This is a genomic window from Pseudodesulfovibrio nedwellii (genome assembly GCF_027923765.1).
GTDB classification, from domain to species: domain Bacteria; phylum Desulfobacterota; class Desulfovibrionia; order Desulfovibrionales; family Desulfovibrionaceae; genus Pseudodesulfovibrio; species Pseudodesulfovibrio nedwellii.
In genome coordinates, this window is record NZ_AP026709.1 from 367,501 (window position 1) to 480,863 (window position 113,363).

The window sequence follows — 113,363 nt, forward strand, 5'->3', positions numbered from 1 at the left end:
TCGGATAGGATAACCGCTGAAAGCATCTAAGCGGGAAGCCAGCCTCAAGATTAGTTCTCCCTGGACATTTATGTCCCTAAAGATCCCTTGAAGACTACAAGGTTGATAGGCTGGGTGTGTAAGCAACGTGAGTTGTTCAGCTAACCAGTACTAATAGATCGTGCGGCTTATTTAACAACTTAATGGAATTCTCTCTTCCCCTGTTTACTTATATATTTGAGTAGACATTACTCAACTCTTTTTCTTGGTGCCCAAGGAGGAGGGGGTACACCCGGTCCCATTCCGAACCCGGTAGTTAAGCCCTCCATCGCCGATGATACTGCATGGTAGCGTGTGGGAAAGTAGGTCGGTGCCAAGGATCTTTTAAGAAAAGCCCTGATTCATATGAATCAGGGCTTTTCTGCGTTCTCAACTCAACATGCGAAAACCAAAGTTGACCATCCCGGCCAGATCAATCAAGACTTTATCATTGTTTCCGGCCACCAATTCCCAGCCCGCACTCAAATTGTTTCTCGAATGTGCACACCTGGTGGTTTCAGATAAAAACAATCATTGTCACTGACGTTTTTGTTTGGGATACTGCTGTGAGAAAATTATCGTTGTATGGGAGTTGATGTGGTTGATATAAAAGTTATCCCTAAAGTCATACCTATTCGAAATAAAGAGCTCACAAAGAAACGTTTGATAACGGCTGTCGGGAAGGTTGTGTCAGAAGTTGGTTTTCAGCAATTGGGGGTCAATCTCGTAGCTCGTGAAGCTGGTGTTGATAAGAAATTAATTTATCGATATTTTTCAGGATTACGTGGTCTGATGGCTGCATACAGTGAGACTGTTGATTTTTGGCCGACAGCAGAAGAATTGTTGGGTGATAACAAGGCTCGCCTCAAAGAAATGTCGTCACATGAATTGATGTCTTTGTTCTTTAAGCGCTATTTGAAGGCTATTTTGCGACGCCCACACACACTTGAAATTTTGGCATGGGAGGCACTCGAGAGAAATGAGCTGACCAAAGTTTTGGAAGAGGTGCGTGTTAAGACTGCGCTGGAGTTTTTTGAAATGATGGAGCAGGAACCACCGCGGGATGTTGATCTGACCGCATTGGTGCTTGTTATGGCCGGTGCTGTGAATTTCCTTGCTGTTCGTTCACGGATTCATCAAAGTCTCGGTGGAGTAGATTTACAATCCGATGCAGGATGGAAGCGTATTGAAGAGACGATGGACCTTATTTTTGCAAGGACACTGGGAAAATAGAAAAGCCCGTGAATTGATTTCTCGGGCTTTAAATAATATGAAATTTGAAATAACGTTTAAATTATTTGTTTTTTCCTCGTTTAGTCCACAGTTTCATTTCTTTCATTTTTTTGCGACGTTCTCGTTGAAGAGATTTGCATACTAACGGTAATTTTTTCTTATACCCAAATTTTTCTCTGTATTCTTCAGGAGTCAGGTCGTGACTGGAAAGATGTTTTTTAGTAATTACTTTGAACGTTTTTCCGCAAACACAGCAGAGGATGGATTTTTCCCTGATAGCTTTTTTGGGGTCAACTACTGCTGAGTCGGCTGTTGAAATATTTTCACCGTCTGCGATTGCCTTGATGCCCGCTGCAAGTTTTTGAACCATGGAAGTTATTTCATCTTCCGTCATTGTACGAACACCGGCTTGGGCTTTTACGATTTCCAGCGCCTCTTTTAGATAATCTTCCATGTGTAGCTCCTTGATATACATATAGAATATATTGTGTCGGGTATGTTGTAAAGGATGTAGTGAAATCCACATCTAAAAAATATTAACAGAGCAATAATACAAGGTATAAAGTTTGGCTTGTCAAGAAGAATGGGTATATTACTATTGGCAAAAGACTCTATTAGCTCAGATATAATGAAGTTTTATCAAGATGTCATAGTTTGCAAATTCGGAGAGACAACACCTTGATTCTGGTGTCCGGGTAACGTATGTTGTAATGTACAATTTAAGAGATTGGATAATAAAGCATCAATGGAGAAGGTCTTATGGATTCTGAAGACAATAAAGTCCACAAGTTGGAAACGGTTCAAACTACTGACGATGCTGCTGAGGAAGCAGTTCAGTCTGATGAACCGACTGCCAGTATGGTTGAGGCAAACAGAGATATGAGCAAAGTTGCGATTATTGTGTCGCTACTGGTTGGTGTCTTATTGATTATTTTTTTCTTTGGTATGAACCGGAATATTGCTGGTTTAACCGATGAAGTGAAGAGTCTTGGTCTACTGCGCGATGATGTTTCCAGCCTTGATAACCGTATGGTTGATATGGAGAAGGGGATTCCTGTTCAAATTAAGAAGATGATTGCGCATGATATGGTTAATGAAATGGCCATGAAGGCCGCTTATCTTGGGAACACTATGGATGATGAATTGATGCGTAATAAGATGCAGGCTGTCTTGAATACGCTTAAGGAAGTACGAGCTGGTCTCGAAGAATAATTCTTTTTGTTATAGATTATGTTGAGCGCACCGGGGTTCCCGGGGCGCTTTTTTTGTCTCTATAGTTGATCTCCTTTTTGTTCGGAGTTGTTCATAGCTGTTTAAAATTTCCTTGACATGATGTTTTTTTTTGCATTATGAACAACATGAAGAGCAGTGATCAACAAGGTGTTGGGCGTATGAATAAGAAATTTATTAGTTTGCGAGAAGTTGGTCGGCAGTTAAACATACCGCCGTCAACTATCGTCTATTATAAAGATAAGTTTGAAAAATATATCCCATCAGAAGGCGGGGAAGGTCGTCGTCCCCGGTACCCCATTGAAGTCTTGGAAATCTTCAGGAGGATTCGCACAATGTTCAATGACAACTGGTCTACTGAACAAATTGAAAGAGAATTAGCTCTCAAATTCAGTGTGTTAATGAGTGATCAACAGTCTGATCAGTCATTTGATCAAGTAACGTCCTCGAAAGAGATTGTTGAGCTTGCTGGTGTACTGTCTCGTATGTCTGATGTGCTTGATAATCAGTCTCTTTTTCAGAGTGAGATACGGTCTCTTCGTGATGAAGTGGCTGCTTTGAGAGAAGGGCGGGGTGAGTGGGAGCGAGCGCAGCAGGTTGAGCTTGAATCTTTACGAACGGAGCTTGTGTCTTTAAGGCGTCGTTTCTCGGGGCGTGGTGACGCCGGCGGGATTGATTTCCCTCCAGCCGACTTTCTTGCCAGTCCGCTCGTCATAGCATCTGGTGGAGAGTTCTTAGGCGTGCAAGGGAAGGGTAAAAAAGCTTTTTCGTTGGAAGATTTTGTTCATTTGATTGAGCGTAAAGAATCGGATCACGTTGGGGTTGAAACTTCTTGGAGACAGCAGGATGCCCATTGGGTGCTTGTTGTTCGAACCGAAGATGCAGAGACAGGGCGTGAGCAGGCTGTCGTTTTAGTTGCCAAGAAAACCATAACGCCCAGTAAGAATACCGTTACTGAAATTATACGATTGAATATTGATGGGAATGATGCCCCTGATGCACTGTTGTTAACGCTTTTCAGGCAGTTAAGGATGGTGTTTAATGGCTAGTTCCTAATTTTATTTAATGATATTCTAGAAAAACTCTTGATTCCTTTGGCCGTATTGCTTATATAGCTACTGCTAAATAAACCATAGGTTGTATGTTTCGTCGGTTCATTTGGAGGAGATGGTATGCCCCAGGTCGCAGCAAGAATTACACATGATCAGGAAAAATGGCTCAAGGACTACTTCAAGACCAAGAGTGCTGGTGCTGAATTCATCCTGCCGTGGGCTGTGGATGTATTTTTCAAATCCATCCGCAATGTCTCCAGTGATTTTTCGGTAGCCGAGCTGAAGACAATCTTGGAATCACATAAGGAAGTAAAACTCCTGCCAAATCAGTCGAAGCAGGCTTACCTTCTTCTTCGGGTTGAAGAGGCTTGTGATGAACACAATGTTCATATTCAGCATGGCGCGAGTAAGTCCAATCTTGAAGTCAAATTACGCAGATTGACGGATCTTCAGGCAACCGCCCTCATGATTTGGGCAACGGCGTATTGGGTCAGTAAGGCCTGGAACGGCGTTTCTGTAGAGGACTACGTTAAGTTGTCTTGCGGCTAGGATAGGGCCTTCGGGCCACTTTGCTTTTTTCTTGATGCGATTGTCCCGCTCAGGTGGTATTGCCTGCGGGTGATCGTTTTTTTGTTTTTGGAGGTTTATTGTGGATCGACTCCCATGCATCCTGACTATTGCCGGATCTGATTCCGGTGGTGGAGCTGGTATTCAAGCGGACCTCAAGGCTATAACCATGCTTGGAGGTTACGGGGCGAGCGTCATTACTGCGTTAACAGCTCAGAACACCAAGGCTGTTACCGGTATTCATGCGCCTTCGGCCAAATTTGTCGGCCAACAGCTTTCGACAGTTCTTGAAGATATTACGGTGGATGCCGCCAAAACAGGAATGTTGTTTTCTGCGCCTATAATCGAAGTGATTGCCTCCCGATTGGTTGATCGTAATTTCCCTTTGGTTGTTGATCCTGTTTGCGTGTCTACGTCGGGTGCGAAGCTTTTGAAGGATGAAGCCGTAGAGGCCATGGTCGAGTTGATGTTTCCTTTGGCAGACGTGTTGACGCCCAATCTGCCTGAGGCAGAGCTTTTTACCGGGATGTCCATTAAGAGTCGGGAAGATGTTTTTGCTGCTGCAAAGATTTTAATGGATATGGGGCCGAAGTCTTTGCTTATCAAAGGTGGGCATGCGGATTCTTTTGCTGTCACTGATTGGTTTTTCGCATCTGGCTTAGAGCCTATTCCTCTGATGCAGCATCGAGTTGATACCGAGTGTACACATGGAACCGGATGTACTTTGTCGGCAGCGATTGCGACTGGGCTTGGGCAGGGATTGGACCCTGTTGCCGCCATTGTCCGTGCTCAGGAATATTTGAATTTTGCCTTGCGTGCAGGATTTAGGGTCGGAGAAGGTGGCGGTCCGCCTAACCATGCGGCTCCCTGGTTGAAAGAGCGAGCACGGCAGGGCGTTATGTCTCAAGTGGATGTTTTTGCGCGAAAACTGGCTGCGGCTGAAGGGGCGCAGAAGATGTTTTCGCGGAGGCGGGGCAACGTGGCCGTGGCTCTGCCGTTTGCGGATAACCGCGCTGAAGTGGCCGGTTTATCCGGTGGTTTCTTTTCGATGGCGAATGGAAGAATTGCTGTGGTTGGTTATCCTGAATTTGGGGCATCTTTTCGTACAGCATCTGCGCTTTTGGCCGCTCGTAGATTGCGTCCCGAATTAGGGGCTGCAGTTGTCTTGAGCGGGCAGCCAACCCTTGTGTCTGCCTTTGAGAAGGCCGGAGTGGAAATTGTATGGTTGGATCAAGGGCGTAAGCCCGATTATATAAAGGTTGAAGATGGAGGACTGGAAGAATGGGGGGCCTTTGAGATTCTTAAGGAGCATGCAGTTCCAGAGACTGTCGATGGCATGGGTGACCCCGGCGGCATAGGACGTGAGCCTGCGGTGTATGTCTGGGCTTCGGACATCGACGCGCTTGTGATTTTGTTGCGGAAAATTGCAGAATCCATATCGTCTTTTCCTGAAGATGAGTAGATTTTGGCATTTCTTCAGTCTGTAAGGTTGACATATCTCGAGGAGCTTGCTTAATAAGCACGTTCTTTTCGCGGGCGTGGCGGAATTGGTAAACGCGCCAGATTTAGGATCTGGTACCTCTTCGGTTTGGGGGTTCGAGTCCCTCCGCCCGCACCAAAAAAGCCATATTACTTGTCTTGCAAGACGTTTCAGGAGGATACATTTCATGGAATACAATGTCGAAGAACTCTCGCCGGTAAAACGGAAAATTTCGGTTGAAGTCCCCGCAGAAGAGGCTAACGCAGCTATTTCTACGGCAATTGCCCTGTATCGTATGCAGGCTGATGTTAAAGGATTTCGTAAAGGTAAGGTCCCGTCCACGATCGTCGAGTCCAAGTATCGTAAACAGATTTACGGTGAAGCCACTACTGATTTGATCAATTATCAGATCAATGAAATTATGAGTGGTTTGTCCATTCAGCCTATGTCCCGTATCGATGTCGATGCCAAGGAATTGGCTCGTGACGAAGATTTTTCGTATTCTATTGAATTTGAGGTTGCTCCCAAGTTGGATCTGCCCAATTATAAAGGATTGAAGGTCGAGGAATTGGACGTTGTCGTTGGCGACGAAGAAGTTGCTGAAGTCGAATCCCGTATCCTGGCGAACAATGCTGAAGTGAAGGTCCTCGAGGATGTTCGCAATGCCAAGGATGGCGAAGTCGTTTCCGTGAGCTTTGGTGCGTATCAGGGCGACCAGATCGTCGAAGGCATCCAGGCTGAAAATTTTGATTTGGTTCTGGGCGACAATCAGGCTCTGCCCGAGTTTGAAGACATGCTCAAAACTTTGACCACTGGTGAATCCGGTGAGACCGATGTCACTTTTCCGGCCGACTTCATCAACGAGAACTTGGCTGGTCAGACCGTGACCATGAAGGCCAAGTTGCACGCTATCAAGGAACGTATCACTCCCGAAATGAGTGACTCCGTTGCCCAGAAGGCCGGATTCAAGGATGTTGATACCATGCGTACCGGTATTCGTGAGTCTTACGCTTCCCAGCGCAAGCAGATGAACCAGTCCAAGGCACAGTCCGAATTGCTTGCCAACATCATTAGTGAGATCAAGGACTTCCCGTTGCCGCCGGCCATGGTTGAGGATCGTATTGATCGTCTGATTCAGGATCTCGAATACAAATTGGATCGGCAGGGCAAAGGTTTCCAATCTTTGGGAAAAACTCCTGAAGAATTACGTGGTGATTTCCGCGAAGAAGCTGAATCCACTGTTCGTACTGAAATCTTCCTGCTGGCTGTTGCCAACGAAGAGTCTCTGGAAATTTCCCCCGAGGAGATCGAATCCACTCTGACCCAGTTGGCCATGCAGACTCGTCAGCCCCTGCATGATCTCAAAAAGTATTATGAGGATAACAACCTCATTGTGCCACTGAAGGATCGTTTGTTGTGCGATAAGGCTTCCGAGTTGATTTACGACGCAGCAGAAGTCAAAATGATCGCAGCACCGACCGAAGGGAAAAAAGCTCCTGCAAAGAAAGCCGCTTCGAAAGAGAGTGCTTCGATACAGTTTGAGAACAAGGCTGAAGCTGTTGAGTGGGCAGTTGCCAACCTCGGCCTCAAGGAGTCCACAGCCAAGGGATATTCTTTGGCTAAGCTTCAGGAACGCGCTGAGAAGTTCCAGGCTGAAAAGGACGCGTAGAGAATTCGTTTCTCCGCATAGAATGAAATGCGGCGACCCGGATTTGTCCGGGTCGCCGTTTTTTTTGGTGTTTGCCCTTGACCTTGGCGACGCAATACCTATTTGGTCCAAGGCTTAAGGCAGAAGTTTCCCCTTGTCCTAACTGGGGAAATATTTCATACTGAACTCACGCTAAAAAGGGCGGAAATGACCGTTGAAGGTCAGTCCGAGCGCAAATGAGATCCTCATATTTTCGCATTCGCCGTCCGATAACCTGATAAGTTCCCGAGAAGGAGATGTTCATGGTCGCCATTCCGATGGTCATTGAAACGACTGGTCGTACCGAACGCGCGTACGATATTTATTCCCGACTGCTCAAAGACCGGATCATTCTGCTTGGCAGCGCTATTGACGATAATGTGGCAAGCCTTATTTGCGCACAGCTTCTTTTCCTGGAGTCCGAAGACCCGGAAAAGGAGATTTACATGTATATTAATTCGCCGGGCGGAGCTGTTTCCGCTGGCATGGCCATTTATGATACCATGCAGTATATCTCTGCCCCCGTGGCCACATTGTGCCTCGGACAGGCTGCCAGCATGGGAGCTTTGTTGCTTTGTGCCGGTGAGAATGGCATGCGTTACGCATTGCCTCACAGCCGTATCATGATTCACCAGCCGCTTGGTGGCGCGCAGGGACAGGCCTCCGACATCCATATTCATGCCCAGGAAATTTTGCGCTTGAGAGATGAACTCAATGGCATCCTGGTCGAACACACTGGTCAGAAGCTCGATAAAATCCAAAAGGATACCGAGCGTGACTATTTCATGTCTTCTGAGGAAGCCTGCAAGTATGGCCTGATTGACAAGGTTATGAGGTCCAGAGAAGACGTGGGCGAAAGCAAGGGTTAAAGACCATGAGTGAAAAGAAATCTAATCCATCAGATTTGAGCTGCTCCTTTTGCAGTAAAACACAGGTGGAGGTCCAGCGGCTTATCGCCGGACCTGACGTGTATATTTGTGACGAATGCGTTGCCTTGTGCAATGACATTATGGCTCAGGAAACCATTAGCGAAGAATTCGAAGATGGTCGCTTGCTGCCTCCTCAGGAGATTAAAGAGCTGCTTGACCAGTATGTCATTGGTCAGGATCAGGCTAAGAAGATTTTGTCTGTGGCCGTGCACAATCATTACAAGCGTGTTTTTTATGCCGCGGCCAATTCTGGCCCGGATGAGATCGAAATCGACAAGTCCAACATTCTGCTTATCGGTCCTACCGGTTCAGGTAAGACTTTGTTGGCGCAGACTTTGGCCCGCGTGCTGAAGGTTCCGTTTGCCATAGCCGATGCGACCACGTTGACCGAAGCTGGTTATGTGGGCGAGGACGTGGAAAATATTCTTGTGCAGCTGTTGCAGAATGCCGATTATGATATTGATTCCGCTTCTCGCGGTATCATTTATATCGATGAAATCGACAAGGTAGCCCGGAAGGGCGACTCTCCGTCCATTACGCGTGACGTGTCGGGTGAGGGTGTGCAGCAGGCGTTGCTTAAGATTATCGAAGGCACAGAGGCCAACATTCCGCCCAAGGGCGGACGCAAGCACCCGCAGCAGGAATTCATCCGTATGGATACCTCGAATATTCTGTTTATTTTGGGTGGTGCATTTATCGGGTTGGACAAGATCGTTCAGCAGCGAAATACCGGTTCCGGTTTAGGGTTTGGAGCAAAGGTCGAGGCCAAGAAGGAAATGGATCTTGGCGAACTGTTTGCTTTGTCAGAGCCTATGGATCTTATCAAGTTTGGTCTTATTCCCGAGTTTGTGGGCCGTATCCCGGTGCAGACTGCATTGCAGGAACTGACTGAAGAAGATTTGGTTCGTATCCTTCAGGAGCCGAAGAATGCGTTGATCAAGCAATATCATAAGCTTTTCGAGCTGGATAAGGTTGAGTTGACGTTTACTGAGAACGCATTGTTGGCCGTTGCTAAGCAGGCCAGTGAGCGTAAGACCGGTGCACGTGGTTTGCGTAACGTCCTTGAAAAGACCATGCTCGACATCATGTACAAATTGCCTGCCATGCCTGATGTGCGCGAATGCGTCATCAACAAGGCTGTGGTCGAAAGCGACATGGAGCCACTTTTGTTGTATCATCAGGAAGTTAAATCAGCATAGATTGGACACGGGCGTTGACAATTAGCCTGTGGATATTACTTCCTATTTATCGACGGCAAACACTCCCCAAAGAGGGAGTGCTGCCATATATATAACCATCGGAGGAATCAATGCCGACCTTTGGATTTGACGGCAAGAAATCCCCTGAAACCCAGACCCTTCCCATGATGTCTCTTCGGGAAGTGGTTATGTTTCCGAAGTCTATCGTCCCGTTGTTTGTCGGGCGTGAGGCATCAATAAAAGCCATTGAGGCCGCTGTCGCGGACTATGGTAAACAGATATTCTTGGTTACCCAGAAAACCCCGGAAACGGAGCATCCCGAAGCCGACGATTTGTATCGTGTGGGGACGGTCAGCAAAATATTGCAGATGCTTCGGTTGCCCGACGGCACTATCAAGGTGTTGTTTGAGGGTGTGTCCCGTGCTTCCTGGGATCCTGAAAATGATATGATTCCCTACGGAGAGGAAGAAGGGGACTTTCCCAAGGCGCATTTTGCTGTTTTGGATGAGTCCAAGGAAGCCACTTCGGAGGCAAAGGCCTTGATTCGTGCTGTGCATGAGTCTTTGGATGATTTCGGCAAAGTTAATAAAAAGGTGGCTCCCGAGGCCATTTTGGCGATGTCTACCATCAAGGACCCCGGTCCGTTGGCTGACCAAATCATGCCGCATCTCAAAATTGAGTTTTCCCGCAAGCAGGAAATTCTTGAGGAGCTTGATCCGTCCAGACGGCTTGAGCGTGTCTATGAATTGTTGCTCGGTGAAATCGAGATTGTTTCCATTGAGAAGCGCGTCAAAGGGCGCGTGAAAGATCAGATGGAAAAGAATCAGCGCGAGTACTATCTCAACGAACAGGTCAAAGCCATCAACAAGGAAATGGGGCGTGAAGACGACCCACAGGCCGAGGCTCTGGAGATGGTGGAACAGCTTGAAGCCAAGCCTATGTCCGAAGAGAATCGCGAGCGCGTTCGTAAGGAAATAAAGAAGATGCGTACCATGCAGCCTTCCAGTGCGGAATACACTGTGGTGCGCAATTATATCGACTGGGTGCTTGATCTGCCGTGGGACGACATTAAGGACGATAAGGACGTGGACATTGTTCAGGCCCGTACCATCCTTGATGAGGACCATTTCGGTTTACAAAAGCCCAAGCAACGTATCCTTGAATATTTGGCCGTCCAGACGTTGGTTGAGACCATGAAAGGTCCAATCCTCTGTTTTGTAGGTCCTCCCGGCGTAGGTAAGACTTCCATTGCCAAGTCTATTGCCCGTTCCATGGACCGTGAATTTTTGCGGCTCTCTTTGGGTGGTGTACGTGACGAGGCCGAGATTCGTGGTCACCGTCGTACCTATGTCGGTGCCATGCCTGGTAAGATCATTCAGTCTTTGAAGCGGGTGAAATTTAATAACCCCGTTATCTGTCTGGATGAGGTGGACAAAATGTCTGCCGATTTCCGAGGCGATCCGTCCGCAGCATTGCTGGAAGTTCTCGATCCGGAACAGAATTACGCATTCAACGATCATTATCTGGATTTGGATTACGATCTGTCCAAGGTGTTCTTCATCACCACGGCCAACAGCCTGGAAGGTATTCCGTTGCCATTGCAGGATCGTATGGAGATTATCCGGTTGCCCGGTTATCTTGAAAACGAGAAGGTGGAGATTGCCAAGGGATTTCTGATGCCCAAACAGCTTGAACAGCACGGCCTCAAGCCGGAAAATCTCAAGCTGTCCGAAAACGCTATTCTTGATGTGGTCAGGTACTACACTAAGGAAGCGGGTGTTCGTAATCTGGAACGAGAACTCGCTTCCATTTGTCGCAAATCAGCTATGAAGATAGTTGAAGAGAAGAACCGTGAAAAGGTTATCTCAATTACCCGGCAAGGCTTGCAAAAGATGCTTGGCGTGACCAAATTCAGCTATGGCGAACGTGAGGAAGCCTCGCAGGTTGGTGTGTGTAACGGTTTGGCCTGGACTCAGCTTGGCGGTGAAATGCTGCTGGTTGAAGTCGTGCTTATGCCTGGTAAGGGCAAGGTGGAGATCACCGGTAAGCTCGGCGATGTCATGCAGGAATCTGCCCGTGCCGCTGTTTCCTATATTCGTTCACGGTCCGACTTGCTCGGCCTTAAGCCGAATTTTTACAAGCAGGTGGATATTCATATTCATGTGCCTGACGGAGCTACGCCCAAGGACGGCCCGAGTGCTGGTGTCACTATGACTACCGCGCTTATTTCCTCGTTGTTGAATATTCCGGTTCGCCACGATCTGGCTATGACCGGAGAGATTACCCTGCGTGGACGGGTTTTGCCCATTGGCGGTCTGCGTGAAAAGTTGTTGGCAGCACACCGAGGTCTTATCAAAACCGTGCTTATTCCGTTTGAGAATGAGAAAAATCTCAAGGATGTCCCGAAGGATATTCTTAAGGATCTTGAGATTATACCGGTCAAGACTATGGATGAAGTCATCGACAATGCTTTGCAAGCAGGTTCCGAGACTGTTTGGCACAAGAAACATGGTGAAGCACCGGTTGCTGCCGAATTGCTCAAGGACGAGTTGCAAAGACCTGCTCGTCAGTAAGACGATAAAATGAATAATGAAAAGGCCGAGCGGTTTACCGTTCGGCCTTTTTTTATGATTTACGTCTGCGGTGGTTATTGGGCTGAAGTAGAAAGGAGTCCGGCTGTTTTATCGAACTGTGTACCCAGTTGTGCAAAAAAGGCGTTTTGTTGAAGCATTTGCATGCCGGGATTCATACTCTTTTCAGTCTTTTCCGTTATGGCATGATTTGCTTCTTTAGGATCTATTCCTGTTGTTTGCCGGTTCTTGGCTTCTTCCTTTTCATCATCGTCTTTTTTACCGGGCATTTTGTTCGTTGCATCCGCAATGCTTGAACTCATTTTAACACCGGTTATATCTGCAATCTCTTTTTCGATTTCTTTAATGCGGGCTTTCTGTTCTTCCGTTGGTTGACCATCCCCCATGGTCAGGAGTTGGGCGAGCATGTTCTTGAGAAACAAGACCCTATTATTTTCTTCAGGTGTCAGTTCTTTTTGGAAAGAAAAAGATGAAGATTCCAGACGTTTTTCTTCTTCTGTCTTTTCGGGCTCAAGCGCCATGCCTTCGGACGAGATCGTCCGTACCAACGATCGTGCGTTTCGCGCTGCGGTTGGGAAAAGAGTGTCTGGTGTGGTCGATATGTTCATTGTTTTGTCCAGTGGGTAAACTTTTCCACCGTATTTTAAAATGCAAATATTGGGCCTTGGAAAAGTTTTCCATATGAAGAGAAAAATGTTGTGTGTCAGTCTTTTTTGAGCTGACAATTAGGCATCGTGTCGTGTGGGGTGCCTTTGAGCTTTTTTCGTGTATGGTGGCTGAAATTGGAGGAATGTATGGCTGAACTGACAAAGAAAGATCGGGCCATGGGCAGCATTGTCGGTATGTTTGTTGGTGATGCGCTTGGGTTGGGGCCGCATTGGTATTACGATTTGAATGAATTACGTAAGGATTACGGTGAATGGATTTCTGATTATATGCAGCCAAAAACGGGTCGGTATCACGACGGATGTAGGGCTGGCGATGTGTCGCAAACAGGGCAGGTTTCCCTCTTGTTGCTGCAATCGTTGGCTGTGAAGGGCAAGTATGAGGAATTAGACTTCACTGAGAAACTCGATGGCTTTCTTGGTACGCTTGATGGGACTCCGAATGGAGGTCGATATACGGATATTGCCATGCGAGAGGTCTGGGAGGCGCGTAAGGTCGGATTAGCGTGGGATGAGGCTGCGGGACTGTCTGATTCGGGTGAGGCTGCCATTCGAGGTGTCATGCTTGCCGCACGCTATGCGAATAAACCGCGAGATTTGGCTGCACATGTCATGGGCAATGTTCATCTGACGCATGCAGAGCCGTTTATTCAGGCGCAATCTCTTGCTTTTGTTCTTGCTGTTTGTCGTCTTGTTCGGGGCAAGAGTCTGGAGAGTTCTGGTAAATCCTTGATGGGGTGGGCGCAGCATGAAGTCGATAGAGCTTTGATAGATGTGTTTTTACAACCTGGATTCGTGCATGGTGTGGCTACTAATCCGGAAGTAGTTATTGAGCCGCCGCATGCCATTGCTCAAGTGTATGGCTTGGCCTGTCAGCTTGGGTTCATGGTCCCGGCGGCCTATTGGTTGGCCTGTCGATTTTATGGTGACTTTGAAACGGCTGTACTTACAGCTATTAACGGCGGTGGTAATAATATGGCACGTGCCTGTATGACAGGAGCTCTTTCTGGAGCCATGGTCGGAATCCAGGGAATTCCTCAGCGATTTATCGATGGCTTGCAGGATAAAAAAGAAATTCTTGAAAATGCAGAAAAGGTCGCTTCATCTTTGGAGTAAGTTGTTGAAGCAAATAAATGAAAAGCCCTCTGCATGCAGAGGGCTTTTCTTATGGGCTATTCTGTTTTGGACAATATGTTGTTTCGGATCCAGCTCTTGTCCCACCATTCAAATGGCTGGGTTGGAATACCCGCTACGGTGATACCGTAATGCAGGTGGTCGCCTCCGGCTAGACCGGTGGTTCCCGTGTGGCCGATGATCTGTCCTCTGGTCACGGAGTCACCATTTGCCACGGCAGTGGAACTGAGGTGGGCATAAAGTGATTGCAGTCCGAGGCCATGGTCAATGACGACCACATTACCATAGATACCCAGAAAGTCGGCGTAAACGATGGTGCCGTCGTTGCCAGCCGGGACCGGAGCTTGTTTGATACTGGCAAGGTCCAGACCTAGGTGGGTCTGAAAGTCGACTTTTTTGCCTTTGTACATGTAGTCGCGTGCATCGGCGAAGGTTGCGCGGTTGGCCGCATTGGGCAGCCGTTTGAATGGGCCGGACCAAAGCATGGTCGGACTTGTGTTGCGGCTGAGTTCTACCAGTTTAGCACGGTTCTGTTTGCGCAGGGTGTTGTTGATATAGAGATATTGATCAATCAAGGTGCCTTCGTTGGGCACCAGTCCTTGGAATTCAGGGATGGTCCGTTCCATGAAATTGTCTGAAAGCCTGATCTTGTCACGCCGGAACTGACGGGCGTTGGTGTGATAATTAAAAGATCGTTTGGCGCTGTTGCCAGCTTTGTCCGAAGCGACAATGAACGGGTTGAATTTGTTTGGTGGGGTGTCCCACGGCTGCGCGAATAGGCAATAATACTGGAATTTCCCGTTGCCGCCGGGCTGAAGATATGCAGGGAAGAACCGTTCCCCCACCTGTATACCTGTGTTTTTAACCTTTTCGGAGAGCGCAAAAACCATGAGGCCACAACCGCCCTGATTCAAGTTGTTGGTGTGGGATTGGACAAAAATGCGGGGTGGGGTCAAGTCGAGCGAGTAGGTCTTTGATACGCTGACAACACCTGCATCGCCAAAAGGATACAAGGATGCATCGCGAGCAGTGACTTCAATGGTGAATTCGCCTTCTTTGATGATTCCTTTGTCCAGTGTCAACACTTCTTCAGCCAGCATGATGCCGCCGGGGTAGGCCTTCGTAACCAGTGGAATACGTTTGTCGCTTTGAATAACGATGACATCAAGGGATTTCAGGCCGCTGCCGGGGTCTTCCGCTTTGATGGTTATCGTACTTTGTTTGCCCAAGTCGGCTGTGTCCGGCGAAATGGAGAGAGTCGGTACGGTCGTATCCCTGAAGAGCATGAAGAGTCCTGCGCCTAGAGTGCAGAGGAGTATGATGGTCAAGAGCGCTAGAGGTAGCCCTTTTCCGCTTTTCTTTTTTTGAGTCAGAATGGTTTCTTTGCTCATGTTCCTTCCTATATGTAATAAATCTAGACTATTTCTATAATACTCAAAGAGCAGACACAAGGGGAGGTGGATGGAAAAATGAAAATTGTTTTCAATTGGTCGTTTTTAATGAAAAAGCCGCATCACTACAGATGCGGCTCATGAGCGTGAGGCTCAAATTTGGTTAATCTTCGTCTTCCAGGCTGTCCATGAGTTGAATGGTCAGACGTAGAAAATCCGCTTCAGTAAGAATGCCGACCAGTTCGCCGTTCTTGACAACAGGTAGACAGCCATACTTGTGGTTGAGCAGTATTTGAGCTGCTTCCTTGAGGGACGTGTCGAGTCCAATCGTGGTGATGTCGGTCCGCATTATTTCATGCAACGGTATGCCTGAATCAATTTCCCTTTGAGTCTCGGGATCAAGTTCTGCAAGATGGGAAATGGTGGCGGACAGGATGTCACGGTGAGTAATCAGTCCCGTGAAGCCATTATCAACGGTGACGATGGGGATGTGCCTGATGCGCTGGAGGTTCATCAGTTCGCGGGCATTGTGTAGGGAGTCTCTTTCTTTCAAGGAAAAGACCGGTGATGTCATAAGGTCATTGACCTTCAGCATGTATTCCTCCTCTGTTGTATATACTTTCAGCGAAAGCGGAAAACCTGTCAAGGTACATAGAGCTGAATTATGCCTGTTTTTTGCGGCTTTTGTTGACTTGAGAGTCAAAATCTGTTCAGCATCCCGCAGGTGTTTTCACTGATGGAGCACTGTTGATTTTAGGAGATTTTGGTGGTTGATCCGGTACGGCTCAGAGAGCGCATGGTGCGCGAACAAATTCAGGCTCGCGGCGTGACAGATTCACGTGTGCTGGAGGCCATGTCAACGCTTCCCCGACATCTTTTTGTGGAGGAAGCTTTGGCAAACAAGGCGTATTCCGACAGCCCTTTGCCTATAGGTGAAGGGCAGACAATTTCTCAGCCATATATTGTTGCTTTGATGTCAGAACTCCTTGAGGTCGAGCCGGGTATGAAAGTACTCGAAATTGGCACTGGGTCTGGGTATCAGGCCGCTGTCCTTGGGCGGATGGGCGTCGAAGTTTATACGGTGGAGCGCATTAAAAAATTATTTCATGCTGCACGCAAGCGGTTTATGGATATGCGTATGTTTTCCGTGAAGCTCAAGCTTGACGATGGGACCATGGGGTGGCCGGATGAAGCCCCTTATGATCGAATTATTGTCACTGCTGGCGGACCTGAAGTCCCTGAACCGTTGGTTGATCAATTGGCTGAACCGGGGCGAATGCTTATTCCTGTAGGTGAGTCCAGACGTAACCAGACACTTGTTCTTATCGAGAAGCGTGATGGTGAAGTGATCCGTAAGGACATGGGAAGCGTCGCCTTTGTTGATCTGGTGGGAAGTCACGGCTGGTAGCCGGAGGTCTGTGTGTCCAAAAGTTCCATACCCATTAAAGACGCTTTTATGACGAGTCCGGGACCACGGACTCTCAAGGCCGGAGCCTTGCTTTGGCTTAAGGGTGTGTGCATGGGCGGTGCGGACATTATTCCCGGCGTTTCTGGTGGGACAATTGCTTTTATCACCGGGATTTATGAGCAATTGGTTGACGCTATCCGTTCTTTTAACGTCGATTTCGTGCGTCGTCTTTTCTCCCTTGATATTTCCGGAGCTGTGAGTGTAGCCCATATCCGTTTCATTGTTTGCCTGCTGTTTGGCATCATGACGGCCATGATTACAATGGCCGGTTTCATGAATACGATGCTCCATACACACCCTGTCGAAACATGGTCGTTGTTTTTTGGGCTGATTACGGCATCAATTTTTGTGGTGGGTAGGCAGGTTGAACCGTTGAATGCGGTGAATTTTGGTTTTATTTTTCTCGGTGCAGTTGGAAGTTATCTTTTGGTCGGCATGATTCCTGTTTCGACTCCAGAGACGTTGCCTTTTATCTTTTTGTGTGGGGCAATAGCCATTTGTGCAATGATTTTGCCGGGTATCAGTGGGGCATTCCTTCTCCTGATGTTGGGTAAATATGAATATGTCACACGGACTCTCAAGAATCCGTTTGTCTGGGATAATTTTGTGATTATGGCTGTGTTTGCAGCTGGTGCGGGAGTTGGAATTATCTTTTTTTCCCGTGTGTTGCATTACTTGCTGAGCAGATGGCATGCGGCCACAGTGAGTGTGTTGACAGGATTTATGATTGGGGCTTTGCGCAAAGTGTGGCCCTGGAAAGAGGTCTTGGAAACTTCTGTGATTCGTGGGAAGGTGCATGTCCTGCGAGAGCAGAATATGTTACCGGATGTTTTGAATGGTGAAGTGTTTTTTGCCATTGGATTGGTTGTGATCGGTATTATTATTGTTCTTGCCCTTGAACGGTTTTCGCGAGAGCGTTGATAGAGTGTTGATTCTTCCCGCATGGCGAAGACAAAATACAATAAAGAGAGAATGGATATGAGCGAGTGCAGCTCCGGCTCCTGCAGTGGAGCCAACAAGGCAAATGCCAAGTTGAAAATCCAGGATGCGATGATTGAAACCACCCTGGAGAAGATCAAGTACAAATTGTTTATCATGAGCGGTAAAGGCGGAGTGGGCAAAAGCTCAGTTTCCGTTAATGTCGCAGCAGCCTTGGCTGCTCGTGGATTTAAGGTTGGGCTTCTGGATGTTGATATTCACGGTCCGAGCGTGCCGACTCTGCTCGGTATTTCCGGGACTTTGGATATTGACCGGGGATCATTGATGATTCCCAAAGAGTACAACGAAAATCTGCATGTCATGTCCATGGAGTCGTTGCTTAAAGATCCTGATCAAGCAGTGCTGTGGCGCGGCCCCATGAAAACTTCCGCTATCCGTCAGTTTGTATCTGACGTACAGTGGGGCGAATTGGACTTTTTGGTCGTTGACTCCCCTCCGGGGACTGGCGACGAACCTATGACCGTGCTCAAGACTGTGCCGGATGCTTTGTGTGTGGTTGTAACCACTCCGCAGGAAGTTTCGTTGTCTGATGTGCGCAAGTCGATTAATTTTCTGCAATACGCTCAGGCTAACGTGCTTGGTGTTGTGGAAAATATGAGTGGTCTTATTTGTCCGCATTGTCATGAAGCTATTGATCTGTTTAAGAAAGGCGGCGGCAAGGATTTGGCTGAGAAATACGGACTTGAGTTTCTTGGTGCTATTCCACTTGATCCGGCAACCGTTGTTGCTGGTGATCTAGGTACCCCCGTTGTACTTTTGGAAGAGGATTCTCAATCGAAAAAGGCTCTTATTGAACTGGCCGACACAATAGCCGAAGCCGCACAGAAGAGTTTTGAGGCGGCATCGACAACCCACGCCTGAGGCGAATTATGAATAAGGACATCTTTAATCTGCCCAATTGTTTGACCATGGCCCGCATTCTTGCGGCCCCAGTTGTTGTATTTCTTCTCTATCTGGAGATGTGGTACCAATTTCGCTTGGGGTCTTATTTTGCTTTCGGACTTTATTTCGTTGCCTGTATGACGGATTATTTCGATGGAAAGATAGCGCGAGAGCAGAATACCATAACCAATCTGGGCAAGTTCCTTGACCCGTTGGCCGACAAACTGCTCATCGGGTCATTGTTGATCATGCTGGTCAAGCTCGGTGACGGGTGGGGTGTCCCTGCATGGGTGGTTATTATCATTATCTGTCGCGAATTGGCTGTGACAGGAATGCGTGCAATTGCTGCTGAAATGGGTGAGGTCGTAGCTGCAGATAGATTGGGCAAGGCCAAAACTTTGACTCAAGCTCTGGCTGTCGGTTTTCTCATCTTCCACTATCCGCTTTTTGGATGGGACCCTCGTCCTTTGGGGCAGGGGTTGCTGTATGTTGCTTTGGCACTCACAGTGATTTCAGGCGGTAACTATCTGTACAACTTTTATAAGAAGTGGATTAACGTCGCAGAATAGAAGTTCTCAAGATATTGTAAACCGGGTAGAAAGTATGCTTTCTGCCCGGTTTTTTTCGTTGTTTTTTTGTGTTTTAAGTGAATACCGTGAAACAAGCGGTCTAGAAAAAATTGAGAGTTTTTCTTGTAGAGCCTGTCGCTCTTGCCACTAAGCATTTATTATTGTTAGATAAAATCTATGGTGACAGGTGGGGTGATACATGGTAAATTTAACAAATACGTATCTGTACAATTTCTTTGAAAAAAGGTTATTAAGCCAAGAGATATAAACACTACCGCGAGATTTTTATGACTGACTCCAGTTCTGTGAAACATCTTGTTCGCATAACGAACTGCCTTCAAACCATTTTGGATCTGGAGCCCCAGCTTGAGAAGTTGGAGCATGGCCATTCTCTTTTGGATGAGTTTGCCGTGCTCAAGTCTTTTCTGGAGAAAATAGACAGAGTCGAATTGAGCGAGTCAGATGTGGAGCGGATTGAAATTGCCACAGCCAATTTCCTGAGGGAACTTGAAGGACCTTTGGCGCGGAAAAAGGCTCGGAAAAAAGAGAAGCGAAGGCTTCAGTAAACTGTATGCGTGGTCGAATTGTACTTGTTACTTTGCTCCTGATAATCAATCTTTTTTTATTGGGGAGATTGATATGGAGCGATCAGGGGATTTTTGCGTACCTGGAGCTTAAGGGCCGCTATGATTCTTTGCAGCAGAAGCTTGATGACGTTGACGGTAAGAGCCTTGATTTGAGCCAAGAGATTCGTAAGCTCAAGTCGGACAAGGGATACCAAGAAAAAGTCGTTCGTGAGCGGATGAATTTTGTGAAAAAGGACGAACTGTTATATATTTTCCCGGATGAGAAAGGCAAACCCGGCGGAGAAGGAACAGATGAGCGAGAAAATTGAGTGGTATCAAGAAGTTCTTTCGTTGGAACCCGGTTCAAGGGTGTTTTTCCCCTTGGCGAAACTTTTCGTTGAAAACGGGATGCCCGAGGATGCTGTTAAAACCCTGCGCCAAGGGTTGGACAAGCATCCTGATTATCTTGAAGCACGGATGCTTCTGGTTGAACTTTTGACTGAGTTGGAGCGTGAGGCTGAGGTCCATGACCAGTTGCAGCGAGTTATCAACCCTCTCAGGGATTATCCAGCCTTCTGGCGAGGTTGGGCACGGAGCCTGCCTGCGGAACAGCGCGATTTATCGGTGTTTCTTATGTTGGTTGCATCCAACATCTCTGGTGATACCATCAAATGGACTGATGTCGTGTTTGAAGGTATCGGTACTTTGGCCGAGAGATTGGTGGGTGCGCCATTGCCCCCGCCGTGTGATTCTCCATCTCCTGTCATGCCTGTGATTGAGAGCGGGGAAGAGTCTGCTTTTGGTGAGCCTGAGCCAGAGTTTAGGCCTGGCGCAGGGGCTTTTCGGACGAAAACCATGGCTGATCTTCTCGCATCTCAAGGAGACGTGTCCGGCGCACTTGAAATCTATCGCGAATTGTTGCAATCAACCATGTCCGACGAGCGACGTACCGAACTCAAGGAACGGATCGTGCATTTGGAGAACGGGGCGGAGAATAATGCCGCTCCCGAGGCGGAACAGACTGACGCTTTTAGCGTCCATGCAAAGAATCGCCTGATCAGCACTCTGGAAACACTGGCCTCTCGTTTTGAAGCCAGAGTACAGGGTTAACCGAAGCTGAACGGAACATGGTTCATGCCGCAACAGCGGCTTGAGTCGTCCATTCACGAAAAGTGGACATATGAAATATTTATTTTTGAGCCTGATTGCCGCACTCATGGTGCTCGGCGGATGCAGCATGTGGGATTCCACTGCGAAGTATACTAAAGATTCATGGGAAACCACCCGGGATTTTGTAGATCCGCCACCGGAAATCGACACAGATAGTTACCAGTTCTCCAATCCGAATCAGGAGAAACTGGCAAAACTCATTTCTCCAGTTGATGGTCCTTTGACGTCGTTGATCCGTTATGTGGATAATACAGACACGTTACCGGGTATCGATTGGCTTGATTTGTTGCGGGCTCGTTTCCCGTGGGTTAACAGAGTGATTGTCACCGACGAAGAGGGTACAATCATGTTAATGCAGCCGGAATTGCCCGTGAAGAAGATCACCAAACCGTTGGTTTTTGAAGGGGTGTGGCGCAAGATCAAACTGTTGACTGTCGTTGATTATTCAGATCTTGGAGCTGAGTTGTACATTGGGCGTCCTTATTTCGAGGACGTGACTTTTAGAGGGCTTATTGGCGTTGGATTCGATCCCAGAAGTTTGTTACGTCTGAGTCCTGACCCCAAAGAGTTGATTATTATACATCCCGGCAAGGGCATTTGGTCCCTTGGTGCTGATGTGGATGAAGAAGCCATATTGGCTGTGGAATGGGAAGAGATTCTCAAGAATAAAGTTGAAGGGCAGATCAAGGTTGGCAACAGGTATTACACTTGGCTGACCAGATACGTGGGTGAAGATCAGTATGTGTATGCCACCCAAAGTGCCGACCCCAATGCGGAAGGTTCCTGGTGGCTATTTTAGATAGTCGTCGGGTAGAAAGGATAGAGAGAATGCCACAGCAGGTTACTGTTACCGAACATATTCTCCTGCATCAGAAAATGGTGCCGGGAGCTACAGGCCAGTTTACTCGCCTGTTCAATGAACTTGTCTTGTCAGCCAAGATCATCTCAAGAGCCGTGAACAAGGCCGGATTGGTCGATGTCCTCGGCTTCACCGGGGCCGTGAATGTTCAGGGTGAAGAGGTTAAGAAGCTCGACGAGTACGCCAATAGAATCCTTATTCATCGACTGGCCCGTTCTGGCGTATTGTGTGCCATGGCCTCCGAAGAAAATGCAGATATAATTGAAGTACCGGAATCATTGCCTCGGGGTGATTATATTATCATTTTTGACCCCTTGGATGGATCGTCCAATATTGATGTTAACGTCAACATTGGCACCATCTTTTCGATTTTTAAACGGAAAAGTAGCCCTGACGCAACCCTTATGTCTGAGGATGTTTTGCAAAAGGGGAGTGAACAGGTTGCAGCCGGGTACATTTTGTATGGTTCATCGACCATGCTGGTGTTTACCTGCGGCGATGGTGTGCATGGATTTACCCTCGATCCCAGTGTTGGTGAATTCATTTTATCGCATCCGAATATTCGTATTCCTGAGCAGGGTAAGATCTATTCAGTCAACGAGGGGTATGAACGCTATTGGGATCGTGCGACCAAAAAGGCATTGGCTTATTTCAAGTCACCCAAGAATGCGCTTCGAAAACCGTACAGCGGTCGATACATCGGTTCTCTGGTGGCGGATTTTCATCGAAATCTACTCTACGGTGGTATCTTCATGTATCCCGCAGATTTGCGTGATCCGAAGAAACCCACGGGCAAGCTGCGGCTCACCTGTGAATGTAATCCTATGTCTTTTCTCGTTGAACAGGCTGGCGGTATGTCCATTGACGGTGTGAACCGTATTATGGACATTGATCCAGAACACTTGCATCAGCGTGTTCCTTTTTTCTGTGGCTCTCGCAATGACGTCCAGATTGTTCAGGATATCTTTGTTTCCGAAGCCCAGAGGAAAAAAAATAAGTAATGTTGACCCTTGGTATTGAGACTTCCTGCGACGAAACTGCTGTTGCTCTTGTGGAGGATGGACGGTTGCTGGGTGAAAAACTTGCGACCCAGATTGACACGCATGCCTTGTTTGGCGGTGTCGTCCCTGAAATCGCTTCACGGGAACATCTGCGCGTTCTGCCGCGTCTTTTCCGTGAATTAATGGCGGAAATCGGAATCCGACCAGATGAGATCGATACCGTGGCCGTAGCTCGTGGGCCCGGATTGCTCGGCAGCCTGCTTGTTGGCGTGAGTTTTGCTAAAGCTCTTTGTCTATCTACTGGGGCATCGCTGATCGGGGTTAATCATCTTTGGGCTCATCTGTTGGCTCCTGGGTTGGATGGAGAAATAGAATTTCCGGCATTGGGCCTTCTTGTGTCCGGTGGACATACCCATACATATCGGATCAATTCGCCGGTCGAGTTCGAATTGCTCGGCAGGACATTGGATGATGCCGCAGGTGAGGCCTTTGACAAGGTCGCAAAACTTTTTAATTTTCCGTATCCTGGCGGTCGTTTTGTTGACGATTTGGGTCGTGAGGCAGAGCCGGATACCAAGCTGTTTCCACGGCCATACATTGAAAATGATTCGCTTGATTTCAGTTTCAGTGGTTTGAAAACGGCAGTCGCTAATTACGTAGCGATCAGGCCAGAACTCGTATTTGAGAAAATGGCTGACCCTGACGCCATCGCCGCATTGACCGGCGAACGGCGTGTAGATCTGGCACGAGTGTGCGCCTCATTCAATTGGAGTGTGGCTCAGACGCTTAAGATTAAGGTTGAGCGGGCGTTAAAACGTGTCGGACCGACAAAGAGTTTGATCGTAGCCGGTGGAGTTGCAGCCAATTCCGTGGTCCGTGAGACCATGAAGGGGGTTGCCGAGAATCATGGTTTGCGGTTGACCTTGCCGGATCTGGGCTTATGTACCGATAATGGTGCGATGATCGCTTTTGCCGGGTGGCAGCTTGCTAGGGTAGGGTATTCGCATTCTTTGGAGTTGGAGGCCATTCCCCGAGGCCATGTTGTCCCGCAGGATTGGATTATTTTCAAAGAATGAACGGACAGATAGAGATATTTTTGCAGTGTCCTTCTTGACAGTAGTGTACATGGGGACCTATTTTAAATAAATTGTGAGAACAATTGCGATGAGCCATCGCAACCGGTATACCGGTGATAATTGTATATGACGGCCATAAGCCGAGAAAAAAAGGAGAATTCCATGGCGAATCAGATTACCGACGGTAGTTTCGAACAGGATGTCTTGCAGAGTGATGTCCCTGTCCTTATTGATTTTTGGGCTCCCTGGTGTGGCCCTTGTCGTGCAATGGGTCCCGTGATTGATGAATTGGCCGAGGAATTTGAAGGTCAGATTAAAATCGTCAAGATGAATGTGGACGAGAATTCCGCTACTCCCGGCAAATATGGCATTCGTGCTATTCCGACCTTGATTCTGTTCAAGGACGGCGAAGTTGTCGACCAGAGCACTGGTGCAGTCTCCAAGAGCAGCATCAAGGAAATGATTACCAAGAAGGCTCTGTAATATATGAAATCTTATGACGCCGTAGTCATAGGGGGCGGCCCGGCAGGAATGACGGCTGCCCTTTATCTTTTGCGGGCTGGTGTAAAAGTCCTCATGATCGAAAAGTTGTCTCCTGGTGGACAGGTTTTGATGACTGCTGAGATTGAGAATTATCCGGGGTTCCCCAAGGGGCTTCAGGGGTGGGAGTTGGCTGACAAGTTCGCTGCTCATCTGGATGAGTATGAACTCGATCGTATCAGTGACGAAGTTCGGAGTATTACCATAGGTAATTCCGTCCACACCATTTCTGTCGGCGATGAAGAGGTTCAGACAAAAACCATCATCCTGGCTACAGGGTCACGCTATCGTAAATTGGGTGTTCCCGGTGAAGAACGATTGCTTGGTCGTGGCGTTTCCTATTGTGCCTTATGCGATGGTAATTTCTTCCGTGATCGCGATGTCGCTGTCGTAGGCGGTGGCAATTCAGCTTTGGAAGAAGCGTTGTATTTGGCTCGACTGGTGAATAAGGTTTATCTCATTCATCGTCGTGAAGATTTCCGTGGTTTGCAGTGCTATCAGGACAAGTGCTTTACGCATGAGAAGATTGAGATCATTCGCAATACCGTGATCGATGAAATTCAAGGTGCGGATGACCTTGAAACATTGGCTTTAAGGAACGTTTCCACAGACGAGACTTCTCAACTCAAGCTCGACGGTACGTTTATTTTCATCGGTTTTGAACCCATCATGGATTATGTTCCTGATGATGTCGCGAAAGAGTCCAATGGCGTTGTCACGGACGTTGAGATGCGGACCAATGTTCCTGGCGTTTTTGCCGCTGGAGATATTCGCGCCAAGATGTGCCGTCAGGTTGCTTCCGCTGTTGGCGATGGAGCCACCGCAGCTACCGCAGCATTTACTTATCTTGAGCAGTTGGGCGATTAGGAGTCCGTATGCGTCGTTTATTGGTTCCTGTCGTTCTTGTCGTTTTCATGTCCCTGACAGGGTGTGTGTGGATCGACAGTTATTTCCTTCCTCCTCCCGAGGATACTGCCCAAGAATTGTATGAAGCGGGTGTGGAAGCCTTGAAAGAGAAAGATTATGGCGATGCTCAGGATTACTTCTCCAAGCTCAAGGACAGATTCCCTTTTAGTCCTTTTGCTTTGAAGGGTGAATTGGCTTTGGGCGATGCCTACTATCTTGATGAAGAGTATCTCTTGGCTTTGGAGTCATATAAGGAATTCGAAGCGTTGCATCCAAGCAATGATAATATTCCCTATGTTTTGTACCAGATTGCCAATGCCAACATCAGTATGTTTAAATCCATTGATCGCCGTCAGGAGAATATCAAGGAATCATTGGAATATCTGTATCGGTTGGCAGAGACATATCCCAAGTCTCAATACGCGGAGCAAGCCAAACACTTGATCGTCAAGAGTCGCAGGATTTTGGCGGAGCATGAAGTCTATATGGCCGATTTCTTTTGGCGGACGGAACAATATGGTCCGGCTTGGCATCGTTATCAATATGTGGTGGAGAATTTCTCTGATATCGCAGACTTGCGAGACTATGCCATTAAGCGCGCCGAGTACTCGTATTTTGAGTATCAAAAGACTCTGTCCGAGGAGGAACGCCAACGCATTCAGGGAAGCTGGCTGCGGTGGATCAAGAAGTGGCTGTAATTCCTAAAGACGGTCGAGGGAGGCTTTTCCCTATGCAGAAATCGGTGTTTGAATTCCCGCATCAAATCAACGAAGTCGTTGTGAGCGACACCTTTTTTGCACGCGCTTATCAGGAAACTCCAGCTCGACATCGTGCCTTGATAAAGACCTGTATAGCCAGGTTGTATGATTGGTATGGCGGTGGCAAAGAATGTGGCGGACGGATTGAAAGCACTTGGCGTGGTGGGTTTGATTCTATTCACGCTTTTCAGCCAGTGGAATTTTGTGTCGTTCTTTGTGATGCAACATTGGAATCTCCAGCGAGATTGCTTGCTGGATTAGTTCCTGCACTTGCTCGTGGTGTGCGTAATGTATTGGTGGTGCGGGTTGGCGACAGCCCATGGCCGTCTTCTTTACTCACAGCCCTTGAATTGGCAGGACAAGATTTAGCTGTTGATATGACGGCTGATCAAGCCTGCCAGCTTTTGACGGATTTGTCTTCCAGTACAGCTTCCGGCCTCGTGATTGATTTGGGAGTCGGAGCAGAAGAAGTTGATGCTAGATTAGCAAAGACAAGTGCCGTTGGAATCTATTCACCTGTTTTTGATGGTAAAATTTCTGTTTGGATGGATGATTCTCAGCCTGTGGACCTTGAAGCTCTTGCTTTTGCACAACCGGATGTTTCCTGTGCTGTCCATGGAACACATACTCTTTTCTCTTCAGATAAGTTTTCGTATGACGGAGACGATTTTCAAACATTTTTGGTTACAGCCGGGGATGCTGTCTTCGTTCCTTTATCTCGAGTGAACGATGCGTTGACACAATCTCGAATTGTGCTCAGCCCCGGACACGAAGGCTGTTGGATTTGGCCTGATCTTCGTCCTGAACAATTTCATTTTCATCGGACTGCCTGGACCATTGGAGCCTGAACGTGAGCAAGAGCAACGCCCCCTCGGCGAAGGTGCTCGGCAACCTTCGCAATATTGGTATCATTGCGCATATTGATGCGGGAAAAACAACGCTGACAGAGCGAATTCTTTATTATTCAGGAAAGATACACCGTATTGGTGAAGTTCATGAAGGCACGGCGACCATGGACTACATGCCTGAAGAGCAGGAACGCGGTATTACCATCACTTCGGCGGTGACTTCCTGTCAATGGGATCCGTGCATGATCAATATCATTGATACACCAGGGCATGTGGATTTCACCATTGAGGTGGAGCGCTCGTTGCGAGTTTTGGATGGTGCCGTTGGTGTTTTTTGTGGTGTGAGTGGTGTGGAGCCGCAGTCTGAAACGGTTTGGCGGCAGTCTGAATCCTATTCAGTCCCAAAACTTGCTTTTGTTAATAAAATGGACAGATTGGGTGCTGATTTTGATGCCGTGCTTGACTCCATGGTTCAGAAACTCGGAACAAATCCGTTGGCCATTCAATATCCTGATGGAGCCGGGCAGGATTTCACCGGTGTTTATGATCTGGTGAGCATGCAACGGCTTGAATTCGATCAAGACACCAAGGGTGTAAATTTTTCTTCTCGAGATTTGACTGAAGACGAGGTGGATCGACTCTCTCCGTGGCGTGAAAAACTTATTGAGGTCGCTGCTGATGAAGACGAGGAAATTCTAGAGCTGTATCTGTCGGGTGAGGATGTCCCAGCTTCACAGATTCGTGCGGCTTTGAGAAAGGCGACGTTGGCTCGGAAGATCGTTCCGGTACTGGTTGGTTCGGCTTTGAAAAATATTGGCGTGCAACCGGTGTTGACCGCTGTATGTGACTATTTGCCCAGCCCGTTAGAAGTGCCGGTTGCCGAGGGAGTGAATCCAAAGGACAAGACCAAGCAGTCTTTTGAGGTTTCGCATAAGGAGCCGTTGTCTGCCCTTGTCTTTAAGGTTACTCTGGATTCTGGACGAAAACTTGCCATGATGCGTATGTATTCCGGTAAGATAAGCGCTGGTGATACCGTTTATAACGTGACACAGGATCAGCCTGAAAGGGTGGCCCGTCTGTTCCGGTTGCATGCTGGACGCAAGGAAAAGATTGAGAGTGCGTATGCCGGGGATATGGTGGCTGCCGCTGGGATGAAATTTGCGAGGACTGGCGACACGCTGGCAACCAAAGAAGCCCCTATTCTTTTGGAGCAGATTACTGATTACAAACCGGTTATCTCTTTGGCCATTGAGCCGCGCAATTCCGAAGAAGGGGATAAGCTCGATGAAGTTTTGGATAAATATTTGTTGGAAGACCCGACTCTTGAGTTGAAACGTGATGAAGATACGGGGCAGATTGTTTTGTCCGGTATGGGTGAACTTCATTTGGAAGTTATTCAGGAACGGCTGAAACGTGAGTATAAACTCGAACCCAGAGTCGGTAAGCCGCAGGTGGTTTATCAGGAAACTGTGACCGGCAAAGGTAAGGGGACTGGTGAATTCAACCGCGAATTAGGCGAGGTTGTTCATTATGGCGCGGTTGATTTAGCCGTGGAGCCCATGGGTCGGGATAAAGGTCAACAGATCTCTATGGAAGTCGACATCGCAGAATGGCCTGCTGCGTGGCTTGAGGCTGTGGAAGACGGTATCTCTGACAGTCTGCAAAGTGGTGTCATCCGTGGGTATCCGGTTCAGGATGTCCGGGTTAGAGTTTTTGGTATGAAGCGGCGGGATGGAGAATCCAGCCCCGTGGGTTACCGTATGGCTGCCGCTATGGCCCTCAAGGAGGCCCTTGAGCAGGCAACGCCGAGGTTGATGGAACCTATCATGTGGGTAGAGATCAGTGTGCCTGAAGATTTTGTTGGTGATGTGGTCGGTTTGCTCGGGTCCAAAGGTGCCAAGATCGAGAATATGATAGATCGAAATGGGCAAAAGGTAGTTCAGGGACTCGCGCCATTGGGCAAGCTGTTTGGATTTTCCACTGACCTTCGATCCGCCACGCAAGGCAGGGCAGGATTTGTTATGAAATTTTCACGTTTTGATGTGTTGGAGTAACTCTTGAGTGACCTGAGTCGTCATACCCCTCGCGATAAAAAAAGTAATAGAGACTGGTGGACTGGTAGCAAACGGTGGATACGGTATTGGTGTCTTCGTTTAATGCGTCAGAATTCGTCGCCGAAGAATTTGGCTGCGGCCTGTGCTCTTGGGATGTTTATTGGTGCTATGCCTATCATCCCGTTTCAATCCGTGGTTGTCATTGCCTTGGCTTTTGCCATGCGAGTCAACAAGTTGGCTGCATGGCTCGCGACTTGTTATTCGAACGCTGCGACTATGGTACCTTTTTACTATTTCCTTTTTATTGTAGGGAGTACGGTAGCTCCGTTCGATAATATTGTTTTTGATCCTCAACATTTGGAAATGACCCAGTTGATTGCCGCCGGGTGGAAAGTCTTTGCCGTCATGTTTATAGGCGGATTGGCTTTTGGTATTCCGGCCACAATCGCTACATATTTTATTTCTTTGTTCGTCATCAGGCGGTATCGCGAACGTCGTGCCATTCGTATGTTGCGTAATAAGTCCGGTTGATAATTTGAGTAACTTTTCATGATTCCATTTGTGACGCCGCAAGCTTTTGCTTGCGGCGTTTTTTTTTACAGGTGTTTGCTTTTAGGCTTGATTAATTGTACTCATCATATGGTAATTCATGTTGTTTTCATGCATTCCGTTTGATTCAATTCGTAAAGGGAGTTTGACCGATGTTTATCGGACCCGTGGGGATGATAATTTGTGGTGTTGCCTTATGTGGCATATTCGCGGCCGCAACAGCTATCGGTGGATGGTTGGCATATGGTATCGGTGTCCTTTGCGTTTTGGCTATTACCAGTCTTGTAGGATTTATGCATTCCAAGTATCGGAAACGGATGAAGGGAGTCCTTGAAGAAATTGTGAACTGTCGTCTTCTTGACGCTGATATTGCAGGAGAATTTGGTGGGGCTTTGGGGCAGTGCGCGGAGGCCATGTGTGCTGTTCAAAAGCAGGCTGATTTTTTTGAAGGAGCTTTCCATGAGCTCGGAAGTCCGGCTCTTGTGTGTGATTCTGATGGCAGAATTATCCTTGCTTCTCAGGCTATGTTGGAGATGGTCAGAAAAAGAGCTGAACAGGTGGTCGGCAAGACTGTCAGTCAGGCGCTGTACAGTCAAAATGGTGTTTCTTTGACCGAGAAGGCGCTTAAGCTTGGTAAACCGCGAGTGGATAGCGTTGATTTGGTTTTGTGGGATAAAAGAGAAATTTCGGTTCAGCTTTTCATTAGTTTTATTCATGATCGAGAGGGAGTCATTGTCGGTGCGGCTACATCGTTTATTGATATGACCGAGCAGGTGGAAAATCATCGAAAGATTCAGCAGCAACAGAAGCGTATGACTCAGGCGGGCGAACGGATCAGCAGTTTAGCTGAACATGTGGCGTCTGCTACGGAGTTATTGTCCGCTTCCGCTGACGATCAGGCGCAAGGGGCGCAGAAGCAACGCAAGCAAACTTCTGCCGTGGCCCTGTCCATGGAGAATATGACCGAAACCGTGATTGAAGTCGCGAGGAATGCCACTGCGACTAGAGGGGCCGCAGATGAAGCTAATACATCCGCGACTGAGGGTGTTGCCATGGTGGACAAAGCTGTGGTGGCTATTAATCAAGTGTCAAATGAGGCTGTTGAGCTTGAGCAGGAAGTCGGCAAGTTGAATATGCAGGCCGGTGAAATTGGACAAATTATCAGTGTTATTAATGATATTGCAGATCAAACGAATTTACTTGCTTTGAACGCGGCTATTGAGGCTGCTCGAGCAGGAGAGGCGGGACGAGGATTTGCTGTAGTGGCAGATGAAGTTCGCAAGTTGGCAGAAAAGACCATGGATGCAACTCGTGAAGTGGAATCAGCCATTGGAATGATTCAGACTCGGTCTCAAAAAGCAACGACATCCATGCGCGCAACGGCAAAACAGGTGGCCGAAAGTACGGATCTTTCCAACAAGGCTGGTGAGACGTTGCAGCAGATCATGGTGAGTATTCAAGATATGGTTGAGCGTGTAGCTGAAATTGCCACGGCAGCCGAACAACAGTCCGCAGCGGCTGAAGAAGTTATGCACAGTGTCGAGGAAATTGCGGTTATCGCTGAGGATGCAGATGAAGCAGCGGGGCAGGCGGCCAATGCAACTCGGGATATGGCAGAATTGGCTCGCGATCTCTTGAGCGTATCGCAGGAATTTAGAGATGGTGATGGTGATATGGCTTTGCGAGAGTCTGAAAGCGAGATGAAGGGAGTTCTTCCCCTGATAGCCCAAAAGTATGTCTTGCGAGAATATGGTGAGTCGTTGCATGCCGGTATGCTGAAATCAATGGGCAATCCTGTGTTTTTATCTACGGAAAGTTATCCAGATCAGGTTCTTATGCAAATGGCAGAATTCGTTTCGAAGTCCGTTGGGGTTAAGTCTCGTGATTTCTTCCTTGGCCTTGGTAAGTTTTCTGTTGAGCAGTTTAATAAAATGTACCCGGGGCATTTTCGTGATGAGTCGTTGAAAGATTTTTATTTACGTATGAATGATGTTCATTCGCAGTTGACCAAGACTCAGCCAGGGATTAAACCTCCCAAATTCACCTATGAGGACAAGGGCGACATATTGTTTATGAATTATCGTTCTGGTCGTGGGCTGTTTCATTATTTTGAAGGGATACTTCTTGGTTCGGCGCAATTTAAAGGCGAGAAAGTGAATGTCGTTATAAAGCCTTTTGACGAGGAAACGGCTCGGGCAGAAATATCATTTCTTGGCAAAGTGTGATCAAGAATGTCTTTTTGAAAAGATTATAATGGGCTATTCGGTTTTTCGTGAGTGATATAGAGTAAGAAAATAGAAGTTACGGACTTCGAATTTGATAGTGAATTTTCATATATCGACGTGATTTCAGGAGAGTGCCGGATGTCAGATGATCTGAACAGGCAGATATTCAAAGAGGAAGCATACGACCTTTTGCGTGAGTTGGAAGGTGCATTGCTGGAGCTCGAAGAGACTCCAGATGATATGGATCTGGTGAACCAGATTTTCCGTGCCTTGCATACGATTAAAGGCTCTGGATCCATGTTTGGATTCGATGATATCGCCGGATTTACGCATGAGGTTGAGACGATTTTTGATATGGTCAGAAATGGCGACATTGAAGCGACGTCTGTTTTGTGTGGATTGTCTCTTCAATCCCGGGATCACATCAGGAGCATGCTTGATGCTGACGACGAAGGGCCTGTGGATACGGAAAATATGGAAGCAATCCTTCAGGGGTTGAAAGATTTCGTCGCGAGTTCGAGTGATGAAGCTGTTGAAGAAAGCGAAGAAGCCGAGTCGGTTCCTGAGGAACCAGAGACCGATGAGTCAGAGGATGAGTCTCATAGTCTGAAAAAATTTACAATTCTTCTGAAGCCTGATGGTGAAGGCGAAGTAGACGTCGAGTCTGTCGAGACTTTTTTTGAGGAATTGGACCGTTTGGGCGAATTGTCCGTCAAGTCCAAGCATGTTGATACCGGTGCAGGATGGGAACTCCTCTTGGCAACCGAAGTTGACAAGGACAATGTGGAAGATGTCTTTTTCTTTCTGAATGCCAATGTGTCGGTTGAGGTGAGCGAATCCGGCTCCATTCTTTCTGAAGAGAAGGAGCCCGAAATAGTTGTCTCACCTCCAGTACCGCCAGCATCCTCACTGGCTTCAAATACGGTTTCTTTTACGGGTGATGACTCTGAACCCGATGCTGTTCCCAAAATCGGTGAAATTCTCGTGGAGAACGGCGATCTGAGTCAAGAAGATATTCATGCCGCTTTGGAGAAACAGAAGACTAAGAATGACAGGCCTTTGGGGCAGATTCTTGCTGAGGAAGGTAAGGTCTCCAAGGCAGCAGTCAACAAGGCAATCAAGCGTCAGGGAGAAGTCAAGGAGCGGGAAGTCCATAAGAAGCGGCAAGAGGCGATGTCTAGTATTCGTGTGGCTGCTGACAAATTGGATTACCTCGTGGACCTTGTGGGTGAATTGGTCATTGTTCAGGCGCAGATATCTCAGGTTATCAGTGAGCGGAGTGATCCTACTCTGACGCTGCTGGCCGAGGAATTAGAGCGATTGAGTGATGAATTACGGGATTCCACTCTTGGAATCCGCATGCTTCCTATCGGAACATCATTCAGTAAGTTCAGGCGGTTGGTGCGCGATTTATCTGCTGATCTCGGCAAACAGATAGGCTTGTCCACCAGTGGAGCCGAGACTGAGTTGGATAAGACGGTCATTGAGCGTTTGGGTGATCCTTTGGTCCATCTGCTCCGAAATAGCATTGATCATGGCATCGAGTTACCTGACGTTCGAGAAGCTCAGGGCAAACCGCCTCAGGGTACGATCACGCTTGCTGCTGAGCATTCCGGTGGAGAAGTGCTCATTCGTATTACTGACGACGGTAAGGGAATGAGCAGCGATATGATCCGCAAGAAAGGGATTGAGCGCGGGCTGATTTCCAAGGATGCGGAGTTGACCGAAAAAGAATTGCTCAAGCTCATTTTTGAACCCGGTTTTTCGACGGCTCAGGAAGTGACCAACGTTTCTGGTCGTGGTGTGGGGATGGATGTGGTGAAGCGGGCTATTGATTCTTTGCGTGGGACCATTGATATCGATTCAAAACCCGGCATTGGTACCTCTCTCATCATTAGATTACCGTTGACTTTGGCAATCATCGATGGCTTACAGGTTCAGGTAGAAAATGAATTTTATGTCATTCCGCTGTCTCTCGTGGAAGAATGTGTTGAATTGACGCGGGCTCAGGTGGAAGAAAGCGATTCTGGACAGCGTATATTGCACCTTAGGGGTGAAATCGTTCCCTATATTCATATCCGCGATTGGTTTGATGTCGAAGGCGACAACCCTCCTATTGAGCAAATTGTCATTACTGGTGTAGAGGGAAGTCGTGTTGGTATTGTCGTAGACACTGTCATAGGTGAACATCAGACTGTTATTAAAAGCCTTGGTCGTGTATACAAAGACGTAGAAGGTATTTCTGGCGCAACAATCAAAGGAGATGGCTCCATTGCACTGATATTGGATGTTCCTGGCTTGGTCCGACGTGTTGTTGCCGAGTCCAAGTAGGTTGTTTGAGTTTTTATGAGGGTAGAAAATGCGTAAGATTCGTGTGTTGATTGTCGATGACTCTGCTGTTGTCAGGCAAACCTTGGAAGATATTCTTTCTTCTGATCCGCAGATTGAAATCATGGGAACGGCTATCGATCCCTATGTTGCCGCTGAGCGGATGAAAAAAGAAATTCCTGACGTGATTACTCTCGATATTGAGATGCCGCGGATGGATGGTCTGACTTTCTTGAAAAAGCTCATGAAGCAGCACCCGGTCCCAGTGGTGATTTGCTCTTCAGTTGCGGATAAGGGGACTGATAATGCGCTTAAGGCACTTGAATACGGTGCCGTTGAAATTATCACCAAGCCCAAAGTCGGCACTAAGAAGTTTTTGGAAGAGTCGAGTATTCGTCTTATCGACAAAGTCAAGGCAGCAGCCATGGCTCGGCCAAAGGCGATCAAGAAAGCTCCGGCCATCAGAGTGAGTCCGAAGCTTTCAGCTGATGCCGTTATTCCCAAGGGGACAGTGAAAAATCTGTCCGCAACGGAAAAGATATGTTTGGTTGGAGCTTCAACCGGTGGGACGGAAGCCCTCAAGGTCTTTTTGGAGGCTCAACCCGTCGATTGTCCTCCCATTGCCATTGTGCAGCATATGCCCGAACATTTTACCAAGGCTTTTGCCAATCGATTGAATTCCATATGTCAGATCAACATCAAGGAAGCCGAGGACGGTGATCCTGTAGTACGTGGACAGGCTCTAATCGCTCCGGGTGACAAGCATATGCTGCTCAAGCGAAGCGGTAGCCGCTATTATGTTGAAGTCAAGGATGGCCCTTTGGTTTCTCGGCATCGTCCCTCTGTTGATGTACTTTTTCGATCAGGTGCACGGTATGGCGGGAGCAACGTGGTTGCAGCCATCATGACCGGTATGGGTGACGATGGTGCAAAAGGAATGAAAGAATTGAGTGAGGCCGGGGCGTATACCATTGCCCAGGACGAAGCTAGTTGTGTGGTCTTTGGTATGCCGCAGGAGGCTATCAAATTGGGAGGCGCACAAAAGGTGCTTTCACTGACTCGTATAGCAGGAGAGATCGTCCGTGCATGCGGCTAGCGTTTATCTTCTTTAAGTGAGTATGAAACGCCCTCGCAGAATTTTTTCTGTGGGGGTGTCAGTTTTTGGAATGGCGGTAGGCAATGACATTCACGGGTTCACGTGTGACCATTCCTTCCCCCATCATGTCGTCAAGTTTTTCGAGTAGGAGATCCAAGCGATCAGGATGTTCCACAATTTCCACTACCACGGGTAAGTCTTCGGACAGGCGAAGAATTTTGGTGGTGTGAATACGGCTGTTGGCTCCGAATCCGCTCATGCCACGAAAGACTGTGGCCCCGGCCAGACCAAGTCTTCTGGCTTCTTTGACGATGGCTTCAGCAAGAGGAGTCCCTTTGTGCTTGTCATCCTCACCGATGTAGATTCTAATTCGTTCAGCCTTTTCAAGCAGTTTCATAGTGACCTCCAGAGTGAAGCGTTAGAGTAGGCGACCAAGGGCTATGCCTGTAAGAACGAGTACGAGTCCTACGATGCTTTGACCAACCACGTTGAGCAGGGCAGTGAGCATTTGGCCGTATTTGACCAATTCAGCAGTCTCGAACATGTAGGTGGAAAAAGTGGTGAATGCCCCCATAAAGCCGGTCAGTACGAGAAGTCGGACTTCGCTTCCGGGGAGCATACGGTTCTCGAAAAATCCCCAGACCGCGCCGAATAAGAGACAGCCTAGTGCGTTGACGGCGAACGTCCCGAGTGGGAATGAACCGCCAGCCAGGCGTTGGGCTACGCCAGACAGCCAGTAGCGGGACATGGTTCCGGCTGCTCCTCCGAGAGAAAGATAGAGTAATTTTGTAAACATTCCGATATCCTTGTTGCTTGTATAGCAACTCAATGGGAGAAAGCCAATGGCACTTGAGTGCGAATTAAAATACCTTAGCGTGGATCTGGACGCAATACGTTGCAGACTGCAAGAAGCTGGCGGGACGCATTCAGGACGGTATTTTGAATCTAATCTGGTTTTTGATTATCCGGATAGGTCCTTGAAAGCGAAGTCCGTTTTGCTCAGACTTCGGGAAAAACAGGGAAAAGCTATTTTGACCGTCAAGCGTCCGCCAGAGGAATATATTCCATCGGTTCTCAAGGTTTCCGACGAGATTGAAACTTCTGTCGGAGATTTGAATGTCATGAAGACAGCTTTGGAGACTCTTGGTTTCAAGGTGTTTTTTTCGTATGAAAAAGTTCGGGAAAAGTGGCATTTTATGGATTGTATAATTTGTCTTGATCAAATGCCTTTTGGATATTTTGTGGAAATTGAAGGAACCGACGTGTCTGTACCGGCCTGTGCTCAGGCAATTGGCTTGGGTGGGCATGTAACGACAACGGAGACGTATCACGCATTGAATTTGTCTGATCGTCGGGACAGAGGACTTGCCCCGAATGAAAATTTTGTTTTTGAAGAGCCTTTTCGCACCCGATTGCTGGCTGAACTCGACAAAGAATGAGATTCCCCCCTCGACAGTCGGTGAAAAGGAATTTATATTGCTAGTTAAGGAACAAAGAGTTTTTGGAGTCAATGACCTATGAGCGACCCTTTTACCGGTGACCGTTTTGAAACTGAACTTCTTGACGAACATGAAGTCAGGGAGCCTCGGAAGTATAAGGTCCTGTTGCATAATGATGATTATACGACCATGGACTTCGTGGTCGAGATTTTGGTTCGCGTATTTCGTCGAAACGAAGCGCAAGCCACGGCCATCATGCTTTCCGTCCACAATAAAGGGTACGGAGTTTGCGGCACTTACACTGCCGAAGTGGCCGAAACCAAGGTCGATTTGGTGCACAGGCTGGCGAAAAGCGCAGGTTTTCCGCTTAAGTGCAGTATGGAAGGTGAATAGATATGACGATGCTCAGCAAGGAACTTGAGAGTGCATTGACCTCAGCGGTCAACGAAGTGAAGCGTAGGAATCATGAATTCTTGACGTTGGAGCACCTGCTGTATGCCATTTCCATCGAGGATCAGGGTGAAGAAATCCTGGAAGCTTGCGGTGCTGAAATGGAACGCCTCAGGGATCAACTTGGTAGGTTTTTCTTGGAGAACATGGAAGCCCTGCCTGAAGGAACAGAATCTGAGGTCATTCAGACTTTGGGTGTACGCCGCGTCCTGCAAAGGGCTGTGTGGCAGAAAAAGGCATCGGGCAAAACCACTGTTGAAGTCGGGGATGTCCTTGCGGCCATGTTTGACGAAGAAGATTCATACGCCGTCTACTTCCTGCGTACCCATGATGTTTCCCGCCTTGATATTTTGGAAATCATATCTCACGGCATGTCCACGGGTGATGATTGGAATGATATGGGTGACGACTTGGGCGCTCAGTCTGATCCACTTGAAGCCCGGCCCGGTGAAAAGAAGAGTCCGCTCAAGGAATATACGGTGAATTTGACTGATCGGGCGGCCGAAGGTCTTATTGATCCTCTTATCGGTCGTGCCCCGGAACTTGAACGTACAGTCCAAGTTTTGGCTCGTCGTCGTAAGAATAACCCTATCTTTGTGGGTGATCCCGGTGTCGGTAAGACTGCCATGGCCGAGGGCTTGGCCTTGATGATCGTTGAAGGCAAAGTTCCCAAGGAATTTCTGAATGCGGAAGTCTACAGTTTGGACATGGGGTCTCTGCTGGCAGGAACCAAGTACCGCGGTGATTTTGAAGCGCGGTTGAAGGGTGTACTGGCGGAACTCAAGCTCAACAAGGAAGCCGTTCTGTTCGTGGATGAGATTCATACCATTGTCGGCGCAGGGTCTGTCAGCGGCGGCAGCATGGACGCGTCCAATATTTTGAAGCCGCTTCTGCAATCTGGTGAAATCCGGTGTATCGGTTCCACAACGTTTGAGGAATACAAGAATCATTTTGAAAAGGACCGCGCTTTGTCGCGTCGGTTCCAGAAGATCGAGATTGCCGAACCAACAGTGGAAGAGACCATCGCTATTCTTAAAGGGTTGAAGCCTCATTACGAGGAATTTCACGGGGTCAATTATACGCACTTTGCTTTGAAAACGGCAGCCGAATTGTCCGAGCGGCATATTACGGATCGTTTTTTGCCCGATAAGGCCATTGATGTAATGGATGAGGCTGGTGCGTTGTATAAGTTGTCTTCTCGCACTCGGAAGGGTGACCGTATAACAGTAGCGGATATTGAAAAGGTCGTGGCGCGTATGGCTCGGATTCCGGCTCGTCGTTTGACGGTGTCTGATCGTGCACGGCTTCAGAGTCTCGAAACTGATTTGAAGAGTGTGGTCTTTGGTCAGGACGAGGCTGTTTCAGCCTTGTCTCAGTCCATCAAGCGTTCCCGTGCGGGCATGCGACAGCCAGGCCGTCCTGTGGGTAGCTTTCTGCTGACCGGTCCTACGGGTGTTGGCAAGACCGAACTGGCCCGTCAGTTGGCGGATGTACTCGGTATCAGTTTTCTGCGTTTTGATATGTCCGAATACATGGAAAAGCATGCTGTGGCTCGTCTCATCGGTGCGCCTCCAGGCTATGTTGGGTTTGATCAGGGTGGGCTGTTGACTGAAGGTGTGCGTAAAAAGCCGCATTGTGTCGTCTTGTTTGATGAAATTGAAAAGGCGCACCCGGATGTTTTTAATATTCTTCTTCAGGTGATGGATTATGCCACGCTGACAGATAACAATGGCCGCAAGGCAGATTTCCGGCATGTCATCCTGCTGATGACTTCCAATGCTGGTGCGCGGGAAATGGCTAAAGGGGCTATCGGTTTCAAGCGCAATGAAGGGGCCGACCGTCAGGGCGGTGCCATGAAGGCGTTGGAGAAGCTGTTCAGTCCTGAATTTCGTAATAGGTTGGATTCCATTGTCACGTTCAAGGCGCTTGAGTCGCCTGTTATGGAACTTATCGTGGATAAGTTCATCAAAGAACTGAATGACCAGTTGCAGGACCGCCGTGTGTTTGTGACATTGACAGAGCCTGCTCGGGCACGGTTGGCTGAGCTTGGCCATGATGCATCCATGGGCGCACGGCCGATGGGGCGCGTCATTCAGACGGAAATTAAGGATGTCATTGCTGACGAATTGCTCTTTGGTGATTTGATGAAAGGTGGAGTTGTCACTGTTGGGTTTGCTGGAAAGGGAAAGAAATCCAAAAAGATACCAGCTGTTGGCGCATCCGGAGAATTTACTTTTTCTTATGAAGCTGTCGGCAAAAAACAATAATGAATTATATACATGACAAAAGGGGCGGCTGAGGCTGCCCTTTTTTGTTTGAGAGCCTATGACCATTTATCGGCTTTTTGACGATCCCGTATTTCCCGACCCGGAAGAGGCGGACCCTGACGGCTTGCTTGCCGTTGGAGGTGATCTGAGTCCCCAGCGGTTACTGACTGCCTATGCCAACGGTATTTTCCCGTGGTACGGGGATGATTCGCCTATCCTTTGGTGGTCAACCAATCCTCGTCTTGTGGTTTTTCCTGAAGAATTCCATATGCCGCGTAGTTTGCATCGTGTTCTCAACAAGGGAACGTTTACTTTCACAATGGATACTCGATTTAGTTCGGTGATTCGTCAGTGTGCGTGTTCTCCTCGTCCCGAGCAAGATGGCTCATGGATTGTGGATGACATGATAGAGGCGTACATCCAGTTGCATGAATTGGGATATGCGCACAGCGTGGAAGCATGGCAGGGCGATGATCTGGTTGGTGGCCTATACGGCGTATCGCTTGGTTCTGTTTTTTATGGAGAGTCCATGTTCTACCATGTGTCAGACGCATCGAAAGCGGCGTTTGCCGTTTTGGTAGAGCAGCTCAGAAAATGGAATTTCAGTTTGATTGATTGTCAACAAACTACGCACCATTTACTTCGCTTTGGCGCACGCGAACTTCAGCGGTATCAATTCCTTCAGATGATCCGCGAAGGTATGGAAAGACCGTCTCGTGAGGGGCGGTGGAGATTTGATGACCCTGAGTAGAGTTTTTATCCTTCCACAATGGGGGGGTGCTGGCTTAAATCGTAGAGTCCTTTGAGTGGAATCTCCAGTGGATAACTGGGGATTCTTTCAAATTCAATGAACCCTATATCCTTTCCGGCCTGTACCTGTGAAAGGCCTTTTAGTCCGGCCGGAACAGGGAAGGTCAGCGGCGTGGAGTGGAGCGCTGTAAGTCTTGTGGAATACTGTTCTTTCAGGTAATTAAGTATAAGGTCGCGTTCACAGTCTGTGAAGGACTCCAAGATGACGGTTCGGCTGCTTGTCGGGTCAGTGCTGGATGGATCTATGGGAGCGCCGATGAGTGCGTCGAGGGCCGATTTCTTGATTTCTCCATCGTCCCAATTGGCGCGAAAAAGGTGGACTTCAACGTCCCGGCGGCCTTTAAAGCTCTTGATGACCATGGACAGACAAAAGGCGCGATCTATGGGCAGAGGGGAAGATGAGGGTGTGATGGTGATATCCATGGCGGTCTCCTTGCTGGTTATTATTGATTCTTACGTGTTTTGACGGGCTATCTCAAGCCCTGGATTATCGAGAATGCCTGATTTTAAACTTGTCAGTGAATATACCCTCAAAGGTGATCAGCCGGAAGCTGTCGCAGAACTGGTCAACGGTCTGCAAAGTGGCGTGCGAGATCAAGTTTTGCTTGGTGCCACCGGCACAGGCAAGACCTTTGCCATGGCAAATGTGGTGGCGACGCTTAACCGTTCTGCGTTAATTCTGGCTCCAAACAAGACTTTGGCTGCACAGCTCTACACGGAGTTTCGTGGTTTGTTTCCTGACAATGCCGTCGAATATTTCGTCAGTTATTACGACTATTATCAGCCGGAAGCTTACCTGCCGCACTCGGATGTATACATTGAGAAGGATTCATCCATCAATGACAACATCGATAAATTGCGTCATGCAGCCACTCATGCTCTGTTAACGCGTAAAGATGTGCTTATCGTTGCGTCGGTTTCCTGTATTTATGGTCTTGGTTCACCTGATTTCTATGCCAAGATGGTTATTCCCGTGGAAGAAGGACAGACCATGGCTATGGAGTCGCTCCTTGGACGCTTGGTTGAGATTCACTATGAGCGTAATGATTACGATTTCCATCGTGGTACATTCCGTGTCCGTGGAGATGTGGTGGAAATTATCCCCGCATACAGTCGGGAAAAGGCGTTGCGTATAGAGTTCTTTGGTGATGAAATTGATTCTATTTCCGAAACGGATCCGCTGACGGGTGAGGTTAAGGATCGTCTGAGAAAGACGGTTATTTATCCGGGCAGTCATTTTGTTTCAGACCGGGACAATCTGGATCGGGCTACACATGATATTCGGGAAGAACTTCGGCTTCGGTTGACTGATCTCAAGAAGCATAACAAGTTGGTCGAGGCGCAAAGACTTGAACAGCGTACCATGTACGACCTCGAAACAATTGAGGAACTCGGATATTGTAACGGTATAGAAAATTATTCCCTTCATTTGGATGGACGACATGAGGGGCAGCCGCCAGCCACTTTGCTCGACTATTTCCCGGATGATTTCATTTTGTTTGTGGACGAATCCCATATTGCTTTGCCGCAGGTGGGCGGCATGTTTAAGGGTGACCGTTCGCGAAAGACTACATTGGTTGATTTTGGGTTCAGATTACCGTCCGCATTAGACAATCGTCCGCTTAATTATGAAGAATTTCAAGAGCGTATCAAACAGGCCGTGTATGTCTCGGCCACGCCGGGACCATTGGAAATTGACTTGGCTCATGGTGTGGTGGTGGAACAGATTATTCGGCCTACAGGCCTTGTCGACCCAGAGATTGAAGTTCGAAAAACACACGGACAGATTGACGATTTGCTGTCAGAGTGTAAGAAAAGACAATCAAGGGACGAGCGGGTTCTGGTTACTACGCTGACCAAGCGCATGGCCGAGGATCTGAACGATTATTTGAACCAGATGGGGGTCGAATCCAAGTACCTGCATTCGGATATTGATACCCTTGAACGGATGGCCATCATTCAGGCTCTTCGGGCCGGTGAATTTTCTGTTCTTGTGGGTATCAATTTGCTTCGAGAAGGATTGGATATCCCGGAAGTTTCCATGGTGGCGATTCTTGATGCTGACAAGGAAGGTTTTTTACGTTCGGCACGTTCGCTCATTCAGATTTTTGGACGAGCTGCGAGAAATGTTGACGGCAGGGTTATTCTTTATGCGGATAAAATTACGGATTCCATGGCCTCAGCTATGGATGAAACAGACCGAAGACGCCAGAAACAGCAGGAATACAACGAAGTACACGGTATTACGCCGACCACTATTCGCAAGAAGGTAGATAACCTGTTTGGTGAATTGAGCGGTGTGACCATGGGGCATACTTCGGTAGGGATGGCTGCCGAGGATTTGGCACAATATGGGGCAGATCCGAAAGCTTTGCAGAAGAGTATCAAGCGGTTGGAGCGTGAAATGCGCGAAGCTGCAAAAGAATTGGAATTTGAGCGGGCTGCGGAACTCAGGGACCGTGTTGCCATGCTTCGTGAGAGATTCCTTGAGTTGGGGTAAACGATGATTGAGAGAGTTCATCGGCGAATGCTTCGCCTGAGATCACGACTTGGCTCCTTCTGGAGTGTTGTTCTCGGCGTGGTGTATCTCTTCGTTATTTTCGTGGTGGGCATCTGTTTTTACATGATGTACGAGCACTGGGATTTTGTCAGTTCCTTTTACATGATGGTCATTACGCTTTCCACCGTGGGATTCATGGAGGTTAATCAGCTTTCGGAAGAAGGTCGGCTGTTTACAGCCTTCCTGATCATGGCCGGTGTCGGTGGTTTTGTTTACATAGCAGGTGCCTTTGCACAAATTCTGATTGACGGTCGTTTGCAAATTCTGTGGGGTAAGCACAAGATGATGAAAGAAATAAGTAAGTTGAGAAATCATTTTATCGTTTGCGGTCATGGTCGCATCGGCAGCATTGTTGTTCAGGAAATTGCGGCTGAAGGGCATGATATTGTGGTCATCGAGCAAACCCCGGAGCTCATCGACAAGATGGAGCAGGACGGTATTCTCTGTATCGAAGGTGATGCAACCAGCGACGAGGTTCTTTTGAGTGCTGGGTTGCTCCATGCAAATTCACTTATCTCGGCACTTTCCAGCGAAGCGGCCAACGTCTATGTGACTTTGACGGGCCGTCAGTTGAATCCTGGGATCACCATTGTGGCCCGCGCTGGAGATAAAACCCATATTTCTCGTTTGGAATTGGCCGGAGCTGATAGAGTTGTGCTCCCGCATTTTATTGGTGGCCTGCGTATGGCGCAGAATGTTTTGCGACCAACAGTGACTAACTTTATGGAGTTGGCCGTTCGAGGTGGTATTGATCTTCAAATGGAGGAACTTTTGGTTTCTCCTGAATCTGAACTGGTCAATCTGGATCTCATTGAGTCCAAGATTCGTCCTCGGTTTAATTTGATTGTCATTGCTATTAAAAGAGCTTCCGGTGATATGGTTTTTAATCCTGGCCCCAAGGAAGTGATCGACGCCAATGATACGCTTTTGGCTGTCGGTACAAAATTGAATCTCGAAGAAATTAAAGAAATCTTATAATATAACGGTGGATTATTAACCCCATGGTCTTAAAAAACGTTATTGAACGCGTTGCTTTGTTGCGCGAAAAACTCGAGCGGCATAACTATCTGTACTATGTACAGGATGCGCCAGAAATCAGCGATGCCGAGTATGATGCATTGTTTCGTGAATTGGCAGGTCTGGAAGCGGAACACCCGGAACTTGAAGATCCCAATTCTCCGACAAAGAGAGTGGGGGGTAAGCCTGCCGATGGTTTTACTCCCTATGAACATGCCGAACGTATGTATAGTTTGGATAACGGTATGGACCTTGATGCGTGGTACGCATTTACCGAACGCGTTACCAAAGGAACAGGACAGGAGAATATTCAGTATTGGGCCGATCCAAAGATGGATGGTCTGGCAATGGAAGTTATTTATGAACAAGGTCGTTTTGTTCAGGCTGCCACTCGTGGCGACGGCCTGACGGGTGAAGACGTGACGCACAATATGCGTACGGTTATGAATTTGCCGTTGAATTTGCGGGGTGATGATGTCCCGGAATTATTGGAAGTTCGTGGTGAAGTCGTTATGTCGAACGTGGAGTTTGCCGACTTGAACCGACGACAGGAAGAGGCTGGAGACAAAGTCTTTGCTAATCCTCGTAATGCTGCAGCCGGGACCATTCGTCAACTCGATCCTAAGGTGGCCGCGTCCCGTCCACTTCGTTTTTTGGGATATGGCATAGGCCGCGTTCAGTGGACGACTGCTTCCGATAAATGGGATACTCAACAGGCAGTCATGGATGGTCTCAAGGATTTGGGGTTTGCCATTCCGCCTGAAGCGAAGCTGTGCGATTCAAGCCAAGAGGTTGCTGATTATTTTGAAGAACTTATGGCCCAGCGGGAAGGATTACCTTTTGAAATCGATGGAGTGGTCGCCAAGGTCAATGATCGGGGAATGCAGAATGCTCTTGGGTATACTTCTCGGGCGCCACGATGGGCATTGGCTTTGAAGTTCCCGGCGTATCAGACCAAGACTCGGCTTAACAGTATCCGCATACAGGTCGGGCGTACCGGCGTTTTGACTCCCGTGGCAGAATTGGAGCCGGTAGAGTTGGCTGGCGTGGTCGTATCCAAAGCGACCTTGCACAACAAGGGATACATTGAGGAACGCGATTTCCGTATTGGCGATACCGTGCTTATTCAACGGGCGGGCGACGTTATTCCGCAAGTTTTGTCTGTTGCTCTTGATGAACGGTCAGATGCTGCTGAAAAGTATGAATTCCCTATGCAGTGTCCTGTCTGTGAAAGTGTGGCGGCGGAAGATGGTGAGGCTGTGCGGTGTACTAATCCCGTTTGTCCAGCCAAGACCGTGCAGCGCATTATTCATTTTGTGTCCAAGGCTGGTCTGGACATGGAAGGCGTGGGCAAGAAATGGATTCAGAAGTTGGCGGAAGATGGTGTGCTGACGTCCCCTGCGGATTTGTTCAAGTTGGAAAAAACCAACTTGTTGAAATATGAACGTATGGGCGACAAGTCTGCTGAGAATTTTATGGCAGCCATTGCCAAGGCCAGGAAAGCTACTCCGTTATGGCGGTTCATCGCGGGGCTTGGTATTCGTCATGTGGGAGAGCAAACCGCAAAAACGTTGGCCGTGAATTTTGAAGAGTTTGATGCCATTGGAAAGGTGACCCGCGAGGAACTTCAGGATCTGGATGATGTCGGTCCCATTGTTGCCGAAAGTTTGGTCGATTTTTTTATCAATGATGAAAATCAGGTCATGCTTGGCCAGTTCAAAGAATTGGATTTCTGGCCGACAGGTGGTTCAAAAGATGTCGAGGCAACTGCTCTTCTGCCATTGTCCGGCAAGGTGTTCATTTTCACCGGGACTTTGCCAATGAAGCGGAATGAGGCCCAGGCCATGGCGGAAGCTCAAGGCGGTGCGATATCCAAGACCATTTCTAAAAAGGTGGACTATGTCGTGGCCGGAGAGAAGGCTGGATCAAAGGTCGCCAAAGCGGAGAAATTGGGGCTTGAAATTATTGACTTCGATACTTTCAAGGGCTTACTCGGTCAGAAGGTGAAGAAAAAGCAAATGACTTTGCTGGATTTTTAAACAGCTATATATTTCAAATATAAGACAGGAGATGCAGATGAGTACCAATGTCGTCATACTGGGTGCAAAAGGGCGTATGGGCAATACTTTGGTGAATATGGCCCTAGCTGATAGCGAGTTGAATCTCGTTGGCGTCTGTGAGCGCGAAGGCAATACCGGTGGTATGGATTATGATGGCTGCCTGACATCTGATTGTCTTGAAGACCTGTTGCCCAAGGTTCCAGGTGCGGTGATCGTGGATTTTACGGCTCCGGCATCATCTGTCGCCATGGCGAAAATTGCTGCCAAACATGGAAGTCCTGCCGTTATCGGAACAACTGGTTTGGATAAGGACCAGCAGGAAGAATTGGCAGAATATGCCAAGGAAACGCCGATTTTTTGGGCACCGAACATGTCAGTGGGCGTGAATGTATTGCTCAAGGTTTTGCCTGAACTCGTCAAGGCTCTTGGGGAGGACTACGACATGGAGATGGTCGAGACTCATCATAAAATGAAAAAGGATTCCCCCAGTGGTACTGCGCTTAAGTTGGCCCAATGTTTGGCTGAGGCCCGTGGGTGGGAATATGATGACGTCAAGAAGCATTGTCGTGATGGTATCATCGGCGAGCGGCCTCAGAAGGAAATCGGTGTGCAGACTTTGCGCGGTGGGGACGTGGTTGGCGACCATACCATGTATTTCTTTGGCCCCGGTGAACGTATTGAAGTCACACACCGTGCTCATTCTCGTGAGACATTTGCCTCTGGCGCATTGCGCGCGGCGAAATGGCTGTCCGGGCAGAAACCCGGCAAGCTTTACGCCATGGCTGACATTTTCTAGAATTGATACTTGTTAAAATGAAGGGAGTCTTTTTCGGAAGACTCCCTTTTTATATTAAAGAACAGGGGAAAGCAGTCGGGCGAATTTGATGAGTGTTTTTTGGATGATGTTTTTTGCATCGATTTCGTTGGGACCGGTTTCCACACATCGAGTAAAGTCACTGAGGAACATGGTTTCAATTTTTTTGCAGAATGATTCGTCTTCGACGAGCATGGTTATTTCAAAATTGAGGCGGAAGGACCTATTGTCCAGATTGGCTGTACCGACTCCGGCCAATATGTCGTCGACGAGAAAGACCTTTTGGTGGAGAAATCCCTTGGTGTAGCGGAAGACGCGGATGCCGGGAAGGTCGAGTTCCTTGAGACAGGCGAATCCAGCCAGATAGACGAGCTTGTGGTCTGCCTTTTCAGGTAACATGATGCGGACATCCACACCGCGCAAGGCTGCCAGTTGTAGGGCCTTCATGACCGCGCTGTCCGGTACGAAATAGGGGCTTGCTGTCCAGAAGCGGTGTTGTGCAGCTTCGATGGCTCGGATGAACATGAGTGAGCATGATTCCAGCGCGTCTTCCGGTCCTGTGCCGAGGGCCAAAACTTCGGCGGTTCCCGTTGTGTGCGGCATGGTTAGGTCGAGGTCGAGTAATTGGCGTGTTGCCCAGTACCAATCCTTGGCAAAGGAGACCTGCACTCCGAGAACACCTGGTCCTGCAATGCTGATATGTGTGTCTCGCCATCCATTGAATATTTTGGATATGCCAAGATACTCATCGCCGACATTGTGTCCGCCGACATAGGCTATTGCACCGTCAATAATGACAATTTTTCTGTGATTTCTAAAGTTGAGTTGAAATCGGTTGTGCCGTCCTTTGGTCGTGTGAAACGGACGTGCGTCAATCCCAGCCTCTCGCATATTTTCCCAATAGGCGGCAGGGGTGGAGTGGCAACCTACTTCGTCATAGAGAAAATATATGCGAATGCCGTTTTGAGCTTTGCGGATAAGGAGATCTTTCAGCCGGTTGCCCAGCATGTCGTCATGGACAATGAAGAATTGGATCAGTATGTAATCGGTTGCTTTTTCAATGTCTGCGAAGATGGCATCAAAGGTGGAGTTGCCGTCTGTATAGAGTTCGATGGAGTTCCCGCCGAGATAAGGGATACCGGAGAGCGTTTCAAATACGGTCCTCGGTGCATGCGGCCGCTTTCGTTCGGCCAGATCACGAATGGTCGGGATGTCATGATTACTGCCGATAAGCCGGTGAAACTCTTCTTGTCCTGCACGGATGGCATCGACGTAGCCGTGGAATTTTGATCGTCCGAAAATCCAGTACAGTGGAAGAGCGAGAATGGGGAATGTTACCAGCGAAATGGCCCAGGCAACAGCCCCTTGCGGTGTGCGAGTGTCATGAATCGCGATAACCGCCGTAATAACAGCCGTGATTTCCATGGCTGTATAGAAAAGACTGAACAGCCAGAGAAGAAATGAGAGTTCCATTGATTCCATAAGAAGTTTAGTTAACAGAAAAATCGGGCAAAAGGAAAGCTTGTCCTTGTTATTTCATGTTACTGTGGGCAGGTTGATATATAAGGAGACTGCCACGATGGTCAAAAGTGTTACGGAAAAATCAACAGACCACCCCTTTGTGAACAAACCCAATCGAACGTTGATTCGATTAGCATTTCCTGTGCTGTTCTCTTTGGTCGCCGAACCGCTGACAGGGCTTGTCGATACTGCTTTTGTGGCACGTTTGGCCGGTTCCGAGCCTGTGGCTGCGCTTGGTGTTGGCACTGTGGCTTTTACCTCAATCTTTTGGGCATTTACTTTTCTCGGTGTCGGGACGCAGACAGAAGTGGCGCAGGCGGAAGGCCGGGGAGATCGGGAACGTGCTATCAAGGTAGTGTCGTTGGCCTGTATGTTGGCGGCGTGTATCGGAGTCGCCGTCATGCTTGGTTCCATGGGATTCCTTTCGCCTATTGCGTCGTTGTTCGGTGCCGAGGGATTGGTTAACGATTTGGCCTGCGAATACATGGTGTATCGTTTGCTCGGAGCACCCGCAGTACTTGTTTCTTTGGCCTGTTTTGGTGGGTTGCGTGGCATACAGGATATGCGCACGCCGTTTTACGTGGCTGTGGGCATTAATATTATTAATGTATTTCTTGATTGGATACTCATTTTCGGGTTCGGGGCTATTGCGCCTATGGGCGTGGCTGGTGCCGCGATTGCCAGCACTGTCAGTCAGTGGATTGGTGCGGTTTGGTGTATGTGGGCTATATGGAGAAGACTCGGCTTCACATGGCACATGCGCGGGGCTGGCATCACCAAACTCATGAAGGTGGGGGGTGACCTGTTTATTCGTACTGGTGCGGTTCTTGTCTTTTTAGCCTTGTGCACCCGTGTCGCTAACCGCTTTGGCCCAGATGAGGGTGCGGCCTATCAGGCTATCCGACAGTTTTTTATTTTTTCGGCGTTGTTTCTGGATGCTTTTGCCATCACAGGTCAGAGTCTTGTTGGTTTTTTCCTTGGTGCATCGGATCAAGATCAAGCGCGTCGCGTCGCCCGTTCTGTGTGTTTGTGGAGTATGGGGACAGGACTTGGGATGTGTGCCCTTATGCTTATGGGAGAGCAGAGCGTTGCATGGCTTCTTGTCCCACCCGCAGCGCATGGCGTTTTTGGACCTGCCTGGATTGTTGTGGCTTTGACCCAACCTGTCGGGTCGCTTTCATTTGCGACGGATGGGATTCATTGGGGGACCGGTGACTTCAGGTATTTACGGAATGCAATGCTGATTGCTTCAGTCATCAGCGCACTTTGCATCCTTGTTGTTGACGCAATGCATCCGTCTAATATTCTTGTTTTTATTTGGCTGACAACGGCGCTGTGGACAGTGATTCGGGCTGGTTTCGGAATGGTGCGTATTTGGCCGGGGGTTGGCCGTGCTCCTTTGATCAGAGAGCATAAAAAAAGACCTTAGGTTGAAATAGGAAAAGATCTTTTTTTCTGCTGCGTTTGGAGCTTAATGTTCAGCCAGATAGTCAAACATGAAAGCATACGCGTTGCGCATTTCTTTTTCCAAAGAATCCAAATGCGTTAGGGCTGCTTTCATGTCTTTAGCCTTGGAGGCTTTTTCTAGGTTTAGACAACACTCCCGGACACGATCCACGCCAATGGTCGCAGCGCCTCCCTTGAGTGAGTGTGCCAAATGGCGCAATCGTTCAACATCTTGCGATTGCAGGGCGTCTTTGATTTCCTGAATACGTTTTGGCTCCTGAGATATGAATACGGTAAACATCCGCTTAAGGAACGGGCGTTTGCCTGACATTGATTCCAGAAACTTGCTATCTACTATTTCTTTATGCACCGACGAATTCCTCTTTCTGCACCGCCACGGTGTCAGTGTTGCGAATTATCCTCTTATACGGTGCCATGCGATTTTCGGCAACATTTTTGAAGCCTGTGTTGACGCAAAAATGAAGAAATAGGAAATGGACCGTTTTCTTTTTTTCTGATTTCATTTGAACCGATTGTAATATCTTGAAAAATAGAGGCGGGTGCGACGAGATACAAAAAAAGGGTGAAAGCAATATACTTTCACCCTTTATTCTTTTGAAGTTGTGAGAGCTACATGGCGTAGAGTTTGTCGCCGGGGATGATGGAAATATTGTTTTTCTGTAACAATTCAATGCCTTGGTCGGTGCGGTCAAAGCGGAAGATAAGCACAGCCGAGTCACCGCTTTGCTGTACGAAAGCGTACATGTATTCCACATTGATTCCAGCATTTTGAAGCATACTCAGAATAGCATGCAATCCGCCAGGATCGTCAGAAACCTTGACGGCCACGACCGAGGTGCGACCAACGGTGAAGCCCGCTTCCTTCAGTGTGTCCTTGGCTTTGGTAAAGTCGGATACAATCAGACGCAGGATGCCGAAATCCGACGTGTCTGCCAGAGATAATGCACGAATGTTTACACCGGCCTCGGAGAGAAGACGGGTAACTTCGGCGAGACGTCCGGCACGATTTTCCAGAAATATGGAGAGTTGATCTACTTTCATAATGATCTCCTTGTGAATTGGAGGCGTTAGCCTTCTTTTCTCTTGTCAATGATGCGCTTGGCCTTACCCACGGAACGTTCAATTTCCTTGGGGCTGACCAATTTGACCTTGGCGGTGACGCCGAGGAATTCTTTAATGTTTTTCATTACCTTTGATTCGACGCGTTGTAAATTCTTAATCTCATCGGAGAAAATGGACTCGTTGACTTCCACCTGAACTTCCAGAGTATCAAGGTTGCCCTTGCGGTCAACAATGAGCTGGTAGTGCGGTGTTAATCCTTCAGTTTCAATGAGAATGGATTCGATTTGAGACGGGAAGACATTGACGCCGCGGATGATGAGCATATCGTCGGAACGACCTGTTACACGCTTCATGCGGGCAGTGGTGCGACCACATTTGCAGGGGGTGGTGTTCAAAGTGGTCAGGTCGCGTGTCCGATAACGGATGAGCGGAATGCCTTCCTTGGTCAGTGTCGTGAAGACCAACTCGCCTTCCTCACCGGGGGCTACAGGCTCGCCAGTTTCGGGGTTGATCGTTTCCGCAAGAAAGTGATCTTCCTGAATGTGCAGACCATCTTGAGCTTCAAGACATTCGATGGCAACACCCGGTCCCATAATTTCAGACAGGCCGTAGATGTCGATGGCTTTGATACCGAGTTTTTTCTCGATTTCGAGACGCATTTCGTTGGTCCATGGCTCAGCACCGAAAATACCGATGCGCAAGGGGAGTTTTTTGATATCGATGCCCATTTCTTCGCCTGTCTCAGCAAGGAACAGAGCATATGACGGTGTGCAACAGATGACGTCCGGTGAGAAATCTTTGAGCAGCGTGACCTGTCTGCGTGTGGCACCGCCGGAAATGGGAACGACTGTTGCTCCCAAGGCTTCTGCGCCGTAGTGCGCACCAAGGCCGCCTGTGAACAAGCCGTAGCCATATGCGTTGTGTACGGTGTCGCTGGCCGACGCACCCGCTGCCATGAAGGAACGGGCCATGAGTTCGCCCCAGTTCTTGATGTCACGCTTGGTGTAGCCGACTACAGTGGCGGTGCCGGTAGTGCCGGATGAAGAGTGGATGCGGACGATTTGGTCCTTGGGGACAGAGAAGAGGCCGAAGGGATATTGGTCGCGAAGATCCTGCTTGACGGTGAACGGGAGCAGGGTGAGGTCTTTCAGGCTTTTGATGTCCTGAGGCTTGACGCCTTTTTCATCGAATTTTTTCTTATAGAACGGGACATTGGCATATACTCGTTCACAGAGAGCCTGGAGCCTTCGGAGCTGGATTTTTTCCAGATCCTCCCTGGGCAGGGTTTCATTTTTTACATCGTAAATCATCCCGAGAACCTCCTTGCGCGGCCTTGATCGGCCCATGTTGACAAAATAAAAAACCACGGTCCTTTCGGCCCGTGGTCTGTTTAGCGTTTTTACCGCTCCAAATACTCCACGAGCCACCTACTGGGGGCACATAAAGAAAAAAAAGGAGCGAAATACGAGGAAATTTTTCATAAAGGCGAGATTGCCCCATGTTCCCGACCCCGTCAAGGTGTTTATCATTGGGTTGACGTAAGGAACGCGGTAAGACGGGGGATGAGTCCTCCCATTGCGGACCGGGGCAAAGTGCATTACATGGCTATGAGTCGTCTAACGAACGAGGTTCATATGCAGTTCAGGGAATTGATGGTACAGAACAGGACGCGGCGAAAATTCGACGAATCACGTCCTGTGGATATACAGATATTGGTCGATTTGGTTGAATTGACTCGATTCATCCCATCAGGCAAGAACATGCAGCCGTTGAAGTACATTGCTGTAGCAGATAAAGTACAGTGTGACGCCATTTTCCCGCTGCTGGGGTGGGCTGGCTATCTTAAGGACTGGAAAGGTCCGGCAGATGGTGAACGGCCAACTGGGTACATTGTTGTGATGCTCGATAGGAATCTGGCGGATACCCCTGGTTGCGATCATGGTATTGCCAGTCAGTCCATTATGCTGGGAGCTGTGGAAAAGGGGCTTGGCGGGTGCATTATCGGGACGGTAAATAGAAAGAAACTGTCTCGGATGCTCGACCTGTCGGAAAATTTTGATATACTTCTGGTGTTGGCGCTTGGTGTGCCAGCCCAGGATGTCGTGGTGGAATCGCTTCCATCCGACGGAAGTATACAGTATTGGAGTGGGAACGATGGCAAGCATCATGTGCCCAAACGTGGGCTGGATGATTTGCTTGTTGGGTGTTACCCGGAAAAAAAATAATATGTATCGAAAGATACGAGGATCACATTGTTGAACAAAGAAAAGAAGTTCCAGGAAATGGCGAGTGAAGACAAGGCCCGGATCGTCGCTGAATGGCTTGATGAAAAGCAGGGCGAGAATGTCGTTATCATGGATGTCTCAAAAATGAGTTCGGTCACTGATATGACCTTGGTTGTTTCTGCCCGTGGCGTGAAGCATGCCAAAGCTCTGGCAGAGTATATTCTGGATAAGGCTGCTGAGGACAATATCGAGTTTTTGAGCATGGAAGGACAGAAAACCGGTGAATGGGTTCTGGTTGATCTGAATGATGTGCTGGTTCATATCTTTCTTGAGGAACTCCGTGGGTTCTACAATATCGAAGGTATGTGGAACGGAGCCCCAAAAATTCAAATTTAGCCAATGCCTGGAGGCGTCATGGCCGAACCGAAGAAAACACTTCTGTTGATTCTGGACGGATGGGGCATTGCTCCTGAAGGCGCAGAGAACTGCGTCCGTAACGCCGCAACGCCACATTTGGATACTCTTCTGGCCAAATATCCCAATACCCGGTTGACTTGTTCAGGCCGTGCCGTGGGGTTGCCTGATGGATTCATGGGCAACTCCGAAGTTGGTCATATGAACATTGGTGGTGGTCGTATTATCTATCAGGATATGACCCGTATCGATTTGTCCATTGAGAACGGTAGCTTTTTCGACAATGCGACGCTCAAGGACCTGATGGCGAAAATTAAGGCCGGGACCGGGCGACTTCATCTTATGGGGTTGGTTTCCGATGGGGGTGTTCATAGCCATCAGAATCATATTTACGCCGTGCTCAAGATGGCCAAAGAGCAAGGGGTGTCTGAGGTCTTTATTCACGCCTTCATGGATGGTCGCGATACTTCGCCCACCAGTGGGGTTGTTTTTGTGCGCCAGTTAATGGAGAAGATGGAAGATATTGGTATCGGCCATGTGGCAACTGTTAGCGGGCGGTATTGGGCCATGGACCGTGATAAACGGTTTGAGCGTAATGAGTTTGCCTATAAGGCGTTGGTCTTAGGCGAAGGTGGTGCCATGGCTGATCCGCTTTCTGGTATTCAGGCATCGTATGATGCGGGTGAAACCGATGAGTTTATCAAGCCGAGCATTATTGATGGCGTGAATGGACAGATCGGTGATGGAGACGGCGTGTTTTTCTTCAATTTCCGTGCTGACCGTGCGCGGCAGATTAGTCGTGCGTTGTTTGACAAGGATTTTTCTGAGTTTCCGCGTGCCTCCGTTCCTGAGATGGCTGAATTTGCCACCATGACACAGTATGAATCTTCCTTCCCCATGCCCACGGCGTTCCCGCCTGAAAGTTATAGTGGAACTTTGGGAGAAGTTGCTTCTGGTAAGGGAATGAAGCAATTGCGTATTGCTGAGACAGAGAAGTACGCCCATGTAACCTATTTTCTTAATTGCGGCCGTGAAGATCCATTTCCGAACGAAGATCGTGTCATGATCCCTTCGCCGCGTGAGGTCGCTACATACGATCAGAAACCGCAGATGAGTGCTGATGAAGTCGCTGATACGCTCATAGGCAAGTTCTCTGATTATGATTTGTGTGTTTGTAATCTCGCTAATCTCGATATGGTGGGGCATACCGGAATTATTGACGCAGCCAAGCAGGCTTGCGTCACTGTCGATGCTTGTGTCGGACGGATTGTGGATACGGTTTTGGCAGCTGGTGGTCGTATTCTTTTGACTGCGGACCACGGTAATGCCGAGAAATTAGTTGCTGATGACGGCAGTCCGCATACGGCGCATACAACCAACCCCGTTCCCCTTGTATATATTGAAAAAGGGTGCGAAGGTGCCGAACTTGAAGAGGGTATTCTTGGCGATTTGGCACCCACCATTCTTGGATTGTGGGGCATTGAGCAGCCCGCTGAGATGACCGGAAAGAACCTGGTGAAAAAGAGAAAATAATGGCTGAATCAAAGAAACCACTGACCCCGGTCAAGCCTGCTGGTATGGAATTGATATTTCTGTATCCATGTCCACATTGCAGCCGAGAGGTCCCCCTTATTGCTCCGTCCCGTCCTGCCATGGCGCAGTGTGACGCGTGTCGGGAAAACTTCCCCATAGTCCCTGTGGATGATCGGACCATTCGGTACATGAAGCTTATTCTGGCGGGTGGCAAAGCCGGTATCGACCCGGATTTTTTGTAATAAACAAATTATTATAAAAGCCGGTCAAAACGATTTCGTTTTGACCGGCTTTTTTTGTCTTGATATTATCTAGAGAAAGTCTAAAGATATCTTTTATCTGTTGTAATTATTGCGTTTTTTGAAAAGTGTAATGATTGCAGTGAACTACTAATTGGCTCGCCAATTGCTTTAAGCATATCACTGTTTTTTAAGTCAAAATAGAGGACTGAAGGATTATGATGATGCGGAAAAGTGGCAAAGTAGCGGTAATTGCAGCAGTCTTTCTTGTTTCTGGAATTCTTTCTGTAGGTGAAGCTTTGGCTGTGGAGAGTCTTGCAAAGGTAACAATTTTGTCAGCTGAAGTTGTCAGACTGCACTGGCTTTTGGGAGTCGGTGGAATTTTGAGTGTGTGTACCTGTATTGTGTGTGTGCTTTTTTACAGAAGAATTGTGAGTAATAAATACAGTGCATTGTTGAATTGTTTAGAATTGGTTGTGCAAGGGAAGTGGCATTCAAATCTACAGGTTCATAAGAATGACGTTTTTGGTAGTTTGTATAGAGATATAAACCAAATTGTTAAGTACATTGGTGGCTTAGAAAAGGGGATTTTTGATACGCAGAATGCGCTTCAAGTGGCCGAGGGAAAGACTGATAAAGCCATTGAAAATTCTATTATGGCAAGGAAGCACGGGGAAAATGCTCGATGTCAGGGGCTTTTGTCAGCAGCCGAAACAATGGAATTGTCGTTACAGAGTATTCGGGATCAATCCAATCAGTTGGATAATGCAATTTCTAGAGCGAGTGACGGGGCCATCAGGCAGCAGCACATCGTATCAAGCGCTGTTTCGGCGACAGAGCAGATGAATAGTGCCGTGGCAGAAACGGCCGAGAATGCCGCAGCGGCGGCCTCTGGTGCGGAGTTGGTTATGGAACGAGCCTCATCAGGGGCTTCTGTTGTCACACGGACTCGTGATGCCATCGGGTCTGTTTCGAAGAATTCTCAGGCTTTGGTCGAGAGCGTGGCAGGTCTTGGCGCTCAGGCTCACGGTGTAGGGACTATTATGGGTGTTATTTCTGATATTGCTGATCAGACAAATCTGTTGGCGTTAAACGCAGCAATTGAAGCAGCTCGAGCAGGAGATGCCGGACGTGGCTTTGCAGTCGTGGCCGATGAAGTCCGTAAACTTGCGGAGAAGACCATGGAGGCTACCCGTAATGTCGGCTTGGCTATCGAAGGTATTCAGGAGCAGGTATCAGAGACTATTGAAGGCGTGCAGGGAATGGCTGGACTTGCTGATGATGCTGCCGGCTTGGCTGATGAATCTGGCGCTGCTTTGGAGGAAATTGTGACATATTCAGGAGTGAGTGCTGGACAGATCAGTGCCATTGCCGCAGCAGCGCATCAGCAGTCTATTTCTTGTGAAGAGGTCAATCGTACTATCTTTGAGATTCATGGAATTTCTACAGAGACTGGGCAGGGCATGGTTGATGCAGCTGATACCGTTGCCCTTTTGACTGAGCGAGTAGAGGATTTGGCGACTATGACGGGAGTTTTTCGTTTGGTTGGGCATGGCCGTGTACAGGCTGTCATTGAAGACTTGTCAAAGGCCACAGATGTGCAATCCTGTGAACGTTTACGGCAGGAAGATGCCATCCGGAGGACGTTACATGCAAATGAATTTCTTGAATTAATGTATGTTACTGATTCAAGAGGCATGCAGGTTGTTAGCAATATGGGTGGATTTGTTTCGAATTATTCAGAAGATGCTTCAGCATTCGGTGCGGATTGGGGATCTCGTCCATGGTTCATGGAAGCCATGGCGACCAGCACCTTTTTCGTCTCTGATGTGTATACTTCGTCGGCGTCAGGTGAGAGTTGCATCACTGTATCCAGTCCATTTTTTAATATAGGAGGGCGGGTACTTGGAGTTATCGCCGTAGACGTCCGTGTTGCTGTTTAGGCGTTTTCATTCTGAGTATTCTTTTTGTATTGCATGAGGATGTTGCCAGCGACGATAAAGCCGAGTCCGGCGATTGTTGCGGGCAGGATTTCTTCGCCCACCAGAAAGTGGATGAAGATAAGCGAGAGGAATGGGGAGAGAAATATGAGGTTTGCAATACGGGCGGTGCCTTCACCATCAGGTGTCGCTGCGTATTTCATGGCCGTGAGCCAAAGGGCGAAGGTGATGCCCATTTCGAAGAATCCGACATAAGCTGCGGATAGTGCTGATGTCATGTCCAAAGTCGGCAACTCTGAGAAAACAAGTGTTGCTATAATGATGAGCGGGAAACCACAGAGAAAACCGAGGAGTAATCCAGCTATAGGATCAGCTTTGCTCCGGGTGTTGAATATCCAGTAAAGTGCCCATATGACAGTGCTTGCCAGAGCAAGTCCGACACCTGTGAGGTTGGAGAATTCAAGAGAGAACGGGTTGCCATGAGTGGAGATGACCACCACGCCGAAATAGCTCAGAAAAATAGCGGCCATATCTTTGCCTGACATTTTCTGACCTAGCAAAGGGATGGAGAGCAATGATAGAGTGATGGCCCAAGTATAATTGATGGGTTGTGCCTCTTGCGCCGGAAGTAGGTCGTATGCCTTGAACAGGATGACGTAGTAAAGGAATGGATTTAGTACGCCAAGCAGGGCTGAACGAATCATTTCGCGGCGTGGCATTCGTGTCAGTTCATGGAGTTTGCCCTGAAACACCATGATTCCGGTGAGTGCGACAATGGAGGTGGCACAGGCCATGAGTAGAAGTTGGAGCGGGTCCAGTCTGGTCAGAGCGATTTTGAAGGCAGAGGCCACGGTGGACCAGATGCCCACCGTGACCAATCCGAATATCAGTGCTTTTTTTCTGTTGTTCACGAGCGTGTTTAGATAATGACGTGTTTTTTGATGTGGTTAACCACTTCTTCTACGTCATCAGTCACGATGAACAGGTCGAGGTCGTCTTCATGGCAGAATTCGTTGGTGACAAGCTGTGTCTTGAACCAATCCACTAGACCTCCCCAGAATTCTGTGCCGAATAAGACAATGGGAAAAGGCTTGATGCGGTGGGTCTGGATTAGTACCAGAGCTTCCGAAAGTTCATCCAGAGTGCCATAGCCGCCGGGTAGGGCCACGTAGGCCAGAGCGTATTTGATGAACATGAGCTTACGGATGAAGAAGTAGCGAAATTCACTTTTTATGTTCATGTACGGGTTGTTGTGTTGTTCCATGGGCAGATGGATATGTAGGCCGATGGATTCGCCACCGTTTTCAAATGCGCCTTTGTTTCCGGCTTCCATGAGACCGGGACCGCCGCCGGTAATAATTGAGTAGCCTGCTTCAGACAAGGCCTTGGAAAGTTCTACGGTCTTTTCGTAAAGCGGTTCTTCCGGCTTGACGCGAGCCGAACCGAACATGGATACGGCAGGTCCGATTTCAGACAGATTTTCAAAGCCGTCCACTATTTCTGACATGATTTTGAAAAGCCGCCAGGATTCCTGGATTGAAAGGTCATCAATGAGATATTGTTTGGAGCGATGGATCATGAATTCTCCTTGGATTTCGTATGGAATTGTTGCCTGAACCAAGTTTATGGGGCATGTAATCAAGACAGCGGACACTGAGTCTCGCTTGTAGACACATTACACAGATTCTTCCCCTTTCGAAAGTGGATTTTGTCGTTTTTCACAGGGGGATGGCATGATGAGGAACATCGATGAAAATTACATTCATGGGCGCAGCCCGTACCGTCAGTGGCTCCTGTTATATTCTCGAATGTGGCAACAAGCGGTTTGCCGTTGATTGTGGCCTTCATCAGGGTAATAAGGAAATCGAGAAGCGGAACTGGAATTTTGATCAGTATGACGCTAAAGAGCTTGATTTCATATTGATTACCCATGCTCATATTGACCATACCGGCTTGTTACCGGCTCTGGTTTCCAAAGGTTTTAAAAGCCCCATCTATTGCACCGCTCCGACACGAGATCTGTTGGAGATCATGTTGCTTGACAGCGCACATATTCAGGAAATGGAAGCGGAGTGGGCCAATCGCAAGCGATTACGGACTGGTGGACAGCCCGTGCGGCCTTTGTATTCCATTGTCGATGCTGAAAATACCATCCCGTTATTTGCAACAGTTGATTATTCCCAGACGTTTGAGCCAGCTCCAGGTATCAAAGTAACCTATATGAATGCAGGACATATCCTTGGTTCTGCTTTTATCGAAATAGAATATGAGCAGGACGGCAAAAAAACCAAGGCGGTTTTTTCTGGTGACTTGGGGCGACCTGAGCAACTTATCGTCGAGGACCCCAGTGGTGTGGATTGTGCGGATTATCTGTTTCTTGAATCAACGTATGGCAATCGTAATCACAAAGATGAGGCGGGGAGTCTGGAGGAATTGGCTGAAGCCATTGCCTACAGTTATAAAAATGGTGAGAAAGTCGTTATTCCGGCGTTTGCCGTGGAGCGGTCACAGCAGATTATATACAGTCTTTTTCTGTTGAAGAAACAGGGAAAGTTGCCGGACGATATGCCTGTATATCTGGATAGCCCGTTGGCTATTCGCGCTACGGAGATCTTTCGCAAGCATCCTGAATTTTTTGATAAAGAAACGCAGGAACTTCTTGAAAATGGTGAGAACCCACTCGATTTGCCGAACTTGAAGTTTACTGAGAGTCGTGAACAGTCTCAGGCCATCAACGAGACTCGTGGTCCGGCTGTTATTATTTCAGCCAGTGGAATGGCCAATGCCGGACGCATTAAGCATCATTTGCGGCATAATTTGTGGCGTCCCGGTGCAAGCGTTATTTTTGTGGGATGGCAGGGCGTTGGTACTCCTGGACGGAAAATTGTGGGTGGCGCCAAGAAAATCCGTATTTTTGGTGAAGAAGTGGCTATCAATGCCAAGGTGTTTACCATTAATGGATTTTCCGGGCATGCCGGACAGGATGAACTCATGGACTGGCTCGGCACTATGAAGGGTAAGTCGGTGAAGGTTATTCTGGTACACGGCGAAGCTGAAGTGCAGAAAGAATTTGGTGCATTGATTACTGAAAAATTTGGTTTTGAAGTGCATATCCCTGAATATATGGAAGAACTCGAATTGGAACCCGGTGTGGAGTTGCAGCCCGTGGTGGATATGGATATTGCCAGACCCCGCGTGGATTGGAATTTTCTCCTTGCCGATTCCGAAAAGCTGTATGCGGAACTTCGGGAGCGCGTGAAGAATGTGGAAGATCGGCCATGGGTCGATCAGTCGGAGTTGCGCGACAGGCTGCTTGATATTAATCGCAACATTGTTGCACTGGTCTCGGAAATGTAATCATGCGAATAGTTGGTGGAAAATACAAAGGACGTAGGCTCAAAACCTGCGAGGGGCCGGGGTATAGACCGGCCACAATGAAAGTTCGTGAATCCATTTTTTCCATGCTGATGGCGCGGGGAGTGGGTTTTTCGGACGTGCGTGTCATCGACATGTTTGCCGGTTCAGGAAGCTTGGGAATGGAATGCCTGAGTCGTGGCGTGACAACTGCCTGGTTTATAGAGAAAAGTTCAAAGGCCGCAGGGTTGATACGAAAAAATTTGTCTGACCTTGGCGTGGAGAAAAAATGCGTCAAGGTGGTCAGCAAGGACCTTTTTGGTGTATTGTCCAAGAAACCTGATACGCCTTTTGATCTGGTTTTCATTGACCCGCCCTATGGAAAGGACTTATTGGTCCCGGCTTTGGAGAAGGCGTTGAAAAAAGGGTGGATTGCACCCGGCGCATTAGTCCTGGCCGAAGTGGAGACAGCTATTAGTGCTCCACTCGAAGGACCTATTGCGGAAATGGAATTGTTAACTGACCGTGAATACGGTCAAACCAGGATACTTTTATGGCGGAATTAAACCATCGCACGGCTGTTTACCCCGGAACTTTTGACCCTTTGACCATGGGCCATGTCAGTTTGACTCGGCGTGGTCTTCAGGTTTTTGATACCGTGATTCTTGCCGTGGCTGAAAGCACGCCGAAGAAGACGCTGTTTTCCATCGGGGAACGGGTTGAATTGGCAAAAGAAGTTTTTCGCGATGAGCCGAATGTTATTGTCGAGCCGTTTGATTGTTTGTTGATTGATTATGTGGAGAGCAAGGGAGCTGGAACCATTATGCGCGGCCTGCGTGCGGTTTCCGATTTCGAGTATGAATTTCAGATGGCACTCATGAATCGCAAATTGGAGCGTGAAATTGAGACAGTCTTTATGATGACTGATTTTAAATGGATGTATTTGAGTTCCACCATTGTGAAAGAAGTTGCCCATTACGGCGGTGATGTTTGCGGATTGGTCCCCGGTCCTGTGGTCAAGGCCTTGAATATTAAATATGGCTTCACATACGGGTGCGGCGGCAAAAAGAAGAAAGGGAAATGAGTAAAAAGCCTCCCATAGTTTGCCTTCTTGGTCCCACGGGAACCGGAAAGACCGCTGCAGCTATTGCTATTGCCAAGTGCATGGACGCCAGTGTTATCAATTTTGATTCTCGACAGGTGTATCGCGATTTTCCGCTTATAACGGCGCAACCCGATGTCGAGGAACAGGCTGCTTGCCCTCATTTGTTGTATGGATTTTTGGGGACTGAAGAGAAGATGACGGCTGCCCGATTTGTGGCGCTGGCTGTTGAGAAGATCGAAGAGGTACGTTCACAAGGCCGTTTGCCCATATTGGTGGGCGGGACCGGGATGTATCTTCGGTCTTTGCTTTCCGGGATTGCACCCATTCCTGAAATACCGGCTGAGATTCGGCAGCAGGTTCTTGATCGAGTCAAAGCCGAGGGCCCGCAGATTTTACACACAGAGTTGACAAAGAACGATCCTGACTATGCTGCCAAGATTCACCCCAATGATACGCAGCGTAACGCTCGTGCCGCAGAAGTTTTTCTGGCGACGGGGAAAAACATGACATGGTGGCACACTGAAAGTGAACATGCCCCGGCACCGTATGAAGCTCTTAAAATCGGCATGAAGATTGATTTGAATGAACTCACACCGCATTTGGCCAAGCGGATCGGTGGGATGTTGGAGCAGGGAGCGGTGGATGAAGCCACGCGGGCGTATGCGAAGTGTTCAGATGGCAAAGCGCCAGGATGGACCGGCATAGGATGTTCGGAACTGTTGGCTTTTCTGCGGGACGAAATCCCGCTGAGTGATGTTCGAAATATGTGGATCAAAAACACGCGGGCCTATGCTAAACGGCAGATTACATGGTTCAAAAAAGAATCCGATATTCATTGGTTTGCACCGGGAGCAAATAATGACATCGCCAACCATGTGGAGCAATGGCTGGCTGAATTCAATTGATCAATTCAGTCCGATAACGGCTAGTTGTGTTGGCGTCAGATACCAGTTCAATGTGCCGTAGGTTTCTTTCATGTTCATCTGTAACTGCATGAGACCGCCGTTTTCGATAGCGATGTCCACTGGTGTTATTGTCGTCAGTATGTGGGAAGCAAGTGCTCCGAGTGAGGGAAGGTGTCCCACAATGAGGATTGACTCCAACCCGTTGTAATCCCTTATATAATCTAATGTTTTTTTTGCTGGTGTCATTGCCTTGACCACATCGGTCACCTGAATCCTAGAGGACGGATAGCCTGTTTGTTCAGCCATGATTTTGGCTGTTTCCAGAGAGCGGACTTTAGGGCTGGCGACTACAAGCTCGAAACGTAGGCCCAGAATTTGTGCGGCGCGTGCCGATTTTTCAATTTGTTCTCGGCCTACCGGACTTAAAGGTTGGTGCGGGTCAAGCTCTTTGGATAGGCAGACGCCATGTTGCATTAAATGGATAAGCATGCGTAACTCCACTGTTTGGTTGCCGTATTTTGGAAATGTATCACTCGCGTCAGGGCGCGGCAAGCTGCTTGCAGAAAAGCGGCAACCACGATACATCCGATGGAGTTTGATATCCCACACCGCATGCGGTTTTGAATACTTGAGGACACTATATACATGTCATTTCGTCTTGTTATTCCCATTTTGTTGTCATTGTTTATCTTTTCTCCTGTGGCGCAAGCCTTTCAAGGGCATGTGCAGTCTTTCGGAAAAGAGGGAGCTATTGCTTGGGGTAATGGCGAACTCTCTGTTGTTCAAGCTGTCGAAAAAAGTAATGATGAAGCGACGCCATATACGCCGCTGGCCGTGCGCAAGGCGGCTTCCAAGGCTCGTCGGCTTTTGCTTGATATGGTTTTAACCACACGAATCAGTGCCAAGCAGACGGTCGGCAGTGCTCTTGCTGATAATCGAGTGCTAGGCAGTCAGGTAAGGGGACTTGTTCACAATTCTCTTTTCCAAGGACCGTCCCATCTGGATGCCGAAGGAACCGTTCTGGTCTCCGAGCGTTTTAGAGGCAAGCTGGCTGAGTTGATTTTACCGACAACCATTCAGTTTCAAAGTGGCATCTCTCCGAAATTGTCTACATATATGGAACAGGATGTTACGGAGTTAGAAGCGGTTGGTTCTGCTGTAACAGGATATTCCGGTGTTATTATCGACGCTCGTGGCATGAAAGTTACGCCCGCACTGACTCCTGTTATTTACGGGAGCGAGGGGCTTGGTGCTTACGGTGCATTTCTGGTGAGCAGGGCCAATGCTGTGAATAAGGGCGTCGTAGCGTATGCGAATACATCCGATTTGGCAGTTCTTAAAGAGCGCGTGGGTAATAACCCTTTGCGGGTCAAAGCGGTCCGTGCGTACGGTTCTTGGCGGACCGATATAATTATTGAGACATCAATGGCCCGGTTAGTTCGTGCCATTATGAAGTCCGGGAATATTGTTGCGAATTGTGCAGTTGTTATTGTCGTGGACGAAGCCGCGCCCGTTGAAACCCTTGAAACTGTTGAAACCGAAAGCGAATAAGCGCGAGTTGAGATAATGCAGACTATTTTGAGAATTTGTTGTTTTTTGATGTGCCTCATGATTTTTCCTTCCATGGCAGGAGCAGGCACCGTGGATGTCTTTCGGCCTGTAGAAGAAAATGTGTCTCCCATGGAGATGCGCACCCGTGCCATGGCTGAAGGATTTGCCTTGGCTGTACTGGATGAGGCCCAAGTTATGTTGCCCGGATTGGACGCATTGCGTGCCGAAGCCTTAAAAATGTATCTGACAGGGCACGCCAAGCCGTATATTCAGGGATACAAATTGCTCTCTTCCAAGGAAGTCGATGAAGGCCTTGAAATGCGTATGGACGTGCGTATTAACAAGCGAACACTTCGAGATGGTTTGAAAAAATTAGGACTTTTCCAGACGTTGAAATCACCGTTGGTGGCATCAGTGGCCTGGCCTGAAGATATTTCCGGTGATGAAATGGCTGTTTTGCAAGGTCTTATCACCATGACTGGTTTGGAATTGGAAGACGGTACGTATCCCGCCTTCTTTCTGGAATATACCAAGGAAAAAGCCTATAAAGGGCGCATGATTCTGGATAATCGAGAGTGGCTTAGCATCAACAAGGACCTAGCGGTGGTCTGGGTTGATCTCTGGGCACGGTATTTTGATCAGTCTCAATCGAAGATTGCTCCGGCCAAAACGCAATTGCTCACTATTTCTGGATGGTTTTCACCCGACGGAATTCTGGAATTTGATCGTGTCTTGAGAGGATGGGATTCTGCCGTTCAGGAGGCTCGGTTGGTGGAAATGGACATGCAGCCTACTGGCACAGGTGCAACTTGGGATGTGAATATCCTGAATCGTGACCGACTGGACATGCTATTGCAGTCGTTTTTGCCGCAGCGTGGTTTGACGTTTCAAATGACGCAGGGAGATTAAGAGTTAGGAGGAGATGTCACCGTGTCGCGTGATGCCATTTGGACTGTTCCCAATATTTTGACCATTATTCGGATTCTGCTGACTCCGGCTTTTGTCATGGCGTATATTTCAGAGAATTTCAATTTTGCCTGGATACTTTTTGCTATAGCCGGCTTGACCGACGCACTCGATGGGTTTTTGGCCAGAATATGGGATCAGCGGACACAGCTTGGTGCCATGCTCGATCCGCTTGCCGACAAGGTCTTGCTTGTTACATCTTTTCTTTGCCTAGCCCTCAAGGGTTGGATTCCTCCTTGGTTTACCGTGTTGGTTGTCAGCCGCGATGTCATCATTGTCGGGGGCTTGGCCGTACTTCATTTTTGGGGAATTGAGGTTCGTAGCCGTATCAAGCCTATTTGGATCAGTAAGTTTACCACAGCCGCACAAATCTTTTTGGTTATTTTTGTCATGATACAACGGTCTTTTGGGTTGGATTTCCCCTTAATTCAATTGTTCATGGTCGGGGTGACGGGGGTTGTCACGGTTATATCCGGGATTGCCTATGTGCGCCGCGGTTTTGAACTTTTTTCTGAAGAGTCCGGCGGACAATAAACATCCAATTTCATAAAGAAAAACCCGGCTGCATGGCAACCGGGTTTAAATAGCATTTGAAAGATTGAACGTGGGCTAGCTTTCTTTCTTGTCTTCGTCTTTTTCTTCTCTTGGGGTGACGTCAATTTCGTCAGGTTCGTTAGTCGCTTTTTTGAAATTGCTGATTGCTTTACCGATGCCACCGCCAATTTCAGGCAATTTCTTGGCACCAAAGATGACCAGGACGATAACGAGAATTATCAACAGTTCCCAAACTCCGAATCCGCCGATCATATATTGCCTCCAATTTGGTGAAAGTCCACGTGATTATTTGTTGACTGAGGCTATACACCCGAGCAAATGCTCAGTCAAGGACGTGAACTCTTTTCCTGACCTGGCACCACGGGGAGAAAAGGGGCGCTTCGTCCTTTACAATCAAGGGCATGGGTCTTACATCTTCGAAGTCCGGGAACTGTGTATTTTTACTTTTGCAGCCCATATACATATATAATGAGCGACCATGAATGATATAAAGCGATTGCCGGGTGACGGATGTACTTATTACGTTCGAGGACGATGCCTGTATGAGGAGCGTCTCAACCCTGGATACACCCAGTCCTGGCGATGTCAGGTCCTTAAAAAATGGGAATCGAAGTTCGACGATTTTCTTGCTCGGGCGGAGTTCTTTGGCGTCGAACAGAAAGCTGTACCCGATTTATGGGACCGACAGTTTCAAAGAATGGCCCGAGATGTGTTCCATTGTCAGATGTATACCTATGAACCCGGTGTGGAACCTCCGGGATGTCGCAATCAATTGGATGCCATCTGTATTCACGGTCTGCCTAAATGCTATGGTCGTTGTCGTCATTACGAAATTGCAATCCCCGAACATGATGAAGAATAGAAATTAGGAGAATATACATGCTGCTCTCTTTTCCCAATCTGCACCCTGAATTGTGGACAAATGGTCCGTTGAAAGGCCTCAAATTCCTCGATCCCGGTTTGAATGAAGCGTCATTCGACCAAGCGTTTCGCCCCGAGGATTTGCCGCTTGATCACAATACTGCGACTGCGCTTATCAATGATTGTATCAATTTTGGTGAACAGTTTAAAGATCCCAGCGAGATGGCTTATTTCGGAGCTGTAACTACGGATGATTTTTATGAAGGGTCGAGCATGTCTATTCAGGCACAGCTCACCCGGCAGTTTGACGATGGTCAAGGCTCCAAGCAGGAGCGCGAAGAAAAGGAAGCTCGGTCCAAGGCACAGTTCATTTTGTTGCTGGCTTGGTTCTTTGAAGAGCGCATGATTGAGTTGTCCGGATTGGAGAAGGGGATTAAGGCCCGTTGGAAGTCCATGGATACTACTTTGGGAGTGGATGACGAAGATCGTATTAATGAGCGTGTTGTCGATCTTGGCAATGCGCAAAGTCATACGGGCGGCGTGTCAGACGGCCAGACCATTCCGCTTCCGTGGCAACGAGTAGTTGAGGCGTTGCCTGCGTTTATTCCTGAAGACACGACGCTGGTTTGCTCCAACAGTGAAATCATTGATGCATGGGAAGAACTCGACATCGAATTTTCCGAGAATGAGGACGGGATGCTTACAGCAACATTACCAGCATGGAAGTTTGCTGGACGGCGCAGAGCGCCGGAAGGCACGCCCACTGCGCTCAAGAGTGTGACTGTCGGAATCCTTAAATAATTTTAGGAGATATTGATGGCGCTTGCCAACGAGATAATGAACCCGGATATACTCGGGGGCCTCAAGACTATTGTTTTCGATTGTGACGGGGTGCTCATAGATTCTTATGAAGCCAACATGCATTATTACGGGACAATCAGAAAGGAATTGGGGTTGCCTCCTCTCTCTGATGAGGAAAAATACTATGTACATACGCGGACTCATAAAGAGGCTGTGACCCGTATCGTGCCAGAAGATCTGTTTGATGAAGCGTGGAAGCTTGTGAAGGCTTTTGATTCATCGTCGTTGCATCAATATCTTAAACGGTCAGATGGGGTTCGTGAATTTTTGTGGTGGTTGCGTGATGCAGGCTTCGGCTTGGCTGTGAATACCAGCCGAGGTGATACCATGGATGGCATTTTGACTATGATGGACCTTGAAGGTTTTTTCTATCCGGTCATGACGTCGGATAAAGTTTGTGTTCCAAAGCCTCATCCTGAAGGAATATTTACAATTATGCGGGAACATAGTGTTCAACCCCACGAGGTTGCCTACATAGGAGATTCCATCGTGGACGAGAAAACTGCTCGGGCGGCTGGAGTCCGTTTTTGGGCATATAAAGATGCAAATATGACTGCTGAAGTCCACATTGATGATTTCTGGGCTATCAAGGCGGCCATGCAAAGGTGCTATAAAGGGCGTAGACAGTCGTTTTAAGACTTGATTCTTACTATGCTGTGTGCGAAATTGACCACATTGGTATTAATGGCGGATACAAAGGTATCCTTATGATTTTGGAGGATATATGGATTTTCTGGGCTCGTTAGTCCAAGCGACGGCGTATATTACCAACACTGTCCTTACGATATACTTTTGGATCGTTATCATTTCTGCATTGCTTTCCTGGGTCAATCCTGACCCGTACAATCCCATCGTGCGTTTTTTGCGTGGTGTAACGGAACCGGTTTTCTACAAGATTCGCCGGTGGCTTCCGTTTGCCGTTGTCGGTGGTTTTGATCTTTCGCCCATCGTGGTGATTCTTGCCATTCAGGTGTGCAAGATCGTTGTGGTCGAAAATCTCTACCGCCTCGCGTACTCCATGAGTACTGGCGTACCCATGTAGCCGACCACACAGGAGGACTGCCATGACTGTTTCCAAGATTGATTTGCTTAACAAACAGTTTTCACGTGGAATGTTTGGATATTCTCGCGTGGAAGTGGATCAGTTTATGATGGAACTGGCTGAAGTTCTGGGCGATTTTGCGGATAACCGAAAGGATATGCGCAAAAAGGTCAAGCGATTGGAAAAGACGTTGGTGGAGTATCGACAGCGTGATGAAACATTGCGTGATACACTCATGAGTACGCAGAAGATGGTGGATGATCTCAAGGTGGCAGCCAGCAAAGAGGCCCAGTTGATTCTTGATGAAGCTCGGGCCAAGGCTGATGCGACCGTGCAGAAAGGTCATAACCGTCTGGCGCAGATTCATGAGGAAATTGAAGGCTTGAAAAGAAGCCGGACACAGTTTGAAATTCAACTCAAAGGGCTTTTGAACTCGCACCTTGAAATGCTTGAGATGTCCAGTCCCGAGCGAGATAAGGTGGAAGAGTTGGAATCCAAGTTGAAATATTTGAAAAAAGTCGACTAGAACGGGGATTGGATTATTTCCAGACCTGAATTTGTACGTCGGCACAAGGACGGCTGGCAGATAGCTGTCTGGGTACAGCCCGGAGCTCGTAAGAGCGATTTGGCGGGATTGTATCAGGGGTGTGCCAAGATACGTTTGAATGCCCCGGCTGTAGACAACAAGGCGAACAAGAGTCTTGTGAAGTTTGTGGCTGAATTGTTGAAAGTGAAAAAAAGTCAGGTGGCGATAGTATCCGGGCACACCAACCGGAGAAAGCTTCTGGCAATAAGTCCGACGGGGGAACCGGATTGGAGTAACCTTCTTCCAGAACCCGCACCGCGATAACCTGTAAAAAGGAGCAGAACATGGAAGCCAAAGACCTTGAAATCATTGAGATGCACGGGGCCAAAGACACACAACTGAAGGCTCTGTGGGAACAACATGCTACATACGAAAAGATGTTGGATAAGCTTGAATCCAAATCTTATCTTTCTGATACTGAAGTTCAAGAAATGAAGGAACTCAAGAAGAAGAAGCTCGCTGGCAAGACGCAGTTGCAGAGCATGCTCGATAAATATCGCAAATCGGAGGCGTAAGATATGAAATTGTCCGGGGCCCAGACTCTCCTTAAGTGTCTGGAAATGGAAGGAGTTGATGTCATGTTCGGTTTCCCTGGTGGAGCCGTCATCGATATTTATGACGAAATACCCAAGTCATCTGTAGAGCATATTCTAGTACGCCATGAGCAGGGTGCTATTCATGCGGCAGACGGCTATGCCAGGGCTACTGGACAAGTCGGGGTATGTCTCGTTACTTCCGGCCCCGGCGCGACCAATACCGTAACTGGTATCGCGACCGCGTATGCCGATTCCATTCCGGTGGTCATATTTACAGGTCAGGTGCCCCGCGCACTGATTGGAAACGATGCGTTCCAGGAAGTGGATATCGTGGGGATCACCCGGCCGTGTACCAAGCACAATTATCTTGTGCAGGACATTGAAGATTTGGCTACCACCATCAAACAAGCATTTTATTTGGCCCGTACCGGTCGTCCCGGTCCGGTGCTGGTGGACCTGCCTAAGGATGTACAGCAGCAGATTGCCGAGTTTAGTTATCCAGAAGAAGTGTCCATGCGCAGTTACAAACCGACGAAAAAACCGCATGTCGGCCAAATTCGTAAGGTGGTTAAGCTCCTCAAGGACGCCAAGCGACCGCTTTTTTACTCCGGTGGTGGCGTTATCACTTCTGGTAGTCATGAAGAACTGACATGGCTCGGGCAGAATCTCAATATTCCGGTAACTTCGACTCTGATGGGGTTGGGAGCATTTCCGGGCGATGATGATCTATTTCTTGGCATGCTCGGTATGCATGGGACCTATGCAGCCAACATGGCTGTGAATAATTGTGATCTGCTGTTGGCTGTAGGCGCTCGGTTTGATGACCGTGTCACCGGCAAGGTAGACACCTTCGCACCGAACGCCACGATCGTTCATATTGATGTGGACCCGACGTCCATTCAGAAGAACGTGTCTGTTCATGTGCCGTTGGTTGCGGATTGCAAACCAGCATTGGCTGCGCTCAAGAAAGAGACCGAAGCGACCTTAAGCGATTTTGATTGGGCTGGCAGTTATGGCGATTGGGTGAAAAAGGTTCAGGGTTGGGCTGCTGAACACCCGTTGACATATAATGATGACAGCGCTTCTATCAAACCTCAGTATGTCGTTGAAAAAATTTATGAAATCACCAAAGGTGACGCGATTATCGCTACCGAGGTGGGGCAGAACCAAATGTGGGCTGCCCAGTTCTACAAGTACACTCAGCCGAACACGTTGTTGACGTCGGGTGGTTTGGGTACCATGGGCTACGGTTTCCCCGCAGCTTTGGGTGCACAACGCGCCTTCCCTGACAAGCTGGTTATTGATGTTGCCGGTGACGGCTCCATCCAGATGTGTATTCAGGAGATGATGACCGCGGTATGCAATAAGTTGCCCGTGAAGATCATTATTCTTAACAATGGCTATCTCGGCATGGTCCGGCAGTGGCAGGAGCTCTTCTATGAGAAAAACTACTGTTCCACCTGCATGGATGCACAGCCTGATTTTGTTAAGCTGGCCGAGGCCTATGGTGCTGCCGGATTTCGGGTGACTGAAAAGAAGGATGTCGAATCGACCCTTCGTGAAGCCTTTAAGGTAGATAAACCGGTCATTGTGGACATTCGTGTCGAGAAAGAAGAAAACGTTTACCCCATGGTCCCGGCCGGTGCTTCGCTGACCGAGATGTTGTTGGTTTAGGAGGCGCGCCATGAGTAAGCATACTCTTTCTGTTATGGTTGAAAATGAGCCGGGTGTTTTGTCTCGCGTGGCCGGATTGTTTTCCGGGCGCGGTTTTAATATCTACTCTTTGAATGTTGCGCCAACTCTGGAAAAAGGCGTTTCTCTCATGACTATTGTTGCTGAGGGTGACGATGCCATTGTTGAACAGATCGTCAAGCAGCTTCGTAAGCTTGTACCTACTGTAAAAGTCAAAGATCTCACTGAACTGAACTCCGTGGACCGTGAAATGGTCCTGATCAAGGTCAATGCTGAAGATTCAAAACGCGCAGAGATTCTACGAATTGTTGACATCTTCAGGTGCAAGGTTGTAGACGTCAGCGTCGACGAATTGACCATTGAGGTAACGGGCGACCAAGGCAAGATTGGCGCACTCGTCAATTTGCTTACCCGTTTTGGTATCAAGGAAGTCGCTCGCACCGGCAATGTTGCCATGCAGCGTTCCATGCAAATCGATCTATAATTCGCAACCAAGCAACAACACCGGGTCAGGGGTTTTGCTCCTTGCCCGGTTTTTGTGCATGTTTATATAATTCAAGAGATTGCGGCCCATCGGGGCAAAAATATGAGGAGAGAATTCCCATGAAAGTGTATTACGAGAAAGATGCTGACCTGAATTTGTTGAAAGATAAGACTGTGGCCGTTGTCGGTTACGGCAGCCAGGGTCATGCCCACGCACAGAACCTTCGGGATTCTGGCGTCAACGTCATCGTGGCTCAGCGTCCCGGTGGTCCCAACTATGATCTTGCCAAGGAACACGGCTTTGAGCCAATGTCCGTTGCCGAAGCTTCCAAGCAGGCTGACATGATCATGATTTTGCTGCCGGATCAGCATCAGGCTGTTGTTTTTGCCAATGAAATTCTTCCGCACCTTGAAGAGGGCAACGTTATTGCCTTTGGTCACGGTTTCAACGTGCATTTTCAGCAGATCGTTCCACCCAAGGGTGTTGACTGCGTTATGATCGCCCCTAAGGGCCCCGGTCATCTTGTGCGTCGTACCTACACCGAAGGTGGAGCTGTTCCCTGCCTCGCCGCTGTTGCAACCGACGCTTCCGGCAAGGCCATGGATATTGCGCTGGCATATGCCAAGGGTATCGGCGGCACCCGTTCCGGTGTTATCGAGACCACCTTCAAGGAAGAGACCGAGACAGATCTCTTCGGCGAACAAGCTGTGCTTTGTGGTGGTTTGACTGCATTGTGCAAAGCTGGTTTTGACACTTTGGTTGAAGCCGGATATCAGCCCGAAGTTGCATACTTTGAATGCTTGCATGAGCTTAAGCTGATCATTGACCTCATGTACGAGGGCGGTATGGCCAAGATGCGTTACTCCATCTCCGACACCGCCGAGTACGGTGATTACGTCACTGGCCCTCGTATTATTACTGATGAAACTCGTGAAGAAATGCGCCGTGTTCTGAAAGACATTCAGGAAGGTAAATTTGCTCGTGATTTCATCCTCGACAATCAGGCTGGTCAGGTTGGTCTCAAGACTATGCGTCGTATCGGTGCAGAGTCTCAGATCGAAGAAGTTGGCGGTCGTCTCCGCGAAATGATGAGCTGGTTGCAGAAGTAGTTCATTTATCGACATGTATTAAAAAGGTCGGTCCCTTATGGGATCGACCTTTTTTTGTCTCCGGCAGTTGGGGTAAGGGAGGACAAAACCCTTTGAAAAGGATCTCTTCCTTCCTTATTTCAGCTCCCCATTCATCCTTTTTCTCAAATTTTATATTGCCGTTTTGTAGGTGGATATTTTGATGATGGAATAAACACTTGACCGTGGAAAGAAACGTCTATAGATCACGCAATCCAAATTTGAATATGAGGTTGTGAGATGAATATGGATGTCCTTTTTCTTGGCGTACTTATCTTTTGTGTTGAAGTTGCTGTCCTGACACTTGGGACGGTTCGTACCATGGTGACTGTGCTTGGCGAGTCGCGTGCTGCATTTTTTTTGGGGTGTTTGGAGATGACGCTCTGGGTTTTTGGTACGTCGACAGTGATGCTCAAGGTCGGTGATGAGCCTATTCTTGGCGTTTGTTATGCTGCGGGATTTGCATGTGGCAATGTGGTGGGAATCATGGCTGAAAAGAAGCTTGCGCTCGGTAATGTAGTTGTGCGTATCATCAGCGCATGGAAAGGACACTCGATTGCTCAGGCTGTGCGAGAGGGAGGTTTTATGATCACTACTGTGGCAGGGGAAGGTTCTGATGGCCCGGTTACTGTGCAATTCGTGGTCTGTAAACGAAAAGACATGAAACAGCTTTTGGCCGTTGCGCGAGAAGTTGATCCCGAACTTTTCTATACCTTTGAAACCGCAGGCGGCGCGAGTGCCATTACAAGTCCGTCTGGTAGCCGAGTTAACAAACTCCTTGGTCCTATACGTAAAGTCGTTCCGCAAATCTAATTATGCCAAAACAAGTTCGTTCAATTTCGCTGACGGCGTAATAAAAAGTTTAGGAGAGTCCAAAGAGCCCTTTTTAAAGGGGGCTTTGGTCCTGCTGAAAGCGACCGCTGGTAAGCCTCTTCCTATTCCAGTCCCAAAATTTCCTGCTTGAAGCTTTTCCCCGGACCGGGTTTTGGTCCGATCCATGTGGCGAGAATTGCGTCGGCAAAGTCCTTGCCAAGGATGGCGCCTTTGGGCTGATCGGCGACCATGATATCGGTGCCGGTAACGGGATTGTATATGAATCCCATACTTTGATTTTCCTTGATATCCGTCATCATGGCGGCCAGTTGGTCGAACTTCGCCTTGAGTTCCGGCGTGACGTTTTCCACATTGGCTTCAAGCCCTTCATACCATGCATCGATGATCTTTTTGGCCTCCACATCACGCAGGAAATGCATGAGCATCATACGAGGTTCGTCTCGTTGGAGAATCTCTGCTGGGTCAGATGATTTCTCAAGGAGATAGAGACCCGCCACATACACGTCAAAGACGAATTTTTCACGCAGAGCAATGCCGTTGAGAAATATTTGTTGGTCACCAACCATTTGAGAATCGAGCATAACCACGTCGGCTTTGCTCGCACTCGTGGCAGGGGTTGAGATAATCAAGGTCAGGAGCAGGGTCGCGAAAAGAGTGGTCAACGATCTCATTGGTTCTCCTAGGAAGCCGTTTGATGCATGAAATGGGTCAAAGCTTCATTGAATAGATCAGGTTCTTCATAGAATGGCAAATGACCGCTCTTGTCGAGGATGACGAAGCGGGCGTTCGGGATGGACCCTGCCACGTAGCGTCCTGTTGAAGGGCCGTAACACATGTGCCGGGAACGACCATATATGATGAGTGCCGGACAAGTGATTGTCGGTAGGACTGGGGTGTAATCGCGGTTGGCATAGTCTTCATATATGACCGCGGCATTTTGTGGTGATATCTTGAGCTGTTCCCGTTGCATCCAGCTGAGAGCATGGCTTGGAGCTTGTCCTGAGAGAAACATGGTGTTGGCAAACTGGTCAGTGAAGGCCGTGCGGTCTTTGAGCATGGCTTTAACGTTATCGCGCATGGCTTCAGCATTGTTCCCATGACATTTGTGGGTGTTCCATGGTGCTGGAGACATGGGGGCCGGGGCTGTTTCGACAAGTCCGATGTTTGAAAGTTTGTCCAGGCCGAATTGCGTCCAGTATTCCATGACAACCGACCCACCCATGGACCAACCAATAAGCATGACGTTTTGAAGGTGCAGTGCAATAAGGACTTCTCGGACATCGGTTGCATATCGGGGCAGAGTGTGTCCGCGTGGAGTATCCTGTGATTTGCCGTGTCCACGCAGGTCGATGGTAATAACTTGAAATTGGTCGGCCAGCGTGAGTTGGCGTCTCCAGAACAAAGAACTCATGGTCCAGCCGTGCAGCAGAACAAGAGGTCGTCCTGTGCCTTGAATGGTCACCCAGAGGCGAATGCCATCTGTGGTTTGCACCCACCCGGCGACCTGATTGTCACCAGTGCTTTCCACAGCCTCAAACAGGTCCACAACTAGTACCCTTTGGGTTTCGTCTTGATATCGATGACGGGTGTCCCGTCGAGAACTTCTAAAGGTTCCACCACAAGTGTCAGGGGTTCTTCAATGGCGACCAGTGTGACCCTGTGTAATCCAATGGGATTGGGGCGGGAGGGAGAGCGTGTGGAAAAAACTCCGCGTTGTGGTTGGGTTAGATCTCCTCGCGGGTGAACTTTGAGGGTAGTCCGATCACCTTTGTGCAACCAGGTGAACAATTCTAATTGTGCGCCGATTTCCATGGCATCCAGACCTATTTTGTACGCCGGGTCCAACTCGATACGGGCGCGCACAGCTCCCGGTTCATTTTCCATTTTTGGGGCTGTGGCAAGATCGGTTATGTCGGAATGGATGATGCCTATGATAACGAGATTGGTGTCCATGTCAGCCTCCAATGTAAATGATTAGTCGTTGAAGTGATCGAATCCTGGTGTAGTGAAGGTTTTTCCATTGACCGTGAGGCCGGGTTCTTTTGTCACTGTACCGATACGGGTAAAACCGGGTACTGATTCAGCTTTTCCGGCTTCAAAAGGAGAAACCGCGCCAAGCAGAGCATAGTCCTCACCGCCGAGCAGGGCAAATTCAACAGGATCAACGTCGATGGTCTGGGCAAAAGTTATCACGTTGCTGTTGAGGGTCTTTGTCTCAATGGTCAGGTCAGCGCCGAGTTCTGGACCAAGAAAGCGGGGAAGATCGCGTGCCAGACCGTCTGATACGTCCATAAGTCCTTTGACGCCGGCAGCGTTGAGCAGCGTGCCGATCATGACCTTCGGCTTGGGGCGCAGATGAGCAAGGACTGCGGCAGGTAAGGCTTCACGGGCTTTTGTCCCAGTGGCTTCAAGAGCCATGAGTCCCGTACGGGCTAAGCCTATGTCTCCAATAGTAAATAGAATGTCGCCGTATGCGCAGTTTTGGCGTTTGAGAAATCCGGTTGAACCAGCCACACCGAAAATGGAAATCGATATGCCGAGTTTATCAGCTTTGCTCAGGTCGCCGCCCGCCAGCACCATGTCGTTTTGGCGGGCTAACATGCTCATTGATTTGAAGAAGTCGTTCCAGAATTCGTCGTCCAGATTGGAGGGAATCATGAGGTCCATGGTAAAGGCCACGGGTTTGGCCCCCATGGCTGCAATATCGCTGACGTTCACGGCTAGGGCTTTGTAGCCAATGTCGGCTGCGGAAAAATATTCGTGTCTGAAATGGACATCCTCCAGAAAAAGATCGGAAGAGACGCAGAGGTCTTTGCCGCCAGTCAGGACAGCGCAATCGTCGCCGCGTCCCAAAGCGACGAAGTCATGGTGCCCTTTGAAATGGGTATCGATGAGTTCAAGAAATTGTGCTTCGCTTTTCATGTCATATCTCTGCAATTCAGTATGTTAGATGAGTTCGAGGTAATCCTCGATGATGACCTTGAGGCCGAATCCTGGGAAATTGACTCTACATTTATTGGGCTCGATGCGGGCGATGATTTTCCCTTTCCCGAATATTTTGTGGCGGCAGAATCCGAGTTTGGATGGATCAGTTTTAGGTGTCGTCGAAGTCTCCGATTCATTGGTCTTGGGCCGTGATAAAGGCGTTGCGCCGGTTGTGCCGCGTTTGCGTCTCTGTTCCAGGCCGCCTCCATAAGATTCATTCATCCTGTCGAAAACCGTATCGGGAAGTTCAAGGATGAACGGGCTTGGCAGGGTCGGTTCCGACATGCCGCTGGCCCGGTTGTAAACCGAGCTTGGTACAAAGAGCTTGAGACATTTCTTGGCACGGGTGCAGGCCACGTACATAAGGCGACGTTCTTCTTCAAGGTCCTCGGCGCGTTGCATGGCTTTGCGAGATGGGAACCTGTCTTCAACAAGGTCAATGATGATGACCGCAGACCATTCCAGCCCTTTGGCAGAGTGGACAGTGGAAAGCACCACGGCGTTTTCTTTGCGTTTTTCCTCTTCCGGGTCACCATCCAGGCTGAGATCGCCAAGGAATTGTTCCATGTCAGAGTAGTTGACTGCAATCTGGCTGAGTTGTTCCAATCCTGCCTGACGTTTGGGATAATCGTCCGGGTATTTTTCGGTGAGTATCGGTTGATAGAAAGCCAGAATGGATTCTAAAATAGCGGAAGGCTTGGGCGGAGTAGCACGGAGTTTATTGAGTTCTCCAAGGAGTTCTCCGAGCTGCTCGTGCTTTTGGGTCATCTTGCCAAGATATTTATTGTCGCGGGCATGAATGGCTTTGTATATTTTTGCCACGGTCTTGGGGCCGACGCCCTTGATATGATCCAGAGCGCGTTGCCATGCCAGCAGGTCATGTGGATTGAGCACCAAGCGGAGATAGGACAACACATCCTTGATGTGGGCTGCCTCATGGAATCTGATGCCACCGTATTTTTGGTAGTCGATGCCGATGCGTGTCAAAGCCACTTCGAGCGGGAAGGATTGATATCCTGCCCTGAAAAGGACGGCTATATCATGTAATGAAAATTTGCGTCGAAATTCCAGTATTTGATCCACCACAAGTTTCGCCTGACTTTGGTCACTGAGTGGGTGGACTACTTCAGGCAAATGATTGCTTTTGAGGTCGGAATAGAGTTTTTTATCAAATTTGATGGTCGCGCCCTTGAGGATTTCATTGGTCAAATCAAGGATGGGTTGGACAGATCGATAGTTCTTTTCAAGACGAATGACTTTGGCGTCTTTAAAAATTTGGGGGAATTTTAAAATGTTGGCGACGTTGGCACCACGGAATGCATAAATGGACTGGGCATCATCTCCCACGGCCATAACATTCCCTTTGTCTCCGGCCAGAAGCTTGACGATGCGAGCCTGAACCAAGTTGGTATCCTGATATTCGTCCACCATGATGTAGCGATATCTGGTCTGGAGTTGATTGCGCAGCGGCTTGTTTTCCGTCAGCAATTTGTCGACGAGAAAGAGAAGATCGTCGTAATCCATCAACGCATGGTTTCGCTTGAAATGAGCATAACCATCAGAAATTTCATTGAGATCATCTAGATAGGAATTCAGGTGGTATGCCTCTCGCTCAAGGATGGTCTCGATGGGCAATTCCTTGTTGCGGGATTTGGTGATCATGTCCAGCAGGGTGGATTTTCTCGGATAGGATCGGTCTCCTTTGCCGAGCTTGAGGCTGTCCTTGACATCCTTGCATATATTCTCGCTGTCGGCACGGTCCATGAGAGTGAATCCGTTGTCGAATCCAATGTCCATGGCATTTTGGCGTAGAGTCGCATACGCAAAAGAATGAAAGGTGCCACCAGAGGTGCCATGCAGTGAGCGGCCGAGGATCATTTCAGCTCGGTTCAGCATTTCCTGAGCAGCTTTACGGGTAAAAGTCAGGAGGAGAATTTGACTGGGGTCGACGCCTGATTCCACAAGGTGAGCCAATCGATAGACGATGGTGCGTGTCTTACCGGATCCAGCACCGGCGATGACCAGTACCGGGCCTTCGGTGGTTTGGACTGCCTCGCGCTGTGCCTCATTAAGTTCGTTTTCGAAGTCTATGCTCATTTATTTCTTAATATCAAAGTGTTGGAGTATGGTGTTGCCAATGTCGCGCATCCGTTTTGGGCGCGAGTCGTCGGTGTCGGAAAAAATTGCTCCGTCCACCGTATGTGTCCCTGTTCGTCCATGCAAACCAAATATGTCATTACGATCAAATTTTGCTTTGAGATCAAAACCAGGGTGTGGCTCACAGATAAGATCGGGTGTCTGTTCCGATTGTGTGCCGGGGTAGATTTCATCTCTGTCGTGTACAGCTTTTAGAACTGGCTCACCGTTGTACTTTAACTGGAGCAGGCCTTGTTTGATGGTGTCGATCAAACTGTTTTTATTCTCTTTTGCGACACATCCACGGGCAAAACGTCCAACCGAGTGGATGTATATACGACCGGGATCAAGGGCGAATGCCTTTGATTCAGAAGAAATTTTTGAGGCATCCCATTCGTCGGCAGGCGAGCCTGTGAGTGAGAGTAACCCCTGCTGTTTCAACAATGTGTTTATGCATACTTCGGTTTTAAGTTCCGTGAAACCGTGGTCGGCAAGCACTATTAATCGCTTTGGGCCGGGGAGTGCATCATACCGTTCAAGAAAAAGACCAATGGCGTAGTCCCAGTCTGCGAGAAAGCGCATGCACTCAAAGTGTGCCGGGTGGTCTTCGTGAAGTACTGCATCCATGAAGAAGTGAAAGAGTCGGTCAGTCTCGGTGAAGACGTGAACGAATAGGTCCCAACCAAGGTCGGGCCAGAGCATATCCAGTGCTTTTAAACGGGAGTCGAGGGTCGTGCGTAATTCAGTGAGAAGGTATTCAAGATCGTCTCGTCCCTTATTGGTATCAGCTTCCAGTTTGTAGTCGATTGATCGGATTTTTTCTTTTAAAAACGTGGGGTAAGCTGCTTTTTCAAGGTCGAGAGATACGAATCCTGATATGCACATGCCACGCAACGGGCGTACAGGATAAGTTCCCGGCAGATTAATGATACGGGATACGATGCCGTTTTCACCAAGCCGGTCGAAGATGGTCGGGCAGTCTATGTCATGGCTGTTGCTGATCCGTAGTTGATACGTGTGCGGGTCCATGTGGGAGAAACCGAAAATGGTGTGTTTTTCTGGCCCTTCACCTGTGAAGAAGGCTGTCCAGTTCACAGGTGAGAGTTCCGGCAACTCTGCTTGGACTGTGGTCGCGTGTTTTGCGAGCCTGCCAATGTTAGGCAGGCTCAGGCCGAGGCGTTTGGCGAGGTCGAGCGGTACTCCATCGAGACCGAGAACAACCAGTCGTTTACGAGATTTGGAAGAAAGCAGGATCGACATTGTTATAGTAGGGTTGTTTCGAATTTTTTTAGGAAAAATGATGGGTTGTATGACAACTTTGCTTTGCGCAATCCTTCGTCTCCCAAGTCTTGTTCTCGGTTGACATTGGTGAATCCTGCTCCGTCCTTTTCCAAAAACATCTGGTTGATGGCTTGATATACACCTTTGTATCTGACATCACCTTTTTCGAAGTGAATAACGAGGGAGTCATCACATAAGGGTTCAGCCACGGTGTAGGCAATGACTTTGCCTTCCACACGCAGGGTGGCTCCCATGAGACCGTCGATCTGGTCGATGTTGTGCAAAACACGCGTTATGGCGCGGTTTTCTGCTTTGAGGGCGTCAGACGGGTTGTTTTCTTCGTACCACTTGTACCATTCATCCTGCATTTCAAGGACTTCTTCCACACATTCAGGGGCCATGGATTCGTAGGCGTAAAGGTAATTCTTTTTGAATTGATTGAGCAGATTCTTTTTCTTGTGAAATTTCTTACCCTTGAGAGAGATTAGATCTTCCACCGAATAGATGTAATCCCAATGTTCGCGGCTTTCCTCAATGAGGATGTTGTTGCCATAAGCCACGGACCAGAGTCGTGTCAGGGCTTCAGGGACGCGGGTGAACTTTCCACTTTCGTGCATGGTTCTACAATTGGTCCAGTCGTATGCTTCCCATGGGCCGACAGGCGCCCAGAGGATGGTTTCCGGCTTGGTCTGTCGAATGAAGCATAGGTCTTTGTGAAAGGCCCATTCCAGACCATAATGTTCAGCCCAGCCAAACACATTGGCAAAGGAGAAGTCGCTGGTCAGCAGTTGAGGGCATCCAGTGAGGCAGGCGTGGTATTCTGCCTGCCGGTCCAAACTGATCGGTTCAAAATTCAGAGGCATGTATATCCCTTAGCGTCCGTTGTGGCCGTTTCTTTTTTTTATCATAGCGAAACGTTGCCAGTTTTTGAAGGTGAAGAAGTAGAGAAGGATTGAAGCCTGAACAATTTGTGAGCAAAGCATGGCAATCCATATGCCTTCGGCGTCTTTCATCAAGACATGACCGAGGCCATATGCCAGAGGGAGCCTGAGGCCCCATGTGGCCGCGCCCATGATGAACATGTTGTACATCGTCGCTCCGGCTCCGTTAAGAGCTCCGGCCAGAATCATACTGGTCAGAGTGAAGGGAATGGCGAGTACGTTCCATTTGAGATAGCTCATGGCTTGAGCAGCAACAGCTGTATCACGGGTGAGTAGGCCGACCCATGGCTCCATGAATTGCCAGACGACAAAAGAAAAAAGTGTGATTGATATGAGGCCTATTTTCAAGATTCTAAAGCCGAATTTTTTGGCTTCCACAGGCTGTCTTGCACCGAGATAATGGCCAATGAGAATACTCGCAGTCATGTTGAAGGCAAAGGCTGGGAGAAAGAGTAAGGCTTCAATACGCAAACCGATCGCCATACCAGCCAAGGCATCCACGGCGTCCCTGGGGAGGCTTGCCGTGATGATGTAGAGAACCATGTAGCCTGAATGCCATACTATTTGCATAAGTCCTGATGGCCATGCGACTTTTGCCAGATAGGGCATTGCCCGTTTCATCCAGCGCCATGGAGCAAAGCTTTCCCACTTGAGCAACCCGTGTTTGGCAAGAACTGTGACATTGAGCAACATGCCGGCGGTTATGGACACGAGGGTTGCCCACGCAAGTCCCTTGAAACCTATATTCGGTATACCGAACCAGCCAAGCCCCAGACCGAGGTCGAGGACGGTGTTCAGCACGGTGACAATGATCATGGAATACAGGGGGTACATGACTTGCTTACGTGCCCGGAATATGGCGTTGGTTATCATGAGCATGTAGTAGGATGGCAGCATGATAAGGTAGATTGTGAGGAAATATTCAGTGGTGGCGCGCATCTCCGCTGGAATTTGCAGGGCAACCAGCATGACATTTTTCAAAGGAAGACCGATGATCAGGAATGCGCCGCCCAAAACGGCAGCCAGCAGAATGCAGAGTCCCACATAGCGTTTGACCCGTCGGATAAGCCCGGCTCCCAGTGATTGGCTGATGGCGGCCACTGCGCCATTGGCAATGGCCATGGCAACAACCAGCAGAAGAAAGAATGATTGGGATATGATGCCGAGTGAAGCCTGAACTTCACGGTTAATGTGTCCGGCAACCCATACGTCAGTCATACCGATGAGAAAGTGAAAGAGCATCATCAGGAGCTGGGGCCAGGCCAGATTCCAGATGGTGCGGTACGGTGCGCGTGACATGTTTGCAGTAAGTGTGTCGGACATGGTTCAGGGGTGGTTTGCAGGCTGGCCGGGGTTGGCAGACCGTTCAATAATATAGGTCGTATTTTTGAATTGCCAAGGGGGAAGGGGGATTGTTTCTGTTATGTTTTTTCAAATAGATTGCACGGGGTATACGCTTAGTGTACGGTTTTTTTCAAGTGCTAATTTGGCGGTAAAAAACAGTCTATCCTTTGAATATTAAAAGAAGAATCCTTAATGTCTGAACTCTCTCTCAATACCGATATGCGCATTTTGGTAGTGGATGATTCCAGTACGATGCGGCGAATTCTCAAAACGTCCTTGAAGGATATTGGTTTAAAAAATGTGGTGACGGCTGACGATGGTGATGCTGCTTGGGTGATAGTCCAACAGGATTCCATTGATCTTATTCTGTCGGATCACAAAATGCCTAATATGTCTGGTGAGGAATTCTTGGCGTTGGTGCGTGGTGACGAGGACTACAAGTGCATTCCTTTTATCATGGTTACGGCAGAATCTTTTCAGGAGAATGTCATGGCGGCCATCAAGCTTGGAGTATCCAATTATATCGTCAAACCATTCAGCGCAGAGCAGTTGCGGAATAAAATTTTGAAGGTCTGTACCATTGCCTGCTAATGGTATTGCGATTTAGTGCTGATGAGGCATATCTCCTTCTTCGTGGACATGAACGTGGGTGTGAGGTTTGAGTTCTCCCGGTCTGATGCGGCCGTCACGCATGGCAATAAGGCGATCTGTTGTTGCGGTCAGAAAGTCCGGGTCGTGAGAAACGACCAATCGAGCCATATCCAGCCCCTGTAATATCTCAACAAGTCTTACTTTGGCCTCGGGGGATAATCCTGTGGTCGGTTCATCCAATACAAGTACTTCTGGGCGCATGGCGAGTATTGTTGCCAGTGCCACGAGCTTTTTTTCTCCGCCTGACATGCGGTGGGGAATCCTGTCTTCGAATTCTGACAATCCCACAATAGCCAACGCTTCACGTGCTCGTTCGGCAGCATTGTCTTTGGAGAGTCCCTGATTAAGTGGGCCAAAGGCAACATCGTCAAGCACGGTCGGGCAGAACAGCTGATCGTCGGAATGTTGGAATAAGAAACCTATTCTTAATCGGGCTTCATTAAAAATTTTGTGTTCGGTCATGGGAACGCCAAAGAGTTCCACAGTACCTTGATCAGGCGTGAGCAGTCCCATGAGGATATGCAGCATGGTTGTTTTGCCTGCACCATTAGGGCCGAACAGGCCAAGTTTTTCGCCGTGGTGTAAATGAAATGTCAATTTGTCCAGAGCGTTGCCCCGGTTTGGAAATGCGTAGCTGACGTCCTCCAGCTCGATTATCGCATGAGTCATGGTAACGCTCCGGGAAAGAACCCCAATTGAATGATACGTGCGGCGAAAAGTAGGCAAATTGCCAGGAAAATGAAATCTGTCGATTTGGTCGAAAATTCGGTCAATGAATAGAACCGGCCGTGAAAGCCACGACAACGCATGGCGCCTTGAACTCGTTCAGCTCGATCCCAGCTTTTTACCAACAGCATGCCGACAAGCCATGCGTATGAGCGGTAGGTATGTGCATTGGTTTTGGGTTTGAAGCCCCGGGCTTGCATGGCCGTGCGCATGGTCATGTATTCTTGGTGAATTACGAAAATATACCGGTAAGTGAATAGGAGTATGTGACACAGCTTATGGTTTATACCCAGTTGCTGGATGGCCGGGCCAAGATTTTGGACTGAAATAGTCCCCATAAGTGCCATGAGGGCCAAAACGATAGCATTGGACTTGATGGAGATCAGCAATGCCAAGTCTACGCCCTGTGTCGTGGCGTTAAACGGTCCAATGGACCAAAGTGCATTACCCGGCAAGGAAAAGGGTAAAAAGACCCAGAGGAAGAGAATGAAGGTGTTAACAACCATGAGTCGTTTGAGGACTTGAGTGAGTTTTAAGCGCGCCATGAATATGAGCAGGGTACCAAAGGCGAGTCCTAGCAATGCGGGCGGTTGTGAGTTCAGGATTGCTAAAGGTATGGTGAGAAGCGCACCGCAGATAAGCCGGATGCGGGGATCGATCCGGTGAATGAATGAGTTGCCTGATGCGAAATGTTCAGTAATTGCGGCCAATTTTTCTCCCATGCCCTCTGAAAATCAGAGAAATTCAGTCAGGAAATGAGGAGTAGTACAAAAGTGGGAATCGTGCAACCGGCAACGTCTTGCGACGTTGCCGGTTGCAGGAAATTATTCGGCAATCAGGCCGACTTCGGGGGCTATGGCAGTGACCGAGGCTATGGCAATCTGGAGGAATTCACCCAGTTCCAGGCCGATTTTGTCACATTCACGGATACAGTCGCGGTTGACACTGGCTGCGAAGGCTTTGTCTTTCATTTTCTTTTTCAAGCTCTTGGGCTTCATACCGTGGATCTTGGTAGGCCGTACTAATGCACCTGCGTGAACGAGGCCGGTCACGGTTTCGCCACAGCGTAGAGCGTAGTCGAAATCGGTTTCCGGTTTATCCGAGCCATTCATTTCATAGGCATGGCGGCGGATGGCGGCAAGAGCTTCATCCGGAAGTTTGCCGGTAAGCAAGTCGACGCTGTCCAAGCCATGGCGGTCGTGGATTTTTTTGGTAACTGCGTAATCGAGATCGTGCAGCAGGCCGGTGATGCCCCAAAGTTCTTCATCTTGTCCCAATTTGGCAGCCAGACCGCGCATGACGGCTTCGGATTCAAGGGCATGGTTGATGAGATTGGCTTCAGTGTTGTGTGCTTTCAGTAATTCAAAGGCTTCTTGTCGAGTTATCATATTCCTTTCCTTGAGATAATGGGGTTATGTCATAAGAGAATGCCTGAACAGTCCGGGGTGGTCCAGATACAGATTTGGGTTTGTATAATCCGTACAGATGTCAGGCGTTGTGCAGCCAACATGCGACGTTGGTGCCGGATTCTCCGGCCACAAGTTCTGGTCGACCGTTTTTACATTTGTCGAATGCGTGAGGGCAGCGTGGGTGGAATGGGCAACCCGTTGGAGGATCCATCGGACTGGGCAGATCTCCGCTCAACGGAATTCGGTGTGATTGTTTGGTTGGATCAGGGAGCAGTACGGCAGACAAAAGAGCTTGCGTGTAGGGGTGCTTGGGGGAATCGAATAAGGCCTTGCTCGGTCCGATTTCCATGATGCGGCCAAGGTACATAACAGCCACTTGATCAGAAATATGACTGACCACGGACAGATCATGTGAAATGAAAACGTAGGTTAGGCCAAATTGTGTCTGCAAGTCCTTGAGCAAGCCGAGGACCTGCGCTTGTACAGAAACATCGAGTGCCGAGACTGGTTCGTCGCAGACGATGAGTTGAGGATCAAGAGCGAGTGTCCGGGCTACTGCCACACGTTGGCGTTGTCCGCCTGAAAATTCATGAGGATACCGTTGGCCATGTTCGGGCATGAGTCCGACTAACTGGAGAAGCCCGTTGACTTTTTCCTGCCTGTCTTCCTTGGTGCCAATAGTATGAATGTCCAGCCCCTCGCGGATAATTGATCCGATTCTTTGGCGTGGATTCAGTGAAGAATATGGATCTTGAAAGATCATTTGTATTTTACTGCGCAGGGCTTTTTCTTCCCATGTCGCGAGAGCCTTATTGGCGAAGAGGACTTCGCCGCTTGTGACAGGGGTCAAACCCATGATGCATTTTGCCAATGTCGATTTGCCACAACCGGATTCTCCAACCAATCCCAGGGTTTCGCCTTTATTGACATGCAGACTGACGCCGTCCACGGCGCGGACGAGGCCGGACTGAAGTCCCAGCAGGCCACTGGTGACTTTGAAATGTTTAGTGACGTTAATGAGTTCGAGAAGCGGTGGCATGGCGTTTCCTCTACTCTTCGTATAGCCAGCACCGTACGGTATGGCCGGGTTCCGGTTCAAAAAGAGGTGGCAGCATGAGGGAGCATTTTTGATAAGCCTTAGGGCACCGAGGATGGAAACGGCATCCTTGCGGTCGGTTAAATATGCTTGGAACAATACCGGGAATGGGGTTCAGTCGTTGGGTGTCGCCCAGAGTCGGTACGGATGCAAGAAGGCCCTGCGTGTAAGGGTGCAAGGGCTTGGCGTATATGCTGTTTACATCGGCAAGCTCTACAACTTTGCCGGAATACATGACCGCGACCCGTTGAGCCATGCGTGCGACTACGCCCAGATCATGGGTTATGAGCATCAGCGAACTGTGCATCTTCTCCGTGAGGTCATTCATGAGATCAATAATCTGGGCCTGAATGGTTACGTCTAATGCGGTGGTCGGTTCATCGGCGATGAGAATGTCCGGGTTGCAGGCCAAGGCCATGGCGATCATTACCCGTTGCCGCATGCCGCCTGACAGTTCATGTGGGTATGTTTTGGCGATAGCTGTGGGATTGGGGATGCCTACCATGTTGAGAGCGTCGACTGCTTTGTCGAGGGCCTCTTTTTTTGAAAATCCCTGATGAAGCCGGAGTGGCTCCGCTATTTGATCGTTTACCCGAAAGACCGGATTGAGCGCGGTCATGGGTTCCTGAAAAATCATTGAAATATGGTTGCCCCTGACTTGCATGAGTTCAGTATCGCTCATGTCGAGTAAGTCTTTGCCTCGGTAGAGGATACGTCCTTCGGTGACGCGGCCCGGCGGATCGGGTATAAGACCGAGAATGGAGAGGGCTAGTACGGTTTTTCCGCATCCTGATTCGCCCACGATAGCCAGGGTTTCTCCTTGCATAAAGGAAAGGCTGACGGTATCCACCGCCTTGGCTATGCCTTGGTGCGAGGAAAAGCAGGTCGTGAGCTTGTCTATGTCCAGAAGGGGTTTGGTCATCTTTTGAATTCCACGGTTCTCCGTTTGGCCATCTATACGGCATATCGCGGCGAACGTAAACGATATCGGGGATATGAAATGGCACATGTGGCATTAGTTGGTGGTGGACTGGCCGGAACCGAGTGCGCCTGGCAATTGGCCAAGTCCGGAATTGAAGTCACGCTGTATGAAATGAAGCCTGGCAAACGGTCCGAGGCTCACAGCGAAGATGGTCTGGCTGAATTGATTTGTTCCAATTCCTTTCGTGCAACCGGTCCTGCTGCGGCAATCGGTTTGCTCAAGGAGGAAATGTCCAGTCTTGGCAGTCTGATTATGGAAGCCGCATTTGCCACGCAGGTTCCTGCTGGTGGCGCTTTGGCCGTGGATCGGACGCTCTTTTCCGAATACATTACGGACAAGATTGAAAATCATGAAAAGATCACGGTTGTTCACCAGGAAATACTGACACTTGATGCCGAAGAGTTGCAAGGTCATGACGCGGTGATCATTGCCGCCGGTCCTTTGGCGAGTGCGGAGTTGGCTGAAAGTTTGATGGCCGCGGTGGGCGATGAACGATTGTATTTCTATGACGCTATCGCACCGATTATTTCCCGTGACTCCGTTGATTTTGATAAAGCTTTCTGGGGTTCCCGTTGGAAGCCGGAAGATGATGACTATCTGAATTGCCCCATGAGTGAGGATGAATATAAGGCTTTTGTCGCGGCCTTGATAGCCGGAGAAAAAGTTCAGCCAAGGGATTTCGAGAAGGAAATTCATTTCGAAGGATGTCTGCCGGTGGAGGCCATGGCCGAGCGAGGTGAGATGACCTTGGCCTTTGGGCCACTCAAGCCTGTAGGGTTCGTGGACCCCAAGACTGGGGAACGTCCTTTTGCTATTGTCCAGTTACGTACAGAAAACAAAGACAAGACGGCTTTTAATCTCGTGGGATTTCAAACCAAGCTCAAATACCCGGAACAAAAACGTGTTTTTAGAATGATTCCCGGTTTGGAACAGGCTGAGTTTTTGCGTCTTGGTTCCATTCATCGCAATACATATGTCAATGCTCCTCAGGCATTGGACGAGACATTACAGCTTAAGAATAGGCCTGGCTTTTATCTCGCAGGACAGATTACCGGAGTGGAAGGGTATCTGGAATCAGCCGCGTGTGGACTTTGGCTTGGTTTGTCGCTTGGGTATCGTGTGAATGGAATCGTCATTGCTGAACCGCCAGTGGAAACTGCCTTGGGGGCGTTGCTTGGGCATCTCAGGACCGTTCCAGATAAACGTTTTCAGCCGTCCAATGTGAATTTTGGTCTTATGCCGGGATTGAAAAAGAAAATGAAGAAGAAGTTGCGTAAGGAAGCCTATGGAGTTCGTGCGCAGGAAGCTTTTGGGACATGGATCGAAGCCGTTGGCTTGAAAAAATGAGCCCCGCCCCGGTTCTGCTCAATCCCGGGACGGGGTAATTCCGCTGACCCCAATAGTGAGCGAAAAACATGAAACGTTTAACAGCACTTGCGTGTGTGTCAGAAAAATGTTTCTTGAGTCGTTTTTAAGCAAGAGTTGTTCCAATTATTGATTTTATGAGAATGTTGTTTTCCCGTAAGACTGGGTATTGCCAATTCAATTACTTTGACGCACTGTGATTTGAAGACCGGGATACAGGAGGTATATGATCATGGCAGACAAACATTATGGACCGCAGACAATGGCTTTGCATTCGGGGCATACCCCGGATAAGGAGACCGGTTCGCGGGCTGTGCCTATTTATCAGACAACGGCGTACATGTTTCGTGATACGCAGCATGCTGCTGATCTTTTTTCCCTCAAGGAAGCTGGGTATATTTATACGCGGTTGAATAATCCGACTACGGATGTTCTGGAAAAGCGACTTGCCGAACTTCATGGTGGCATGGGGGCCGTAGCAACTGCGTCGGGTATGGCGGCTATTTTTTATGCAGTAATGACTATTTGTTCTGCCGGCCAGAATCTTGTCACAGGGTCCAATCTTTATGGTGGAACGCAAACCTTGTTTGAGTATACGCTGAAAAGATTTGGCATTGAGGTCCGTTTTGTCGATTCCAGCGACCCAGCCAATTTTGAAACGGCCATTGATGAGAATACTCGTCTTATCTACAGTGAATCCATTGGTAATCCACGCTGTAACGTTGATGATCTTTTCGGTATTGCCGATGTAGCGCACAGGCACGGCCTGCCGTTTGTTCTTGATTCCACAGTTGCGCCGCCGCCTGTTTTTAATCCATTTGATTTTGGATGCGATATTGTTGTGCATTCCTTGACGAAAATTATTGGCGGTCATGGTGTTGCCATGGGCGGTGCCATCGTTGAAAAGGGGTGTTTTGATTGGGGCAAGGGAGGGAAGTATCCCGAGATAGCCGCGCCTGATCCGACATATAACAATGTGAATTTGTGGGAAGCGCTTGGTGGAGCCGCAGGAGAACCATGTCCGGCATTTACGGCTAAAGTGCGGATCGGATTGCTGCGTGATACCGGTGCGACCATTTCGCCACACAATAGTTTTCTTATTCTTCAAGGAATGGAAACTCTTCCGCTTCGAGCAAAGCAACATTGCAAAAATGCTCAGAAAGTCGCTGAGTTTTTGAATACACATTATGCTGTGGAGTGGGTTAATTATGCAGGGCTTCCGAACCATGTCGATCATGATCGAGCAAAGAACACCTTTCCACTCGGGCCGGGTGCTGTTTTTGGTTTTGGCGTCAAGGGGGGCCTTGAGGCCGGGCGCAAATTTATTGATTCAGTAGAATTGTGCTCACATTTGGCGAATATTCTGGATGCCAAGACACTAGTTATTCATCCCGCTTCGACAACGCATGGTCAATCTACTCCGGAAGAACAATTGGCCGCAGGGGTTCCACCGGATTTGATTCGTATCTCCGTTGGCTTGGAGGACATTGAAGATATTATAGATGATCTGGATATGGCTTTGATGAAGTCTCAGATCTGAAAGGTCTGAAATTTTGGGATATAAATCCTCACTCGTAAGAGTGTGGATTTTTTTTGTAGATTAAAAATTGTTAATCAATATCAATATTGCTTTTGTCTTTTCATTGCTTTATCAAACATTTGTTTGTTTCTATGAGGCGGGACCCTTTTTATTTTGAATGATTAATAGCTCGGGTGATTCAAGAGAGGTTTTTATGCGTCGTGTTCCTAGAGTGGCACCGTTGCTATTATGTGCGGTTTTTTTGTTGTGTTCCTGTAAGTCTGTGCATCTTGGGGGAGGTAAGGGCTTATCTGGGTCGCCGACAGAGAACGTCGAGGTCCTGCTCGATCAGGGGAAGATTGTTGAGGCATCTGATATAGTTGTCGACAATGAAGCCTATTTTGCGGGTTCTATTGGTGAACCTGAAACGAAAGCAATTCTTGCTCGATTGTCTGCTGCACTTGATTACACGTATTCTCCTCAAGTTCAGACGATTAAAGAACGCCTTCATTCTATACATTGGCCAGTTCCCCGTTCTGATTGGAAAGGTGTAAAGGATTCCATTTCACATATTCGTTTGGAATTGGATGAACTCGGCAAACTCGCCATATTTAAATATCCGAGATACCGTCCGGCGATCTATGGACAGGCTTTGCTGGCCTTGCAAGCCAAGGAAGATGAGATAAGAGCCGATACTCCCAAGAACTTTGTTGGATTTTCTTTGGTTGATGGCAAGAATTTTTTTGCTGAATACCCTGTGCATATTGAAGAGGGAATTTTTCTTGATGAAAATAAATCGATCTGGAGTGGTGCTCTTGCTGACATGAAGGCTGCTGATAAGGCCGTTTTTATAGCTACATATGGGGCAAATCTTCCACACTCTGCCCAAAAGGAATTGGCGCAGAGTTATTTTTTGTCATTGTGCCCCAAGGGGAAAGATGCAGATTTAAAAAATATTTTGGCAGCATACGAAAAGACGAGGGCCGCTGGGCTGGATTTACAGTCAATTCCTGGAATCAAGATTGCTTTTTTGCAAGTTACAAGTCCTGATTTAATTAAGGATAAAGCCCTTGATTTTGGTGTCGATATTAAATTGGATATGCCTTTTGACGCTTCAAAGGCGAGCATGCGCAAGGCTTTTTCTCATGGTGCTGTCAAGAATGCTGATATTTTGATTCTGGTCAATATGGCTGTGTCCAAGGCAAAGCGTGTGGTGGAAGAAAATGAAACCATTTCTTCTACGTACGTTGCTTCGTATGGGCAGGAGATTAATCCGGAATACGAGATTGCCAAGGCTGAGCTTGAGGCTGCTTCCGTGCAGCATCATGCCGCACAGTCCAAGACGACTACGAGTTGGGCGGTTGATGTCTTTGCTCATTGGGATGAGGAAAGCAAAAAGACAGACCTGATTGAGAGTACGGGGAATCGTTATGATGTGGCCAAGAAAAAGATGCGAACCACACCGAAGCATATCTCGATCGCTCAGTATCAACCGTATCCTGTTACGAAAGCACATATGGACATCTACAAGTTTGCAACCGTAAATTATTACGTTATTGATAAGCGTAAGAAAGTGTTTTTCAAAGATACTTTTGATGTTAGTGAAAAGTCTTTTTTTACAGTTTGTTACGCGATGGAAGAAAGTGATCCCAACAAAGAGAAATTCCTTCAGACCTCAGTTCTTGAAGATGATGTTGTCCGCTATGAAATGGAGCCCATTCCAGTCAATTTGTCTGACCTTTTGGAGCAGTTTGCGACCCGTCCTTCGGAGTGGAAGCGATACGCTTCCATGGAGTCAATTCATCGGACATTTACAAAAGATCGGAGTTTGGCTCAGCGCAAACATCACAGTGAAAAATATGAGATCGATAAGTATTCTGACAAACGTTTCGACAGTGTTGTTGTGGTGCGTAATACCGGGCAGGGCATGGGGACTGGGTTCTATGTGACCGGCGATATGATTATCACCAATTATCACGTTGTAGAAGAAGCCAATTATGTTCAGTTGAAGCGGTTTGATCAACGAGAGACCATGGGGCGGGTTATTGCTCGTGATGCTTATCTTGATCTTGCTCTCATACAAGCTGACATGCGGGGTAAGCCTGTGTGTTTTTACAACAAACGAACATTACCAATCGGAAAGACCTTGGAAGTGATCGGACATCCCAATGGATACGAATTTTCCATTTCTCGGGGTGTTGTGAGCACAGTCAGAAAAACACGTCCAATAAACTTTCCTAGTTCTAATAAAAAGATACTGTATATTCAGACCGATGCGGCCACGAATGGCGGAAATTCCGGTGGCCCGGTCTTTTTTGGAAAGTATGTGGTTGGCGTGAATGATTGGGGGCAGGTGACTACGAGTTCTGGCGCCAGTGCGCAAGGGCTGAACTTTTCCATTCATTATGCGGAAGTTTTCAAGTTCTTGGATCAAAATGGTATTAGAGTCTCTAAGGGGAGTAAGTGATGAGGAAAAATATAAAAAGATTGAGTTTCTTGGTTATGGCGGCGGTTATTTTGGTTTCTTGTGTCTCTACTCAGAAGAACAAATATCGATTAGTTGAGGATGAAGAAACAGGTTATTCTTACGGTGCTATTAAAAATGGTGAATTCGTTGCAGATCCCGCTATGTTTCGTAACAAGAAATTGAAGTTTCGCATCCGTAATACGACCGGTGATCCTGCATTGGATATTTATAAATTTCGTCAACAACTTGAAAATTCCTACAGTAACGTCGGCTATGAAATTACTCATGGAAGTGATTTTGGTATTCTTCTGGATATTAATGTTAAGTACTTTGGTCAGGTCACGGAAATGTTGCCTGCGGAATACACTTTTCTAGGCGCGGCCATTGGTGGAGTCGCTGGTGCTACTCCCGGAATTCAAGGGGGGCGTTCAGCTGATGCCATTACAGGAATGGCTGCGGGGGCAGTGATTGGCGCGGCTTTGACTGAGGTAATAAGAAACTATGCGACCGAAGAGACTTTTATCATTATATCTTCTGTGACTATGGCAACCGTTATGCCTGAACATAGAGAAGATGAACGGTCAATATCATTTGTTACCGGAAAAAAAATAAAGCAAAAGAAAACGAATTTTAAGGGTTTTCGTTCTCGGGAAACAGTTGAGTTGGGCGTTTACGCCGGTGGACGAATGGCGGGTAAATCGGATATTATTTCAGAAGTTCGAAATCGCCATTTGAGAATCCTTAGAGATATTATTTAATTCGTTTTGTAATACAAAAAGCCCCGCCATATGGCGGGGCTTTTTTGAGTTTATGAATTCAGATTAAAAAATGATTTTCTCAGGTGGCCTGCGTTCGGGCACCACTTCTTTTTCGATGGTTCCGTCATTGTATTCTTTGTTGACATAGAGCGCACAGAAACAAGCTCCGTATTCTTTGACGTCCTCTTCTCGGTAGGTACACGGGCAGACGATATCCTTGTCGGCTTCGAATTCTCCGTTTGCTAAACGACAGGGACAGGCCATGTAACCAAAGCGCTCTTTGTTGGTCAGCAGGCTTTCGAGTAGGGGCATGGTCATATCCATGTCCGAGTTAAAATAATATCCTTTGGGTTCCTGAGCCTTTTTGAGCATTTTGTAGAGTTGTTTTGCGTCCATGGCTATTTCCCCTTGAGTGCTGCGTCGATTTTGTCTTTGTGATACCCCACGACAACCGTATCCTTGATAACAATAGTGGGGAAGGAGACAGCTGGATTGTGGCTTTTGATTTCCTGAACAATTTGTTTGCGATCATCTCCACTCAACTCATCGACGTGGACACATTCATATTTTACACCACATTCATCGAGGTATTTTTTCGCATTTCTGCAATGAATACAAGTTGAAAGGGCATAGATTTTGATGTCGTTCATATGAAACGCCTCCGTGTCGAACGTGTTTTCTGTTTCATTAATTTTTGGAGTAGGAGTTTCTTTGGGTTCTACGTCGAACATTCCTTTGAAAAAATCCTTGATGAATCTGAACATGGTTAATCTCTTTGCAGTGTAAGTTCCAGTTTTCTGACAATCAGCGAACACATGAAAGTAAGAGCAAAGTACATGACAAGGACCAATGTCCAGATTTCGAAACTCCGGTAAGTGGTTGTCATGAGTTGTTGGGCCTGGAAAGTCAGTTCCTCAATGGAAATGACAGACACGATGGCTGAGTCCTTGATGATGGATATAAACTGTCCAGCCAAAGCTGGCAACATGCGTTGTATGGCTTGGGGAAGAATTACATAGGCCATGGCCTTGGTCCGGCTCATGCCTGTCCCGGATGCGGCTTCCCATTGCCCCGGTTCGATGGATTCAATTCCTGCGCGAACTATTTCGGCAATATAGGCTGCCTCGAACAGTGCAAGTGTCACGAGTGCAGAGAGAAATTGTGAGAACCTATTCATTGGACCGAAGAGCCAACTGAGTATTTCTTTGGCTTCCGGGGACAGGGCGTATACGGCTTCATTTACATGGAGCAGTGTCATTATCTGATCTCCGACAAAGAAATAGAAAACGAAAATGAGTACCAATGGCGGAGTGTTTCGGATTAATCCGACATAGGTGCTGGCAATTTGTCGTCTGAACAGACTCGGGCTGACACGGAAAAGTCCGATGAATGTCCCCAGGATGACACCAAACAACCCCGACCAAAGGCTGAGCCGGATGGTCGTGAAGAGGCCATGCATGAGCAAGCCGGGGACCCATGATTGTGTGTCTGGATCGAAGCGGATTAAAAATTGTGGAATGATTGCCCAATTCCAATGGTAGTTCAGGCCTGTGGCTGCTTTGTAGATAATATAGCCGAATATCCCCGCCAAAACCACCATGATGGTGGTGTCTAGCGGGGTTATACGGATGCGGCGTTTAAGAGGTTTTTTCTGCAATGAATCGTCTCGACTATTGAATCTGGTTTTCCCAATCGTTGGTGTAAAACCAGTATTCATAGCGATTCTGGAGCCATCCTGTACTCATGGTGACAAGGACCCAATTGTTCAACCAATTCAGGTAATCGAAGTCGCCTTTTCTGATGGCAAAGGAGATCGGTTCTCTGGTGAAGTCTTCTTTGAAAGGCAGATAGAGTTTATCTGGATATTCTTTGGCCAGATTGAGAGGCAGCGGGTTGGAGGCGACCACGGCATGGACTCGCTCATTGAGAAGTTCCTGAATGGTCTGAGATTCTTCGTCAAAGAAGAGAATCTTGGCTTGGGGAAGAAAGTTCTTTGTGATTTCAGCGGCAGTGGTACCGAGGCGGACAGCCACAGTGGTTGCCGGGTTGTTGAATTCAGAGGCCATGGTCCGTCCTGCAGCGAGTTTTTTGCTCGCGATGACAGACATGCCAGTATATTCATAAGGAATAGAGAAGTTTACTTTCAGGTTGCGTTGGGGAGTAATGGACATGCCCCCGATGATGATGTCGAACTTGCCGGTCAGCAAGGCTGGAATGATACCGGACCACTTGGTGGGGACGAATTCAACATCCACGCCCATATCTGCAGCCAGTCGTTTGGCAACTTCGATTTCAAAACCGATGTAGTTGCCGCTTTTATCTTTCATGGCCCAGGGTTTGAAAGTGTCGAAGCCGACTTTGAGGACACCGCGCTTGAGGATGGTGTCGAGTTGACTGACTTGAGATTGGGCTGAAGTGTCTGTTTTTTGTTGTGAAGGCTGCTGGCTGCATCCGAATATGAATGCAAACAGGAGGACGATAGATAAGATAGTCGTGAAACGGTGAGTTTTCATGGCGTTCTCCTTGTCCCGATTTATGCTCGGGACATGTTGTTGTTTACTTGCAGGATTCTTGGGCAAAAGTGACGTGTGACACTCCCAAAATGGCGATCATGATAGTGGTACCGGTTTTGACGGCTCTCCATATAGTCATGTTTTGCTCCTGTTTTTAGGTTATGGCTTAACGCTGTTGGACCGTTGTTCCAATATTTTTACCACGCCGGACAGAGCTAGGGTGACGGCAAGATATATGGCGGCAATGGTAAACCAGATTTCAAAAGTAAGAAACGTCTCGGCATCAATCATGCGTCCCTGTTGTGTCAGATCGAGAATGGCGATGGTGCTGACAAGGGCGGAGTCTTTGACCAGCGAGACCGCTTGGCTTGTCATGGGTGGGAGAACACGACGAATAGCCTGTGGTAAAATGATGTGACGATACATGGGAAATGGTGCCATGCCGAGGCTTTGGGCTGCTTCCCATTGTCCTTTATCTATAGAAATAATTCCTGCTCTGAATATCTCAGAGGCATAAGCGCCTTCAAAGAGGCTGAGAGCAATGACGGCAGCCCAGAATGCGGACATGTCCAGAATTGGTGCGAGCACGAAGTAGATGAAAAAAATCTGGATGAGAAGTGGGGTGTTACGGATAATCTCCATATAAACCCGAGCTGTACCTTTGGCAGCCCATGAGTCCGTCATTCTTAGCAGGGCTGTGGTAATACCGATGCCAAGCATCAGTATCATGCTGATGCCGGTTATTTGGAAGGTGATTCCCAATCCTTCTATGAGCGGTCCCCATGAGAATCCGTGTTCATTGAATTGCCAGAGATATTTGGGAATTCTGTACCATTGCCAGTTGTAGCCAAGGCGGTCTGTGCCCAAAGTGAGCAACCAGATGATACATCCCATAACAGCAAGATATTTTCCGGTATCGACGATGGCCGAAATCGGAAGTCGGACGGTTGAAGGGCGTTGTGTATCTGGCATGTTCTTGTGGTGTTCTCGAATGTGTTTGTTAGGCGTGAAAAAACGCCTACGGAGAGCACCATACCAGAATCGTCTGGAAAATTCAGGTACTATTCTGTTTTTCTTTGGTGAAAAACACCAAATTAGGAAGATTTTGGCTGGTATGCCTCAAGAACGTTTTTGATTCTGTCAAAGACGTCTTCTGGTGTTGCCGCTGCGTTGACAATTTTGATTCGGTCTCGATTGAGTGCGGCCCATGTCAAATATCCTTCGCGGATGCGGTTGTGAAATGAGATGTGTTCCGCTTCGAATCGTCCTTCCTCTTTAGCCTTGCCATCTTCTATATTGCGCAGCATGGCGCGTTTCAGGCCAATTTCTGGATCAATATCGAGAATTATGGTCAGATCAGGCCACAGACCATCGACAGCCACTTCGTTGAGCTGTTTGAGGACTTGTGTGTCTAGACCTCGACCATATCCTTGATAGACGATGGTGGAGTCGGCAAAGCGGTCGCAGAGCACTACTTTTCCTTCTTCCAAAGCCGGTCGAATTACTTGGGCGATATGCTGGGCACGGTCTGCCAGATAGAGGAATAATTCGGTGATGGGCGTGATATCCTTGTTGTCGACATGCAGGAGCATTTTGCGCAACTCCGTGCCCACTCGACTACCGCCCGGTTCCATCGTCAGAAATACTTCCTTCCCTTGGGATTCGTAATATTCCTTGATTTTGGTAATTTGTGTTGATTTACCGGTGCCTTCTATGCCTTCAAAGGTAATAAACATTGGTTCTCCGGCTTATCGTCATTTTTCTTTGAGTTATCAGGGGTCCCGGGTGCACGGTATACATTGCGCTCTAAAAAACGCATGTAAGGAGACCATTCCTGGCCGGTTTTATCCATGTCGACATAGGCCTGATCGATAATGTTCAGCTTGGCGTCCATGTTATCAGCGAAATGCAGGACAAATGCTTCCGGCGTCTTGGGGCGGACCGGCGAACCGAAGTCATGTTCTCCGTGATGGCTGGTGATGAGGTGTTTGAGGTGCAGTTTGAGGCTGTCTTCCAGCGTTTTGCTTCGTTTGAGGAATGGCTCCAGCTTGTCCTGTCCAATTTGGATATGGCCAAGCAGTCGTCCTTCATCCGTATAGTCGTTGGTCAGGCCACCGGAGAGTTCCCACGCCTTGCCGAGATCATGGAATATTGCCCCGACCAGAAGAGTTTGTCGATCCAGATTCGGATAGACATCACATAAAGCCATACTGGCGCGGGCGACTTGTAAAGTGTGTTCGAGAAGACCGCCTACATATGCATGGTGCACGGTTTTGGCACCCGGAGCCATAAGCATTCGGGTGCGGATTTCCTCGTCGTTCAGTACTTTTTTGCAGAATGTTTTCCACGGCTTGTACTTGATGTGTTTGGCTATGAGATCTTCAACCATCTCCATGAGTTCTTCAGGAGGTATGCAGGATGTCGGCATAAAGTCTGCGAGGTCGATTCCCGGAGCAGTGGCCTCAAGGAGTTCCATGTGGTCGACCTTGAGTTGTTTTTTGTCTCTATAGCTTTCCACAAAACCCCTGACATGCGCCATTTGTCCAGATTCAAGGGTTGGGTATTCTTGACTTTTAGGACTCCATATTTTGCCATCTATGGTGCCGGTGGCGTCCTGGAACGAGATGTTCCAATATGGTCCGTTTTTGGATTGGGCCTGATTGGCGGATGCCAATATAAAGATGTCGTCGACCGGTTGGCCGGGGACCAGGCTATGGATATATTGCGACTTTTTTCCCACGTATCTTGCCATTGGATTAATGTTGAGGTACCCCGCCCATACGCGTATTAATCGAGTGTAGGACGGTTGCAGACATTACTGTCCGCTTCAGGTTTGAACCTGATTTTACAAGGATTGTCAAATTGAAGAGAATACTTGGGGATAGATAATGAACATACTCCTTGCCAATGACGATGGTATTCAGGCCGTTGGGCTGCGAGCATTGTATTTTGCCTTGAAAGAAGCTGGACATGACGTTCATGTGGTGGCTCCGGTGACGGAACAGTCCGCAGTGGGCCACGCCGTGACGTTGTCTATGCCCATTCGTGTCAAGGAATTCAAGGAAAATGGTTTTGTGGGGCAGGGGGTTTATGGTACTCCGGTTGATTGCGTGAAGCTTGGATTGTCCACATTGCTTGACGAAACACCTGATCTTGTTTTGTCAGGTATTAATGCTGGTGCCAATGTTGGAGTAGATATTCTGTATTCCGGGACTGTTTCTGCCGCAACTGAGGGCGCTCTCATGGAAATTCCAGCCATGGCTGTGTCCATGGATAATTTTAATCCACAGGATTTGAGCGGGCAGGCTCAATATTGCACGGAACTTTTGGGAAATATCCCATGGGCTAATTTGCCGCGAAAGTGTGTGTTGAATTTAAATTTTCCTAATTGTCCCATTGATGAAGCAAAAAAAATGATCGTGTGTCCACATACCAGGGCATCCTATCAGGATTGCTATGACACACGAGAAGATCCGCGAGGCAGACCATATTATTGGCTTGATGGAGCCATTCCCCCGGAACGGATCAGTGCAGATCGTGATAGGGCTTTGCTCACCGATGGACATGTCACCCTGACACCATTGCATTTTGATTTTACCGATAATGAGGCTCTGGACTTGTTGAAAAGGAATGATTTATAAACGCCGTTGACGGAAAATCATTGTATAAGTATTGTTAATTACTTTTAAGATTATCAGGATTGAACAATTGTATATCCACAGGAGGAATCTGGCATGGCAACGAAGATTGGTTTGAATGGATTTGGACGGATTGGACGGTATCTCGCTCGTCTGTTGGCGGAAGAGAATGATTTGGAATTGGTAGCCGTCAATGCTCGTGCTTCCAATGAGGACCTGGCCCATCTGCTCAAATATGATTCAGTGCATGGCCGTTTTCTCGATGTGGAACCCACGGCTGATGGGCTCATGGTTTGCGGAAAACCCGTTACTGTGACGCGTAATGCTCCCGGAGAATGGACTTGGGGTGACCTCGGTTGCGATATTGTGGTGGAGTCTACCGGTAAGTTCCGTGATCGTGAAAACTGCCAGAAGATGTTGGATTGTGGTGCCAAAAAAGTCATTATTTCCGCACCTGGTCAGGATCCCGATGTCACCGTCGTCATGAGCGTCAATGACGAGGTTCTCAAGCCCGAACATAATATTATTTCCAACGCATCCTGTACGACTAACTGCCTGGCCCCTGTCGCCAAGGTGATCAATGACCTGTTTGGTATCAAGCACGGCATTATGAACACGGTACATTCCTACACCATGAGCCAGCGTGTGCTGGATGGTTCTCATAAGGATCTGCGTCGTGCTCGTGCCTGTGCGGTGAACATGGTGCCGACCACGACCGGTGCAGCCAAGGCCGTTGGTTTGGTTATTCCCGAGCTCAACGGTGTTCTGGACGGTATGGCCATTCGTGTACCTACGCCGAACGTTTCTTTGGTGGATCTTGTTTGCGAATTGAAAAAAGAAACGACAGTTGAAGAAGTTAACGCAGCTCTCAAGGCTGCATCCAATGAATCCATGGGGTATACAGATGAACCCTTGGTTTCCGTGGACTTCATGGGATCAACATTTGGTGGTGTCGTCGATTCTCAGCTTACCCGTGTTATGGGTGGGACTCAGCTTAAGCTGATCATTTGGTATGATAACGAAGCCGGTTTTACTAATCAGCTTTTGCGTTTGACCAAAAAGGTTGCTGGAATGTTGTAAGCTCATCACGTTACAGAAATAGAGACCGTTCGGCTTTGAGTCGAACGGTCTTTTTTTGGGGAGGTCAATGAGAACGTAAAGAGGAATAATATCTATTAAGGTAAAATAATAGGGCTTTCTTATATTATAAATTGTGTTAAGTTTATGTTTAGTTGTTCTTATGTGAGGAGAAATACGATTGGTTTGCTGTTCTCTTTAAGTGAAAAAAATGACGGGAGATAGTGAGATGAGTGGTGATCCCACGGTCGCTCAGGAACAAAAACAATTGCTTGTTGTGAAACAGCCGATATTTGATCGAGATAAATCTGTTTGGGGATACAGATTTGTTGTGAATGACGTTATGGCTCGTGAGGGTGTCGAGCATGATGGTAGTGATGTCGAATTGGTCGCTGAGCAAGTGGTTTCTATGTCAACGTGTGGTACGGGGTGCCCTATAGGGAAGAAGTTCTTCCTTTCGATAACAGGGGAAAGCCCTATTGACCGCTCGGTGCTTCCGGAAAATTTGGATAATTGTATTGTCACCATGAGTGGCAAGGCCGTGAATGACGCGCAATGTTCGCATCTTGCGGAGGCCATAGGTGATGGCGGGGGCTCGCTCGCTGTTGACTATGATGTCGAAGGAGATGTTCTTGAGTCTCTTCTCGAGAAGTGTGACATCGTCAAAGTGTCGATGGCAGACAAAAGGCCCGCTGAAATTGTTGCACTTCGTAAAAAATTCAAGGGTTTTCAGGGAAAGCTATTGGCTGCCAACATTGATGATTGGGAAACGTATGAAGGTGCTCGTGCCTTGGGTTTCAAATATTTTCAGGGTTCTTTTTTTGGGGTTCCCGAGCTCAAAGAGGCGGAAGGTCTGCAATCGACTTCTGTTGCCAAGCTACAGTTGTTGGGAGAGTTGAATAATCCTGATTGTGGGATGGAAGATTTGGCTTCGATAATAGCTTCTGATATTTCTTTGAGTTATCGTATCCTTCAGTACATTAACTCCGCTTCTTTTGGTTTTAGGACGCAGATAAAATCCATACAGCAGGCTGTCGCATTACTTGGTTTGAAAGAACTCAAGCATTGGGCGACTGTTGTCGTTATGACCGACATAGACTCAACACCCAAAGGCGAGGAAGTGGCATACACGGCTTTGCATAGGGCTCGTTTCCTTTCTCGGTTTACAGAGATGAGCAATGGAGTCAGTCAGCCATCTGAATCCATGTTTATGTTAGGCTTATTTTCCAAGTTGGATGCCTTGTTGTCGTTTCCTATGGAAAAGGCTCTTGAAAATATTCCTTTGGATAAAGAAATCATGGCAGGCCTATGCGGGGCAGCGAACGAGTATCGAGGGCTTATTCGTATGATGGAAGCGGTGGAAGCCGGTAATTGCGCTGTTGCCAGTAAGATTTTGAAGCGATATGATGTGAATTGTGCTGCGATGGCAACGGAATATATGAAGGCCGCAACATGGACATCACAACAGTTAAGTGAAATGCAAAATTAATAGATTTATAAAAAAAAGCCGGGAAGCAGATGCTTCCCGGCTTTTTTTTATTGTATTGTTAGGGCTGGTCAGGATTTTTTTGAACGCCGAGAGTCATCTTTGAAAAGCTTGTAATTAATGGCGTCGACGACGGCTTGCCAACTTGCTTCGATAATATTGTGGGAAACACCCATGGTGGTCCAGCGGTCAGTTTGGTCGCCAGTCTCCACCAGTACTCGAACAAAAGATGCCGTGCCGCCAGTATCGCGGACAGCACCGGATAAGACGCGTACTTTGAAGTCAAGCAGACGGATGGCACTTAGTTCGGGGTAGAAACGTTCAAGGCCTTTGCGTAAGGCACGGTCAAGGGCGTTAACCGGTCCCATGCCGGTGGCAGCGGTGTGTTCCTGTTGCCCTTTAACTTCAATGATGACAGTTGCCTCGGTGAAAGGTTCGGGATCTTCTTCGCGTTTAGCGTCAACCACGAAGAAGTTTTGGAAATGGAAGTAGTTGAGCGGCTTGCCCAAGGCTTCCTGCAAGATTAACTCAAAGGAAGCATCAGCCACGGAATATTCGTAGCCCATGCTTTCACGTTGTTTGAGTTCCTTGAGTAGCTTGTCCACGGTGGGGTCGTTTTTGCCAAGGTCGTAACCAAGCTCTTTGGCTTTGAACAGGATATTGGATTTACCCGCCTGATCCGAAAGCAAAACGCGTTGTTCGTTACCAACTGATTTTGGCGGAATATGTTCGTAGGTTCTGGAATCCTTGAGGATAGCGGACACATGGATGCCGCCTTTATGGGCAAAGGCTGAGGCACCAACAAAAGGTTGGCGCATGAAGGGGCGCAGGTTTCCGGTCTCACTGACGAAGTGGGATGTGTTCAAGAGCTTTGGCAGGTTGCTTTGCCCGATTGTTTTGATATCCATTTTGAGTTCAAGGTTGGGGATGACAGAGCAGAGGTTCGCATTACCGCACCGTTCTCCATAGCCATTGATGGTTCCCTGAACTTGTGTCGCGCCGAGCCGGACAGCTTCAAGGGAGTTGGCAACGGCGACTTCCGAGTCATTGTGGGCATGGATGCCTAGTTGGGCTTCAGGCAGGGCCTTTTGGACGGCCTCCATGGCTTTAGCTATTTGGGATGGAAGAGAGCCACCGTTGGTGTCACACAGGATGAGTCGTGCAGCTCCGGCTTCGTGAGCGGCCTGAATGGCCTGAATTGCATATTCCGGGTTGTGTTTGAAGCCGTCAAAGAAGTGCTCGGCATCAAAGATAACCTCGTCCACCCGTTCATTGAGATAGCGGACGCTGTTGGAGATCAATTCAAGGTTGCGTTCCAGAGGAATACCAAGCGCAGTTGTTGCATGTAGGTCCCAGGATTTTCCGAAAATGGTTATGACCGACGTGTTTGCGGCCAATAAGCCTGCGAGGTTGGGGTCATTTTCTGGAGTAGTCTTGGCGAAATGCGTCGAACCAAATGCCGTCAATTTGGCATTTGTAAAGGTATGTCCTTTGATTTTTTCAAAGAATTTTTGATCAGTTGGGTTGGCTCCGGGCCAGCCTCCCTCTATATAATGTATTCCCAAGTCGTCCAGCTTGTGGGCAATGCGGACCTTGTCTTGAGAAGTGAAATTCAGTTCCTCTGCTTGTGCTCCATCGCGTAAAGTCGTGTCATAAATAGTTACGTGTCTCATTGGTTACTCTATGTGTTTGCCTTCCTCCAAGCTGAAGGCTTTATGGAGTGTGCGTACGGCCAGTTCGGTGTACTTATCGTCGATCAGGCAGGTGACCTTGATCTCGGATGTGCTGATCATCAGGATGTTTACGTTCTCATCGGCAAGCGCTTGGAATGCCCGTGAGGCGACTCCAGAGTGATTTCGCATGCCGACGCCGATAATCGAGATTTTTGAGACGTTAAGGTTATGTGTTAGCTCTTCGTAACCTATTTCATATTGGAGTTTGGAGAGAGTCTTGAGGGTTGCATCCACATCTGAACGTGGAACGGTGAAAGTCATGTCGGTCAAGCCGTCTTTACTCGGATTCTGGACAATCATATCAACAAGAATTTTTTGTTCGGCCAAGGGGGAGAAAATTTGTGCGGACACACCGGGGTTATCCTGAACGTGTACCAGCGTGATCTGAGCCTGATCCTTGTCGTATGCGATTCCGGAAACGAGAACGGATTCCATGATTTCATCCTCCTGAGTGACTATAGTGCCCGGCTCATCGGAAAAAGTGGAGCGGACATGAACTGTTACATTATATTTTTTGGCAAATTCAACGGAACGGATCTGGAGTACTTTGGCGCCCATGCTGGCCATTTCCAACATTTCATCATAGGCAATCTTATCGATTTTCCGTGCATCCGTGCACATGTTCGGGTCAGTAGTGAATACACCCGGAACATCGGTGTAAATTTCGCAAACATCAGCATCAATGGCGGCAGCCAGAGCCACAGCTGAGGTGTCGGAGCCGCCTCGACCGAGAGTGGTGATGCGCATATCGTCATCACATCCCTGAAAGCCAGCCATGACCAATATGTCATACTCTTGGAGCATCGCTTTGAGTTTTTGCTCATCAATATCCACGATGCGGGCTTTTCCATGGGCTCCGTTGGTTTTGACAGGAGCCTGGAAGCCTAAGACAGAGCGGCATTTGACGCCCTGTTGCTTGAGTAGCATTGCAAAGAGTGCGCTTGAGACCTGTTCGCCGGTCGAGACGAGGGAATCTACTTCTGCCGGGTCGGGAGTGTCTGTCCATTCTTTAGCGAGGTCGAGGAGTCTGTTGGTTTCACCGGACATGGCCGAGAGAACCACGATGACTTTATTCCCTTCACGATAAGGGCGAAGGACTTTTTGCATGACCTGACGTTGGCATTCAAGGTTGCGGACCGAAGTGCCGCCAAATTTCTGTACGACGATGTTCATAATGCGTTCTGCTTTGTCTCTATTGCTGTTCTCTTTTCTGTGCCACGGCTTTGACTATTTTTGATGCCGTTTCACCCATTGCACGGAGTTTTAGATTTCGTCCGGTTTTTGAAGGGGACCATTGGAAAAATAGAGCCTCTTCGGGCCAGAGTTCACGGTCAAGGAATTGAATCCATTCAATGATCGTGATGGTTTCCGGGTCTTCCAACTGTTCAAACAGGGAGTCATCCGGAGGCATTCCTTCCAATCTGTACAAATCAAAGTGCGCCACGGGCGGTGTCGTGGGGTACAGATTGAAAATATTGAAACTCGGGCTGGAAACTTCCGCCATTTCCGAGCCAGGCAGGGATTCCACGAATCCTCTGACCACCGTGGTTTTGCCTGAACCGAGGTCGCCTTGCAAGAGTAATGAGGGGGGATTGGGGACTTTTTTTATGGCATTTGCCAAAAATATGCCCAAATCAAGGGTCGCTTCCGTGTCTGGGAGGTAGATTTCTACATCCATGTAAATTCCCAAGCTATGCCTTCAAGAGTGTTTTAAGGACGTCTTCTTTGCCGACAACGCCAACGAGTTTTTCGTTTTCGATGACCGGCAGGGTATAGAGCTTTTCGTTGGCCATCATAGTGGCAATATCTTCGATAGTTGTCTCAGGGGAGATGAATGTGGGAGCCGGCGTCATGGCTTCAGCGACTTTGGTTGCTGAAATTTTTGTCATTTCTCGTTCCAGTTCTTCATGAGAGGAAAGCGGAAAAACTCCGTCGAGTAGCGTGAAGAAGGAGGGCAGGGTTATCTTTTTTTGTTGTGCCACAAGGTCGGCCTGGCAGAGTACACCAACAACCGCACCGTCTTCTACGACGGGGGCGCCGTTGATTTTGTTTTCCAACAAGGCTTTGGCTGCTGTGGCTATTTCGGTGTCAGGGGTCAGAGTGATGCATTCCGTGGTCATGATGTCTTTGGCTGTCAGCATGGTGAGTACTCCTCGTTAGTTGGTGTTGCCACAACAGGCAACATATGCGCGATCTCGGAAGGGAGGTTGCCGCGCAGGGGAAATTCTTCATTTAAGGCGTTGCCGGCCAGACCGTGCCAATACACACCGAGACAGGCCGCCTGCATTGGGGGTATGTTTTGAGCCATGAGCGAACCGATAACACCTGAAAGGACGTCACCTGATCCGCCTACGGCCAGATTGGGTTCAGAAAACGGACTGAGACAGGTCAAGTCACTATCGGATACCACTGTTCCGGCTCCTTTCAGGACCAATGTGGCGTCAGAAATTTTGGAAAAAGAGCGTACTGCCTGCAATCTGTCTGCCTGGATGGCTGCCGATTGAGTTTTGAGTAATCGGGCCATTTCGCCGGGGTGAGGCGTCAGTACGGTTTGTTCCGGGAGCGCGTCGAGTAATTCCGAGGATTGCGCTATTGTGAATAGTGCATCGGCATCCAGAACAAGAGGGCGTGTGCATCCTTTGATGAATGCATTGATAAACGCCTGTGTTTCGAGCGTTCTCCCTATGCCCGGTCCGAGAACGACGGTGTCGAATCTAGTTAATTCTTTAAGCAGGGGGTTCGCCATTCCCTGTTCCCATATCGAGTCTGAGTTTAAAGGTAAGGTCATGATATCTGGTCTTCCGCATTTAACGGAATCCGATAATCCAGCGGGACAGGCTATGGTTACCAATCCGGCACCGCTCCGTAGTGCTCCCAGAGCAGCTAGGTGAGGTGCGCCAGTCAGTCCCTGACTGCCTCCGACGATCAAGACGTGTCCAGCCTTGCCTTTGTGCATGGTCGGAGCGGTTTGGGGAATCAGGTTCATGATTTCCCCGGTGATGAGATGATGATCAACACCATATTCATTCTGTATTTTCAACGGTATGCCGATGGGGCAGACGTGAATGGTGCCAACGAAATTTTCTGCTTCGGGCATGACGAGTCCGAGCTTTGGAGCTTCGAATGTGGCTGTTGCATCCGCCATGACAGCTTCGGGCTGGGGCATACCGGTTAAACCGTTCAATCCAGAAGGAATGTCTACGGCCAGAACAAACGCCCGTTCACCAAGTCTATTTATGGTCTTAATCAACGCAAGGTAATCGTGTCGGAGATCACCGGAAAAGCCGGTACCCAGTAGCGAGTCGATAATGATATCTGGCTGTGGGAGGCCGTTTACATCAGTTGTGGCAAGATGTTTGAGTGGAATGTCGAGTTTTTGAGCCCACAAGAGATTGGTGCGAGTTTCACCCCGATATTTCTTTTTTGGTTTGGTGTGAAAAACAGTTATGTTCGCACCAAGGTCCGTCAGGTGACGCGCGATTGCCAATCCGTCTCCGCCGTTGTTGCCGGAGCCGACAAAGCAAGAAATATCCGCTCCATCCACGGATCCGTATTCTTCAATTATAACGTTGACGGCTTCGTGGCTGGCGGATTCCATGAGTGTGATGCCGGGGATGCCAATGGAATCAATGGTTTCCCGGTCCCAGATGACCATTTCGGCCGGAGTCGGAAGGGGCAACAGCATGCAATCTCCCAAGTTAGTTATATGAATCTAGCCTTCCAATATCACGGTGGCACCAGCGGTGTCACGGGAATGAGTCAAGGATATGTGTGCGGCGGTGATACCCTGTCTTTTGCATTCTTCAAGACCGTTATGCAAAAAAGAGATTTCCGGTTTGCCGCTTGGCGCGTGGAGTATTTCAATGCATTTGAAATGAATGCCCTGGGCAAATCCTGTTCCCAACGCCTTGACTGCTGCCTCCTTGCCGGCAAACAACGCGGCCAGACGTTTGGTTGGATGAATCTTGGGTAATTGTTCGGTCTCGCGGTCTGTCAAAATCCGGTGAGCGAATTTCATACCGTACCGGTCCCACAGTTCTTCAATGCGGTCCAGTTCAGCGAGGTCTATGCCGATGCCTTTGATCATGGTTAGTCCGCAAAGGTCCTGACAAGGTTAGCCATGTCGCGCACGGCTTGATCAAGGCCTATGAAAATGGCGCGGGCCATGATGGAATGTCCGATGGAGTATTCCGTGATGCCGGGAACATCTTTGAAGTTTAGGATATTTCGATAATTGAGGCCGTGACCCAGATTGACCTTGAGGCCGATGTCAGTGGCCAGGGCAACACCTTTGAGAATCTTTTCCAATTCATCGTTGCGCGCATCAATTTCTTTGGCGTCCGCATAGTGGCCGGTGTGGATTTCAATATATTCTGCACCAGTGGCCTGCGCCGCTTGAATCTGCTTGGGGTCGGCGTCGATAAACAGGCTGGAACGGATGCCCTTGGCGTGAATTGGGGCAAGAAAATCTCGCAATTCATCTTCTCGACCAATGCAGTTTAATCCGCCTTCTGTGGTTAATTCCTGTCGTTTTTCAGGCACCATACAGACCATTTCAGGTTCTATATTCAAGGCAATGGATTGCATTTCTTTTGTGGCAGCCATTTCTAGATGCAAACGAGTGTTACATGTCTGTTTAATAAGTTCTACATCTCTGTCTTGAATGTGGCGACGATCTTCGCGAAGATGGACAATGATTCCAGTCGCTCCCGCCATTTCAGCCATATAGGCGGCGGTGACTGGTTCTGGCTCTATGCCCATTCTGGCCTGACGCAGAGTAGCCACATGATCAACGTTGACAACGAGTACCGGCATTATTATTTCCTCCGAGCATTGCAATAAAGTGATATCCTCAAATATTAAGCCTTCTTGATTTGAATGGCAATAGTTGAGACAATCGGTTATCAATTTATGATTCTATTGACATGAAAACGGGCCTGAGGGTATCGCCTTGGCCTGTTATTGATTTGAAATACCATTGGGAGCTGTATTGCTATGAACGTATGCATCGTTGGCACTGGGTATGTGGGCCTTGTTTCCGCAGCCTGCTTTGCCGAAATGGGTAACAATATTTATTGTGTGGACGTCAACCCCAAGGTTGTCGAGACCTTGAGAAATGGTCAGGTCCATATCTACGAACCGGGTCTTGAAGATTTTGTCAAACGCAACACGGAACAGGGCCGCCTGACTTTCACGACTGACCTTGGTGAAGGTTTGGCTGAAGCGGAAGTTGTTTTTATCACTGTTGGTACGCCGTGTGGCGACGATGGTTCCTGTGATCTTTCTTACGTCGACGCAGTGGCTCGTGAAATTGGCCAGCGTATGACGAGTCCGAAAATTGTCGTGGACAAGTCCACGGTTCCTGTCGGTACTGCTGATCGCGTACGTGGCATTATTTCAGGCGAATTGGAAAAGCGCGGTGAGTCCATTGACTTCGACGTGGTTTCCAACCCCGAGTTTCTGAAAGAGGGTGATGCCGTCAATGACTTCATGAAGCCGGATCGTGTGATCGTCGGTACTGAAGATGAAAATTCCGCAAAGGCATTGCAAAATTTGTATGGTCCTTTTGCTCGCAGTCGCGAAAAACTTATTGTCATGGGTGTGCGCTCAGCCGAGATGACCAAGTATGCTGCCAACTGCATGCTTGCCACGAAGATTTCTTTCATCAACGAAGTAGCCAATATTTGTGAACGTGTTGGAGCCGATGTCTCAGAAGTGCGTGCGGGTATCGGTTCCGATAGCCGTATCGGGTACAGCTTTATTTATCCTGGCGTTGGCTACGGTGGTTCTTGTTTCCCCAAGGATGTCAAAGCGCTTATTGGTACTGCTGCAGAAAATGGCTATGATGCCAAGCTCATTCGATCGGTGGATGAGGTTAATAATAAGCAGAAGCATGTCCTTGCCGACAAGATCAAGGAATACTTTGAACCGCAGGGCGGAGTAAAGGGACGTCGTCTGGCTGTTTGGGGTATCGCCTTCAAAGCCAACACCGATGATATCCGTGAAGCTTCCGCCATTGAAGTTATCAAGGACCTGACTGCTCTTGGTATGACGGTGCGTGCTTTTGATCCTGTGGCTAACGAGCGTGCTCGTGAAGAAGTTGGTCATCTTGAAGGGTTGGAAATCATGGATGACGAATATGATGTGCTGGATGGTGCAGATGCGCTGGCAGTGGTAACTGATTGGAATCAGTTCAGGGATCCTGATTTCGAGCGTATTAAGAGTGCCATGAAGGCACCTCTTGTTTTTGATGGCCGGAATCTTTATCAGCCTGAACGCATGGGGCAGGCTGGTTTTGCGTATTTCAGCATTGGCAGAATGCCGGTGAAATAATGTTTTGTTGTTTTCTGGGGTGTTTTTGTAACGCCAAAAAGAACTCCCCGTCTCAATCGAGGCGGGGAGTTCTTTTGTACCCTGTACTGCTAAAATTGGCTCTTGAAGCAGGTTCGGTATTGCAATTCTTGTAATATGACGCGTTCATATTCAGGGTTGTATTCAAAATCGGCTTGTTCTTCCTGATCCAGCATTTTTGCAAGCTGTTGAGTTTCTTCCCAGAAGTCGAGCAGTTCTTCGTCAGCCAGATTCTTGACCTGTTCCTCAAGGGTATGTTGGTCACTGAAATTTGCGTATTGGCCCATAGGCGAAAGGTCCATCCTGTTTGTAAAAAGTCAAAAAAATCAAACAAATAGGTGCAGCGCGGAACTTACGTTAGTCGTTTCTTATTTTATCGTCAATAAGACTTTGACTCGCAGGATATTATAAATGATTTAACAGACTTTATTTATTGATAAAAAAAGATGCTGTTTTAATGATTGCAGCAGGATGCGATGGAGAGAGCCTGTCTTGTCAAATATTTCGCAGGTATGGAGATTCTGATTGACAAAAAACGGTGCTGTTGACAGATTCAAAGACTGAAAATTGTGATATACAATATATTGACTGAGCTATTGATGATGGAGTTGTCATGAGCCTTGAAATTGAAGAATTTGGCGATGTCAAGGGAGTCGAAGCCGATCAGGAATTGACTCAACTGGTGACGTTTAGCATCGGTGAAGAGGAATTCGGCGTCAATATCCTTCAGGTGCAGGAAATCATCCGCACAATGGAGATCACCAATGTTCCGCGTGCGCCTGAGTTTGTTGAAGGGGTTATTAATTTGCGTGGCAAAGTTATTCCCATTGTGGATATGCGACGCCGTTTTGGGCTTCAGTCCAAAGAGCACGATAAATATACCCGTATCATTGTCATCGAAATTGATATGATAATCGTAGGATTTGTAGTTGATGCTGTCTCCGAGGTTTTGCGAATCCCCGCCAATTCGGTTCAGCCGCCGCCGCCTATGGTTGCTGGTATGGATTCCGATTATATTGACGGCGTGGGCAAGCTTGATGACAGACTCCTCATACTGCTGGATTTGGATTCTTTGCTTGATAATGAGGAGAAGGAAGCGTTGGGCAACGTTTAACGCTTGTAGATATTTGCTGACAAGCCGCTTTACTCCCGATAGGGAGAAGGCGGCTTTTCCGTTTTTCAACCAGAGATATTGAAAGCTCTTAACCAGACACACCATGTCATTATATCCCAAAGCTATATCTGAATTCATGCGCAAAGCGACTGATTCTGTCCGTATTTTTAAAAGCGGACCGGGTAGTCAGGCCCTTATGGCAAAGTCCCTGCTTTCTAAGGGAAGCAGTGTGGTCCTTGTTGTGCCCGGTGTTACCGAATTTAAGGAAATGCGGGCGCTTTTGACACTGTTTGCTTCGGAGACAGGAGCGGGGCTGGAGCGGCCGACCTGGGAAAACGATTGGTTTTTTCTTCCTCCATATCATTCAAAAACACCTGACGCACAGGCGTGGAGCGAACGCTGGGCGGCCTTGTACGGTTTGACTTATGGGAAAAAGCCGTGCGGCGTGCTTATGACCTCGGACAACCTGTTGCCGCATTGGCCAGAAGAGTCTGTCCTGAGAGAAAATTGGGTTTCGCTTGCCAAGGGCGAAGAAATGTCGCCCGATATTCTTTTGGAGCAGCTTGTCAGTTGGGGGTATGTACGGCGTAAGTTGGTCTCTGGCCCGGGCGATATGGCCATGCGCGGCGATATCCTCGATATCCACGCGCCCGGATATGCACTTCCATTGAGGTTGGAATTTTTCGGTGACATTCTGGAAGAAATCAGACTGTTCGATCCAGCATCCCAGCGATCAAAAGCCGATTTGGCAGAAGCTGTTTTGCTTCCTGTTTCACCGGGGATTACCACAGACGACTATGCGGAACGAGCGACTGTCATGTGGGAAAAATTCCGAAAGACCGGAGAAATAAACTCGGCGCAAGAACATTCCCTGATTGAACGCCTTGATGCCAACAATGGCTTTGTTTGGCCTGGTTTGTATTATGATAATCCGGTCGGGCTAGAGGCTTATTTGCCGAAGGATGCGGCATACTTGTTGTCGGCCGGTGGTACCTTGCGGGCGCGGTTGGAAGATCGGGATCAGGCATGGCGGGACTTTCTCAAGGAAGAAGAGCGGGCGAAGGGCGTGAGCCTTCCCTTGCGTTTTATTGTGCGTACTCACGAAGCAGCTCGACAAGTATGGCGTGACGCCAGACAGCTTGTTTTTGAAGAGTTGACTATCGGGCGTGAAAAGGTCGGTATCGATCTGGGTGAGATACCCTATAGTGATTTTACGGATATTTTTTGGCAGCCCGAGGCTTCAAGAAGGCCGTGGTCCGCGTTGATGACGGGGTTGAAAGAGTGGAATCGTTCGGGGCAGACCACTATTCTCAGTTTTCGGACACAGCGTTCACGGAGTAAGTTCCTGGCTTTGGCAGAGCAGGAAAAGCTGCCCATGAGTTTAGAATTCAAACCGGGCGGGCGTGGTATTTTTGCGTTGATTTCCCCTTTGCGCAAGGGGATGGAGTTGGCTTGGGATCAAACGCGTATTCTTGGCGAAGAAATTTTACAGCCGCAGGCTGCACGAGTTCATGTCGGGCGAGAAAAAGCCTTCAAGGGACTGGAGAAGTACGAGGATCTTTCCGAAGGAGATCTTCTCGTACATCGTGATTATGGGTTGGCGCAGTTTGGTGGATTGCATCATATGAACATCGGTGCGGGTGCCAACGATTATCTGCTGCTTTTCTTTTCGGGCGATGATAAATTGTACCTTCCTGTGGATAGGCTCAATCTGGTGCAGCGGTTCAAGGGGCCTGAGGGGGCGAAGCGGCCTTCTCTGGATAAGCTTGGCGGAACCCGTTGGAGTAAGACTACTGCCAAAGTCCGTAAGGCCATTGAGAAAATTGCACACGAACTGGTCGAGATGTATGCCTTTCGTAAAGTGGGTAAGGGATTTGGCTATGGCCCGCTAGACGATATGTATTCCGAGTTCGAAGCAACGTTTGGTTTTGAAGAGACGCCGGACCAGGATAAGGCCGTGGCCGATGTCTTTCGTGACATGGAAAAACCGGAGCCTATGGACAGGCTTGTGTGTGGCGATGTTGGTTTTGGCAAGACTGAAGTTGCCTTGCGCGCGGCTTTCCGTGCTGCATTGGAAGGATACCAGACCGCTTTGCTGTGTCCGACCACGGTGTTGGCGGAGCAGCATTATCAGACGTTTACCAAGCGGATGGAAGGATTTCCTGTCCGGGTTGGCATGCTCAGTCGTTTTGTTTCAGCCAAGCGGCAGAAGACTATTATTGAGGCGGCGGCTAGAGGTGAGATTGATATTCTCATAGGAACCCATCGTCTCTTGTCCAAGGATGTGGAACTGCCTAACCTTGGATTGCTCATATTGGATGAAGAGCAGCGGTTTGGAGTCAAACACAAGGAAAAGCTCAAGCATTTCAGACAAAACATTGATGTTTTGACACTAACTGCAACGCCTATTCCTCGTACATTACAACTTTCTCTGTCCGGGATTC

At 48.3% G+C, this 113,363-nt stretch carries 115 protein-coding genes, 1 tRNA gene and 2 rRNA genes (2 of these 118 only partly in view); 75 read left to right on the forward strand and 43 right to left on the reverse strand.

All coding sequences use genetic code 11. From position 1 onward, the window contains the following. The 3 genes from SYK_RS01720 to SYK_RS01730 form a co-directional block, all read left to right on the forward strand. Window positions 1-175, forward strand: a 23S ribosomal RNA gene (locus SYK_RS01720); it begins 2,767 nt to the left of the window's first position. 68 nt (window positions 176-243) lie between these two features. Continuing rightward, window positions 244-358, forward strand: a 5S ribosomal RNA gene (gene rrf / locus SYK_RS01725). 257 nt (window positions 359-615) lie between these two features. After that, on the forward strand, window positions 616-1,251 hold the full coding sequence (locus SYK_RS01730; protein WP_281761900.1) for a TetR/AcrR family transcriptional regulator: 636 nt from the start codon (window positions 616-618) through the stop codon (window positions 1,249-1,251). A 61-nt stretch (window positions 1,252-1,312) separates the two neighbouring features. On the opposite strand, the gene SYK_RS01735 is transcribed toward SYK_RS01730, so the two are convergent. Beyond that, entirely contained in the window at window positions 1,313-1,705 is a 393-nt protein-coding gene (locus SYK_RS01735) for a Ros/MucR family transcriptional regulator (protein ID WP_281761901.1), read from the reverse strand. 305 nt (window positions 1,706-2,010) lie between these two features. Between SYK_RS01735 and SYK_RS01740 the strand changes: the two genes are divergently transcribed. The 9 genes from SYK_RS01740 (at window position 2,011) to lon (ending at window position 11,968) form a co-directional block, all read left to right on the forward strand. Continuing rightward, window positions 2,011-2,463 carry a hypothetical protein gene (locus tag SYK_RS01740; protein WP_281761902.1) on the forward strand — a complete coding sequence of 151 codons (453 nt, stop codon included), beginning with the start codon at window positions 2,011-2,013 and terminating at the stop codon, window positions 2,461-2,463. A 137-nt stretch (window positions 2,464-2,600) separates the two neighbouring features. Then, window positions 2,601-3,530 carry a MerR family transcriptional regulator gene (locus SYK_RS01745; RefSeq protein ID WP_281761903.1) on the forward strand — a complete coding sequence of 310 codons (930 nt, stop codon included), beginning with the start codon at window positions 2,601-2,603 and terminating at the stop codon, window positions 3,528-3,530. A gap of 123 nt (window positions 3,531-3,653) precedes the next feature. Then, the gene (locus tag SYK_RS01750) at window positions 3,654-4,082 is read left to right on the forward strand and encodes a hypothetical protein (protein WP_281761904.1); all 429 of its coding nucleotides are present in this window, start codon (window positions 3,654-3,656) and stop codon (window positions 4,080-4,082) included. Window positions 4,083-4,182: 100 nt separating this feature from the next. After that, the gene (gene thiD / locus SYK_RS01755) at window positions 4,183-5,562 is read left to right on the forward strand and encodes a bifunctional hydroxymethylpyrimidine kinase/phosphomethylpyrimidine kinase (RefSeq protein WP_281761905.1); all 1,380 of its coding nucleotides are present in this window, start codon (window positions 4,183-4,185) and stop codon (window positions 5,560-5,562) included. A 70-nt stretch (window positions 5,563-5,632) separates the two neighbouring features. Beyond that, window positions 5,633-5,718: transfer RNA gene (locus SYK_RS01760), tRNA-Leu, on the forward strand. 49 nt (window positions 5,719-5,767) lie between these two features. Further along, a complete protein-coding gene (gene tig / locus SYK_RS01765) occupies window positions 5,768-7,249 on the forward strand; it encodes a trigger factor (RefSeq protein WP_281761906.1) in 1,482 nt (493 codons plus the stop codon). A 281-nt stretch (window positions 7,250-7,530) separates the two neighbouring features. Next, complete coding sequence (clpP, locus tag SYK_RS01770) at window positions 7,531-8,136, forward strand: ATP-dependent Clp endopeptidase proteolytic subunit ClpP (protein WP_281761907.1); 606 nt, start codon at window positions 7,531-7,533, stop codon at window positions 8,134-8,136. A 5-nt stretch (window positions 8,137-8,141) separates the two neighbouring features. Next, window positions 8,142-9,395 (forward strand): ATP-dependent Clp protease ATP-binding subunit ClpX, encoded by a 1,254-nt coding sequence (gene clpX / locus SYK_RS01775; protein ID WP_281761908.1) that lies wholly within the window; start codon window positions 8,142-8,144, stop codon window positions 9,393-9,395. 110 nt (window positions 9,396-9,505) lie between these two features. Next, window positions 9,506-11,968: an endopeptidase La gene (gene lon / locus SYK_RS01780; RefSeq protein ID WP_281761909.1), complete on the forward strand. Its 2,463-nt coding sequence runs from the start codon at window positions 9,506-9,508 to the stop codon at window positions 11,966-11,968. Between the two features lie 74 nt (window positions 11,969-12,042). On the opposite strand, the gene SYK_RS01785 is transcribed toward lon, so the two are convergent. After that, window positions 12,043-12,594: a hypothetical protein gene (locus tag SYK_RS01785; RefSeq protein ID WP_281761910.1), complete on the reverse strand. Its 552-nt coding sequence runs from the start codon at window positions 12,592-12,594 to the stop codon at window positions 12,043-12,045. A gap of 186 nt (window positions 12,595-12,780) precedes the next feature. On the opposite strand from SYK_RS01785, the gene SYK_RS01790 reads away from it, so the two are divergent. Further along, window positions 12,781-13,767: an ADP-ribosylglycohydrolase family protein gene (locus SYK_RS01790; protein ID WP_281761911.1), complete on the forward strand. Its 987-nt coding sequence runs from the start codon at window positions 12,781-12,783 to the stop codon at window positions 13,765-13,767. A 56-nt stretch (window positions 13,768-13,823) separates the two neighbouring features. Here SYK_RS01790 and SYK_RS01795 read toward each other — a convergent pair whose 3' ends face one another. Further along, window positions 13,824-15,176, reverse strand: coding sequence for a M23 family metallopeptidase (locus tag SYK_RS01795; RefSeq protein WP_281761912.1), 1,353 nt, complete (start codon window positions 15,174-15,176; stop codon window positions 13,824-13,826). A 163-nt stretch (window positions 15,177-15,339) separates the two neighbouring features. Beyond that, window positions 15,340-15,771: a CBS domain-containing protein gene (locus SYK_RS01800; protein ID WP_281761913.1), complete on the reverse strand. Its 432-nt coding sequence runs from the start codon at window positions 15,769-15,771 to the stop codon at window positions 15,340-15,342. 168 nt (window positions 15,772-15,939) lie between these two features. On the opposite strand from SYK_RS01800, the gene SYK_RS01805 reads away from it, so the two are divergent. The 19 genes from SYK_RS01805 (at window position 15,940) to SYK_RS01895 (ending at window position 35,070) form a co-directional block, all read left to right on the forward strand. After that, a complete protein-coding gene (locus SYK_RS01805) occupies window positions 15,940-16,584 on the forward strand; it encodes a protein-L-isoaspartate(D-aspartate) O-methyltransferase (RefSeq protein ID WP_281761914.1) in 645 nt (214 codons plus the stop codon). Between the two features lie 12 nt (window positions 16,585-16,596). Beyond that, on the forward strand, window positions 16,597-17,565 hold the full coding sequence (locus SYK_RS01810) for a DUF368 domain-containing protein (protein ID WP_281761915.1): 969 nt from the start codon (window positions 16,597-16,599) through the stop codon (window positions 17,563-17,565). Window positions 17,566-17,622: 57 nt separating this feature from the next. After that, window positions 17,623-18,504 (forward strand): Mrp/NBP35 family ATP-binding protein, encoded by an 882-nt coding sequence (locus SYK_RS01815; protein ID WP_281763219.1) that lies wholly within the window; start codon window positions 17,623-17,625, stop codon window positions 18,502-18,504. Window positions 18,505-18,512: 8 nt separating this feature from the next. Continuing rightward, complete coding sequence (pgsA, locus tag SYK_RS01820; protein ID WP_281761916.1) at window positions 18,513-19,094, forward strand: CDP-diacylglycerol--glycerol-3-phosphate 3-phosphatidyltransferase; 582 nt, start codon at window positions 18,513-18,515, stop codon at window positions 19,092-19,094. 287 nt (window positions 19,095-19,381) lie between these two features. Further along, window positions 19,382-19,660 carry a hypothetical protein gene (locus SYK_RS01825; protein ID WP_281761917.1) on the forward strand — a complete coding sequence of 93 codons (279 nt, stop codon included), beginning with the start codon at window positions 19,382-19,384 and terminating at the stop codon, window positions 19,658-19,660. A 5-nt stretch (window positions 19,661-19,665) separates the two neighbouring features. Further along, complete coding sequence (locus tag SYK_RS01830) at window positions 19,666-19,989, forward strand: FtsB family cell division protein (protein ID WP_281761918.1); 324 nt, start codon at window positions 19,666-19,668, stop codon at window positions 19,987-19,989. After that, the gene (locus tag SYK_RS01835) at window positions 19,973-20,770 is read left to right on the forward strand and encodes a tetratricopeptide repeat protein (protein ID WP_281761919.1); all 798 of its coding nucleotides are present in this window, start codon (window positions 19,973-19,975) and stop codon (window positions 20,768-20,770) included. The genes SYK_RS01830 and SYK_RS01835 overlap by 17 nt, the downstream gene beginning before the upstream one ends. Window positions 20,771-20,840: 70 nt before the next feature. After that, window positions 20,841-21,629 (forward strand): hypothetical protein, encoded by a 789-nt coding sequence (locus SYK_RS01840; protein WP_281761920.1) that lies wholly within the window; start codon window positions 20,841-20,843, stop codon window positions 21,627-21,629. 29 nt (window positions 21,630-21,658) lie between these two features. Beyond that, window positions 21,659-22,690 carry a class 1 fructose-bisphosphatase gene (gene fbp / locus SYK_RS01845; RefSeq protein WP_281761921.1) on the forward strand — a complete coding sequence of 344 codons (1,032 nt, stop codon included), beginning with the start codon at window positions 21,659-21,661 and terminating at the stop codon, window positions 22,688-22,690. Beyond that, entirely contained in the window at window positions 22,690-23,766 is a 1,077-nt protein-coding gene (tsaD, locus tag SYK_RS01850) for a tRNA (adenosine(37)-N6)-threonylcarbamoyltransferase complex transferase subunit TsaD (RefSeq protein ID WP_281761922.1), read from the forward strand. Before fbp ends, tsaD begins: the two co-directional genes overlap by 1 nt. 162 nt (window positions 23,767-23,928) lie before the next feature. After that, the gene (gene trxA, locus SYK_RS01855) at window positions 23,929-24,249 is read left to right on the forward strand and encodes a thioredoxin (RefSeq protein ID WP_281761923.1); all 321 of its coding nucleotides are present in this window, start codon (window positions 23,929-23,931) and stop codon (window positions 24,247-24,249) included. Between the two features lie 3 nt (window positions 24,250-24,252). Continuing rightward, a complete protein-coding gene (trxB, locus tag SYK_RS01860; RefSeq protein WP_281761924.1) occupies window positions 24,253-25,173 on the forward strand; it encodes a thioredoxin-disulfide reductase in 921 nt (306 codons plus the stop codon). An 8-nt stretch (window positions 25,174-25,181) separates the two neighbouring features. Next, window positions 25,182-25,910: an outer membrane protein assembly factor BamD gene (locus SYK_RS01865; protein WP_281761925.1), complete on the forward strand. Its 729-nt coding sequence runs from the start codon at window positions 25,182-25,184 to the stop codon at window positions 25,908-25,910. Between the two features lie 32 nt (window positions 25,911-25,942). Further along, a complete protein-coding gene (locus SYK_RS01870) occupies window positions 25,943-26,818 on the forward strand; it encodes a hypothetical protein (protein WP_281761926.1) in 876 nt (291 codons plus the stop codon). 2 nt (window positions 26,819-26,820) lie between these two features. Beyond that, window positions 26,821-28,872 carry an elongation factor G gene (gene fusA, locus SYK_RS01875; protein ID WP_281761927.1) on the forward strand — a complete coding sequence of 684 codons (2,052 nt, stop codon included), beginning with the start codon at window positions 26,821-26,823 and terminating at the stop codon, window positions 28,870-28,872. A 3-nt stretch (window positions 28,873-28,875) separates the two neighbouring features. After that, window positions 28,876-29,403, forward strand: coding sequence for a DUF2062 domain-containing protein (locus tag SYK_RS01880; RefSeq protein WP_281761928.1), 528 nt, complete (start codon window positions 28,876-28,878; stop codon window positions 29,401-29,403). A gap of 170 nt (window positions 29,404-29,573) precedes the next feature. Beyond that, complete coding sequence (locus SYK_RS01885; RefSeq protein WP_281761929.1) at window positions 29,574-31,646, forward strand: methyl-accepting chemotaxis protein; 2,073 nt, start codon at window positions 29,574-29,576, stop codon at window positions 31,644-31,646. Window positions 31,647-31,784: 138 nt separating this feature from the next. Beyond that, the gene (locus SYK_RS01890) at window positions 31,785-33,977 is read left to right on the forward strand and encodes a chemotaxis protein CheA (protein ID WP_281761930.1); all 2,193 of its coding nucleotides are present in this window, start codon (window positions 31,785-31,787) and stop codon (window positions 33,975-33,977) included. A 28-nt stretch (window positions 33,978-34,005) separates the two neighbouring features. Continuing rightward, window positions 34,006-35,070, forward strand: coding sequence for a protein-glutamate methylesterase/protein-glutamine glutaminase (locus SYK_RS01895; protein ID WP_281761931.1), 1,065 nt, complete (start codon window positions 34,006-34,008; stop codon window positions 35,068-35,070). 58 nt (window positions 35,071-35,128) lie between these two features. On the opposite strand, the gene SYK_RS01900 is transcribed toward SYK_RS01895, so the two are convergent. Together SYK_RS01900 and crcB are read right to left on the reverse strand one after the other, a co-directional pair. After that, complete coding sequence (locus SYK_RS01900) at window positions 35,129-35,467, reverse strand: DUF190 domain-containing protein (protein WP_281761932.1); 339 nt, start codon at window positions 35,465-35,467, stop codon at window positions 35,129-35,131. 21 nt (window positions 35,468-35,488) lie between these two features. Beyond that, complete coding sequence (gene crcB / locus SYK_RS01905) at window positions 35,489-35,866, reverse strand: fluoride efflux transporter CrcB (RefSeq protein WP_281761933.1); 378 nt, start codon at window positions 35,864-35,866, stop codon at window positions 35,489-35,491. 46 nt (window positions 35,867-35,912) lie between these two features. Here crcB and SYK_RS01910 point away from each other — a divergent pair, with 46 nt between their 5' ends. The 4 genes from SYK_RS01910 to aat all read left to right on the forward strand — a co-directional run bounded on the left by SYK_RS01910 (window position 35,913) and on the right by aat (window position 39,977). Beyond that, entirely contained in the window at window positions 35,913-36,509 is a 597-nt protein-coding gene (locus tag SYK_RS01910) for a class IV adenylate cyclase (protein ID WP_281761934.1), read from the forward strand. Between the two features lie 78 nt (window positions 36,510-36,587). Beyond that, on the forward strand, window positions 36,588-36,902 hold the full coding sequence (locus tag SYK_RS01915) for an ATP-dependent Clp protease adaptor ClpS (RefSeq protein ID WP_281761935.1): 315 nt from the start codon (window positions 36,588-36,590) through the stop codon (window positions 36,900-36,902). 8 nt (window positions 36,903-36,910) lie between these two features. Further along, on the forward strand, window positions 36,911-39,226 hold the full coding sequence (gene clpA / locus SYK_RS01920) for an ATP-dependent Clp protease ATP-binding subunit ClpA (protein WP_281763220.1): 2,316 nt from the start codon (window positions 36,911-36,913) through the stop codon (window positions 39,224-39,226). A gap of 58 nt (window positions 39,227-39,284) precedes the next feature. Next, complete coding sequence (aat, locus tag SYK_RS01925) at window positions 39,285-39,977, forward strand: leucyl/phenylalanyl-tRNA--protein transferase (protein WP_281761936.1); 693 nt, start codon at window positions 39,285-39,287, stop codon at window positions 39,975-39,977. A gap of 5 nt (window positions 39,978-39,982) precedes the next feature. Here aat and SYK_RS01930 read toward each other — a convergent pair whose 3' ends face one another. Then, a complete protein-coding gene (locus SYK_RS01930; RefSeq protein ID WP_281761937.1) occupies window positions 39,983-40,459 on the reverse strand; it encodes a hypothetical protein in 477 nt (158 codons plus the stop codon). Between the two features lie 73 nt (window positions 40,460-40,532). Between SYK_RS01930 and uvrB the strand changes: the two genes are divergently transcribed. The 4 genes from uvrB to dapB are packed head-to-tail and all read left to right on the forward strand — an operon-like array spanning window position 40,533 to window position 46,469. Continuing rightward, entirely contained in the window at window positions 40,533-42,536 is a 2,004-nt protein-coding gene (uvrB, locus tag SYK_RS01935; RefSeq protein ID WP_281761938.1) for an excinuclease ABC subunit UvrB, read from the forward strand. Window positions 42,537-42,563: 27 nt separating this feature from the next. After that, window positions 42,564-43,574 (forward strand): potassium channel family protein, encoded by a 1,011-nt coding sequence (locus SYK_RS01940; protein ID WP_281761939.1) that lies wholly within the window; start codon window positions 42,564-42,566, stop codon window positions 43,572-43,574. Between the two features lie 23 nt (window positions 43,575-43,597). Beyond that, complete coding sequence (ligA, locus tag SYK_RS01945) at window positions 43,598-45,652, forward strand: NAD-dependent DNA ligase LigA (RefSeq protein ID WP_281761940.1); 2,055 nt, start codon at window positions 43,598-43,600, stop codon at window positions 45,650-45,652. 37 nt (window positions 45,653-45,689) lie between these two features. Beyond that, window positions 45,690-46,469, forward strand: coding sequence for a 4-hydroxy-tetrahydrodipicolinate reductase (gene dapB, locus SYK_RS01950; protein WP_281761941.1), 780 nt, complete (start codon window positions 45,690-45,692; stop codon window positions 46,467-46,469). A gap of 54 nt (window positions 46,470-46,523) precedes the next feature. Here the strand turns inward: dapB and cls are convergent, their stop codons facing one another. Further along, entirely contained in the window at window positions 46,524-47,969 is a 1,446-nt protein-coding gene (gene cls, locus SYK_RS01955; RefSeq protein WP_281761942.1) for a cardiolipin synthase, read from the reverse strand. Between the two features lie 97 nt (window positions 47,970-48,066). Here cls and SYK_RS01960 point away from each other — a divergent pair, with 97 nt between their 5' ends. Then, complete coding sequence (locus tag SYK_RS01960) at window positions 48,067-49,437, forward strand: MATE family efflux transporter (RefSeq protein WP_281761943.1); 1,371 nt, start codon at window positions 48,067-48,069, stop codon at window positions 49,435-49,437. A 42-nt stretch (window positions 49,438-49,479) separates the two neighbouring features. Here SYK_RS01960 and SYK_RS01965 read toward each other — a convergent pair whose 3' ends face one another. From SYK_RS01965 to SYK_RS01975, 3 genes are all read right to left on the reverse strand, one after another. Beyond that, complete coding sequence (locus tag SYK_RS01965; RefSeq protein WP_281761944.1) at window positions 49,480-49,824, reverse strand: Hpt domain-containing protein; 345 nt, start codon at window positions 49,822-49,824, stop codon at window positions 49,480-49,482. A 260-nt stretch (window positions 49,825-50,084) separates the two neighbouring features. Next, window positions 50,085-50,516 (reverse strand): ACT domain-containing protein, encoded by a 432-nt coding sequence (locus tag SYK_RS01970; RefSeq protein WP_281761945.1) that lies wholly within the window; start codon window positions 50,514-50,516, stop codon window positions 50,085-50,087. Between the two features lie 26 nt (window positions 50,517-50,542). Further along, the gene (locus SYK_RS01975; RefSeq protein WP_281761946.1) at window positions 50,543-51,847 is read right to left on the reverse strand and encodes a phenylacetate--CoA ligase family protein; all 1,305 of its coding nucleotides are present in this window, start codon (window positions 51,845-51,847) and stop codon (window positions 50,543-50,545) included. Between the two features lie 252 nt (window positions 51,848-52,099). On the opposite strand from SYK_RS01975, the gene SYK_RS01980 reads away from it, so the two are divergent. The 5 genes from SYK_RS01980 to SYK_RS02000 all read left to right on the forward strand — a co-directional run bounded on the left by SYK_RS01980 (window position 52,100) and on the right by SYK_RS02000 (window position 56,891). Continuing rightward, the gene (locus SYK_RS01980) at window positions 52,100-52,762 is read left to right on the forward strand and encodes a nitroreductase family protein (RefSeq protein ID WP_281761947.1); all 663 of its coding nucleotides are present in this window, start codon (window positions 52,100-52,102) and stop codon (window positions 52,760-52,762) included. Window positions 52,763-52,789: 27 nt separating this feature from the next. Further along, window positions 52,790-53,158, forward strand: coding sequence for a ribosome silencing factor (gene rsfS, locus SYK_RS01985; protein ID WP_281761948.1), 369 nt, complete (start codon window positions 52,790-52,792; stop codon window positions 53,156-53,158). Between the two features lie 18 nt (window positions 53,159-53,176). Then, complete coding sequence (gpmI, locus tag SYK_RS01990) at window positions 53,177-54,709, forward strand: 2,3-bisphosphoglycerate-independent phosphoglycerate mutase (protein ID WP_281761949.1); 1,533 nt, start codon at window positions 53,177-53,179, stop codon at window positions 54,707-54,709. Continuing rightward, window positions 54,709-54,951, forward strand: coding sequence for a hypothetical protein (locus SYK_RS01995; protein ID WP_281761950.1), 243 nt, complete (start codon window positions 54,709-54,711; stop codon window positions 54,949-54,951). Before gpmI ends, SYK_RS01995 begins: the two co-directional genes overlap by 1 nt. 653 nt (window positions 54,952-55,604) lie before the next feature. Then, window positions 55,605-56,891 (forward strand): methyl-accepting chemotaxis protein, encoded by a 1,287-nt coding sequence (locus SYK_RS02000; protein WP_281761951.1) that lies wholly within the window; start codon window positions 55,605-55,607, stop codon window positions 56,889-56,891. Here SYK_RS02000 and SYK_RS02005 read toward each other — a convergent pair. Both SYK_RS02005 and SYK_RS02010 read right to left on the reverse strand, forming a co-directional pair. Then, entirely contained in the window at window positions 56,888-57,799 is a 912-nt protein-coding gene (locus tag SYK_RS02005) for a DMT family transporter (RefSeq protein WP_281761952.1), read from the reverse strand. The two genes, SYK_RS02000 and SYK_RS02005, sit on opposite strands and share 4 nt — an antisense overlap. 8 nt (window positions 57,800-57,807) lie before the next feature. Then, the gene (locus tag SYK_RS02010) at window positions 57,808-58,467 is read right to left on the reverse strand and encodes an LOG family protein (protein ID WP_281761953.1); all 660 of its coding nucleotides are present in this window, start codon (window positions 58,465-58,467) and stop codon (window positions 57,808-57,810) included. A gap of 170 nt (window positions 58,468-58,637) precedes the next feature. On the opposite strand from SYK_RS02010, the gene SYK_RS02015 reads away from it, so the two are divergent. The 4 genes from SYK_RS02015 to miaA are packed head-to-tail and all read left to right on the forward strand — an operon-like array spanning window position 58,638 to window position 62,252. Continuing rightward, on the forward strand, window positions 58,638-60,245 hold the full coding sequence (locus SYK_RS02015) for an MBL fold metallo-hydrolase RNA specificity domain-containing protein (protein WP_281761954.1): 1,608 nt from the start codon (window positions 58,638-58,640) through the stop codon (window positions 60,243-60,245). 2 nt (window positions 60,246-60,247) lie between these two features. Further along, window positions 60,248-60,808 (forward strand): 16S rRNA (guanine(966)-N(2))-methyltransferase RsmD, encoded by a 561-nt coding sequence (gene rsmD, locus SYK_RS02020; protein ID WP_281761955.1) that lies wholly within the window; start codon window positions 60,248-60,250, stop codon window positions 60,806-60,808. Further along, complete coding sequence (gene coaD, locus SYK_RS02025) at window positions 60,796-61,326, forward strand: pantetheine-phosphate adenylyltransferase (protein ID WP_281761956.1); 531 nt, start codon at window positions 60,796-60,798, stop codon at window positions 61,324-61,326. Before rsmD ends, coaD begins: the two co-directional genes overlap by 13 nt. After that, the gene (gene miaA, locus SYK_RS02030; RefSeq protein ID WP_281761957.1) at window positions 61,323-62,252 is read left to right on the forward strand and encodes a tRNA (adenosine(37)-N6)-dimethylallyltransferase MiaA; all 930 of its coding nucleotides are present in this window, start codon (window positions 61,323-61,325) and stop codon (window positions 62,250-62,252) included. The genes coaD and miaA overlap by 4 nt, the downstream gene beginning before the upstream one ends. On the opposite strand, the gene SYK_RS02035 is transcribed toward miaA, so the two are convergent. Next, the gene (locus tag SYK_RS02035; RefSeq protein ID WP_281761958.1) at window positions 62,253-62,741 is read right to left on the reverse strand and encodes a SixA phosphatase family protein; all 489 of its coding nucleotides are present in this window, start codon (window positions 62,739-62,741) and stop codon (window positions 62,253-62,255) included. A gap of 156 nt (window positions 62,742-62,897) precedes the next feature. Here SYK_RS02035 and SYK_RS02040 point away from each other — a divergent pair, with 156 nt between their 5' ends. Genes SYK_RS02040 through SYK_RS02050 form a run of 3 tightly spaced genes read left to right on the forward strand, consistent with a single transcriptional unit; the run spans window position 62,898 to window position 65,303 of the window. Then, window positions 62,898-63,803 (forward strand): hypothetical protein, encoded by a 906-nt coding sequence (locus SYK_RS02040; RefSeq protein ID WP_281761959.1) that lies wholly within the window; start codon window positions 62,898-62,900, stop codon window positions 63,801-63,803. A gap of 15 nt (window positions 63,804-63,818) precedes the next feature. Continuing rightward, window positions 63,819-64,712, forward strand: a complete 894-nt coding sequence (locus SYK_RS02045; protein ID WP_281761960.1) for a hypothetical protein — start codon at window positions 63,819-63,821, stop codon at window positions 64,710-64,712. Between the two features lie 21 nt (window positions 64,713-64,733). Further along, window positions 64,734-65,303, forward strand: a complete 570-nt coding sequence (locus SYK_RS02050) for a CDP-alcohol phosphatidyltransferase family protein (RefSeq protein WP_281761961.1) — start codon at window positions 64,734-64,736, stop codon at window positions 65,301-65,303. A 75-nt stretch (window positions 65,304-65,378) separates the two neighbouring features. Here the strand turns inward: SYK_RS02050 and SYK_RS02055 are convergent, their stop codons facing one another. Continuing rightward, entirely contained in the window at window positions 65,379-65,576 is a 198-nt protein-coding gene (locus tag SYK_RS02055) for a twin-arginine translocase TatA/TatE family subunit (RefSeq protein WP_281761962.1), read from the reverse strand. 226 nt (window positions 65,577-65,802) lie between these two features. Here SYK_RS02055 and SYK_RS02060 point away from each other — a divergent pair, with 226 nt between their 5' ends. The 11 genes from SYK_RS02060 to SYK_RS02110 all read left to right on the forward strand — a co-directional run bounded on the left by SYK_RS02060 (window position 65,803) and on the right by SYK_RS02110 (window position 73,326). Beyond that, a complete protein-coding gene (locus tag SYK_RS02060; RefSeq protein ID WP_281761963.1) occupies window positions 65,803-66,186 on the forward strand; it encodes a hypothetical protein in 384 nt (127 codons plus the stop codon). Between the two features lie 17 nt (window positions 66,187-66,203). Further along, a complete protein-coding gene (locus SYK_RS02065) occupies window positions 66,204-66,986 on the forward strand; it encodes a hypothetical protein (protein WP_281761964.1) in 783 nt (260 codons plus the stop codon). Between the two features lie 15 nt (window positions 66,987-67,001). Continuing rightward, complete coding sequence (locus SYK_RS02070) at window positions 67,002-67,682, forward strand: HAD family hydrolase (protein ID WP_281761965.1); 681 nt, start codon at window positions 67,002-67,004, stop codon at window positions 67,680-67,682. Between the two features lie 88 nt (window positions 67,683-67,770). Further along, window positions 67,771-68,088, forward strand: coding sequence for a YggT family protein (locus SYK_RS02075; protein ID WP_281761966.1), 318 nt, complete (start codon window positions 67,771-67,773; stop codon window positions 68,086-68,088). A 22-nt stretch (window positions 68,089-68,110) separates the two neighbouring features. Then, entirely contained in the window at window positions 68,111-68,614 is a 504-nt protein-coding gene (locus tag SYK_RS02080) for a DivIVA domain-containing protein (RefSeq protein ID WP_281761967.1), read from the forward strand. A gap of 60 nt (window positions 68,615-68,674) precedes the next feature. After that, a complete protein-coding gene (locus tag SYK_RS02085; RefSeq protein ID WP_353618299.1) occupies window positions 68,675-68,938 on the forward strand; it encodes a DUF167 domain-containing protein in 264 nt (87 codons plus the stop codon). Between the two features lie 20 nt (window positions 68,939-68,958). After that, the gene (locus SYK_RS02090; protein ID WP_281761968.1) at window positions 68,959-69,189 is read left to right on the forward strand and encodes a DUF465 domain-containing protein; all 231 of its coding nucleotides are present in this window, start codon (window positions 68,959-68,961) and stop codon (window positions 69,187-69,189) included. 3 nt (window positions 69,190-69,192) lie between these two features. Further along, window positions 69,193-70,884, forward strand: coding sequence for a biosynthetic-type acetolactate synthase large subunit (gene ilvB, locus SYK_RS02095; protein WP_281761969.1), 1,692 nt, complete (start codon window positions 69,193-69,195; stop codon window positions 70,882-70,884). 10 nt (window positions 70,885-70,894) lie between these two features. After that, complete coding sequence (gene ilvN, locus SYK_RS02100; RefSeq protein WP_281761970.1) at window positions 70,895-71,386, forward strand: acetolactate synthase small subunit; 492 nt, start codon at window positions 70,895-70,897, stop codon at window positions 71,384-71,386. A 119-nt stretch (window positions 71,387-71,505) separates the two neighbouring features. Beyond that, window positions 71,506-72,495 carry a ketol-acid reductoisomerase gene (gene ilvC / locus SYK_RS02105; protein WP_281761971.1) on the forward strand — a complete coding sequence of 330 codons (990 nt, stop codon included), beginning with the start codon at window positions 71,506-71,508 and terminating at the stop codon, window positions 72,493-72,495. A 258-nt stretch (window positions 72,496-72,753) separates the two neighbouring features. Further along, a complete protein-coding gene (locus tag SYK_RS02110; RefSeq protein ID WP_281761972.1) occupies window positions 72,754-73,326 on the forward strand; it encodes a DUF2179 domain-containing protein in 573 nt (190 codons plus the stop codon). 122 nt (window positions 73,327-73,448) lie between these two features. On the opposite strand, the gene SYK_RS02115 is transcribed toward SYK_RS02110, so the two are convergent. The 8 genes from SYK_RS02115 to SYK_RS02150 are packed head-to-tail and all read right to left on the reverse strand — an operon-like array spanning window position 73,449 to window position 82,013. Next, a complete protein-coding gene (locus SYK_RS02115) occupies window positions 73,449-74,018 on the reverse strand; it encodes a chalcone isomerase family protein (protein WP_281761973.1) in 570 nt (189 codons plus the stop codon). Window positions 74,019-74,026: 8 nt separating this feature from the next. Beyond that, complete coding sequence (locus SYK_RS02120) at window positions 74,027-74,893, reverse strand: alpha/beta fold hydrolase (RefSeq protein WP_281761974.1); 867 nt, start codon at window positions 74,891-74,893, stop codon at window positions 74,027-74,029. Window positions 74,894-74,895: 2 nt separating this feature from the next. Next, entirely contained in the window at window positions 74,896-75,300 is a 405-nt protein-coding gene (gene tsaA / locus SYK_RS02125) for a tRNA (N6-threonylcarbamoyladenosine(37)-N6)-methyltransferase TrmO (RefSeq protein ID WP_281761975.1), read from the reverse strand. 21 nt (window positions 75,301-75,321) lie between these two features. Then, on the reverse strand, window positions 75,322-76,269 hold the full coding sequence (gene thiL / locus SYK_RS02130; RefSeq protein WP_281761976.1) for a thiamine-phosphate kinase: 948 nt from the start codon (window positions 76,267-76,269) through the stop codon (window positions 75,322-75,324). 24 nt (window positions 76,270-76,293) lie between these two features. Further along, entirely contained in the window at window positions 76,294-78,429 is a 2,136-nt protein-coding gene (locus SYK_RS02135) for an ATP-dependent helicase (RefSeq protein WP_281761977.1), read from the reverse strand. After that, a complete protein-coding gene (locus tag SYK_RS02140; RefSeq protein WP_281761978.1) occupies window positions 78,430-79,728 on the reverse strand; it encodes an alkaline phosphatase family protein in 1,299 nt (432 codons plus the stop codon). A 2-nt stretch (window positions 79,729-79,730) separates the two neighbouring features. Beyond that, window positions 79,731-80,612: a DUF2156 domain-containing protein gene (locus tag SYK_RS02145; RefSeq protein WP_281761979.1), complete on the reverse strand. Its 882-nt coding sequence runs from the start codon at window positions 80,610-80,612 to the stop codon at window positions 79,731-79,733. 9 nt (window positions 80,613-80,621) lie between these two features. Then, window positions 80,622-82,013, reverse strand: coding sequence for an MATE family efflux transporter (locus SYK_RS02150; protein WP_281761980.1), 1,392 nt, complete (start codon window positions 82,011-82,013; stop codon window positions 80,622-80,624). A gap of 213 nt (window positions 82,014-82,226) precedes the next feature. Between SYK_RS02150 and SYK_RS02155 the strand changes: the two genes are divergently transcribed. Next, on the forward strand, window positions 82,227-82,625 hold the full coding sequence (locus SYK_RS02155; RefSeq protein WP_281761981.1) for a response regulator: 399 nt from the start codon (window positions 82,227-82,229) through the stop codon (window positions 82,623-82,625). Window positions 82,626-82,637: 12 nt separating this feature from the next. On the opposite strand, the gene SYK_RS02160 is transcribed toward SYK_RS02155, so the two are convergent. The 5 genes from SYK_RS02160 to SYK_RS02180 form a co-directional block, all read right to left on the reverse strand. After that, window positions 82,638-83,354 (reverse strand): energy-coupling factor ABC transporter ATP-binding protein, encoded by a 717-nt coding sequence (locus tag SYK_RS02160; protein ID WP_281761982.1) that lies wholly within the window; start codon window positions 83,352-83,354, stop codon window positions 82,638-82,640. Continuing rightward, window positions 83,351-84,133: a cobalt ECF transporter T component CbiQ gene (gene cbiQ, locus SYK_RS02165; RefSeq protein ID WP_281761983.1), complete on the reverse strand. Its 783-nt coding sequence runs from the start codon at window positions 84,131-84,133 to the stop codon at window positions 83,351-83,353. The genes SYK_RS02160 and cbiQ overlap by 4 nt, the downstream gene beginning before the upstream one ends. A 102-nt stretch (window positions 84,134-84,235) precedes the next feature. Beyond that, a complete protein-coding gene (locus SYK_RS02170; protein ID WP_281761984.1) occupies window positions 84,236-84,799 on the reverse strand; it encodes an HD domain-containing protein in 564 nt (187 codons plus the stop codon). A gap of 100 nt (window positions 84,800-84,899) precedes the next feature. Continuing rightward, window positions 84,900-85,859, reverse strand: a complete 960-nt coding sequence (locus SYK_RS02175; protein WP_281761985.1) for an ABC transporter ATP-binding protein — start codon at window positions 85,857-85,859, stop codon at window positions 84,900-84,902. A 10-nt stretch (window positions 85,860-85,869) separates the two neighbouring features. Continuing rightward, window positions 85,870-86,838: an ABC transporter ATP-binding protein gene (locus SYK_RS02180; RefSeq protein ID WP_281761986.1), complete on the reverse strand. Its 969-nt coding sequence runs from the start codon at window positions 86,836-86,838 to the stop codon at window positions 85,870-85,872. A gap of 78 nt (window positions 86,839-86,916) precedes the next feature. Between SYK_RS02180 and trmFO the strand changes: the two genes are divergently transcribed. From trmFO to traT, 4 genes are all read left to right on the forward strand, one after another. Next, window positions 86,917-88,245: a methylenetetrahydrofolate--tRNA-(uracil(54)-C(5))-methyltransferase (FADH(2)-oxidizing) TrmFO gene (gene trmFO / locus SYK_RS02185; RefSeq protein WP_281763222.1), complete on the forward strand. Its 1,329-nt coding sequence runs from the start codon at window positions 86,917-86,919 to the stop codon at window positions 88,243-88,245. 250 nt (window positions 88,246-88,495) lie between these two features. After that, on the forward strand, window positions 88,496-89,803 hold the full coding sequence (locus SYK_RS02190; protein ID WP_281761987.1) for an O-acetylhomoserine aminocarboxypropyltransferase/cysteine synthase family protein: 1,308 nt from the start codon (window positions 88,496-88,498) through the stop codon (window positions 89,801-89,803). Window positions 89,804-89,996: 193 nt separating this feature from the next. Beyond that, window positions 89,997-92,249 carry a S1C family serine protease gene (locus SYK_RS02195; protein WP_281761988.1) on the forward strand — a complete coding sequence of 751 codons (2,253 nt, stop codon included), beginning with the start codon at window positions 89,997-89,999 and terminating at the stop codon, window positions 92,247-92,249. Next, entirely contained in the window at window positions 92,249-93,007 is a 759-nt protein-coding gene (traT, locus tag SYK_RS02200) for a complement resistance protein TraT (RefSeq protein ID WP_281761989.1), read from the forward strand. The genes SYK_RS02195 and traT overlap by 1 nt, the downstream gene beginning before the upstream one ends. Before the next feature lie 63 nt (window positions 93,008-93,070). Here traT and SYK_RS02205 read toward each other — a convergent pair whose 3' ends face one another. From SYK_RS02205 to SYK_RS02235, 7 genes are all read right to left on the reverse strand, one after another. Beyond that, window positions 93,071-93,403, reverse strand: coding sequence for a ferredoxin-thioredoxin reductase catalytic domain-containing protein (locus SYK_RS02205; RefSeq protein WP_281761990.1), 333 nt, complete (start codon window positions 93,401-93,403; stop codon window positions 93,071-93,073). Window positions 93,404-93,405: 2 nt separating this feature from the next. Then, window positions 93,406-93,771, reverse strand: coding sequence for a glutaredoxin family protein (locus SYK_RS02210; protein WP_353618265.1), 366 nt, complete (start codon window positions 93,769-93,771; stop codon window positions 93,406-93,408). Between the two features lie 2 nt (window positions 93,772-93,773). Further along, window positions 93,774-94,664 carry an amino acid ABC transporter permease gene (locus SYK_RS02215; RefSeq protein ID WP_281761991.1) on the reverse strand — a complete coding sequence of 297 codons (891 nt, stop codon included), beginning with the start codon at window positions 94,662-94,664 and terminating at the stop codon, window positions 93,774-93,776. 13 nt (window positions 94,665-94,677) lie between these two features. Further along, entirely contained in the window at window positions 94,678-95,520 is an 843-nt protein-coding gene (locus SYK_RS02220; RefSeq protein ID WP_281761992.1) for a transporter substrate-binding domain-containing protein, read from the reverse strand. A gap of 159 nt (window positions 95,521-95,679) precedes the next feature. Further along, entirely contained in the window at window positions 95,680-96,492 is an 813-nt protein-coding gene (locus SYK_RS02225) for an amino acid ABC transporter permease (protein ID WP_281761993.1), read from the reverse strand. 122 nt (window positions 96,493-96,614) lie between these two features. Beyond that, window positions 96,615-97,256, reverse strand: a complete 642-nt coding sequence (gene tmk / locus SYK_RS02230) for a dTMP kinase (protein ID WP_281761994.1) — start codon at window positions 97,254-97,256, stop codon at window positions 96,615-96,617. Further along, complete coding sequence (locus SYK_RS02235) at window positions 97,232-98,272, reverse strand: 3'-5' exoribonuclease YhaM family protein (protein WP_281761995.1); 1,041 nt, start codon at window positions 98,270-98,272, stop codon at window positions 97,232-97,234. Before SYK_RS02235 ends, tmk begins: the two co-directional genes overlap by 25 nt. Window positions 98,273-98,408: 136 nt before the next feature. Between SYK_RS02235 and surE the strand changes: the two genes are divergently transcribed. The 3 genes from surE (at window position 98,409) to SYK_RS02250 (ending at window position 101,724) form a co-directional block, all read left to right on the forward strand. Then, a complete protein-coding gene (surE, locus tag SYK_RS02240) occupies window positions 98,409-99,161 on the forward strand; it encodes a 5'/3'-nucleotidase SurE (RefSeq protein ID WP_281761996.1) in 753 nt (250 codons plus the stop codon). Window positions 99,162-99,254: 93 nt separating this feature from the next. Then, the gene (gene gap, locus SYK_RS02245) at window positions 99,255-100,238 is read left to right on the forward strand and encodes a type I glyceraldehyde-3-phosphate dehydrogenase (protein ID WP_281761997.1); all 984 of its coding nucleotides are present in this window, start codon (window positions 99,255-99,257) and stop codon (window positions 100,236-100,238) included. Between the two features lie 226 nt (window positions 100,239-100,464). Beyond that, window positions 100,465-101,724 carry an EAL and HDOD domain-containing protein gene (locus tag SYK_RS02250; protein WP_281761998.1) on the forward strand — a complete coding sequence of 420 codons (1,260 nt, stop codon included), beginning with the start codon at window positions 100,465-100,467 and terminating at the stop codon, window positions 101,722-101,724. A gap of 68 nt (window positions 101,725-101,792) precedes the next feature. Here SYK_RS02250 and cimA read toward each other — a convergent pair whose 3' ends face one another. The 7 genes from cimA to SYK_RS02285 are packed head-to-tail and all read right to left on the reverse strand — an operon-like array spanning window position 101,793 to window position 108,269. After that, window positions 101,793-103,394: a citramalate synthase gene (gene cimA / locus SYK_RS02255; RefSeq protein WP_281761999.1), complete on the reverse strand. Its 1,602-nt coding sequence runs from the start codon at window positions 103,392-103,394 to the stop codon at window positions 101,793-101,795. Window positions 103,395-103,397: 3 nt separating this feature from the next. After that, window positions 103,398-104,627 carry an aspartate kinase gene (locus SYK_RS02260; RefSeq protein ID WP_281762000.1) on the reverse strand — a complete coding sequence of 410 codons (1,230 nt, stop codon included), beginning with the start codon at window positions 104,625-104,627 and terminating at the stop codon, window positions 103,398-103,400. A 19-nt stretch (window positions 104,628-104,646) separates the two neighbouring features. Further along, the gene (gene tsaE, locus SYK_RS02265) at window positions 104,647-105,132 is read right to left on the reverse strand and encodes a tRNA (adenosine(37)-N6)-threonylcarbamoyltransferase complex ATPase subunit type 1 TsaE (RefSeq protein WP_281762001.1); all 486 of its coding nucleotides are present in this window, start codon (window positions 105,130-105,132) and stop codon (window positions 104,647-104,649) included. A gap of 13 nt (window positions 105,133-105,145) precedes the next feature. Continuing rightward, window positions 105,146-105,595: a CBS domain-containing protein gene (locus SYK_RS02270; protein WP_281762002.1), complete on the reverse strand. Its 450-nt coding sequence runs from the start codon at window positions 105,593-105,595 to the stop codon at window positions 105,146-105,148. Then, a complete protein-coding gene (locus tag SYK_RS02275) occupies window positions 105,589-107,139 on the reverse strand; it encodes an NAD(P)H-hydrate dehydratase (RefSeq protein ID WP_281762003.1) in 1,551 nt (516 codons plus the stop codon). Before SYK_RS02275 ends, SYK_RS02270 begins: the two co-directional genes overlap by 7 nt. A 27-nt stretch (window positions 107,140-107,166) precedes the next feature. Beyond that, window positions 107,167-107,541, reverse strand: coding sequence for a holo-ACP synthase (gene acpS, locus SYK_RS02280; protein WP_281762004.1), 375 nt, complete (start codon window positions 107,539-107,541; stop codon window positions 107,167-107,169). 2 nt (window positions 107,542-107,543) lie between these two features. Then, complete coding sequence (locus SYK_RS02285; protein WP_281762005.1) at window positions 107,544-108,269, reverse strand: pyridoxine 5'-phosphate synthase; 726 nt, start codon at window positions 108,267-108,269, stop codon at window positions 107,544-107,546. A 180-nt stretch (window positions 108,270-108,449) separates the two neighbouring features. On the opposite strand from SYK_RS02285, the gene SYK_RS02290 reads away from it, so the two are divergent. Next, window positions 108,450-109,787 (forward strand): UDP-glucose dehydrogenase family protein, encoded by a 1,338-nt coding sequence (locus SYK_RS02290; protein ID WP_281762006.1) that lies wholly within the window; start codon window positions 108,450-108,452, stop codon window positions 109,785-109,787. Between the two features lie 89 nt (window positions 109,788-109,876). Here the strand turns inward: SYK_RS02290 and SYK_RS02295 are convergent, their stop codons facing one another. Beyond that, window positions 109,877-110,092 (reverse strand): hypothetical protein, encoded by a 216-nt coding sequence (locus SYK_RS02295; protein WP_281762007.1) that lies wholly within the window; start codon window positions 110,090-110,092, stop codon window positions 109,877-109,879. A gap of 326 nt (window positions 110,093-110,418) precedes the next feature. Between SYK_RS02295 and SYK_RS02300 the strand changes: the two genes are divergently transcribed. Then, window positions 110,419-110,919, forward strand: a complete 501-nt coding sequence (locus tag SYK_RS02300) for a chemotaxis protein CheW (protein WP_281762008.1) — start codon at window positions 110,419-110,421, stop codon at window positions 110,917-110,919. Window positions 110,920-111,022: 103 nt separating this feature from the next. Further along, window positions 111,023-113,363, forward strand: the 5' portion of a protein-coding gene (gene mfd / locus SYK_RS02305; protein ID WP_281762009.1) for a transcription-repair coupling factor. 1,145 nt of this gene lie beyond the right edge of the window; 2,341 of the gene's 3,486 nt are visible here — the first part of the coding sequence; its start codon is at window positions 111,023-111,025; its stop codon lies off the right edge, out of view.

Bases quoted from the DNA above. Each gene is read 5' to 3' on its own strand.
- traT (WP_281761989.1), top strand. From the start codon at position 92,249: ATGAGGAAAAATATAAAAAGATTGAGTTTCTTGGTTATGGCGGCGGTT.
- tsaA (WP_281761975.1), bottom strand. From the start codon at position 75,300: ATGGACACCAATCTCGTTATCATAGGCATCATCCATTCCGACATAACC.
- aat (WP_281761936.1), top strand. From the start codon at position 39,285: ATGACCATTTATCGGCTTTTTGACGATCCCGTATTTCCCGACCCGGAA.
- SYK_RS02190 (WP_281761987.1), top strand. From the start codon at position 88,496: ATGGCAGACAAACATTATGGACCGCAGACAATGGCTTTGCATTCGGGG.
- SYK_RS02225 (WP_281761993.1), bottom strand. From the start codon at position 96,492: ATGCCAGATACACAACGCCCTTCAACCGTCCGACTTCCGATTTCGGCC.
- SYK_RS02290 (WP_281762006.1), top strand. From the start codon at position 108,450: ATGAACGTATGCATCGTTGGCACTGGGTATGTGGGCCTTGTTTCCGCA.
- SYK_RS02155 (WP_281761981.1), top strand. From the start codon at position 82,227: ATGTCTGAACTCTCTCTCAATACCGATATGCGCATTTTGGTAGTGGAT.
- SYK_RS01970 (WP_281761945.1), bottom strand. From the start codon at position 50,516: ATGAAAGTAGATCAACTCTCCATATTTCTGGAAAATCGTGCCGGACGT.
- SYK_RS02300 (WP_281762008.1), top strand. From the start codon at position 110,419: ATGAGCCTTGAAATTGAAGAATTTGGCGATGTCAAGGGAGTCGAAGCC.
- SYK_RS02145 (WP_281761979.1), bottom strand. From the start codon at position 80,612: ATGCCTCTGAATTTTGAACCGATCAGTTTGGACCGGCAGGCAGAATAC.
- tmk (WP_281761994.1), bottom strand. From the start codon at position 97,256: ATGTTTATTACCTTTGAAGGCATAGAAGGCACCGGTAAATCAACACAA.
- SYK_RS02150 (WP_281761980.1), bottom strand. From the start codon at position 82,013: ATGTCCGACACACTTACTGCAAACATGTCACGCGCACCGTACCGCACC.
- SYK_RS02195 (WP_281761988.1), top strand. From the start codon at position 89,997: ATGCGTCGTGTTCCTAGAGTGGCACCGTTGCTATTATGTGCGGTTTTT.
- SYK_RS02010 (WP_281761953.1), bottom strand. From the start codon at position 58,467: ATGATCCATCGCTCCAAACAATATCTCATTGATGACCTTTCAATCCAG.
- tsaD (WP_281761922.1), top strand. From the start codon at position 22,690: ATGTTGACCCTTGGTATTGAGACTTCCTGCGACGAAACTGCTGTTGCT.
- dapB (WP_281761941.1), top strand. From the start codon at position 45,690: ATGAGTACCAATGTCGTCATACTGGGTGCAAAAGGGCGTATGGGCAAT.
- SYK_RS01825 (WP_281761917.1), top strand. From the start codon at position 19,382: ATGACTGACTCCAGTTCTGTGAAACATCTTGTTCGCATAACGAACTGC.
- cls (WP_281761942.1), bottom strand. From the start codon at position 47,969: ATGGAATCAATGGAACTCTCATTTCTTCTCTGGCTGTTCAGTCTTTTC.
- SYK_RS02210 (WP_353618265.1), bottom strand. From the start codon at position 93,771: ATGTTCAGATTCATCAAGGATTTTTTCAAAGGAATGTTCGACGTAGAA.
- thiL (WP_281761976.1), bottom strand. From the start codon at position 76,269: ATGAAAAGCGAAGCACAATTTCTTGAACTCATCGATACCCATTTCAAA.
- surE (WP_281761996.1), top strand. From the start codon at position 98,409: ATGAACATACTCCTTGCCAATGACGATGGTATTCAGGCCGTTGGGCTG.
- SYK_RS02175 (WP_281761985.1), bottom strand. From the start codon at position 85,859: ATGCCACCGCTTCTCGAACTCATTAACGTCACTAAACATTTCAAAGTC.
- SYK_RS02035 (WP_281761958.1), bottom strand. From the start codon at position 62,741: ATGCTTATCCATTTAATGCAACATGGCGTCTGCCTATCCAAAGAGCTT.
- SYK_RS01960 (WP_281761943.1), top strand. From the start codon at position 48,067: ATGGTCAAAAGTGTTACGGAAAAATCAACAGACCACCCCTTTGTGAAC.
- SYK_RS02060 (WP_281761963.1), top strand. From the start codon at position 65,803: ATGAATGATATAAAGCGATTGCCGGGTGACGGATGTACTTATTACGTT.
- crcB (WP_281761933.1), bottom strand. From the start codon at position 35,866: ATGTTTACAAAATTACTCTATCTTTCTCTCGGAGGAGCAGCCGGAACC.
- ilvN (WP_281761970.1), top strand. From the start codon at position 70,895: ATGAGTAAGCATACTCTTTCTGTTATGGTTGAAAATGAGCCGGGTGTT.
- SYK_RS01840 (WP_281761920.1), top strand. From the start codon at position 20,841: ATGAAATATTTATTTTTGAGCCTGATTGCCGCACTCATGGTGCTCGGC.
- SYK_RS02000 (WP_281761951.1), top strand. From the start codon at position 55,605: ATGGCAAGGAAGCACGGGGAAAATGCTCGATGTCAGGGGCTTTTGTCA.
- SYK_RS01890 (WP_281761930.1), top strand. From the start codon at position 31,785: ATGTCAGATGATCTGAACAGGCAGATATTCAAAGAGGAAGCATACGAC.
- SYK_RS02170 (WP_281761984.1), bottom strand. From the start codon at position 84,799: ATGATAACTCGACAAGAAGCCTTTGAATTACTGAAAGCACACAACACT.
- SYK_RS01975 (WP_281761946.1), bottom strand. From the start codon at position 51,847: ATGATTTACGATGTAAAAAATGAAACCCTGCCCAGGGAGGATCTGGAA.
- SYK_RS02080 (WP_281761967.1), top strand. From the start codon at position 68,111: ATGACTGTTTCCAAGATTGATTTGCTTAACAAACAGTTTTCACGTGGA.
- coaD (WP_281761956.1), top strand. From the start codon at position 60,796: ATGGCGGAATTAAACCATCGCACGGCTGTTTACCCCGGAACTTTTGAC.
- SYK_RS01865 (WP_281761925.1), top strand. From the start codon at position 25,182: ATGCGTCGTTTATTGGTTCCTGTCGTTCTTGTCGTTTTCATGTCCCTG.
- SYK_RS02220 (WP_281761992.1), bottom strand. From the start codon at position 95,520: ATGAAAACTCACCGTTTCACGACTATCTTATCTATCGTCCTCCTGTTT.
- SYK_RS01815 (WP_281763219.1), top strand. From the start codon at position 17,623: ATGAGCGAGTGCAGCTCCGGCTCCTGCAGTGGAGCCAACAAGGCAAAT.
- fbp (WP_281761921.1), top strand. From the start codon at position 21,659: ATGCCACAGCAGGTTACTGTTACCGAACATATTCTCCTGCATCAGAAA.
- trmFO (WP_281763222.1), top strand. From the start codon at position 86,917: ATGGCACATGTGGCATTAGTTGGTGGTGGACTGGCCGGAACCGAGTGC.
- SYK_RS02040 (WP_281761959.1), top strand. From the start codon at position 62,898: ATGTCATTTCGTCTTGTTATTCCCATTTTGTTGTCATTGTTTATCTTT.
- SYK_RS01795 (WP_281761912.1), bottom strand. From the start codon at position 15,176: ATGAGCAAAGAAACCATTCTGACTCAAAAAAAGAAAAGCGGAAAAGGG.
- trxB (WP_281761924.1), top strand. From the start codon at position 24,253: ATGAAATCTTATGACGCCGTAGTCATAGGGGGCGGCCCGGCAGGAATG.
- SYK_RS02140 (WP_281761978.1), bottom strand. From the start codon at position 79,728: ATGTCGATCCTGCTTTCTTCCAAATCTCGTAAACGACTGGTTGTTCTC.
- ligA (WP_281761940.1), top strand. From the start codon at position 43,598: ATGGTCTTAAAAAACGTTATTGAACGCGTTGCTTTGTTGCGCGAAAAA.
- SYK_RS02110 (WP_281761972.1), top strand. From the start codon at position 72,754: ATGAATATGGATGTCCTTTTTCTTGGCGTACTTATCTTTTGTGTTGAA.
- clpP (WP_281761907.1), top strand. From the start codon at position 7,531: ATGGTCGCCATTCCGATGGTCATTGAAACGACTGGTCGTACCGAACGC.
- SYK_RS02275 (WP_281762003.1), bottom strand. From the start codon at position 107,139: ATGCTGTTGCCCCTTCCGACTCCGGCCGAAATGGTCATCTGGGACCGG.
- miaA (WP_281761957.1), top strand. From the start codon at position 61,323: ATGAGTAAAAAGCCTCCCATAGTTTGCCTTCTTGGTCCCACGGGAACC.
- SYK_RS02295 (WP_281762007.1), bottom strand. From the start codon at position 110,092: ATGGGCCAATACGCAAATTTCAGTGACCAACATACCCTTGAGGAACAG.
- gpmI (WP_281761949.1), top strand. From the start codon at position 53,177: ATGGCCGAACCGAAGAAAACACTTCTGTTGATTCTGGACGGATGGGGC.
- SYK_RS02045 (WP_281761960.1), top strand. From the start codon at position 63,819: ATGCAGACTATTTTGAGAATTTGTTGTTTTTTGATGTGCCTCATGATT.
- SYK_RS02135 (WP_281761977.1), bottom strand. From the start codon at position 78,429: ATGAGCATAGACTTCGAAAACGAACTTAATGAGGCACAGCGCGAGGCA.
- SYK_RS01745 (WP_281761903.1), top strand. From the start codon at position 2,601: ATGAACAACATGAAGAGCAGTGATCAACAAGGTGTTGGGCGTATGAAT.
- SYK_RS01915 (WP_281761935.1), top strand. From the start codon at position 36,588: ATGAGCGACCCTTTTACCGGTGACCGTTTTGAAACTGAACTTCTTGAC.
- SYK_RS02055 (WP_281761962.1), bottom strand. From the start codon at position 65,576: ATGATCGGCGGATTCGGAGTTTGGGAACTGTTGATAATTCTCGTTATC.
- SYK_RS01900 (WP_281761932.1), bottom strand. From the start codon at position 35,467: ATGAAACTGCTTGAAAAGGCTGAACGAATTAGAATCTACATCGGTGAG.
- rsmD (WP_281761955.1), top strand. From the start codon at position 60,248: ATGCGAATAGTTGGTGGAAAATACAAAGGACGTAGGCTCAAAACCTGC.
- SYK_RS02205 (WP_281761990.1), bottom strand. From the start codon at position 93,403: ATGGACGCAAAACAACTCTACAAAATGCTCAAAAAGGCTCAGGAACCC.
- SYK_RS02160 (WP_281761982.1), bottom strand. From the start codon at position 83,354: ATGACTCATGCGATAATCGAGCTGGAGGACGTCAGCTACGCATTTCCA.
- SYK_RS01995 (WP_281761950.1), top strand. From the start codon at position 54,709: ATGGCTGAATCAAAGAAACCACTGACCCCGGTCAAGCCTGCTGGTATG.
- SYK_RS02250 (WP_281761998.1), top strand. From the start codon at position 100,465: ATGAGTGGTGATCCCACGGTCGCTCAGGAACAAAAACAATTGCTTGTT.
- tig (WP_281761906.1), top strand. From the start codon at position 5,768: ATGGAATACAATGTCGAAGAACTCTCGCCGGTAAAACGGAAAATTTCG.
- clpA (WP_281763220.1), top strand. From the start codon at position 36,911: ATGCTCAGCAAGGAACTTGAGAGTGCATTGACCTCAGCGGTCAACGAA.
- SYK_RS01980 (WP_281761947.1), top strand. From the start codon at position 52,100: ATGAGTCCTCCCATTGCGGACCGGGGCAAAGTGCATTACATGGCTATG.
- trxA (WP_281761923.1), top strand. From the start codon at position 23,929: ATGGCGAATCAGATTACCGACGGTAGTTTCGAACAGGATGTCTTGCAG.
- lon (WP_281761909.1), top strand. From the start codon at position 9,506: ATGCCGACCTTTGGATTTGACGGCAAGAAATCCCCTGAAACCCAGACC.
- SYK_RS01830 (WP_281761918.1), top strand. From the start codon at position 19,666: ATGCGTGGTCGAATTGTACTTGTTACTTTGCTCCTGATAATCAATCTT.
- SYK_RS01870 (WP_281761926.1), top strand. From the start codon at position 25,943: ATGCAGAAATCGGTGTTTGAATTCCCGCATCAAATCAACGAAGTCGTT.
- SYK_RS02015 (WP_281761954.1), top strand. From the start codon at position 58,638: ATGAAAATTACATTCATGGGCGCAGCCCGTACCGTCAGTGGCTCCTGT.
- SYK_RS02235 (WP_281761995.1), bottom strand. From the start codon at position 98,272: ATGGCAAGATACGTGGGAAAAAAGTCGCAATATATCCATAGCCTGGTC.
- SYK_RS02065 (WP_281761964.1), top strand. From the start codon at position 66,204: ATGCTGCTCTCTTTTCCCAATCTGCACCCTGAATTGTGGACAAATGGT.
- SYK_RS02285 (WP_281762005.1), bottom strand. From the start codon at position 108,269: ATGCCGGTACTCGTTGTCAACGTTGATCATGTGGCTACTCTGCGTCAG.
- tsaE (WP_281762001.1), bottom strand. From the start codon at position 105,132: ATGGATGTAGAAATCTACCTCCCAGACACGGAAGCGACCCTTGATTTG.
- SYK_RS02260 (WP_281762000.1), bottom strand. From the start codon at position 104,627: ATGAACATCGTCGTACAGAAATTTGGCGGCACTTCGGTCCGCAACCTT.
- SYK_RS02270 (WP_281762002.1), bottom strand. From the start codon at position 105,595: ATGCTGACAGCCAAAGACATCATGACCACGGAATGCATCACTCTGACC.
- SYK_RS01940 (WP_281761939.1), top strand. From the start codon at position 42,564: ATGCTTCGCCTGAGATCACGACTTGGCTCCTTCTGGAGTGTTGTTCTC.
- SYK_RS02115 (WP_281761973.1), bottom strand. From the start codon at position 74,018: ATGAGATCGTTGACCACTCTTTTCGCGACCCTGCTCCTGACCTTGATT.
- SYK_RS02075 (WP_281761966.1), top strand. From the start codon at position 67,771: ATGGATTTTCTGGGCTCGTTAGTCCAAGCGACGGCGTATATTACCAAC.
- SYK_RS01930 (WP_281761937.1), bottom strand. From the start codon at position 40,459: ATGGATATCACCATCACACCCTCATCTTCCCCTCTGCCCATAGATCGC.
- ilvC (WP_281761971.1), top strand. From the start codon at position 71,506: ATGAAAGTGTATTACGAGAAAGATGCTGACCTGAATTTGTTGAAAGAT.
- clpX (WP_281761908.1), top strand. From the start codon at position 8,142: ATGAGTGAAAAGAAATCTAATCCATCAGATTTGAGCTGCTCCTTTTGC.
- SYK_RS02090 (WP_281761968.1), top strand. From the start codon at position 68,959: ATGGAAGCCAAAGACCTTGAAATCATTGAGATGCACGGGGCCAAAGAC.
- acpS (WP_281762004.1), bottom strand. From the start codon at position 107,541: ATGATCAAAGGCATCGGCATAGACCTCGCTGAACTGGACCGCATTGAA.
- SYK_RS01790 (WP_281761911.1), top strand. From the start codon at position 12,781: ATGGCTGAACTGACAAAGAAAGATCGGGCCATGGGCAGCATTGTCGGT.
- gap (WP_281761997.1), top strand. From the start codon at position 99,255: ATGGCAACGAAGATTGGTTTGAATGGATTTGGACGGATTGGACGGTAT.
- pgsA (WP_281761916.1), top strand. From the start codon at position 18,513: ATGAATAAGGACATCTTTAATCTGCCCAATTGTTTGACCATGGCCCGC.
- SYK_RS01785 (WP_281761910.1), bottom strand. From the start codon at position 12,594: ATGAACATATCGACCACACCAGACACTCTTTTCCCAACCGCAGCGCGA.
- ilvB (WP_281761969.1), top strand. From the start codon at position 69,193: ATGAAATTGTCCGGGGCCCAGACTCTCCTTAAGTGTCTGGAAATGGAA.
- SYK_RS01835 (WP_281761919.1), top strand. From the start codon at position 19,973: ATGAGCGAGAAAATTGAGTGGTATCAAGAAGTTCTTTCGTTGGAACCC.
- SYK_RS01735 (WP_281761901.1), bottom strand. From the start codon at position 1,705: ATGGAAGATTATCTAAAAGAGGCGCTGGAAATCGTAAAAGCCCAAGCC.
- SYK_RS01740 (WP_281761902.1), top strand. From the start codon at position 2,011: ATGGATTCTGAAGACAATAAAGTCCACAAGTTGGAAACGGTTCAAACT.
- uvrB (WP_281761938.1), top strand. From the start codon at position 40,533: ATGCCTGATTTTAAACTTGTCAGTGAATATACCCTCAAAGGTGATCAG.
- SYK_RS01800 (WP_281761913.1), bottom strand. From the start codon at position 15,771: ATGCTGAAGGTCAATGACCTTATGACATCACCGGTCTTTTCCTTGAAA.
- SYK_RS01895 (WP_281761931.1), top strand. From the start codon at position 34,006: ATGCGTAAGATTCGTGTGTTGATTGTCGATGACTCTGCTGTTGTCAGG.
- cbiQ (WP_281761983.1), bottom strand. From the start codon at position 84,133: ATGGGAGAAAAATTGGCCGCAATTACTGAACATTTCGCATCAGGCAAC.
- SYK_RS01885 (WP_281761929.1), top strand. From the start codon at position 29,574: ATGTTTATCGGACCCGTGGGGATGATAATTTGTGGTGTTGCCTTATGT.
- SYK_RS01910 (WP_281761934.1), top strand. From the start codon at position 35,913: ATGGCACTTGAGTGCGAATTAAAATACCTTAGCGTGGATCTGGACGCA.
- cimA (WP_281761999.1), bottom strand. From the start codon at position 103,394: ATGAGACACGTAACTATTTATGACACGACTTTACGCGATGGAGCACAA.
- SYK_RS01750 (WP_281761904.1), top strand. From the start codon at position 3,654: ATGCCCCAGGTCGCAGCAAGAATTACACATGATCAGGAAAAATGGCTC.
- SYK_RS02070 (WP_281761965.1), top strand. From the start codon at position 67,002: ATGGCGCTTGCCAACGAGATAATGAACCCGGATATACTCGGGGGCCTC.
- SYK_RS02180 (WP_281761986.1), bottom strand. From the start codon at position 86,838: ATGACCAAACCCCTTCTGGACATAGACAAGCTCACGACCTGCTTTTCC.